Source organism: Promicromonospora sp. NPDC023805 (assembly GCF_040639635.1).
Classification (GTDB): Bacteria; Actinomycetota; Actinomycetes; order Actinomycetales; family Cellulomonadaceae; genus Promicromonospora.
The window spans coordinates 1-108,056 of record NZ_JBFAAH010000015.1 but is presented as its reverse complement, the minus strand read 5'-3'; the positions used below and the strand labels follow the sequence as shown (position 1 = coordinate 108,056).

Annotated in this window: 122 protein-coding genes, 3 tRNA genes, 1 other RNA gene and 2 pseudogenes (1 of these 128 running past the window's edge); 81 read left to right on the top strand and 47 right to left on the bottom strand. The window is 70.0% G+C overall.

Features of this window, described 5'->3' with window-relative positions; all coding sequences use genetic code 11:
- From AB0F70_RS16255 to AB0F70_RS16245, 3 genes are all read right to left on the bottom strand, one after another.
- Positions 1-334: the 5' portion of an NUDIX domain-containing protein gene (locus AB0F70_RS16255; protein WP_357449936.1), read on the bottom strand. Its footprint begins 161 nt before the window's first position; the window shows 334 of its 495 coding nt (coding positions 1-334); it begins with the start codon at positions 332-334; its stop codon lies beyond the left edge, outside the window.
- A gap of 96 nt (positions 335-430) precedes the next feature.
- Positions 431-1,675 carry an RICIN domain-containing protein gene (locus AB0F70_RS16250; protein ID WP_357449933.1) on the bottom strand — a complete coding sequence of 415 codons (1,245 nt, stop codon included), beginning with the start codon at positions 1,673-1,675 and terminating at the stop codon, positions 431-433.
- Positions 1,676-1,747: 72 nt separating this feature from the next.
- Entirely contained in the window at positions 1,748-3,232 is a 1,485-nt protein-coding gene (locus AB0F70_RS16245) for an RICIN domain-containing protein (protein ID WP_357449930.1), read from the bottom strand.
- 243 nt (positions 3,233-3,475) lie between these two features.
- On the opposite strand from AB0F70_RS16245, the gene AB0F70_RS16240 reads away from it, so the two are divergent.
- Positions 3,476-4,378, top strand: coding sequence for an ATP-grasp domain-containing protein (locus AB0F70_RS16240; protein WP_357449927.1), 903 nt, complete (start codon positions 3,476-3,478; stop codon positions 4,376-4,378).
- Between the two features lie 49 nt (positions 4,379-4,427).
- Here the strand turns inward: AB0F70_RS16240 and AB0F70_RS16235 are convergent, their stop codons facing one another.
- The 11 genes from AB0F70_RS16235 to AB0F70_RS16185 form a co-directional block, all read right to left on the bottom strand.
- A complete protein-coding gene (locus AB0F70_RS16235; RefSeq protein ID WP_357449925.1) occupies positions 4,428-4,676 on the bottom strand; it encodes a hypothetical protein in 249 nt (82 codons plus the stop codon).
- A 100-nt stretch (positions 4,677-4,776) separates the two neighbouring features.
- Positions 4,777-5,463 (bottom strand): hypothetical protein, encoded by a 687-nt coding sequence (locus tag AB0F70_RS16230; protein WP_357449922.1) that lies wholly within the window; start codon positions 5,461-5,463, stop codon positions 4,777-4,779.
- Positions 5,464-5,530: 67 nt separating this feature from the next.
- Positions 5,531-5,785, bottom strand: a complete 255-nt coding sequence (locus AB0F70_RS16225; protein WP_357449919.1) for a hypothetical protein — start codon at positions 5,783-5,785, stop codon at positions 5,531-5,533.
- Between the two features lie 117 nt (positions 5,786-5,902).
- Positions 5,903-6,343: an HIT family protein gene (locus tag AB0F70_RS16220; RefSeq protein WP_357449916.1), complete on the bottom strand. Its 441-nt coding sequence runs from the start codon at positions 6,341-6,343 to the stop codon at positions 5,903-5,905.
- Positions 6,344-6,350: 7 nt separating this feature from the next.
- Positions 6,351-6,773 (bottom strand): hypothetical protein, encoded by a 423-nt coding sequence (locus tag AB0F70_RS16215; protein WP_357449913.1) that lies wholly within the window; start codon positions 6,771-6,773, stop codon positions 6,351-6,353.
- A gap of 180 nt (positions 6,774-6,953) precedes the next feature.
- On the bottom strand, positions 6,954-7,109 hold the full coding sequence (locus tag AB0F70_RS16210) for a hypothetical protein (protein ID WP_357449910.1): 156 nt from the start codon (positions 7,107-7,109) through the stop codon (positions 6,954-6,956).
- Between the two features lie 60 nt (positions 7,110-7,169).
- Positions 7,170-7,988, bottom strand: a complete 819-nt coding sequence (locus AB0F70_RS16205; RefSeq protein WP_357449907.1) for an HAD family hydrolase — start codon at positions 7,986-7,988, stop codon at positions 7,170-7,172.
- Positions 7,989-8,033: 45 nt separating this feature from the next.
- Positions 8,034-8,918, bottom strand: a complete 885-nt coding sequence (locus AB0F70_RS16200; RefSeq protein WP_357449903.1) for a helix-turn-helix transcriptional regulator — start codon at positions 8,916-8,918, stop codon at positions 8,034-8,036.
- Entirely contained in the window at positions 8,884-9,378 is a 495-nt protein-coding gene (locus AB0F70_RS16195; RefSeq protein ID WP_357450082.1) for a DUF6879 family protein, read from the bottom strand. Before AB0F70_RS16195 ends, AB0F70_RS16200 begins: the two co-directional genes overlap by 35 nt.
- Positions 9,379-9,413: 35 nt before the next feature.
- Positions 9,414-9,647 carry a hypothetical protein gene (locus AB0F70_RS16190; protein ID WP_357449900.1) on the bottom strand — a complete coding sequence of 78 codons (234 nt, stop codon included), beginning with the start codon at positions 9,645-9,647 and terminating at the stop codon, positions 9,414-9,416.
- 175 nt (positions 9,648-9,822) lie between these two features.
- Entirely contained in the window at positions 9,823-10,965 is a 1,143-nt protein-coding gene (locus tag AB0F70_RS16185; RefSeq protein WP_357449897.1) for an epoxide hydrolase, read from the bottom strand.
- Between the two features lie 63 nt (positions 10,966-11,028).
- Here AB0F70_RS16185 and AB0F70_RS16180 point away from each other — a divergent pair, with 63 nt between their 5' ends.
- The gene (locus tag AB0F70_RS16180) at positions 11,029-11,991 is read left to right on the top strand and encodes a WYL domain-containing protein (protein WP_357449894.1); all 963 of its coding nucleotides are present in this window, start codon (positions 11,029-11,031) and stop codon (positions 11,989-11,991) included.
- A 29-nt stretch (positions 11,992-12,020) separates the two neighbouring features.
- Here AB0F70_RS16180 and AB0F70_RS16175 read toward each other — a convergent pair whose 3' ends face one another.
- Positions 12,021-12,632: a hypothetical protein gene (locus AB0F70_RS16175; protein ID WP_357449891.1), complete on the bottom strand. Its 612-nt coding sequence runs from the start codon at positions 12,630-12,632 to the stop codon at positions 12,021-12,023.
- A 59-nt stretch (positions 12,633-12,691) separates the two neighbouring features.
- Here AB0F70_RS16175 and AB0F70_RS16170 point away from each other — a divergent pair, with 59 nt between their 5' ends.
- Positions 12,692-13,504, top strand: a complete 813-nt coding sequence (locus AB0F70_RS16170) for a hypothetical protein (protein WP_357449887.1) — start codon at positions 12,692-12,694, stop codon at positions 13,502-13,504.
- Here the strand turns inward: AB0F70_RS16170 and AB0F70_RS16165 are convergent.
- The 4 genes from AB0F70_RS16165 to AB0F70_RS16150 form a co-directional block, all read right to left on the bottom strand.
- Complete coding sequence (locus AB0F70_RS16165) at positions 13,476-15,269, bottom strand: P-loop NTPase fold protein (protein ID WP_357449884.1); 1,794 nt, start codon at positions 15,267-15,269, stop codon at positions 13,476-13,478. The genes AB0F70_RS16170 and AB0F70_RS16165 overlap by 29 nt on opposite strands.
- Before the next feature lie 800 nt (positions 15,270-16,069).
- On the bottom strand, positions 16,070-17,455 hold the full coding sequence (locus AB0F70_RS16160; RefSeq protein ID WP_357449881.1) for an SIR2 family protein: 1,386 nt from the start codon (positions 17,453-17,455) through the stop codon (positions 16,070-16,072).
- On the bottom strand, positions 17,455-19,065 hold the full coding sequence (locus AB0F70_RS16155) for an NUDIX hydrolase (protein WP_357449878.1): 1,611 nt from the start codon (positions 19,063-19,065) through the stop codon (positions 17,455-17,457). The genes AB0F70_RS16160 and AB0F70_RS16155 overlap by 1 nt, the downstream gene beginning before the upstream one ends.
- 525 nt (positions 19,066-19,590) lie before the next feature.
- Positions 19,591-19,663: transfer RNA gene (locus AB0F70_RS16150), tRNA-Asn, on the bottom strand.
- A 249-nt stretch (positions 19,664-19,912) separates the two neighbouring features.
- Between AB0F70_RS16150 and AB0F70_RS16145 the strand changes: the two genes are divergently transcribed.
- The gene (locus AB0F70_RS16145) at positions 19,913-21,028 is read left to right on the top strand and encodes a BadF/BadG/BcrA/BcrD ATPase family protein (protein ID WP_357449875.1); all 1,116 of its coding nucleotides are present in this window, start codon (positions 19,913-19,915) and stop codon (positions 21,026-21,028) included.
- Here the strand turns inward: AB0F70_RS16145 and AB0F70_RS16140 are convergent.
- A complete protein-coding gene (locus tag AB0F70_RS16140; RefSeq protein ID WP_357449873.1) occupies positions 21,017-21,586 on the bottom strand; it encodes a hypothetical protein in 570 nt (189 codons plus the stop codon). The two genes, AB0F70_RS16145 and AB0F70_RS16140, sit on opposite strands and share 12 nt — an antisense overlap.
- Before the next feature lie 134 nt (positions 21,587-21,720).
- Here AB0F70_RS16140 and AB0F70_RS16135 point away from each other — a divergent pair, with 134 nt between their 5' ends.
- Together AB0F70_RS16135 and AB0F70_RS16130 are read left to right on the top strand one after the other, a co-directional pair.
- Positions 21,721-22,845 (top strand): M15 family metallopeptidase, encoded by a 1,125-nt coding sequence (locus AB0F70_RS16135; protein ID WP_357449870.1) that lies wholly within the window; start codon positions 21,721-21,723, stop codon positions 22,843-22,845.
- A 263-nt stretch (positions 22,846-23,108) separates the two neighbouring features.
- On the top strand, positions 23,109-26,183 hold the full coding sequence (locus AB0F70_RS16130; RefSeq protein WP_357449867.1) for a carbohydrate-binding protein: 3,075 nt from the start codon (positions 23,109-23,111) through the stop codon (positions 26,181-26,183).
- A gap of 104 nt (positions 26,184-26,287) precedes the next feature.
- On the opposite strand, the gene AB0F70_RS16125 is transcribed toward AB0F70_RS16130, so the two are convergent.
- Complete coding sequence (locus AB0F70_RS16125) at positions 26,288-27,229, bottom strand: C45 family peptidase (protein WP_357449863.1); 942 nt, start codon at positions 27,227-27,229, stop codon at positions 26,288-26,290.
- A 527-nt stretch (positions 27,230-27,756) separates the two neighbouring features.
- Here AB0F70_RS16125 and AB0F70_RS16120 point away from each other — a divergent pair.
- Both AB0F70_RS16120 and AB0F70_RS16115 read left to right on the top strand, forming a co-directional pair.
- Entirely contained in the window at positions 27,757-27,936 is a 180-nt protein-coding gene (locus AB0F70_RS16120) for a hypothetical protein (protein WP_357449860.1), read from the top strand.
- 5 nt (positions 27,937-27,941) lie between these two features.
- Positions 27,942-28,217 (top strand): ribbon-helix-helix protein, CopG family, encoded by a 276-nt coding sequence (locus AB0F70_RS16115; RefSeq protein WP_357449857.1) that lies wholly within the window; start codon positions 27,942-27,944, stop codon positions 28,215-28,217.
- 69 nt (positions 28,218-28,286) lie between these two features.
- Here the strand turns inward: AB0F70_RS16115 and AB0F70_RS16110 are convergent, their stop codons facing one another.
- Positions 28,287-28,496 (bottom strand): hypothetical protein, encoded by a 210-nt coding sequence (locus AB0F70_RS16110; RefSeq protein ID WP_357449854.1) that lies wholly within the window; start codon positions 28,494-28,496, stop codon positions 28,287-28,289.
- 190 nt (positions 28,497-28,686) lie between these two features.
- Between AB0F70_RS16110 and AB0F70_RS16105 the strand changes: the two genes are divergently transcribed.
- Positions 28,687-29,094: a tyrosine-type recombinase/integrase gene (locus AB0F70_RS16105; RefSeq protein ID WP_357449851.1), complete on the top strand. Its 408-nt coding sequence runs from the start codon at positions 28,687-28,689 to the stop codon at positions 29,092-29,094.
- 280 nt (positions 29,095-29,374) lie between these two features.
- Here AB0F70_RS16105 and AB0F70_RS16100 read toward each other — a convergent pair whose 3' ends face one another.
- Positions 29,375-30,574, bottom strand: coding sequence for a site-specific integrase (locus AB0F70_RS16100; RefSeq protein ID WP_357449848.1), 1,200 nt, complete (start codon positions 30,572-30,574; stop codon positions 29,375-29,377).
- A 290-nt stretch (positions 30,575-30,864) separates the two neighbouring features.
- On the bottom strand, positions 30,865-31,200 hold the full coding sequence (locus AB0F70_RS16095; RefSeq protein WP_357450079.1) for a helix-turn-helix transcriptional regulator: 336 nt from the start codon (positions 31,198-31,200) through the stop codon (positions 30,865-30,867).
- A gap of 180 nt (positions 31,201-31,380) precedes the next feature.
- On the opposite strand from AB0F70_RS16095, the gene AB0F70_RS16090 reads away from it, so the two are divergent.
- The 21 genes from AB0F70_RS16090 to AB0F70_RS15990 all read left to right on the top strand — a co-directional run bounded on the left by AB0F70_RS16090 (position 31,381) and on the right by AB0F70_RS15990 (position 39,796).
- Positions 31,381-31,620: a hypothetical protein gene (locus AB0F70_RS16090; RefSeq protein ID WP_357449843.1), complete on the top strand. Its 240-nt coding sequence runs from the start codon at positions 31,381-31,383 to the stop codon at positions 31,618-31,620.
- A gap of 44 nt (positions 31,621-31,664) precedes the next feature.
- Positions 31,665-31,913 (top strand): helix-turn-helix domain-containing protein, encoded by a 249-nt coding sequence (locus AB0F70_RS16085; RefSeq protein WP_357449840.1) that lies wholly within the window; start codon positions 31,665-31,667, stop codon positions 31,911-31,913.
- A gap of 74 nt (positions 31,914-31,987) precedes the next feature.
- Positions 31,988-32,281 carry a hypothetical protein gene (locus AB0F70_RS16080; protein ID WP_357449837.1) on the top strand — a complete coding sequence of 98 codons (294 nt, stop codon included), beginning with the start codon at positions 31,988-31,990 and terminating at the stop codon, positions 32,279-32,281.
- Entirely contained in the window at positions 32,278-32,457 is a 180-nt protein-coding gene (locus AB0F70_RS16075) for a hypothetical protein (RefSeq protein ID WP_357449834.1), read from the top strand. Before AB0F70_RS16080 ends, AB0F70_RS16075 begins: the two co-directional genes overlap by 4 nt.
- On the top strand, positions 32,457-33,107 hold the full coding sequence (locus AB0F70_RS16070) for a hypothetical protein (protein WP_357449831.1): 651 nt from the start codon (positions 32,457-32,459) through the stop codon (positions 33,105-33,107). Before AB0F70_RS16075 ends, AB0F70_RS16070 begins: the two co-directional genes overlap by 1 nt.
- Entirely contained in the window at positions 33,104-33,379 is a 276-nt protein-coding gene (locus AB0F70_RS16065) for a hypothetical protein (RefSeq protein WP_357449828.1), read from the top strand. Before AB0F70_RS16070 ends, AB0F70_RS16065 begins: the two co-directional genes overlap by 4 nt.
- Positions 33,379-33,801: a hypothetical protein gene (locus AB0F70_RS16060; protein ID WP_357449825.1), complete on the top strand. Its 423-nt coding sequence runs from the start codon at positions 33,379-33,381 to the stop codon at positions 33,799-33,801. Before AB0F70_RS16065 ends, AB0F70_RS16060 begins: the two co-directional genes overlap by 1 nt.
- Entirely contained in the window at positions 33,798-33,959 is a 162-nt protein-coding gene (locus tag AB0F70_RS16055) for a hypothetical protein (protein WP_357449822.1), read from the top strand. Before AB0F70_RS16060 ends, AB0F70_RS16055 begins: the two co-directional genes overlap by 4 nt.
- Before the next feature lie 106 nt (positions 33,960-34,065).
- Positions 34,066-34,533 (top strand): hypothetical protein, encoded by a 468-nt coding sequence (locus AB0F70_RS16050; RefSeq protein WP_357449819.1) that lies wholly within the window; start codon positions 34,066-34,068, stop codon positions 34,531-34,533.
- Complete coding sequence (locus tag AB0F70_RS16045) at positions 34,530-34,787, top strand: hypothetical protein (protein WP_357449816.1); 258 nt, start codon at positions 34,530-34,532, stop codon at positions 34,785-34,787. The genes AB0F70_RS16050 and AB0F70_RS16045 overlap by 4 nt, the downstream gene beginning before the upstream one ends.
- Positions 34,784-35,125 carry a hypothetical protein gene (locus AB0F70_RS16040; RefSeq protein ID WP_357449813.1) on the top strand — a complete coding sequence of 114 codons (342 nt, stop codon included), beginning with the start codon at positions 34,784-34,786 and terminating at the stop codon, positions 35,123-35,125. The genes AB0F70_RS16045 and AB0F70_RS16040 overlap by 4 nt, the downstream gene beginning before the upstream one ends.
- Positions 35,125-35,424, top strand: a complete 300-nt coding sequence (locus AB0F70_RS16035) for a hypothetical protein (protein ID WP_357449809.1) — start codon at positions 35,125-35,127, stop codon at positions 35,422-35,424. Before AB0F70_RS16040 ends, AB0F70_RS16035 begins: the two co-directional genes overlap by 1 nt.
- A 187-nt stretch (positions 35,425-35,611) precedes the next feature.
- Positions 35,612-35,755 carry a hypothetical protein gene (locus tag AB0F70_RS16030; RefSeq protein WP_357449806.1) on the top strand — a complete coding sequence of 48 codons (144 nt, stop codon included), beginning with the start codon at positions 35,612-35,614 and terminating at the stop codon, positions 35,753-35,755.
- 3 nt (positions 35,756-35,758) lie between these two features.
- On the top strand, positions 35,759-36,313 hold the full coding sequence (locus AB0F70_RS16025) for a hypothetical protein (RefSeq protein ID WP_357449803.1): 555 nt from the start codon (positions 35,759-35,761) through the stop codon (positions 36,311-36,313).
- Positions 36,310-36,543 carry a hypothetical protein gene (locus AB0F70_RS16020; protein ID WP_357449800.1) on the top strand — a complete coding sequence of 78 codons (234 nt, stop codon included), beginning with the start codon at positions 36,310-36,312 and terminating at the stop codon, positions 36,541-36,543. The genes AB0F70_RS16025 and AB0F70_RS16020 overlap by 4 nt, the downstream gene beginning before the upstream one ends.
- Positions 36,536-36,943, top strand: coding sequence for a hypothetical protein (locus tag AB0F70_RS16015; protein WP_357449797.1), 408 nt, complete (start codon positions 36,536-36,538; stop codon positions 36,941-36,943). Before AB0F70_RS16020 ends, AB0F70_RS16015 begins: the two co-directional genes overlap by 8 nt.
- 2 nt (positions 36,944-36,945) lie before the next feature.
- Positions 36,946-37,338 (top strand): hypothetical protein, encoded by a 393-nt coding sequence (locus tag AB0F70_RS16010; protein WP_357449794.1) that lies wholly within the window; start codon positions 36,946-36,948, stop codon positions 37,336-37,338.
- Positions 37,331-37,576 (top strand): hypothetical protein, encoded by a 246-nt coding sequence (locus tag AB0F70_RS16005; protein ID WP_357449791.1) that lies wholly within the window; start codon positions 37,331-37,333, stop codon positions 37,574-37,576. Before AB0F70_RS16010 ends, AB0F70_RS16005 begins: the two co-directional genes overlap by 8 nt.
- On the top strand, positions 37,573-37,821 hold the full coding sequence (locus AB0F70_RS16000; RefSeq protein ID WP_357449788.1) for a hypothetical protein: 249 nt from the start codon (positions 37,573-37,575) through the stop codon (positions 37,819-37,821). The genes AB0F70_RS16005 and AB0F70_RS16000 overlap by 4 nt, the downstream gene beginning before the upstream one ends.
- 182 nt (positions 37,822-38,003) lie before the next feature.
- A complete protein-coding gene (locus tag AB0F70_RS15995; RefSeq protein ID WP_357449785.1) occupies positions 38,004-38,909 on the top strand; it encodes a hypothetical protein in 906 nt (301 codons plus the stop codon).
- The gene (locus AB0F70_RS15990; RefSeq protein ID WP_357449782.1) at positions 38,906-39,796 is read left to right on the top strand and encodes a hypothetical protein; all 891 of its coding nucleotides are present in this window, start codon (positions 38,906-38,908) and stop codon (positions 39,794-39,796) included. The genes AB0F70_RS15995 and AB0F70_RS15990 overlap by 4 nt, the downstream gene beginning before the upstream one ends.
- A 366-nt stretch (positions 39,797-40,162) precedes the next feature.
- Here the strand turns inward: AB0F70_RS15990 and AB0F70_RS15985 are convergent, their stop codons facing one another.
- Positions 40,163-40,477, bottom strand: a complete 315-nt coding sequence (locus tag AB0F70_RS15985) for a hypothetical protein (protein WP_357449779.1) — start codon at positions 40,475-40,477, stop codon at positions 40,163-40,165.
- A 67-nt stretch (positions 40,478-40,544) separates the two neighbouring features.
- Here AB0F70_RS15985 and AB0F70_RS15980 point away from each other — a divergent pair, with 67 nt between their 5' ends.
- The 21 genes from AB0F70_RS15980 to AB0F70_RS15880 all read left to right on the top strand — a co-directional run bounded on the left by AB0F70_RS15980 (position 40,545) and on the right by AB0F70_RS15880 (position 57,805).
- Positions 40,545-41,261, top strand: a complete 717-nt coding sequence (locus tag AB0F70_RS15980; protein ID WP_357449776.1) for an AAA family ATPase — start codon at positions 40,545-40,547, stop codon at positions 41,259-41,261.
- 142 nt (positions 41,262-41,403) lie between these two features.
- On the top strand, positions 41,404-41,856 hold the full coding sequence (locus AB0F70_RS15975) for a hypothetical protein (RefSeq protein WP_357449773.1): 453 nt from the start codon (positions 41,404-41,406) through the stop codon (positions 41,854-41,856).
- Entirely contained in the window at positions 41,846-43,369 is a 1,524-nt protein-coding gene (locus tag AB0F70_RS15970; protein ID WP_357449770.1) for a hypothetical protein, read from the top strand. Before AB0F70_RS15975 ends, AB0F70_RS15970 begins: the two co-directional genes overlap by 11 nt.
- Entirely contained in the window at positions 43,366-44,718 is a 1,353-nt protein-coding gene (locus tag AB0F70_RS15965) for a phage portal protein (RefSeq protein WP_357449767.1), read from the top strand. The genes AB0F70_RS15970 and AB0F70_RS15965 overlap by 4 nt, the downstream gene beginning before the upstream one ends.
- On the top strand, positions 44,715-45,644 hold the full coding sequence (locus AB0F70_RS15960; RefSeq protein ID WP_357449764.1) for an HK97 family phage prohead protease: 930 nt from the start codon (positions 44,715-44,717) through the stop codon (positions 45,642-45,644). The genes AB0F70_RS15965 and AB0F70_RS15960 overlap by 4 nt, the downstream gene beginning before the upstream one ends.
- Position 45,645: 1 nt before the next feature.
- Positions 45,646-47,163: a phage major capsid protein gene (locus AB0F70_RS15955; protein WP_357449761.1), complete on the top strand. Its 1,518-nt coding sequence runs from the start codon at positions 45,646-45,648 to the stop codon at positions 47,161-47,163.
- A 72-nt stretch (positions 47,164-47,235) separates the two neighbouring features.
- On the top strand, positions 47,236-47,769 hold the full coding sequence (locus AB0F70_RS15950; protein ID WP_357449758.1) for a hypothetical protein: 534 nt from the start codon (positions 47,236-47,238) through the stop codon (positions 47,767-47,769).
- A gap of 3 nt (positions 47,770-47,772) precedes the next feature.
- Positions 47,773-48,114, top strand: coding sequence for a hypothetical protein (locus AB0F70_RS15945; RefSeq protein ID WP_357449755.1), 342 nt, complete (start codon positions 47,773-47,775; stop codon positions 48,112-48,114).
- Positions 48,111-48,512, top strand: coding sequence for a hypothetical protein (locus tag AB0F70_RS15940; RefSeq protein WP_357449752.1), 402 nt, complete (start codon positions 48,111-48,113; stop codon positions 48,510-48,512). The genes AB0F70_RS15945 and AB0F70_RS15940 overlap by 4 nt, the downstream gene beginning before the upstream one ends.
- Positions 48,509-48,913 (top strand): hypothetical protein, encoded by a 405-nt coding sequence (locus tag AB0F70_RS15935; RefSeq protein WP_357449749.1) that lies wholly within the window; start codon positions 48,509-48,511, stop codon positions 48,911-48,913. The genes AB0F70_RS15940 and AB0F70_RS15935 overlap by 4 nt, the downstream gene beginning before the upstream one ends.
- On the top strand, positions 48,910-49,314 hold the full coding sequence (locus AB0F70_RS15930) for a hypothetical protein (RefSeq protein WP_357449746.1): 405 nt from the start codon (positions 48,910-48,912) through the stop codon (positions 49,312-49,314). Before AB0F70_RS15935 ends, AB0F70_RS15930 begins: the two co-directional genes overlap by 4 nt.
- A gap of 167 nt (positions 49,315-49,481) precedes the next feature.
- Positions 49,482-49,994: a hypothetical protein gene (locus tag AB0F70_RS15925; RefSeq protein ID WP_357449743.1), complete on the top strand. Its 513-nt coding sequence runs from the start codon at positions 49,482-49,484 to the stop codon at positions 49,992-49,994.
- Entirely contained in the window at positions 49,991-51,217 is a 1,227-nt protein-coding gene (locus tag AB0F70_RS15920; RefSeq protein WP_357449740.1) for a hypothetical protein, read from the top strand. Before AB0F70_RS15925 ends, AB0F70_RS15920 begins: the two co-directional genes overlap by 4 nt.
- Positions 51,214-51,639, top strand: a complete 426-nt coding sequence (locus AB0F70_RS15915) for a hypothetical protein (RefSeq protein ID WP_357449737.1) — start codon at positions 51,214-51,216, stop codon at positions 51,637-51,639. Before AB0F70_RS15920 ends, AB0F70_RS15915 begins: the two co-directional genes overlap by 4 nt.
- 13 nt (positions 51,640-51,652) lie before the next feature.
- A complete protein-coding gene (locus AB0F70_RS15910) occupies positions 51,653-54,409 on the top strand; it encodes a hypothetical protein (RefSeq protein WP_357449734.1) in 2,757 nt (918 codons plus the stop codon).
- A gap of 7 nt (positions 54,410-54,416) precedes the next feature.
- Positions 54,417-54,788: a hypothetical protein gene (locus AB0F70_RS15905; RefSeq protein ID WP_357449731.1), complete on the top strand. Its 372-nt coding sequence runs from the start codon at positions 54,417-54,419 to the stop codon at positions 54,786-54,788.
- A complete protein-coding gene (locus AB0F70_RS15900) occupies positions 54,788-55,114 on the top strand; it encodes a hypothetical protein (RefSeq protein ID WP_357449728.1) in 327 nt (108 codons plus the stop codon). The genes AB0F70_RS15905 and AB0F70_RS15900 overlap by 1 nt, the downstream gene beginning before the upstream one ends.
- Before the next feature lie 2 nt (positions 55,115-55,116).
- A complete protein-coding gene (locus AB0F70_RS15895; protein WP_357449726.1) occupies positions 55,117-55,950 on the top strand; it encodes a hypothetical protein in 834 nt (277 codons plus the stop codon).
- 2 nt (positions 55,951-55,952) lie between these two features.
- Positions 55,953-56,312, top strand: a complete 360-nt coding sequence (locus AB0F70_RS15890; protein WP_357449723.1) for a hypothetical protein — start codon at positions 55,953-55,955, stop codon at positions 56,310-56,312.
- The gene (locus AB0F70_RS15885; RefSeq protein ID WP_357449721.1) at positions 56,305-57,366 is read left to right on the top strand and encodes a hypothetical protein; all 1,062 of its coding nucleotides are present in this window, start codon (positions 56,305-56,307) and stop codon (positions 57,364-57,366) included. The genes AB0F70_RS15890 and AB0F70_RS15885 overlap by 8 nt, the downstream gene beginning before the upstream one ends.
- 142 nt (positions 57,367-57,508) lie before the next feature.
- Positions 57,509-57,805 (top strand): hypothetical protein, encoded by a 297-nt coding sequence (locus AB0F70_RS15880; RefSeq protein ID WP_357449718.1) that lies wholly within the window; start codon positions 57,509-57,511, stop codon positions 57,803-57,805.
- On the opposite strand, the gene AB0F70_RS15875 is transcribed toward AB0F70_RS15880, so the two are convergent.
- From AB0F70_RS15875 to AB0F70_RS15855, 5 genes are all read right to left on the bottom strand, one after another.
- On the bottom strand, positions 57,802-58,623 hold the full coding sequence (locus AB0F70_RS15875; RefSeq protein ID WP_357449715.1) for an HAD family hydrolase: 822 nt from the start codon (positions 58,621-58,623) through the stop codon (positions 57,802-57,804). The genes AB0F70_RS15880 and AB0F70_RS15875 overlap by 4 nt on opposite strands.
- 45 nt (positions 58,624-58,668) lie before the next feature.
- Positions 58,669-59,562, bottom strand: coding sequence for a helix-turn-helix transcriptional regulator (locus tag AB0F70_RS15870; protein WP_357449712.1), 894 nt, complete (start codon positions 59,560-59,562; stop codon positions 58,669-58,671).
- A complete protein-coding gene (locus AB0F70_RS15865) occupies positions 59,534-60,028 on the bottom strand; it encodes a DUF6879 family protein (protein WP_357449709.1) in 495 nt (164 codons plus the stop codon). The genes AB0F70_RS15870 and AB0F70_RS15865 overlap by 29 nt, the downstream gene beginning before the upstream one ends.
- A 38-nt stretch (positions 60,029-60,066) precedes the next feature.
- A complete protein-coding gene (locus AB0F70_RS15860) occupies positions 60,067-60,297 on the bottom strand; it encodes a hypothetical protein (RefSeq protein WP_357449706.1) in 231 nt (76 codons plus the stop codon).
- Between the two features lie 184 nt (positions 60,298-60,481).
- Positions 60,482-60,555: transfer RNA gene (locus AB0F70_RS15855), tRNA-Ile, on the bottom strand.
- Positions 60,556-61,569: 1,014 nt separating this feature from the next.
- On the opposite strand from AB0F70_RS15855, the gene AB0F70_RS15850 reads away from it, so the two are divergent.
- Entirely contained in the window at positions 61,570-61,731 is a 162-nt protein-coding gene (locus tag AB0F70_RS15850; RefSeq protein WP_357449703.1) for a hypothetical protein, read from the top strand.
- Positions 61,732-61,921: 190 nt separating this feature from the next.
- Here the strand turns inward: AB0F70_RS15850 and AB0F70_RS15845 are convergent, their stop codons facing one another.
- The 7 genes from AB0F70_RS15845 to AB0F70_RS15815 form a co-directional block, all read right to left on the bottom strand.
- Positions 61,922-62,419, bottom strand: a complete 498-nt coding sequence (locus tag AB0F70_RS15845) for a DUF3145 domain-containing protein (RefSeq protein WP_357449700.1) — start codon at positions 62,417-62,419, stop codon at positions 61,922-61,924.
- 278 nt (positions 62,420-62,697) lie between these two features.
- A complete protein-coding gene (gene def / locus AB0F70_RS15840) occupies positions 62,698-63,183 on the bottom strand; it encodes a peptide deformylase (protein WP_357449697.1) in 486 nt (161 codons plus the stop codon).
- Positions 63,184-63,341: 158 nt separating this feature from the next.
- On the bottom strand, positions 63,342-64,586 hold the full coding sequence (gene fabF, locus AB0F70_RS15835) for a beta-ketoacyl-ACP synthase II (RefSeq protein ID WP_357449694.1): 1,245 nt from the start codon (positions 64,584-64,586) through the stop codon (positions 63,342-63,344).
- Between the two features lie 130 nt (positions 64,587-64,716).
- On the bottom strand, positions 64,717-64,965 hold the full coding sequence (locus tag AB0F70_RS15830) for an acyl carrier protein (protein WP_116676165.1): 249 nt from the start codon (positions 64,963-64,965) through the stop codon (positions 64,717-64,719).
- A 126-nt stretch (positions 64,966-65,091) separates the two neighbouring features.
- On the bottom strand, positions 65,092-66,093 hold the full coding sequence (locus tag AB0F70_RS15825) for a beta-ketoacyl-ACP synthase III (protein WP_357449690.1): 1,002 nt from the start codon (positions 66,091-66,093) through the stop codon (positions 65,092-65,094).
- Entirely contained in the window at positions 66,090-67,094 is a 1,005-nt protein-coding gene (locus tag AB0F70_RS15820) for an ACP S-malonyltransferase (protein WP_357449687.1), read from the bottom strand. The genes AB0F70_RS15825 and AB0F70_RS15820 overlap by 4 nt, the downstream gene beginning before the upstream one ends.
- A gap of 119 nt (positions 67,095-67,213) precedes the next feature.
- Complete coding sequence (locus AB0F70_RS15815; RefSeq protein ID WP_357450076.1) at positions 67,214-68,347, bottom strand: helix-turn-helix domain-containing protein; 1,134 nt, start codon at positions 68,345-68,347, stop codon at positions 67,214-67,216.
- Positions 68,348-68,626: 279 nt separating this feature from the next.
- Between AB0F70_RS15815 and AB0F70_RS15810 the strand changes: the two genes are divergently transcribed.
- Positions 68,627-69,316, top strand: coding sequence for a hypothetical protein (locus tag AB0F70_RS15810; protein WP_357449684.1), 690 nt, complete (start codon positions 68,627-68,629; stop codon positions 69,314-69,316).
- A gap of 124 nt (positions 69,317-69,440) precedes the next feature.
- Here the strand turns inward: AB0F70_RS15810 and aceE are convergent, their stop codons facing one another.
- Positions 69,441-72,191 carry a pyruvate dehydrogenase (acetyl-transferring), homodimeric type gene (gene aceE / locus AB0F70_RS15805; RefSeq protein ID WP_357449681.1) on the bottom strand — a complete coding sequence of 917 codons (2,751 nt, stop codon included), beginning with the start codon at positions 72,189-72,191 and terminating at the stop codon, positions 69,441-69,443.
- A gap of 438 nt (positions 72,192-72,629) precedes the next feature.
- On the opposite strand from aceE, the gene AB0F70_RS15800 reads away from it, so the two are divergent.
- The 8 genes from AB0F70_RS15800 (at position 72,630) to AB0F70_RS15765 (ending at position 76,062) form a co-directional block, all read left to right on the top strand.
- Positions 72,630-73,037, top strand: coding sequence for a DUF3052 domain-containing protein (locus tag AB0F70_RS15800; RefSeq protein ID WP_357449678.1), 408 nt, complete (start codon positions 72,630-72,632; stop codon positions 73,035-73,037).
- Positions 73,038-73,058: 21 nt separating this feature from the next.
- The gene (locus AB0F70_RS15795) at positions 73,059-73,550 is read left to right on the top strand and encodes a peroxiredoxin (protein ID WP_357449675.1); all 492 of its coding nucleotides are present in this window, start codon (positions 73,059-73,061) and stop codon (positions 73,548-73,550) included.
- A 64-nt stretch (positions 73,551-73,614) separates the two neighbouring features.
- Positions 73,615-73,688 (top strand) — tRNA-Val (locus AB0F70_RS15790).
- A 188-nt stretch (positions 73,689-73,876) separates the two neighbouring features.
- Positions 73,877-74,434 carry a histidine phosphatase family protein gene (locus AB0F70_RS15785; RefSeq protein WP_357449672.1) on the top strand — a complete coding sequence of 186 codons (558 nt, stop codon included), beginning with the start codon at positions 73,877-73,879 and terminating at the stop codon, positions 74,432-74,434.
- Complete coding sequence (locus AB0F70_RS15780) at positions 74,424-74,834, top strand: GNAT family N-acetyltransferase (protein ID WP_357449669.1); 411 nt, start codon at positions 74,424-74,426, stop codon at positions 74,832-74,834. Before AB0F70_RS15785 ends, AB0F70_RS15780 begins: the two co-directional genes overlap by 11 nt.
- 144 nt (positions 74,835-74,978) lie before the next feature.
- A complete protein-coding gene (locus tag AB0F70_RS15775; RefSeq protein WP_357449666.1) occupies positions 74,979-75,218 on the top strand; it encodes an Atu4866 domain-containing protein in 240 nt (79 codons plus the stop codon).
- 144 nt (positions 75,219-75,362) lie between these two features.
- Positions 75,363-75,632 (top strand): type II toxin-antitoxin system prevent-host-death family antitoxin, encoded by a 270-nt coding sequence (locus tag AB0F70_RS15770; RefSeq protein ID WP_357449663.1) that lies wholly within the window; start codon positions 75,363-75,365, stop codon positions 75,630-75,632.
- A complete protein-coding gene (locus tag AB0F70_RS15765; RefSeq protein ID WP_357449660.1) occupies positions 75,622-76,062 on the top strand; it encodes a type II toxin-antitoxin system VapC family toxin in 441 nt (146 codons plus the stop codon). Before AB0F70_RS15770 ends, AB0F70_RS15765 begins: the two co-directional genes overlap by 11 nt.
- Positions 76,063-76,113: 51 nt before the next feature.
- Here AB0F70_RS15765 and AB0F70_RS15760 read toward each other — a convergent pair whose 3' ends face one another.
- The gene (locus AB0F70_RS15760) at positions 76,114-76,602 is read right to left on the bottom strand and encodes a response regulator transcription factor (RefSeq protein ID WP_357450073.1); all 489 of its coding nucleotides are present in this window, start codon (positions 76,600-76,602) and stop codon (positions 76,114-76,116) included.
- Positions 76,603-77,025: 423 nt separating this feature from the next.
- Between AB0F70_RS15760 and AB0F70_RS15755 the strand changes: the two genes are divergently transcribed.
- The 3 genes from AB0F70_RS15755 to AB0F70_RS15745 are packed head-to-tail and all read left to right on the top strand — an operon-like array spanning position 77,026 to position 79,213.
- On the top strand, positions 77,026-78,333 hold the full coding sequence (locus AB0F70_RS15755) for an inorganic phosphate transporter (protein WP_357450070.1): 1,308 nt from the start codon (positions 77,026-77,028) through the stop codon (positions 78,331-78,333).
- Positions 78,330-78,608, top strand: a complete 279-nt coding sequence (locus AB0F70_RS15750; protein WP_357449657.1) for a hypothetical protein — start codon at positions 78,330-78,332, stop codon at positions 78,606-78,608. The genes AB0F70_RS15755 and AB0F70_RS15750 overlap by 4 nt, the downstream gene beginning before the upstream one ends.
- A 14-nt stretch (positions 78,609-78,622) precedes the next feature.
- Positions 78,623-79,213 carry a uracil-DNA glycosylase family protein gene (locus AB0F70_RS15745; RefSeq protein ID WP_357449654.1) on the top strand — a complete coding sequence of 197 codons (591 nt, stop codon included), beginning with the start codon at positions 78,623-78,625 and terminating at the stop codon, positions 79,211-79,213.
- Positions 79,214-79,229: 16 nt separating this feature from the next.
- Here AB0F70_RS15745 and AB0F70_RS15740 read toward each other — a convergent pair whose 3' ends face one another.
- The gene (locus AB0F70_RS15740; protein WP_357449651.1) at positions 79,230-79,844 is read right to left on the bottom strand and encodes a glyoxalase; all 615 of its coding nucleotides are present in this window, start codon (positions 79,842-79,844) and stop codon (positions 79,230-79,232) included.
- 163 nt (positions 79,845-80,007) lie between these two features.
- Between AB0F70_RS15740 and AB0F70_RS15735 the strand changes: the two are divergent.
- Positions 80,008-80,299 (top strand): annotated as a pseudogene (locus AB0F70_RS15735) (squalene cyclase); the annotation flags it as partial.
- A 12-nt stretch (positions 80,300-80,311) separates the two neighbouring features.
- Here AB0F70_RS15735 and AB0F70_RS15730 read toward each other — a convergent pair.
- Complete coding sequence (locus AB0F70_RS15730) at positions 80,312-80,740, bottom strand: DUF6069 family protein (protein ID WP_357449648.1); 429 nt, start codon at positions 80,738-80,740, stop codon at positions 80,312-80,314.
- 110 nt (positions 80,741-80,850) lie between these two features.
- Between AB0F70_RS15730 and AB0F70_RS15725 the strand changes: the two genes are divergently transcribed.
- Positions 80,851-81,342: a MarR family transcriptional regulator gene (locus AB0F70_RS15725; RefSeq protein WP_357449645.1), complete on the top strand. Its 492-nt coding sequence runs from the start codon at positions 80,851-80,853 to the stop codon at positions 81,340-81,342.
- A 205-nt stretch (positions 81,343-81,547) separates the two neighbouring features.
- Positions 81,548-81,754 carry a hypothetical protein gene (locus AB0F70_RS15720; RefSeq protein WP_357449641.1) on the top strand — a complete coding sequence of 69 codons (207 nt, stop codon included), beginning with the start codon at positions 81,548-81,550 and terminating at the stop codon, positions 81,752-81,754.
- Between the two features lie 69 nt (positions 81,755-81,823).
- On the opposite strand, the gene AB0F70_RS15715 is transcribed toward AB0F70_RS15720, so the two are convergent.
- Positions 81,824-83,560 carry an FAD-binding protein gene (locus AB0F70_RS15715; protein WP_357449638.1) on the bottom strand — a complete coding sequence of 579 codons (1,737 nt, stop codon included), beginning with the start codon at positions 83,558-83,560 and terminating at the stop codon, positions 81,824-81,826.
- A gap of 158 nt (positions 83,561-83,718) precedes the next feature.
- Positions 83,719-84,369, bottom strand: a complete 651-nt coding sequence (locus AB0F70_RS15710) for a biliverdin-producing heme oxygenase (protein WP_357449635.1) — start codon at positions 84,367-84,369, stop codon at positions 83,719-83,721.
- Between the two features lie 320 nt (positions 84,370-84,689).
- Here AB0F70_RS15710 and aspS point away from each other — a divergent pair, with 320 nt between their 5' ends.
- From aspS to AB0F70_RS15675, 7 genes are all read left to right on the top strand, one after another.
- Positions 84,690-86,072 carry an aspartate--tRNA(Asn) ligase gene (gene aspS, locus AB0F70_RS15705; protein WP_357449631.1) on the top strand — a complete coding sequence of 461 codons (1,383 nt, stop codon included), beginning with the start codon at positions 84,690-84,692 and terminating at the stop codon, positions 86,070-86,072.
- Positions 86,073-86,228: 156 nt separating this feature from the next.
- Positions 86,229-90,050 (top strand): DUF4132 domain-containing protein, encoded by a 3,822-nt coding sequence (locus AB0F70_RS15700; protein WP_357449627.1) that lies wholly within the window; start codon positions 86,229-86,231, stop codon positions 90,048-90,050.
- A gap of 77 nt (positions 90,051-90,127) precedes the next feature.
- Complete coding sequence (locus tag AB0F70_RS15695) at positions 90,128-91,243, top strand: AAA family ATPase (protein WP_357449624.1); 1,116 nt, start codon at positions 90,128-90,130, stop codon at positions 91,241-91,243.
- Entirely contained in the window at positions 91,240-94,083 is a 2,844-nt protein-coding gene (locus AB0F70_RS15690; RefSeq protein WP_357449621.1) for a DUF5682 family protein, read from the top strand. The genes AB0F70_RS15695 and AB0F70_RS15690 overlap by 4 nt, the downstream gene beginning before the upstream one ends.
- Complete coding sequence (locus tag AB0F70_RS15685; RefSeq protein ID WP_357449618.1) at positions 94,080-95,303, top strand: VWA domain-containing protein; 1,224 nt, start codon at positions 94,080-94,082, stop codon at positions 95,301-95,303. The genes AB0F70_RS15690 and AB0F70_RS15685 overlap by 4 nt, the downstream gene beginning before the upstream one ends.
- Positions 95,300-97,177 carry a hypothetical protein gene (locus AB0F70_RS15680; protein ID WP_357449615.1) on the top strand — a complete coding sequence of 626 codons (1,878 nt, stop codon included), beginning with the start codon at positions 95,300-95,302 and terminating at the stop codon, positions 97,175-97,177. The genes AB0F70_RS15685 and AB0F70_RS15680 overlap by 4 nt, the downstream gene beginning before the upstream one ends.
- 48 nt (positions 97,178-97,225) lie before the next feature.
- Positions 97,226-99,082 carry a bifunctional 3'-5' exonuclease/DNA polymerase gene (locus AB0F70_RS15675; protein ID WP_357449612.1) on the top strand — a complete coding sequence of 619 codons (1,857 nt, stop codon included), beginning with the start codon at positions 97,226-97,228 and terminating at the stop codon, positions 99,080-99,082.
- Between the two features lie 16 nt (positions 99,083-99,098).
- Here AB0F70_RS15675 and mtnN read toward each other — a convergent pair whose 3' ends face one another.
- Positions 99,099-99,812, bottom strand: a complete 714-nt coding sequence (gene mtnN / locus AB0F70_RS15670; RefSeq protein ID WP_357449609.1) for a 5'-methylthioadenosine/S-adenosylhomocysteine nucleosidase — start codon at positions 99,810-99,812, stop codon at positions 99,099-99,101.
- Between the two features lie 92 nt (positions 99,813-99,904).
- Positions 99,905-100,354 (bottom strand): annotated as a pseudogene (locus tag AB0F70_RS15665) (S-ribosylhomocysteine lyase); the annotation flags it as partial.
- A 63-nt stretch (positions 100,355-100,417) separates the two neighbouring features.
- Between AB0F70_RS15665 and AB0F70_RS15660 the strand changes: the two are divergent.
- From AB0F70_RS15660 to AB0F70_RS15650, 3 genes are all read left to right on the top strand, one after another.
- Positions 100,418-101,362, top strand: coding sequence for a Nif3-like dinuclear metal center hexameric protein (locus AB0F70_RS15660; protein ID WP_357449606.1), 945 nt, complete (start codon positions 100,418-100,420; stop codon positions 101,360-101,362).
- Between the two features lie 178 nt (positions 101,363-101,540).
- On the top strand, positions 101,541-102,299 hold the full coding sequence (locus AB0F70_RS15655) for a C4-type zinc ribbon domain-containing protein (RefSeq protein ID WP_357449603.1): 759 nt from the start codon (positions 101,541-101,543) through the stop codon (positions 102,297-102,299).
- On the top strand, positions 102,296-103,048 hold the full coding sequence (locus AB0F70_RS15650; RefSeq protein WP_357449600.1) for a histidine phosphatase family protein: 753 nt from the start codon (positions 102,296-102,298) through the stop codon (positions 103,046-103,048). Before AB0F70_RS15655 ends, AB0F70_RS15650 begins: the two co-directional genes overlap by 4 nt.
- 6 nt (positions 103,049-103,054) lie before the next feature.
- On the opposite strand, the gene AB0F70_RS15645 is transcribed toward AB0F70_RS15650, so the two are convergent.
- The gene (locus AB0F70_RS15645) at positions 103,055-104,335 is read right to left on the bottom strand and encodes an MFS transporter (RefSeq protein WP_357449597.1); all 1,281 of its coding nucleotides are present in this window, start codon (positions 104,333-104,335) and stop codon (positions 103,055-103,057) included.
- Between the two features lie 129 nt (positions 104,336-104,464).
- Complete coding sequence (locus AB0F70_RS15640; protein WP_357449595.1) at positions 104,465-105,292, bottom strand: peroxide stress protein YaaA; 828 nt, start codon at positions 105,290-105,292, stop codon at positions 104,465-104,467.
- Positions 105,293-105,340: 48 nt separating this feature from the next.
- Between AB0F70_RS15640 and AB0F70_RS15635 the strand changes: the two genes are divergently transcribed.
- From AB0F70_RS15635 to AB0F70_RS15620, 4 genes are all read left to right on the top strand, one after another.
- Positions 105,341-105,724: a tautomerase family protein gene (locus tag AB0F70_RS15635; protein WP_357449592.1), complete on the top strand. Its 384-nt coding sequence runs from the start codon at positions 105,341-105,343 to the stop codon at positions 105,722-105,724.
- Between the two features lie 72 nt (positions 105,725-105,796).
- Positions 105,797-106,195, top strand: an RNA gene (gene rnpB, locus AB0F70_RS15630) — RNase P RNA component class A.
- A 94-nt stretch (positions 106,196-106,289) separates the two neighbouring features.
- Positions 106,290-106,856 carry a hypothetical protein gene (locus AB0F70_RS15625; RefSeq protein WP_357449589.1) on the top strand — a complete coding sequence of 189 codons (567 nt, stop codon included), beginning with the start codon at positions 106,290-106,292 and terminating at the stop codon, positions 106,854-106,856.
- 463 nt (positions 106,857-107,319) lie between these two features.
- Positions 107,320-107,997 (top strand): endo-1,4-beta-xylanase, encoded by a 678-nt coding sequence (locus AB0F70_RS15620; RefSeq protein WP_357449586.1) that lies wholly within the window; start codon positions 107,320-107,322, stop codon positions 107,995-107,997.
- The last annotated feature ends 59 nt before the right edge of the window (positions 107,998-108,056 follow it).

The following is a 108,056-nucleotide window of genomic DNA, read 5'->3' as shown; positions in this document are numbered from 1 at the left end:
CCACGGTGTTGCTCGCGATCTGCCCGAGGTCCGGTCCGTCCGCCGGCCATTCGCGCGCCCAGGCGAGGACCTTCTTGCCCGAGCGCTGCCGGACCTCGCCGAGCTCGATGTCGGGGACCGACGGCGGCGGCAGGGCCATCCCCAGCTCCTCGCTCGCCTCGCGCAGCGCCGCCGCGTGGGGCTCCTCGTCGGGTTCGAGCTCGCCCTTGAGCAGGGTCCACGCGCCCGCGTCCTTGCGTGCCCAGAACGGCCCGCCCATATGGCCGAGCAGGACCTCGAGCCCGCCGCCGGGCAGTCGTCGGTAGGGCAGGAGACCCGCGCTCGTCGTCGGCATGGGTCCAGTCTTGCCGACGCGGGACGACAAGGCCCTGGGTCCCCGGTACGGAAGGGGACCCAGGGCCGCTCTCTGCCCTACCGCTATGCCGGACCGCTATCGCACGTGGCCCGCGATGGGCAGGGAGAGTGCTGCCGCACCTTCGGAGACGATGCGCGCCATCTGGTTGGCACCGTTCTCCTGGAAGTGCGTGTTGTCGGCGACCCCGTCAGGGAAGGCCGGGTACTGGCCCGGGTTCGTGTGAAGGAACACGCCCTTGGCGGCCTCGGGACCGATCGAGTTGAGGTACGCCCGCGAGCGCGCCGACAGGTCGATCATCGCGACGCCGGTCTCGCTGACCAGCTCGTGCACCCTGTTGACGTAGTCGGGGAACGAGACCCGGAACTGGCCGTTCGCGTCGTAGTCGCGCCGTGAGACCGGGGTGAGCAGGACCGGTGTGGCACCGCGTGCGGTCGCTCCGGCCATGTAGTTGTCGCGCAGGTACCGCTTGTAGTCGGTGGGCGACGTGTACCGCTCGGGGTTGCCGGAGCTGGCGTCGTTGTGCCCGAACTGGACGAACAGGTAGTCGCCCGGCTGGATGGCGGCCAGGATCGTGTCCAGCCGCCCCTGCTCGATGAACGAGCGCGACGAGCGCCCGCCGATGGCGTGGTTGGCCACCGTCGTGTTCGTGTCGAAGTAGTTCGCGAGCTTCTGGCCCCAGCCCATCTGCGGCCGGAGCGAGGTGTTGTAGGTCTGGGCCGTCGAGTCCGAGGCGATGTAGATCGTCGGCGTCCCGTCCCCGGTCGCGGTCACCGGGAGGGGCCGCCACTGCTGGTTGGTGCCGCCGTTGTTGTCGTACTGCGAGATGCGGGTCCCAGGGGTGGTGGACCGTTCCCACAGATCGAGGGCCTTGCCGGAGTTGCGGTTGACGAAGCGCAGGTAGGTGCCGTCGTCGAGGATCTGCCAGTGCTGGTTCGTGGTGCCGCTGTCGCTCCACTGGACGATGTCGGCGCCGTTCGCGGTGCTCTTGGCGTAGACGTCGAGCAGCAGGTTCGAGTGGCGGGCCTGGATCTTGTAGTAGCCGCCACCGGCGTCGACGAAGCGGAACTGCTGGTTGGTCGCGTTGGTGCGGGTGCCCTGCACGAGCTTCGCGCCGTTCGCCGTCGACCCGCCTTCGATCTGGAAGACCAGGCCGGAGAGGCGGGACTGCAGGACGTACCAGGCGCCGGGGGTGAACGCGGCATACGCCGGGGCAGCGGTGAGGAGGCCGCCGGCGGCCGCCGCGGCTCCGGCCGCGAGACCGAACAGCGACCGACGGGTGAGTCCGGCCCCGAGCAGGCCGGAGGATTCGGAATTGTGCATCTGTGCTCCAGGTGGGTGGGTGGTGGGCCCCGGCGTCGTCGCAGAGGCCCACCAGGAGGAGTCGCGCTTGGGCTAGATGTACTGGTCGATGATCGGGATCAGCCGGTTGGCGATCTTCCGGTGCCCGGCATCGGTCGGGTGGACGTTGTCGCTGGTGTCGGTCGCCGGGTCGACCCAACCGGTCGTGTCGACGAAGTGGACCCGGGTGTCCCCGGCGTTGACGCGCGTCTGGACGGCGTTCCGCGTCTCGGTCACGTACCGGCCCCTGAAGACTCCCATCGCGAAGATGTGGGCGTTCGGGTAGGCCTGACGGACGCGCTCCAGCAGCACCACGTAGTTCTGGTTGAACTCGACGGTGGAGACGCTGTGCCCGCCGTCGTTGGTGCCCAGGTTGATGACGACGGCTGTGGCCCGGTACGTCGAGAAGTTCCAGTCGTCGCTGGTCGCCCCGATGTGTGAGCGGCGGAACCCGTTCACCATCCCGTAGCAGCCGTCCGCGGCGGCGACCAGGCAGACGCCGCCGTTGGCGACCTGGCTGTGACCGGCGTTGAGGTCCTCGCCGACCAGATAGGGATAGGCGGTGAAGGGTCGGTTGCCGTTGGGCTGGCCGACGGTGATCGAGTCGCCGACGAACTCGATGAAGTTCGCCGGGCGGGCGATCGACGTCGTCCCGCCGCCCGAGGCGAGGATGAAGCCGCCGAACGTCGGGTCACCGGTGTACGACCCGGCCCGTTCGCGGAATCCGATGCGGACGGTGTGTGTGCCACCGCTGAGACCCGATGCGATGGTCAGGTTGCCCGTCACGTTGCGGTGCCACTGCTCGGGTGCGCCGTCGACCGAGTAGTACACGTCGATGGTGTTGCGCAGCCGGACGCCGATCGAGGAGCCGGTGAAGGCCGCCTCGACGTAGCCGCCGGCCCAGCCCATGGTGCGCCAGGCGCCGTCGGTCCTCCAGCGGCCGTAGTACTGGAGGTTCGAGTCGGTGACCGAGCCGTTGCCGGCCTGAGCGGCACCGATCGGGTTCAGCCGCCAGCGCTGCACGGCCGCGCCGCTCCGGGTGTACTGCGAGACGCGGCTGCCGGAAGCGGTCGCACCCTCCCAGTTGTCGAGGGCCTTGCCGGAGTTGCGGTTGACGATCTCGTAGGAGCCGTCGGACTGCTCGAGGACCTGCCACTGCTGGTTGGTGCCGCCGGTGTTCGGCCACTGGACGATGTCGGCGCCGTTAGCGGTGCTCCTCGCGCTGACGTCGAGCACCTGGCCGCTGTGCCGGGCCTCGATGCGGTAGTACCCGCTCCCGGCGTCGACGAACCGGAACTGCTGGTTGGTCGCGTCGGTGCGGGTCAACAGCTGTGCCTGGGCACCGTTCGTCGTCGAGCTGCCCGCGATGCCGACCGCGAGCCCGGAGTGCTGGCTGGAGATCGTGTACCAGTTGCCTGGGATGACGGCCGCGGCGGCCGTGGGCGCTAGTCCGGGCAGGACCGTCACGACGAGGGCCGCGCCGAGAGCGGCAGCGATCCATCGCAGAGGGTTCCTGCGCCGATAGGAAGAAGAGGGCAAGGCGTGCTCCTTCGGTTGGGATGGCTCGCCGGATCGGAGCGGCGTCGCCCCCCGGCCTTGAGCCCTGCAGAAAAGTGGTCGCCTCGTTGCTGACCATTGGAGACTGGATCAACCTGAATCGATACAATGTCCGGATCAAGATAGCGCGCGCACCGTGCAGGTCAAGACCTCAGGTGAATCTAATCGATTTGCATGCGGATATTGGTGCGGTGCGGGGGCTGCGGAGGCGGGTACCGTCCCCGCATGGCCTCGCCTCTGCTCCTGGTCCCGTCCGATCCCCTCGCGCCGCGGGTGCCCGATGAGCACTTCATGCGCGAGGCAGAAGCCGCACGGCAGGCAGGCATGGAAGTCGCGGTGGTGGATCATGACGCGCTCCTCGCCGGTGACCTCCGGGCGGCAGTGCGTCGGATTCCGGCGTCCGGCGGCGAACAGGTCGCCTGGTACCGCGGCTGGATGATGCCCATCGCCGCGTACTCACGGCTCGACACCGAGCTGGGTACCCGCGGAGTCCGGATGGTCACCGACTCCACCGCGTACCGGGCCGCGCACGAGCTGCCCGGCTGGTACGGCACATTCGCGGACCTGACTCCCGCGAGCGCCTGGTCGCCGTGGGAGGCGGGCCGCATGCCGACGAGCGCGGACGTCGGAGCGCTGACCGAGGCACTGGGCGGCGGCCCGGGCGTCGTGAAGGACTACGTGAAGTCCCGCAAGCACGAATGGCAGGAGGCTTGCTTCGTGCCTGACCTTGCCGACGTCACGGCCGCCACCCGCGTGATCCGGAGGATGGTCGAGCTGCAGGGGGACGACCTGGCCGGCGGAATCGTCGCCCGTGCCTTCGAGCAGTTCATGCAGGACGTCGACGGGCGCACCTTGGAAGCGCGGATCTGGTGGGTTAGGGGATCGGCGGTGCTGATCGCTCCGCACCCTGACGCGCCCGCCGGTACCACTGTGGACGTTCCGCCTGCAGTGCGCGACGCCGTCGGCGCGAGCGTACGTGCGCTGGGCGCCCCGTTCGTCACCACGGACCTCGCGCTGCGGTCCGACGGGGTGTGGCGCGTGATCGAGGTTGGTGACGGACAGGTGAGCGACCTCCCCGCCGCCGAGGACCCGGGCCGGCTCATGCAGGCGCTCGCCGTGGGCTACTGACGGCGCGCGGCTCTCCGAAGCCTGTCAGGCGTCACGGGCGTCACGGGCGTCACGGGCGTCGTTCCAGGAGGGCCTGGGTTGCGCTGTCGATGTTCCCGACAAGCTTGTACACGCCATCCAGCAGAAGGACGAGGCCGACCAGGAAAGCGATGATCCCGATGATGGCGGCCGCAGCGTTCGCGGTGCCGATCGAGAAGAGCCCGGTCCCCAGGATCAGTCCTCCCAGGCCTGCGGTTATCGGGCCGGCGGACTTGTTGGCCGTCGTCCGCTTCTGCACGCTCTCCGTCGCTTCAGTCATGCCTGACATCGTCGTGGCCTTCGTTTGCCCTGACCAGGAGTCATGGGGGTGAAACGTGGGTTCCCGCTCCGGTAGGACGAGGTGCGTCGCGACGCGTGCGTCACGTCTCTTCGTGCCAGGGGAAGCCATCCGGGTCCGCGGCGGCACGGGCCCAGATCTGCTCGTCGTCATGGCCGCGGATCTCGTTCAGGAACGGGAAGTCCTCCGGCCGCACGGTCAGCTTGGCGACGGGGGTCACCGGTGCGGGGCTTGCCCACTGAGCCAGCTGCACCGAGACGTCGCCGAGCTGCAGTGGCGGCTGCAGCTCGAAGGTGCGGTCTGGCAGCAGGTAGACCGTGCCGGGGCGCCAGGGCCGCTGCTCCCGCGCCTGCGCGCTGATGGAGAAGTAGTAGTGCGGCTCGCTGAGCTCTTCGCCGCCGTCGGCGAAGCGGGCGCAGCCGTTGAGCAACGACATCGGGTAGCGGTCCCGGTCCAGGATCGCGTAGTACATCGGCCAGAGCCCGTCACCGGCGGCGAAGACCGCGCGCCGGTTGCCGAACTCGGTGTTGTCGTCCGGCTGCCGAGGTTCGAAGCGACTGATCGTCGGGTTGCCAGAGCCATGCAGCACGAGTCCGCCGTGGTCTGCGACATGGCAGAGGAACTGCCATCTTGGCGCCTCGAGCTGGTAGTCGATGGGCTCGTCGGGGCCCTTCGCGAGGGCCTGCTCCAGCAGCCGGTCGAAGGACGCCAGCGTGCTGCGGTCCGGGACTTGAGCGGGACGCGTCGTCCAGTACGCAGGCGGCCTCATCGGAGCAACCTATCCAGCGTGCAGCGCGGGATGCCACGAAATCCGGCTGGCTGTGCTCCGAAGCCCGTCAGGGACGCCGTTCCAGGAGTGCCTGGGTTGCGCTGTCGATGTTCCCGACAAGCTTGTACACGCCATCCAGCAGAGCGACGAGGCCGATCAGGAAAGCGGTGATCCCGATGATGGCGGCCACTGGCGCGCCATTCGCGGTGCCGATCGAGAAGAGCCCGGCTCCCAGGATCAGTCCTCCCAGACCTGCGGTGATCGGACCGGCGGACTTTTTGGCCGTCGTCCGCTTCTGCACGCTCTCCGTCGTTTCAGTCATGCCTGACATCGTCGTGGCCTTCGTATGCCGTGACCAGGAGTCTTGTGGGTGAAACGCGGGCGCTGGTGCTTCTGTATCCGGTGCTGCGCGGGCCGGTCCACCCCAGCGATACCTCGCTCAGTCGAGCGCGGCGCGCAGCCGTTCCGCATAGGCGCGGCGGTGGTCGACAGAAAGCCAGTCAGGCTGCGGGAGCGTGCCGTAGAGGTCGTCGCCGGGATAACGGGGAAAGAGATGCTGGTGAAAGTGCCAGACATCCTGGTTGCCGTCCGGCTCGTTGTGCTGGCGGGTGGAGACACCTTCGCAGTCGTAGACGCGGCGCATCACCCGGGCGAGCATCTGGGTGGCGTCAAAGATCGCGTGACCGTCGGCAGCCGGGAGGTCGTACAGGTTCTCGTGATGGGCGACGGGGATGATCAGCAGGTGGCCCGCGTTCCGCGGCCACCAGCGAGGGGCGATGATCGCGAAGACCCGCTCGTCTCGGTAGACCACCTCGGCCTCCCGCTCGGCCGGGAAGTCGCAGAACGGGCAGTGGTAGTCGACAGGTTCGTGGTTGTGCACGAGGTGCCTACGATCCGACGGTCGACGGCCGTTCGACGAGGCCGTCCAGGACCGGCGGCCGGTAGTCGGGGCCCTTGAGCACCTTGCCGTCGGCCCGGCGCAGGACCTGGCCGTCGGCGTCGACCTTGCTCATGTTGGACCGGTGGACCTCGGCGAAGACGGCCGGCAGGTCGATCCCCAGTGCGTCCGCGGCGCCGTAGGTGACGTAGAGGACATCGGCCAGCTCCTTGGCTACTGCCCAGTACGCGGCGACCGGGTCATCTCCGTCTTGCAGCGCCTTCGCGAGGTCGGTGAGTGCCTCGGCAGCCTCACTCGCTTCTTCGGCCAGCAACGTCCGTCGGTGCTCCGCCACCTCGGGGCGTTCGGCGCTGGTCTCACCGTCGAATGCCTCGCGGAACTCGGCGACACGCCGCATCGGCTCATGGTCCATGCTCTGAGCCTAAGTGCGGGGGAGTGCTGGCTGCGGCTCTTGGGCGGCGGAAACGGCGAGGCCCGAATCCCCACGTCAGAGTGGGATTGAGGGCCTCGTTCTAGCTCTCGCGGTTCGACTTGAACCAACGACCGTCCGATTAACAGTCGGATGCCCTGAGTGGTTGCGAGCCGTCCGGGGTCAGTTCAGGCTGCCGGTGTTTCGTGCTCCGCGGCGCGGGTCTGCGTCGTTCATCTCGGCACGGATCTCGGCGACCGCAGCAGCACGCTGGGGTGTGGCGTTGATGATCTCGTCGAGCTCGTCGTTGAACGGGGTGTAGGCATCTGCGGTGCTCATCGGCTGTCTTCGTCGACCCGCATGTTGAGACCATCGGCACATCGGATCGCGTCTACGGTGTCAGGCGAGCAATGAGCGGAGCGCGGTGGCGGCCCCGTCGTCGTCGATGGTGCCGGTGATGTGGTCGGCGGCGGCCAGCACGGGCACTAGTGCGTGGGCCATGGCGAACCCCGCTGTTGCCCAGTCCAGCATCTCGATGTCGTTCTCGCCGTCGCCGATCGCGACGGTGGCGTGGGCTTCGATCCCCAGCTCGGTACGCACCTTCTCCAGCGCGGTGGCCTTGGAGATACCTCGGGCGGTCACATCGATCCAGTCGGATCGGGTCGACATCGCGGTGAAGCCGAGCGCGCGCAGCGCGGGCGCGATGCGGTAGATCTCCGGTTGGTGGAGAGCCAGGCGGGGTGTCGGGGTGGCCCAGAGTCCTTCGAGGTCCAGCACGTCGTACTGGGTGCCGTTCAGCTCTCCGTCGGGGAACGGGATGTTGATGCGGTACCCGACGCCGACGATCTCGGCGGAGATCCGGACGCCGGGTGCTGCTGCGACGGCGAGGCGGACGGCGGACTCGGCGTCGATGTCGTGCCGTTCGACGATCTCGACGGTGCCGTTCGTGACACGTGCGGTCACGGCTCCGTTGGAGCTCACGATCCAGGTGTCCTCCAGGCCGAGCTGTTCGGCCACGGGTAGGGCTCCGGTGAGGGATCGGCCGGTCGCCAGGACGAGGTGGTGCCCTGCGGCGGTGACTGCCGCGGCGGCGTCCTGCACCTCGGCGCTGACCGGACGTCCCGTGCGAAGCAAGGTCCCATCGATGTCGCACGCGATGAGGAGGGGGCTGAAGCCGTCCATCGGCCGGGCGATCCGCTGGGGCGCTGTCGAGGTCATGCGTTGGAGATTATGGACAACAGCTGATTCGCGCGACGTTCTTTCTCAACCTTTCTCCGCTGTGATCCGGGCTGCGATCTGCTTGCTCGCTCGTTGAAGGACAGCCCGTGCCTTCTGGTCATAATCGGCGTCCAGCGCCATCGACTCGAACACCTTCGTATGGAGCTCGATCTCCTGCTGCTGCTGGAGGTTGAGCTGCGCGGAGACTGTCTCGACCAGGACGAGATCGTCGTCGTAGACCCAAAAGCTGTGCTCCGGCGCGAGCGCCGTCCTTCGCTCGAACGGGATGATTCCGAGCCGCACGTTGGAGAGCATCGACAGCGACATGAGCCGGTCAAGTTGCGCGAGCATCGCCTCTGGGGCGCAGATCGCATACAGGAGGACCGCCTCGGTCAGGACTATGCGGAACTTCTTGGACGGGTCGTACAGGATCTCCTGCCGGCGCATCCTCGCCGTCACTGCCTCTTCTACGCCCTCGCCCTGAGTCCATACCCGGCCGGACTGTTCAAGCAGCCCACGCGCGTACTCCGGCGTCTGGAACAGCCCTGGCACGATCAGCGACTGGTAGCCACGGAAGATGCGTGTCTCCTGCTCGCGTCTCGTGACCGCCGACTGCACCTGTCCGAGACCGCCACGCATGATCCGCTGCCACTCTTGGTAGCGGGTCTCGATGGTGTTGAGGTCTGCCAGGAGACCTTCCATCGCAGTCTCGTCGCTGACCGCACGGCACCAGACACGGATGTCGTCGACTGTCGGAGACTGCCGGCCGTGCTCGATCTTGGAGACCTTCGACGGTACCCACGACAAAAGATCAGCGAGCCGCTGGCCGGTTAGGCCAGCGGCTCGCCGCAGGTCCCGAAGGCGCGCACCCAACTCGTTGCGCGCCTCTCGGATATCAGCGTTCGTCGAAGTGTTTCGCGGCAAAGTCATCTCTCTTGACGGCGTGATGCCAAGCCACATCGCGCGCGTGGTTCATGTCGACCACCATGGCCGGATCCTCGATCAGCTCGAAGCCCAGGAGAGTGTCCTGGTCATCAAAGACCATCTTGGCAACCGTACGGGAGTCGAACATCCAGTAGTCGAACGTCGGCAGCCCAAGCCTGTCTGCGTCCGGACGAGCGAGGTAACGGATGTCCTCGCCCGCCTCATTGTTGTATGTCGCCAGCCAGAGACTGAACCGGGAGTAGTCACTTAGCGGGACGTCGACCACTCGGACACGTTTGAAGGTGCGTCCCTGCCTCGTGGCTGTGCGGACCTCGCTCAGCCAACCCTCAAGCGTCGCGGGATCGATGCGGCCCTCGCGCACAAAGACCTCGAGGTCGTCGAGCCGGGAGTTGTAACGCTCGCGGACCTCGAGCCGGTAGGCGGTGTGCTCGAACGAGTCGAACAGCGCCTCCCATGCGGGGCCGATCGGTGTCAGCGCGCTCAGGACTCTTCCCCCTGCTCCTTATGAGCCAGGTACATCTCCAGGATGTCGACCGGCACCTCGACGATGTCCTCATGGTCGGGAATGGTCCCGACGTCAGCCAGAGCGCTTCGATCGGTGACCTTCCAACCCTGGACGAGGAAGGTCTTGCGGTCGGTCCGGTCTGTGGCGAACAGGGTGGGCGAGTTCTTGTCCGGTGACTCAGGGTCCTTGCCGATGAGGTGTGCACGCATGGCGGGGAAACCTTTCTAGAAAGAAATGAACCTGCCCGGCCATGGTCCGTGCCGTGCTCGCCTCCGTCAAGAGGTAGGCGTGAAGCAGGTCGAACCCGCCAACTCATGCGGGCACCTCGCGGCTGAGCTCTGCGAGCTCAGTCGTCTTGGTGGCGCGGCCAACCCTGACGCCGAGTCAGGAAATACCGCGGAAGAAGGCGCGGATGTCGTCAGCGAGCAGCTTCGGCTCCTCCATTGCCGGGAAGTGGCCGCCCTCGGCGAAGTCGGTCCAGTGGCTCATCGCCTTCCGCGGGTCGATCGTGCGGCGCACTAGGGGGTGGGCGTCGAACACGGCCCACCCGGATGGCACGTCGGCGGCCATGGCCCAGCCGAGCCCCGCGTGCTCGCCCTCGTAGTAGAACTGCGCGCTCGACGCTCCGGCACGCGTGAACCAGTAGAGGCTGACGTTCGTGAGGAGCTGGTCACGGTCGACCGACTCGTCCGGCGTCCTGTATCCGCTGCTGGTCCTGGTCCTGAACTTCTCGGCGATCCACGCGAGCTGACCGACCGGCGAGTCGGTGAGGGCAACGCCGATCGTGTCGGGGCGGTGGTTCTGCATCTCGAGGTACCCACGGTCGGCCGCGACTTCGCTGCGCGCTGCTTCGACCTGGGCGATCTCGTCGTCGGACAGGCCCTCGGGGTAGGGGAACTTGTCGCCGACGAACCCGAGCAATCGGCCGTCGGCACCGACGTGCGTGCCGATAACGCGCTCCGGGTAGATGGCAGCGAGCCGGCCGGTGATGCCTGAGCCGATGTCGGTGCCGTGTGCCGCGAACCGCTCGTAGCCGAGTCGCGTCATGATCTCGGCGTACGCATCGGTGGTGCGCGCCAGCTCCCAGCCGGTCCCGGACAGCGGCGTCGAGAAGCCGAAGCCGGGCAGCGACGGAATGACGACGTGGAACTCGTCGGTCAGCAGCGGGATGAGGCGCTGGTACTCGACGAACGAGCCCGGCCAGCCGTGGCTCAGGATGAGCGGGGTCGCCTCGGGGTTGGCCGAACGCACGTGCACGACGTGGAACGTCTGCCCGTCGACGACCGTCGTGAACTGCTCGTACTCGTTCAGCGCAGCCTCCTGCGCGCGCCAGTCGAAACCGTCGCGCCAGTACTCGGCGAGCTCGTTGAGGTAGGCCTGGGGGATGCCGCGGCTGAAGTCCGTTCGGTCGTCCCGGCCCGGCACGGGGAGCGGCCAGCGAGTGCGTGCCAGACGGCTGCGCAGGTCGTCGACGTCGGCCTGCGGGACGTCGATGCGGAACGGTGTGAGTGTCTTGTTCTCGTTCATGACATCCACGCTCCCGGCAAATGCGGCAGGTTAGCTTCCGCAATTGCTGAAATGATCGAGAGCATGTTGGAGACCTCGGCCCGCCTGCTCGAGCTCTTGTCGTTGCTCCAGCTCAAGCGCGACTGGACGAGCTCCGAGCTCGCCGGTCGGCTCGACGTGAGTACGCGGACCGTGCGCGCCGACATCGGCAAGCTGCGGTCGCTCGGCTACCCCGTGGACGCGCGTCCCGGCGTCGCGGGTGGGTACCGGCTGGTCGCCGGGACGGCGATGCCCCCGCTGCTGCTCGACGACGACGAGGCGGTGGCCGTCGCCGTCGGGCTCGGTGCGGTCGCGACCCGAGGGATCGGCGTCGAGGAGACATCGCTCACCGCGCTCGCGAAGCTGGAGCAGGTGCTGCCCTCGCGCCTGCGCCGTCGCGTCGAGGCGGTACGCGAGGCGACGAGCGCCGTTCCAGGGGCGGAACCGCCGCTCGATCTCCCGGTGCTCGGCGGGGTCGCTGCCGCGATCCGCGGCCACGAACGGCTCCGGTTCGGGTACACGAAGCCCGGGGCCAGCGAAACGGCGCGCCACACCGAACCGCAACGGCTGGTGAGCTGGGGGCCGCTCTGGTACCTGCTCGCCTGGGATCTCGACCGTGACGACTGGCGGGTCTTCCGGGTCGACCGCATGGCTCTCCGCGCACCGACAGGTGCGCGGTTCGCGCCGCGTGTGATCCCGGAGGGCAAGGTCGTCGAGTACGTCGTCGGACGTGTCAGCAAGGGGTCCTGGAAGTACCGTGCCCGGATCCTCGTGCACGCCCCCGCCGCTCAGGTCGCCGCGAAGATACAGATCCCGGTCGACATCGAGGTGGTCGACGAGTCCACGTGCCGTGTAGTGCTGGGCGCCGACGACCCGGACGGGCTCGCGCTGTGGATCGCGCAGTTTGACGTCGACATCGAGGTGCTCGAGGGAGACGAGCTCGCGGCGGCGTTCGATCGCCTCGCGACGAGGTTCCGCCGTGGGGCCGGTGGCGCATACGAGTCGTGATGTTCGACCGCCTGGTCGTTCGACGGCCTCTAGTGCCCGGAGCCCTGCTTCGGCCAGTCGTAACGCTGCGGCCATGCCGATCCGGCGTGCCTGGTGCTACTCGGTTCGAGCCGGAGCTGAAGTGTTTGGGGGCGGATGTCGACGACCCGGAACTGAGCCTCGACGCCAGGCTCCGGCCAGGACACCTGGTTCCGGAAGAACCACGTGGCGTCCACGAAGCCGTGGACCGGGTCATGCCCGATGTCGACGTAGGTGCCAGTGACGCCAGAGGGCCAGGGATTGAGTCCGAACGTCCCGTTGATCAGGGACCCGTGAGGGAATGGGCCGGTCGTCGGCTGGGCGAAGTTCCGATGGCTGACCGCCCTGCGGTAGACCCGGTCGAACTCGTCGGCCCCGACTGGGATCGCCCCAGGTGGAGCCTCCACGACGCCTTCTGCAAGTACGCCGTAGACAGCCTCGTAGAGCTGGACGCCGAGCAAACCGGCCCCGTCCCGGAGTGCGATCACTTCGTCCAGGCGGGCGGCGACAATCGGCTCGTCAGCACGGATGACGACATGGCGAGCGGCATAGCCCTCGGTGTCGAGCTCGAGCCAGTGCCACTCGTCCTCGTCGGGCCAGTAGGCTCGAAATCGACGTTCCACGGGCCTGACCTTAGTGCGGAACCACTCAGGCCTTGGTCGGTGGGAGGAGCAGGTCAGACATGCAGGTGACGATGACGGGCGCTCCGGCCTGGGCGGGCCGTGTCAACGAGGACTTCGTCGGCGCCCTACCGACCGCAGCGGTACTGGTCGACGGTGCCGGCATCCCTGGCACCGAGTCGATCTGCCAGCATGGTGTCGCCTGGTACGCCAGCCGTCTGGGGAGCAGTCTCCTCGGCCTCCTGGCATCTGGGCCGGACCGCAGCCTGCCCGTACTGCTTGCCGACGCCATCACGCAGGTGACGGACGCTCACCGGGAAACCTGCGAGGTCGCCGACCCCATCAGCCCGTCGGCGGCGGTGGCCGTCCTGCGCTTCTCCGGCGGTCTCGTCGAGTACCTGGTGCTTGGTGATGCGGTCGTCGCGCTTGAAAGGGCTGACGCCGAGCCGCTCGTCGTCACCGATCGCCGGGAAGTGGTCATCAGCCGCTCGTACGAGCCCGCGATCGAAGCCGCGGTCGCGGGCAGCGACGAGCACCAACGGCTGCTCCGGGACCTGCGGGCCAACCGGAACCGGCCGGGCGGCTTCTGGGTGGCCAAGGACGACCCGCGGGCGGCGGACGAGGCCGTCACCGGAAGCTGTCGCGCGACCGAGCTGACGGGGGCCGCTCTGCTCAGCAACGGAGCGAGCCGCATCGTGGACCAGTTCGCGATAGCCGACTGGCCTCAGGTCATGGCCGTCCTGGCATCGAGCGGACCTGCCGAGATCCTCCGTCGCGTCCGAGACGCGGAGGCGCGCCTCGCGGTGACGGCGGACGATGCGACGATCGCCTACTGCCAGCACCAGGTCAGTGCCGCTCCGTCAGGTGGAAGCTGAACCGCGCCACCTCCCGCGCCCAGACCCGGTGGCTGCCCACCTCGGCGGGCACCCCTGCTGCGACCGCGCGCTCCGTGACGTCACGCATCCGACGCCAGGCCGCGCACGCGGCGCACCGCTCGTGGTCCGCGGTCGTGTGCCTGCCGCTCAAGGTCTCGATCACCGCGGCGAGGTGTACCGCGTCGGCGTGGTCGTCGAGCTCGCGGAGAAGCTGCGAGGTCTGCTCCGGCGCGCCCACGAGCAGGGCCAGCAGGAGGGCGGCGGGCCGCAGGTCGTCGTCGGGCCCGGTCGCGTACCGGACCAGCTGGTACAGCGTGAGCAGCTTCTTCGCCGCCCGCGGCGTGGTCACGGCCTCGCAGACCAGCGCAAGGAGCCCCGCCTCCTGGGCGCTCAGGGTGCCTGAAGCCGGCCGCACGGACACGGCGTCGTCGCCCGGGTCAAGGGCCAGGTCATGCGGTAGGAGACCCTGGTCGGCGGCGGTCCGCAGGAGGTAGCGGCCGCTGACCGGGGGCACGAGGCGGGGGAGCGCGTAGGGCACCTGGAAGAGGGTGTCGAGGTGGTCGAGCGCCCCGGCCGCTCGGCCCTCCAGGTGCGTAGCAGCCGCAGCGTCCTGTTCGAGGGCGTGCCGCAGGGTCCGTGGATCGGCGGCCACCACGATGACGAACAGGCTCGTCGACAGCAGCAGCGTGACGGCCTGCAGCACGTCGACGACCCGGTCGGGCGGGCACCGGTCGAGGTCGTCGATGTGGAGCACGATCCGCTCGACCCGGCCGTCGGCGTCGGTGTCACCAGGGCGTCGCAGGTACTCCTCGGCCTGGGCGAGCTGGTCGGCGAAGGTCCCGAGGTCGTCCCGCAGGTTCCCGACGAACCCATGGGCGCGCTCCAGGCGGCCCTGGTGGTCGTCGCCGTGCAGGAGGGTGGACAGGCCGTCGATGGCGTCGTCGGCGTCGAGCTCGGCGAGGCGCGTCTCCGCCTTGGTCCTCTCCTGGTCGAAGGTCGCGAGGACGAGCTGCGACAGCGTGCCGACCACCCCGGTACGCGTCGGGTCCAGCTCGGCCACACGGCTGCGGTAGCCGGCGATGACCGCCGTCAGCGCCGCCACGACGCCCGACGAGGCGAGCAACCCGCTGACCCAGGTGCCTGACTCCGCGAGCCAGGCTGCGACGTCGGGTGCGACGACGGGCAGGAGCGCCAGCCCGCCGACGACCAGTCCGGCGACCACGAGCACGACGACGAGCGGCAGTGCCTGGCGCCACCCGCTGCGCAGCAGCGCCCACGGCAGCAGGAGGAGCACCCGGGCCTGGTGCAGGGCGGCGACGAGAGAGCTTGCGTCCTTGGCGGTCCCGATCTCGTGCCCGAGCCGGACGGCCCGCGCACGCATGCGCTCGGCTCGGTTCGTCGTCACGGTGCGCTGTCGGGCCCGTCGCCGGGCGTCGAGCGGCCCGCGACGGCGTCCTCTCACGTCCTCGCCGGGCAGCGCGGCGACGACCTTCGCGACGATCCCGACCAGAACGGAGCTCTCACCGTGTGCCCAGGCGTTCCACCGGACGACCCGCACCGACGCGACGGACTCCGGGTCGCCCGAGACGGCCCGTGCCTCGATCTGCGTCTGCAGGCGCCGCAGGAACGCGGACTTACCGCCGCCCCACTCGCCCAGGACGGCCACGGCGTACGACGGCGGTGCCGTGCGTGCCGTGAGGAGGTGCGCCAGAGCCTCGACGTGGGGCCGTAACCCGAGGTCGTCGCGCACGGCGGTCGAGGTCAATCTTCCTGAGCTGGACATCAGGGACGCACGCTAGCGCATCGGCCGGGCGCGTTGCCGGGGCGGGCCAGCCTCCAGGTCGCGGCGACGGCGAAAACGACGAGGCCCTGAATCCCCACATTAAGAAGGGGGTTCAGGGCCTCGTTCGGCTCCCCCGATTGGACTTGAACCAACGACCGTCCGGGTAAGTTCGCTGTCAACCGGTTGAGACCCGATGTGACGTGTTGCGTGCGCTGACTCGCGCGAGGCTGCCCACCGACCAGCATGGACCGTGTAGAGCCAGGTGTGGCGGCTGGACGGCCCCGACATGGGCGCTGCGCTGGGCTTCGTTGATCTCCTTGGCTGGGCATGGAACGTTCTTGCTGTAGGAGCTACCGACAATCTCGGTCGTGGTGGCTATCCCGGGGAGGCTGAGACCGCAATTGCATGGCGACGTTGGCGTCGAGGTCTGCTGATCGGCAACCTGACAGGGGTCGTCCACCAAGTGCGCAGTGACCGCGCCGTTGCTCGCGGCCATCCAGACGTCGTCGACCGGCAGTTCCACGGCCACGGGCTGAGCGCCCGCGAGGCAGCGCCCGGTCGTCAGCACGATGTGGTGACCAGCAGTGCGGACCTGCACGGAGCGATGCGCACGGCGACGGTCGGCGGATAGCCGGTACTGACATGTGTTCAGTTGGTTTAGTACGAGACGAGTATTGGCGCGGTGACGTCCGTGGGTCGCGCAGTCCGCAGCTGAAGCCATGCTCGGGCCACGCCATGGCTACTAGGGACCTAGATTGCAGGCGGCGAATTTCTTTCTCGCTCTAACCCTCAAGAAGCAGGGCTCTCACCCGCTCTAGAAATGCCGAATTGCCGCCGGAGGCCTCATTCATCGCGGCGAAATCGGAATCGAATCTACGAATGGACTGACGTACCAGCCCGGCGTTGAGGTCGACGCGGCCGTAGGAGTAGAGACGCCCGTCTCGCGAGGCGCCCTTCGTGCTAGAAATCAGTGCCCGATCAGCCGCGATCCATTCGTTGGCATCGGACGCCCTTTCTGACATTGCGACCCGAATTTTTCCAGGGAAACGCTCCACGAAACTAGCAAATGTCGCGATTCGTAATCGATAAGCGGCGCGCGTGTACCCTTTTCCCATTGCATGTGTCAAATCCTCGATCGGATTGCAGAGCAGATCGATGCTGCCGCCGTCACGCTCGAGGAAATCAACGGTCACGTCGCGCAGCTGTGCCTCCATTGCCTCAACCTCAGGGTCGCCGAAGATGTCTATGTCGCTCTTGTATGGCACGGTGAACGGACCCAGTGCTGCCCGAACACGCAGTCGGCGTTCAGGACCTAGATAGTCGCGCAGGCGTTCGGTCTCCCGAACAAGTAGTCGTGTCCTACTGACCCTGTCGACGGCTTCTAGCATTGCTGACTGAGCGAGTTCCTCAAGGAATGCCGTCACGCCCCATCGGTCGTCAGGAGAAACCGTCGCGACGATCGGAATCAATCCCAGATCCTCGTAGTGTCGCGTTCGAATACCGTCGTCCTGAACGAGTATGTAGTGTGATCGATGTGCGGCCGCCCCCGATTCGTGGTTGACGTGATTAACGAGAGACTTGACGAAGGCGTCACGCATCCCGAATCCTAGAAAAAGAACGGGTCGCGTGGCCAGGATTGTTCGAAGCAAACTCATCATCAATCCATTAGATTGATACAATTCTGCGTAAGCCTTCTCGCCAAAGACTAATGTATCGGGTCGATCAACGGTGCCGTGGAACTTAACGACCTGCGATGCCTCGCCCTCGCGCCAATTGCGAACTTCTTGAGCTTCTGATATCACTGAAGCGATGTTCCCGTGTTCTCGCAGAGATCGCTCGATCAGTGTGTCGAAATTGGTCGTCAGAATGGTTCTAAAGGGGAGTTTGGCGATAAGGCGGTGCTGCAGGGTTGGAGAGTAATGATCCCCGTAGGCTTCTCGTATTATCCGATCGAATTTGGCCCGCGGAACGTACCTCGTGACGGCATCAGGAGTTTCGAGCAGGTCGAGCGGCACGCTCCCCGCAGAGTCCCCAACCGTTATGTGACTGCGCAGGACGTCAACCACCCGATCCCAGCTGGCCATGCCGGATTCGACAGAGAGTCCTGATCCAATTAGAGGAACTAGAGAGCCTTCGCGTGCGGCATCCACCAAGCTGCTAGGGAGCATCAGCGCTCCTCGATGGTGCTTAGCCAGACGCGACTGAGCCAGTAACGCCAGACGGACTCGATCTTCTCCGGGGATCCGTCTCCGGCCTCAAGCGCACCGAGTTCCTTCAGTCGCTCGACGTTGCACCACTCTGCGCCCTTGGTCTCACGGGGAGAGAGGGTCAAGGCACCGTTTGCGTAAGCGCGGTAGACCTTCCAGTAGTGCCATGACCCGTTTATTCGTCGGCATCTATTCTCGACACGGCCTTCGCTCACGAGTTCAACGTCGTGAATGTCGAGCCCAACTTCCTCCTTGGCTTCCTCTATCGCCGCCTGCTCGTAAGAGCCATGCTGGTCCACGTGCCCGGCAGGTGGGGCGATTCCGAACGGAAAGGTGCCACGGTCGATCATGAGAATTTCGTTGCGCTCGTTGAAGATCAAGATGCCGACACTTGTGTGATCGCAATATTTTGGCATGTTCTGATCGTCAATCTCGCTAGAGGATCTGCTAATTGTTGTCACCTCGCGTACGCGTCCCATGAATTGATGCCAGCTGGACATCGGCCGAATCATAGCGGCAAAAGGCGAAGGATGCTCGGTGCCATCCTCGGGCGGGGAGTATGCGATGATCTCCTTTCCTGCGTGGAGGGCGTACTGGAGTTCGGAAAGTACGCCTGCGTGATGCATGCCTCCGAGAAACGGACGCCAGGAGACTACGGCATCAGACGCATCGATCCAGAAAAAGTCTCTCTCGGGAACCTGGGCTTTGGCTCTGCGAGCGATATGTGACCAAGAGTCATCGCCGATCGAGAGGTCTGAGTTGCTTCCCTGCAACCCGAACACTGAGCCAACGAGCGGCCTTTCAGTGGCCTCAGGAAAACGATTATTTGGGCCAATCAATAGTCGTTCAGTTACGTCGGGTTTCGGCCCTGATATCAGATACTCCTCGTCGATGGCCAAGGGATCGTAGATCGTTGCGCGCTGATCACTCATCCATTTGCGAAATCCCAGGAGGTCGCCGGCTAGCGGATGCTGCCGGTCTCGGCGAAACACATTGATGGGGTAACACAAGTAGACGGACGATCTGGTCGATGACAAGAGTGCGGATTCGAGTATCGGTGTCCCTGACCGCAGAGCTACTAGTAACGGCGATGCCCCATCACGATGTGTGTCCGTCACCCGGCTGTGAAACTTCTGCAGATGGGTAAGCTGAAGGTGGCGGAGCATTAGCGCTTCTGCTATGCCGCTTGACGACCTGTTTTCGACCGACGCATATACGTCGTCCATCAGGAAGGCCACTTCAAGAGTTCCCGCCAAATCGGCAACTGTGCGGGATAATTCCACCAGTTCGTCGGTGCCAACCAAGCACTCCGGACCAGCCCTGGTGATTTGATGTGTGTTTGTCAGCACAATCGTGAGAGGCGCGGCACCCTCCGCGATGTTCTGGATCATCGCGCGCCAAGCCGTCTTTGCCGCCGACAAGCGTCGATTGAATGTAGTTCCAGTCACCGGAAACGCGATGGGCTCGAGCACAATCACGTTTCGCTGGTCCACTGCAGTTGCTTCGATGGCAATTCGCGCGGCCGACTTCTGCGTCGCGGGGTCAGATCCAACCAGAAGCAAAACCTTCATCAGTGTCCTCTAGTGACTCGGTGCGAGTGAGGGACTCTTGATTGAGTGGATCCTGTGTGGGTGAGTCAGACGGTACACGCCGGAGCTGGTCCTGTGAATGGCCAGGTCACAGGCTTCCCTGCGACTTGGGTAGCAGGATCGGGCATGATGAACCGACCAATATCGGTTTTGATCGGATCAATGCGGAAGGTGTGCGTTAGTGTCGCAGCATGCGCGGCAGCTTCGCACACACCTGGTCGTCACAGGCCTGACTGAGAACTCGATGATCATCGGGTGGTCACCGCGGACGTAGGTCTGGTGCGAACCTCGCGTGTGCTCGTTCATCGTTGTTGGCGAGCCAGCATCGAAGGAACCTCAAGCGGACTTCGTTCCGCCATCCGCTTGGCTGATCCGCGCCTAGGCCGTAGAGCAGTCACGGGCGGTGTGATCGCGAGTCGGCGCCGCTCTCTTTACCGAGCCTGACGGCGGCACGGGCGAGGCCCCGAAGCCCCCAGTTGAACTGGGGGCTTCGAGGCCTCTGAGATGCTCCCGCGGTTGGACTTGAACCAACGACCGTCCGATTAACAGTCGGATGCTCTGCCAGCTGAGCTACGCGGGAATGCGTCCGCCCCAGTCCCGTGCACCGGGAGGGCGACCGGTGAAAACTCTAACAGGTTTGGGCGGGTAGTCCTGTCGTGTTTTCCGAGGGCTCTGTCACAGGTCGGCGACCCGTCGGCGTCGGCGCCCGGATCCGCCCCGTCGACATGCCGGACAACACGCCGATCCCGGGCGAGATCGAGGATCTGCCATGTCGTTCGCGGCCCTGTTGTGCCACCATCTTCGGGTGCGGGCAGCTGACACCCAGAGGGTGACCGATCCTCCGCCTGAGGACACCTGGGTAGTCGGCCTGGACCTCGGCGGAACGGGTTCGCGCGCCGCCGCGAGCCCTGGGCCCGGCCGGCCGCATATCCGTGTCGAAGGTCCGCCGCTCCATGTCGTGGACGGGCGCTCCGACGCCCCCGACGTCGTTCGCGGGCTCTGCCAGGACCTGATGCGTGAGCTCGTCGCCGCACACGCCGGCGCCGGAGCACCGCAGGTCTCGGCGGCCGCCGTCGGCCTCCGCGGGATGATGGCCATGGACCGGGCCGGCCGCCTGGATCCGTACGCCCTCCACGACGTTCTCGCCGAGAGCCTGGGCACCGAACGGACCGCCGTCTCGACCGACGCCGTGACGGCGCACCTGGGAGCCCTCGGCGGGCGCGGCGGCGCCGTGCTCGTGGTGGGCACGGGTGCGGTCGGCGTCGCCGTCGACGAGTACGCCCGCTGGTACCTCGCGGACGGGCTGGGCTACCTGGTCGGGGACCAGGGCAGCGGCGGATGGATCGGCCGCGAGGGGCTCACGGCCGCGAACAAGGCTCGCGACGGACGCGAGGACGGCGCCTCGCAGGTCCTGCTGCGGGCCTCCGAGCGGCACTTCGGCCGCCAGCGGCACGGGATCACTCTCGACAGCAGCCCGGACGCGCTCAGCCTGCTTGCCGGGTTCGCGCGAAGCGTGCTGGCTGCGGCACGGGCCGGCGACCCCACGAGCGTCGCCATCCGCGCGGCAGCCGCGAGTGGGCTTGCCGACACCCTGCGCGCGGCGCTCAGCCACCCGGGGGTCGAGCCAAGGGTCGCGACGACGGGCAAGCTGATGGCCAAGGTCCCCGAGCTGCGAGCCCTGGTCATGTCGCATGTGACCGACGTCCGCCCCGACGTCGAGATCGTCGACGCCGCGGGGGAGCCCCTGGACGGTGCTCTCGTCCTGGCCCGGAGGCTCCTCGAGACCTCGGAGGGTGTGCCGTCGAACCGGCCGTTCCTGTCGGTCCGGATGGGGACGCCCGGTCCCGTACCGCTCGAGAGCGCTACCGTCCCCAGGGCGTCCCGGCGGCGCAAGAAGCTGCCCGACGGCGACCCGGCCGCCCTGCACGCAGGCTCAGGCAGGTAGCCCCGCCGCGCTGCGCACCCGGGCCTCGGCCGCGTCGATCGCGCCGGCCGTGCCGGGATCGGCCAGGTCGACGTCGCCTCCGCCGATCACCTGGGAGAACAGCTCGCCGTCCGCCCGACGTCGGACCGCCACGCGGGCGGAACGCCCGCCCGGGAGCTTGACCGGCTCCGCCAGGACCACCGACCACTGCACCCGCTCACGCAGCACCTGGGGCAGCACGGAGCGCCGGCCGTCGAGGGGGAGCGGCGTCGGCTCGTCGCCGTCGACCCAGTGCACCTGGATGACGTTGGACTCCGTGTCGTAGGCCGCCCGGTCGACGTCGGACCACTCGCGCTGCACGACGACGGACGGCGCGCCCCGCGACTCGGCGTCGTTTTCACCGCTCACCGCCTCGGGCGCGGAGATCATGAGCAGCTCGGCGCGCGTCGCGAACGCCCACGCCTCGCCGGTGGACGTGACCAGCGCCGCCCGCGCCAGCAACGGGCCGGTGCGGTGCGAGCGGACGGTACGGCGAACGGCCTTCTGCGGGCCGTGCCCGAACCACGATCGGAACTCCATGCCTCCACCGTAGTGCCGCGGACCGGGCGCACGAACGAGGCTGATCCCGCGGCGCTCGGCTCCGTCGGTCCAGCCCACAGTTCACCCGCTGGTCGGTCAACCGGCAGGCGTTCGGTGACGTAAGTTCTGGCTTCGTGACCTCGACGAACGCCATGCCTCATGTCGATCCCCATGACGTGAAGCCCGGCGGGACCGCGAGAGAGCGGCGGGAGGCGAAGATCCGCCGTCGCCGGAGCATGCGGACGGTCATCGTGGTGACGCTCGTGGTCGTCCTTGCGATGGGTGGCGGCGGCCTCGCCTGGTACGCCGCAGAGGAGACCGCCGACCTCGCCACCCAGAACGCCACGGCGAAGCAGCTGCTGACAACCTCTGACGGCAAGGTCGCCGAGCAGACGACGCGCGACGGCCTCTCCGCGCAGATCGCGGAGGCCGAGACGGTGCTGGCCGAACCGGTCCTCACCCGGCTCGTCACCGGGACCGGTGACGCCAGGGACTCCCTCGAGGCCGCGTCGGGCGCCGTCGAGGCATCCATGGTCGAGTTCGCCCGCAGCCAGGTCACGGCCGCCCGCAACGGCATGACGACCGCTCAGGCCCGCGCGGAGAAGGTCTACACGGCGACGAAGGGCATGGGCGTCGACGACGTCGTCCGCGGGCAGCTGCAGGCCGCCCTCGACACGCTCGCTGCCGTCGACGCCGCCGCGAACGAGACCCTTGCCGGCGAGGACCTGGGCGAGCTCGAGAGGGCCGCCGCCGACCTGAGCACGAACCGCTCGGCTCTCACGCTCGCCACGCAGTCGCTGACCGACGCGCAGGACGCGATCACCTGTCCCTGGCCGGACCAGAGGTGGGACCCGGACAGCGGCAAGGTGCCGAGCTCCGCGCTGGCGGCGATCCCGTGGGCTCCCACGCACTTCGTGCGCGCCGACGTGCTGCAGGATCTCGTCGACCTCGACGCCGCGTACAGCCAGGCGTTCGGCGAGCACCTCACGATCAACTCGTCCTACCGCACGTACGAGTCGCAGGATGCCCTGTACGACCCGGCGTCGCCGACCGCCGCGCCGCCCGGTTGCTCCAGCCACGGACTGGGGCTCGCGGTGGACATCGGCGGCGGGGTCCAGACGTTCGACACCGAGCAGTACAGCTGGCTCAAGCAGCACTCCGAGACCTACGGCTGGACCCACCCGGACTGGGCCGAGCCCGCCGGGCGGATGCCGGAGCCGTGGCACTGGGAGTCGGTGCTCCTCCGCGCTGGCTCGTGATGCCCGGGCTGGTGCGCGCGGCCTCGTGACTCCGGGCTCGTGACGCCTCACCACTGAATCCCAGGTGATTCTCAGATCGCACGCCTCAAGGGGTTGCCATCTGAGAAACCGGTTACTAGGCTCCGGGAAACCGGTTACCCACGTGGGGTCAGTATCACCCGGCGGATCGCTCCAGAGTCGGGGCGGGCGCGTTCCGGAACTCCACGTCGCACGAAGAACCACAGCACCGTCCCGCTTTCAACGACGAACGTGAGGCAACGACGATGAGAAGACCAAGAGCAGTGCAGCTCCTGTCGGCGGTGGCCGCGATGACCCTCGCGGTCACGATCGGGGTGACCGCACAGTCGGCCCCGGACGCGGCCGCAGCGACGGGTAGCGCAACGGGCTTCGCCACCCAGAACGGCGGCACCACCGGCGGCGCCGGCGGGCAGACCGTGCGGGTGAGCACAGGGACCGCGCTCCATACGGCACTGTGCAACCGCACCACCAAGAGCACCCCGATCAACATCGAGGTCTCCGGCACCATCAACCACGGAAACACGAGCCAGGTGTCGGGTCCTGGGTGCAGCACCGCGTCCGGCGTGATCGAGCTCAAGCAGATCAGCAACGTCTCGATCATCGGTGTGGGGAGCGGCGCGGTCTTCGACCAGATCGGCATCCACATCCGTGAGTCCAGCAACATCATCATCCAGAACGTGACGGTCCAGAACGTCAAGAAGTCCGGCTCGCCCACGTCCAACGGCGGCGACGCCATCGGTATGGAGAGCGGCGTCCGGAACATCTGGGTCGACCACGTCAACCTGATCGCCTCTGGCGGTGAGGCCGAGGGTTACGACGGCCTCTTCGACATGAAGAACGACACCAAGTACGTGACGCTCTCCTACAGCATCATGCGCAACTCCGAGCGCGGCGGGCTGGTCGGCTCCAGCGAGACCGACGTGTCGAACAGCTTCATCACGTACCACCACAACCTGTACCAGAACCTGAACTCCCGGGTTCCGCTGCTGCGTGGCGGCATCGCGCACGTCTACAACAACCACTACACGGGCATCGTGGAGTCCGGCATCAACTCGCGGGCCGGGGGCAGGGCGAAGGTCGACAACAACTACTTCGAGGACTCCAAGGACGTCCTCGGCACGTTCTACACCGACCAGGCCGGCTACTGGCAGGTCGCGGGCAACATCTTCGACAACGTGACGTGGTCCGCCCGCAGCAGCGAGCACAACCCGGCGGGCCCGAACCCGACGTCGAACACCTCGGTCAGCATCCCGTACTCGTACCCGATGGACGCCGCCAACTGCGTGCCGTCGGTCGTGAGCCAGACGGCGGGCGCGAACAAGGGCAACCGGGTCTCGGACGGCAGCTGCACGCCGACCAACCCGACCGACCCCACGGACCCGACCGACCCGCCCACGGACCCGCCGACGGACCCACCCACCGGCACCAACCTGAGCCTGGGCGCGGGCGCCGACGGCACCAGCAAGGCCAGCGGCACCAGCTTCGGCAACGTGCTCGACGGGAACACCGCCACCTACTGGTCACCCTCTGGCTCGACCGGACGTGTCTCGATCAAGTGGGCCTCCGCGAAGACGGTGTCCAGCGTCAACATCCGTGAGGCCTCCGGCGCGGTCGGCAACATCGGCTCGTGGCGCATCGTCAACAACGACAACGGCGCGGTGCTGGCGACCGGGAGCGGCGCCAAGGCCGTCAACTTCGCCGCGACGTCGCTGACCAAGATCAACTTCGAGATCACCAGCTCGACCGGCACGCCCCGGATCGCCGAGTTCGAGACCTATGCGGGATCGTCGGCCGCCGCGGCCAAGACCATGGGGACCTCGGCAGTCGCCGCGGTGGAGCGGTTCGAGGCAGAGTCGTCCGCGGCGACCTGCGGCGGCACCATCGACACGAACCACTCCGGCTACTCCGGCAGCGGATTCTGCAACACCACCAACGCGTCCGGCGCGGCGCTGCAGGTCAACGTCGGCAACGGGGTCGCAGGGGCCGCGACCCTCGCGGTCAGGTTCGCCAACGGCGGCACCACCGCCCGCACCGCGGACCTCGTCGTGAACGGCACAAGGGTCCAGGCGGTCTCGTTCGAGCCGACGGGCGCGTGGAACACCTGGTCCACCAAGTCCCTGCCGGCCACACTGGTCGCGGGCGCCAACACGATCCGGCTCGTCGCGACCAACTCGGGCGGCCTGGCGAACATCGACTACGTCGAGGCCCCGACCGGGGGAACCACCGAGCCGCCGCCCACCGGGGACGCGCTGTACGTGGCGCCCGGCGGCACGGACAGCGCCGCGGGGACCCTGGCGAACCCGACGACGCTCCCGTCGGCGATCACCCGGATCGCCGCCGGCGGCACGATCTACCTGCGTGGCGGCACCTACAACTACTCGCAGACGATCGCGATCCCGCCGGGCAAGAACGGACTGTCGGGCAACCGCACCGAGCTCTTCGCGTACGCCGGTGAGCGGCCGGTGCTGAACTTCTCGGCGCAGAGCGAGGACCCGGCCAACCGTGGCCTCGCGATCGGCGGCGACTGGTGGCACCTGCGCGGTTTCGTCGTCGAGCGTGCGGGCGACAACGGAATCCTCCTCGGCGGCGACAACAACGTCATCGAGCGGGTCGTCACCCGGCACAACCGTGACTCAGGGCTCCAGCTCTCCCGCTACACCGCTGGAGCGCCCCGGGCCGACTGGCCCGCGAACAACCTCATCGTGTCCTCGGAGTCGCACGACAACGTCGACTCCGACGGTGAGGACGCCGACGGGTTCGCGCCGAAGCTCACCGTGGGCACCGGCAACGTCTTCCGGTACACCGTGTCCCACAACAACATCGACGACGGCTGGGACCTGTACACGAAGTCCGACACCGGTGCGATCGGCGCGGTCACCATCGAGGACTCGCTCTCCTACGAGAACGGGACCCTGTCCAACGGCGGCCAGGCCGGCAACGGCGACCGCAACGGCTACAAGCTCGGTGGCGAGGACATCGCGGTGAACCACGTCGTGCGGCGCAGCATCGCCTTCGACAACGGCAAGCACGGGTTCGGCTACAACCGGAACCTCGGCTCGCTGACGGTCGAGAACAACCTGAGCATCGGCAGCACGGAGCGCAACTTCAACTTCGACGGTGGCTCGTCGACGTTCCGGAACAACACGTCCTGCAACAGTGGGTCGAACGACCGGATCATCGGCAACGACGCGGGCGGCAACCAGTGGTACGCCGGCTCGAACGGGTCCCGGTGCGCGCAGTACTCCGGTTCCCTGAGCTGGTCCTTCGCGTCCGACGGGCGCCTCGCCGTGACGATCGGAGGCACCGCCGTCAACCTGTGACCTGACGGCCACTGACGGCTGCGGGCGGTTTCTGGAGGATGCGAGAACGCATCCCGGGAAGCCGCCCGCAGCCGTCGGCGCCTGCCGGCCCGGCAGTTCGCCTACTACTGGTTCCCGAAGGCTATGGACCGGGTCCCCGACGTGAAGCGGTCGAAGGACTGCTCCCAGACCTGACCCGGCCAGTGGTAGGTCACCTGCCCCTCGCCCGGCTGGTAGTCCGCCGTGTAGACGGTTCCCCAGCCCTCGTCGAACCCCGGGCGATACAGCGGCGGACGAAGCATCGCCGACACGTCCGCGCCCGACTCGCGGATGGCGGCCAGCCGCTCCTGGGTACGGGAGCCGCGCTCGTCCTCGTCGGACACCGGCAGATGCTGGTGGTTGGCGGCACAGGCGTCCGGGGCCTCGGTCAGCTCGATGTCCGGGCCCACGTAGACGGTCGTCGCGCGCTCGGCGTCGACCAGCGTCACGTTCTGCGGAACCATGACCGGGATCGTCCTGAGCCGCTCGACAGCTTCGGTCACGGTGTCGCAGGTCTCGAGCAGGTACCGCAGCACTATGACTATCGCGAAGCCCGGTCCCTGGGTCATGCGCCCGCCGAAGGTGAGCGAGACCGCGAGGCCGGCGTCGTTCATGCCGTCCAGCAGCCCCCAACCGCCCTCCTGCATGCCGATGACCGGGCGTAGGAAGTCGGAGCGGACGATGGTGCCTTCGCACTGCGCGAGCGGGAAGTCGTAGTTGCGCAGCAGCCTGCCGTTTCCCCCGGTCTGGGTGCACCCGGAGAAGAACGGCCGGATGGCGTTCATGGCGAGAAGGGTCTCGGCGTTCGGCCGGTTCAGCTGGCCCGCGAGGCGATCCAAGAGGGGTGCCAGCTCGGGCATGTGTTCGTCGAACATCCTCCGGGCACGTACCGCGCCGTCCGGAGTCCGTCCGTCGTCGGTCAACCAGCCTTCCGCGGCCGGCCACAGCGTCCGGATGTGGGCGGACCAGCGCCCGTCGCTGCCGTCACCGCCGTCGATGGCGCGAAAGGTCTTGTGCAGCTGCGTCATGGCCCTCGTCCCGGAGCTCATCTCGAATGATGTGCCGCAACGTACCTAAATCCGCTGGTCAAAGCCAGGAAATGGCACTCGGCGCTGCGGGCGGCCTGTGTGGGACTCGCATTCGGCAGCGGCAGCGCGGCGATAGCAGAGAGGCCCGGAATCGGCGGGATTCCGGGCCTCTGGTGCCCCGTACAGGACTTGAACCTGTGACCGAGAGATTATGAGACGCCCGTTCTCACCAGATAGCCGCTGGGTGCCATAGCTTGCCAATCGGTGCGACGGGGCGGCTGACGCTGGTGCTGAAGGTGACCATAGGTGCGCACTCGATGCCGGTCATTTCGATGGGTTTCCGCTGGGCACGCTTCGGACACCCGCCCGACCGCGCTCACCATGCGCACCTCACCTCTTCCAGTATCGCGCCTATACCCGCTTGACTCTTCGGGTATCGCCGCCATACTGAGGAAGTGGAATACGTGGTGGGGCGGACGGCACGGAAACGGTCCAAGGGCTTCGACTGGTCACTCGTGGAGGAGGTCATGAGCCAGCACGACCCGATCCGGTTCGAGGAAGACGGACGAACCTGGCTCGGTTGGCTCGGCGACGACGGGCAAGGCGGCCGATGGGAAGTGATCGGGCACCTCGCCGACGACGAGCCAGACCTACTCGTCATCACGCGCGCCCAGCGGTTCCAGCAGACGTTCACCGAGGAAGGATGAACACGATGACCAAGTACACGCGCAGGCCGGAGGAGCCGGGCAAGGACCACTCCGGCGGGATGACCGACGAGCAGATTGAAGCCACCACTGAGCGCGTCTCGCAGCGCCTGCGGAACCTCCACCGAGGCGGCTACTCGCTCAGCGGCGAAGAAGAGCACTCACCGAAGGTGTCGGTGACCCTGCCCCGCGACGTCCGAGACAAGGTCGCCGCACGAGCTGCCGCCGAAGGCGTGTCGGTCTCGAAGTACCTCCGGCGCATCATCTCCGAACACGCCGCCTGACCCGGGGCTCGCGCCATATGGCCAAGCACTGAGGCCCCGCCCTGACGGGCGGGGCCTCAGTGCGTCCGGCTAGAGGGCGGTGCAGTACGCCGCAGTCGCGTCGTCCGAGAGCTTGTTTCGTGGCCATCGTGTCGCCTCGGGATCGCTGGCCTCGGCGTCCCTTACCTGGCGGATCAGTCCACCTGGGCCCGACTCCCGCAGAACGTCAAGCGCGCCGGGCCAGTCGTAGAGGCCGAACGGATCGACGGCGCGGGCCGCACCGTCGCTCAGTGCCGCCACCTGACGAACCTCTGAGAGCGGGACCTCCCCTGTGAGTGCATGCTCCGCTGCGGCCGGGTCAGTGGTCGCTACCCAGAACCCACCTGGCACGTTACGAGCCGCCAACTCGGCGTGCTTCATGCGCACCAGAGCTGCCTTGCAGGCGACGATGGTCGAGAATCGCTTGGTTTTGAGGTCCTTGTGCAGGTCCTTGGTCCGCGAGCAGGGTGTTCGCCTGTTCCGGCAGGACAACACGAAGGGCAAGAAGTCGCGCGGTCACCTGGTGCCCAAGTTCGCGATGACGATGCTCGAAAGGCGAGCGGCCGAGGTTCCGCCGGGGGAGCTTGACCTCGTGTTCCCCTCGGCGCGGGGTCTCCGTGAGGTGACGACGGTCGATAAGCAGTGGCGCAAGTTCCGCGAGCGGCACTCGGAGTGGTCCTGGATCACCCCGCACACGTTCCGCAAGAGCGTCGGCACGGCGGTAGACCGTGGTGCCGATATCGCGGCAGCGGCGGCACAGCTCGGGCACTCGGACTCGGCGATTACGGCGAGGCACTACATCATGACGGCCGCAGTCGGCCCGGACCACCGGGAAATCCTGGAGCAGTTCGGCGCGTGATAGCGCTGGGTTTCCGCTGGGTCGGCACCATGTAACGAAAGCAGAGAGGCCCGGAATCGGCGGGATTCCGGGCCTCTGGTGCCCCGTACAGGACTTGAACCTGTGACCGAGAGATTATGAGTGCGTCCAGCGACGTTTAGCATGAGTTAGCGTAAAGAAACTTGACTATCCAGAACGGCGAGATATCAACGATCCTGGACCCTCGCAAGGGGTCAAGGTAAAACTTGAATGCACATGGTTTAGCGGCTGGCTGCGCCATTTCTGCGCCATGGCGCAACCCTCAGGCGCTCGCAGTGCGGCGCGCACGCAGGGCGGCGAGCTCGTCGACCGGCTCGACGATGGGCTCGGGAGCGGGCGGGGGAGTGGTCGTCGGCGCTGGGCCGAGGGCGGCGAGGACCTCCTGCGAGGCGAGCTCGGTCAGCCGTGCGTACCGCTGGGTGGTCGACGTCGAGGCGTGACCGAGCAGCTTGCCGACCTCCTCGAGCTTGCGGCCGCCCTGCAGGAGCCAGCTGGCGTACGTGTGCCGCAGGTCGTGCGGGCGCACGTGGCCGAGCTTGGCGGCCTTCACCGCGGCTCGGAACGCCTCCGAGTAGCGGCTGTGGCTCAGGACGAAGCCGTCCTCGTTCGTGAGCAGCAGCGGCCCCGGGCAGTGCCCCTGGGTGTGCGTGTAGCCGCAGTCGGTGGCGCCGAGGACGTACTCCAGCGCGGTCAGGTCCGCCCACTCCGCGATCGGCACGGTGCGGATCTTCTTGCCCTTCGGGTAGGGCTTCATCTCGTACGCCTTGGAGCTGAACGCCTCGACCACGTCGATCACCCTCCGGTCGAGGTGGACACGGGCGCGGTGCAGGCCGGCGAGCTCACCCCACCGCATGCCCGTGCTGACCAGAAGCGTCGTGATGACCGCGACGTCGGGTTCCATCTTCGCGAGCAGCCGACCGACCTCGTCCCGGGTCAGGTACCGGTCCTGCCCCGGCGGCGTGCCGGGCAGCCTCAGCTTGTCGGCGACGTTGGTCGGCAGCACCTCGGCGTCCTTCGCCGCCGCCAGCGAGGCGGCGAACAGGCCGACGATCAGCCGGACATAGGCGCTCGCCCGGGTGGTCTGTATGCCCTTGGCATTCTTGTAGGGCTCGCGCAGCTCTGCCGCCCAGTCCTTCACGTCCTGGCGGGTGATGTCGCACAGCCGTGTGTCACCCCACCGCGGCATGAGGTAGTTGTCGCGGCGACCACGGTCGGACCGCTCGGTCTCGGTACCGACGGTGCGGCTCGGCCACCAGGTCTCGCACCACTCGCGCCACGTGCGGCCGCCCGCCCGCGGGTCACGCCAGCCGAGCGACCGGGACTCGGCCTCGGCAGCGGCGGCTGCAAGCTGCGCCTCGCGCTTATGTACGAATGGGCCGCCCGGGGCATTGCGGGTCTCGCCGGCGGCAGTGCGGTAGCGGCCCCGGTACTTGCCGCTCGCGAGCTGGTCTGTCCATGCCATCGCTGACCTTCCTCTCTAGTAGGGAATATGCGTGTGCATGTAACATTGCGACATTTCGCTATATGAAGTGAATTCACCCGGGTATACATATCGGGTAAACCGCTGAATTGCCCCAAGCAAGCAATGCGTAGGTTGCACACTTACCGACATGCCAGACGCAGGGGACAAAAACAACTTCGAATCGGTTCCACCCACTACGGCAGAGCTGCTGGACTGGGAGGCCAGGGCGGCCGGCGATATCCGCCTCGATCCGCTCCACGTGCCAACGCCGGCCGTGCGAGCCTGCCCGCTCATCTGTGCTTTTGCACCACAGTGTCGGTACTCGGTTGGGTACGACGCTGCCGCGGTCCGCTCCGGGGTAGGGCGACGCCCGCGGCTATGTCCTCGGCCGTCACAGTTGTGGCATGCGGTACGAGCTGAACGACGTCGGGTTGCCCGCCGCTCGCTAGTCGCCGCGCATCGTCTATGACCCGTCCCGCAGCGACGCCAAGAGCTGAGGAAATCTTCAGCAGCTCATAGACGGTGAGGCCGCGCTTAGCGCGCAGTGCGCGGGAGAGTCCCGACGCGTCGAGACCGGTCGCGGCTGCGAGGTCCTGTTGGTTCCACGCCGGGATCTTCGCCGCCATGGCGGCGCGGAGCAGGGCGGCAACCTGCTCCTCCTCGGGCGTGGGTGGAGGCCGTTTTCCTGTAGGCATGGCATCCATCCTGCCGCACACGCATGCCGCATGGCTATATGGCAGACTCCTTCACATCTTCTACACACTGCCATGTTGCAGAGTGTCTGCCATATGGCATAGGTTCCAGTCATGCCGATACAGAACGCCGACGCAGCGATCGCGGAGAACGTCCGCGGCGCAGCGACCGAGGCGAAGATCAACCTCGAGGAGCTGGGCGCAGAAGCGGGCATCGCCGACCGCACGTGGTGGCGCCGGATGACCGGCCGTAGCCCGTGGCTCGTGTCGGAGGTGATCGCGGTCGCCGAGGTCCTGGACTGCGACGTCGCCCCGCTCCTCGAGGCCCAGAAGGCCTCGACGCGCGCTGCGTGACGTGCCATATGGACAGCCACAAGGCAAGTGACAGGAGCGGTTCTATGGTCCCCCGACTGACCGTCCGCGCCGCGGCCGCCGCCGCGTGCGTCCACAAGATCACGCTCTACCGCGCCCTCGAGGGCAAGGAGCTCCACGGCGAGCAGCGCGCCAAGGGGGGCCGCTGGACGATCCGGCCGGAGTGCCTGGACGCCTGGCTCGACAACGAGAAGTGCGAGCACCAGATCGCGGCCGCCGCGGTGACGAACCTCGCCGACCGGCGTGCAGCTCGCGAAGCCCGCACCTCCGCCTGACCACAGAAAAAGCCCGAGGCCCGCACCTCCGACAAGAGCAGCGCGGACCTCAGACCCTGAGAGGACAGCATCCCATGAACAGCAGCATCACGACCAGCACGCCGGCCCCGGAGGTGGGACCGACCTCGACGCCGCTCGCGCTGGCGAAGGCCGCGCTCGAGGCCGCGCAGGACCACGGTCTGAACCCGGACGACGCGATCAAGGAGGCCCGCGCGAAGGTCTGGGCCGCGCGGTGGCGTTCGGTCCTGGCCGGCGACGCGACGATGGCCGAGCTCTGGCTCGACGCCCTCGCGTACCTCGGCGACAAGGGCGGCCAGCGCGCCATCGCCAACCGCGCCGCAGCCATCGCGAAGGGCGGCCGGGCATGAGCACCAACGACCCGTGGCCCAAGGGCTCCGTCGAGGAGGGCCCGCTGCCGCAGCGGATCACGGGCGCGTCCCTGCCCGACCTGACCGACGCCGAGGCGCTCGACGCGATGGACCTCCGCGACGCCAAGATCGCCGCCCGTGTCCGCACCGAGGGTGACCGGGGCGGTGTCCTCTGATGACGACCAACGACCGCACCATCACGGTCGCGGACTACGCGGCGGGCCTGCGGGCGCTCGCGGACTTCCTCGAGGCGGCCGGCCTGCCGGCGAGCGTCAGGTTCCCGACGCTGCCCCTCGGCATTCAGCTGACCGTGACCAGCGCAGACGCCGTGAAGGACTACGCGCTCACGCACGACCTGCCGGTCACCGGGCGTCGCCACACGAAGACGGTAGTTGCCCTCGGCCCGAACCCGGACACGTACTACGACGGATCCATCGAGCTCACGGTCGTGTACGTCCCGGACGAGGCGGAGGACGCGGCCGCCGAGGAGCCCGAGGCGACCGGAGTCGACACGTACGACTGCCCCGAGCCCAACTGCGACTACAGCGTGTCCGCCGTCGGCACCCCGGACCCTGACGAGCCCGACGAGTTCGCCGAGGACATCGAGCAGCACAAGCGCGGCCACGCGCCGCCCCTGGGCGGTACGCCGAGCCTGGTGCAGCTCGACCAGGCGGACGCCGGGCACCGCGTGATCGCGGAGGCCTTGGCGTTCGACGAGCTCGACGACAGGCGCGATGGCCTCGACGTCGCAGGCGTGGACGCCTGGGACACCGCACGCGAAGGCCTCCGCCAGGCGCTCGCTGACTTCCGAGAGGTAACCCGATGAGCCTCACCCACCGGCCCCCGCGGGACCAGCCGCCAGCCGACCGCATGCACAAGCACTTCGTCGAGCGTCTGACCCGCAACGGGGCGCCGCTCGTCACCCGCCCGCTGCAGGAGCTCCTGCCCCGGCAGCGCCGCCGCATCCCGCTCCGCCTCTGGCAGGTCGCGGAGGTCGCCCGCAAGGCCACCCTCGAGGTCCTGACCGGCACCGTGCTCGGTGTGGCGACGGCCGCGATCGTCGTCGGGCCCGTCGCCCGCGGGATGGGGTGGATCTGATGCGCCGCAAGTTCGAGCGCCCGCCGGCGCCGGTACTGCTCGGGCTGGCCGCGCTGTACGTCGTGGGCGCCGCGGGCGTTGGTGGTGGTGGCGTCGCCCTCGGGTTCTGGCTCGACGAGCCCGCGACCATCACCGAGACCATCACGCACGACGCCGCGCCGGCGTGCCGCGAGATCGAGGCCGAGCTGCAGGCCGAGCGCGCCCGCGTCGAGCACCTGGCCGAGGCGCAGGAGAACGTCGACCACGCCGCGGCCGATCTCGCCGAGGTCACGCTGTCCGCGGACCCCGACGCGATCATCCGGTCCGCCGAGATCCTCGACACCGCCCGCCGCGACGAGCAGCAGACGCGGCTCGACCTCGCGACCGCCCACGCAACGACGGACGCCGCCGTCGCCGACTGCGCGCCGGAGCGTGAGCAGTGAGCCGCCCGGGCGACGCCGCGGCGATCGCGACCGGCGTCGGTATCGGCCTGGCGCTCTGCGTCGCAGCCAGCCTCGCGGTGTCCGCGCTCACGCCGTCGACGCCCGAGCCGGCGCCCGCCCCGGGCCCGACCCCGACCATCTCGGCAGTGCCGGCATGAACGCCGGCGAGCTCGTGCCTCATGTCCTGCTCTGGCTCACGGTCGCGCTACTCGCGCTCGCCGTCGCCCACTACATCGTCCACACCCTCAAGGGAGGGCACCGCTGATGAACCCGACCATCCCCACGACCCGCTACGGCAAGGTGCGCTGCCAGATCTGCAAGGAGTTCTACGACATCGACGAGGGGCACGTGTGCCCCCTGGGCGGCGCCGCGGCGCCGACCCTGCCCGTCGACGTCGTCGACGTCGCCGCCGTCCCTGACGAGGACCGCCCGCACCCTGTCGGCCTGACGTGGGTCGCCCCGCTCGAGGCCCGCCCGATCGTCCTGGGCCCGTCGGCTGACCACCCGGAGCTGCGGCCGGCGCTCGCGCTCGACGCACACCGGTTCTGGTCCCACGCCCGGCACGGGCTCGCCGTCGGCCGCGCGGAGATCGACCTCGAGGAGGCCGCTGTCTGGTACGCGATCGCGCCGAACATGCGCACCGCGCCCGAGCGCCTGGCCTACCTGGTCGAGACCGCGGCGGTCCGGACTGCCGCGATCGACGCCTACGTGAACGCGGAGCACGCAGCGTGACGGCGCCCGTGCCGTTCACGGGCACCTGCCGGCAGTGCGGCAAGCCGTTCACGGGGCGCCGCGCGGGCAAGCTCTACTGCACGACGAAGTGCAAGTCCGCGTGGAACCACGCCCGCGACGCCGTAACAGTTAAGGACGACGCCGCGCGGACGGCGTTCGAACGGTTAGTGGCGATCGCGCCCGACGACGTGCTCGACGCGTTCGCCGCACACGTCGCCCTAACCGTTAGGGCACGTCGGGGTGATGCCCGATGACACGGACGCTCAAGACGTCGCGGTCACCGTTCGAGACCGTGCTGTGCGCTAACGGTTGCGGCGAGCAGATCCGCCTCGTGCGCCTGCTCGCCGACATCCCGACCCGCACGACGACGTACGTCCCGCTCGTCACCGGGTACCCGACCTACCACGGCGACGTCCCCGCGTCGCACGCGCTGTCTGCCGGCCGCAAGACGTGCCGGCAGCTGCGCCGCGGCGAGACCCCGGACCCGACCGAGGTCCCGGCCCTGATCCACCACGCGGTGTGCGCGGCCACCCGCCGCACGCCCGCGCCCGACTACGGCGACTTCGACCACTACACGGACGGAGACGACTGATGCCCTGGATCCGGATCAACGACGCGCACCTGGTCGCCCAGATCGACCCTGACGTGCTCGCGCTGCCGCAGGTCGACCTCCTCGCCGAGGTGCCGTGCTCGAGGGTGCCGCGCGGATGCCCGGACCCCGCACGGTGGGCGACCTGCCCGCCGTGCGGGCACCAGGTCTTCGCCTGCGACGTCTGCCGCCGCATCACCGACGCCAACGTGGCGAAGGAGATCGCCGTAGGCCTCAAGACGACCGTGTGCAACACCTGCGAGACCCGCGTACCGATGCCGATCTCCTGGCGGGACCTGTGACGGCGCCGACCGAGGAGCCGGCACCGCACGTGGTCCGGCTCTGGTGCGGGCCCTGCAAGGCGCTCGTGCCGATCCGGCCCACGCGGGCCTCGCAGAAGCCCCGCGGGCCCGTCGTGCAGCACGTCACCCCGGCCGCATGGGCCGACCACCGCGCCACCCACACCGATCGACCTAGGAGCACCGCACCATGACCGCCCGATCCCACACCCGCCGCCGTCGGCGCGAGAAGCGCACCGAGGCCGCCCGCCGTCGTGCAGCTGCTGCCCGCTACGGCACCACGCCAGCCCGCACCCGGGCCGACGACGACGAGACCCCCCGGAAGGACCGATGAACCGTGGCTGACCCGACCCCGATCGAGGCCGCGGCTGCAGCGCTGCGCGACGACGAGACGAAGCGGCTCGGCGTCGAGAAGACCCTCACGCCCGAACGCGCGATCCGCACGTTCTGGCAGCACATGGCCCGCACCGCCCTCACGGCGGCGATCGCCGCCATCGACCTGCCGCAGTTTGTCGTTCGCGCCGAGTACGCCTGGGCTGGGCGGCAGCCGTTCCTCGGGGTGAACCCGGCCGACCACCCATCGATACCGCAGTTCGTGGGCGCCGTTCTACACGCCGCACTGCTCCTCGAAGCCACCGAGGCGCCCGCGGTGTGGCGCTGCTCGCGGTGCGGCAGCGATCGGTGGGTCGGGTGGCGGGCAGGTCCCGCACAGGACGGCTTCCCGCGCCGGGCACAGTGCGTGCCGTGCGGCAACGTGCAAGGCCTCCCGGACGGAACCGCCGCCGAGGCGGGCGAAGCGGACCCCGGTCTGCTCGCGATCCTGCTCGGCTCGGTACTCGCCGTCCTCGCCGGCGCCGGCCTGGCCGCGCTCGCGACGGGACTCCTCGGATGAGCACCACGCACAGCTACCTGTCCAAGCGCCTCGGAATCCTGCGGTCCAACGCCGCGACAACCGAGCACGACATCGCCCGGCTGCAGAAGCAGCACGAGGCCCAGATCGCCGAGCTGGCCGAGATCGAGGCGGCGCTCGCTGTCATCAACGACCTGGCAGCGATCGAGGCCGGCACCGATCCGGACGAGACCGAGAACACCGAGACCCCTGGAGACACCACTGATGACTGACCAGACCACCCCCACACCTGCGCCCCGGCTCGCCGACGCCCTGCGGGACATCGCGGCCAGCAGCGCCGGCCCCGTCGATGGCTGGGACCTCGACCGGCTCGCCGCCCGTGCCGACGAGCTGCAGGCCAAGGCCGACGCGCACGACGCCGAGCCGGTCGAGCTCACGCCGCTGCAGGAGGCCCTGCTCGACGCGGTCCGCGACGTCGCCAACACGGCCGACGCCCCGGCCGCGCAGCACGCCGGCAAGCAGCTGGTGCGCATGGCCGCCGACGCGTTCGGCCTCGAGCGTCCCGAGGTCGAGACCGTAGTGCGAACGGGCGGCCTCGCTGACTTCATCTACGGCCGGCCTGTCGGTTTCGACGGCCGGGTACTCGGTCCCTTCAAGACCACGGGGGCCTGATCGTGACCACGCCGAGCAACGACCCTCAGCGCCCGCCCAAGGGGCCCGCGGGCGTGTCGACCCCGCTGCCGCCCGTGATCCTGGTGCAGCCCGAGATCATCGCGGCTCTCGACCGGCTCGCGGTTTCGATCGAGGGCCTCACGGCGGCGATCGTGCCCGACGACGACGGCGGCGCCGTGGAGGCGGAGTACTGCGGCGCCCCGATCTTCTACCGCGGCCGACGCGCCGACGCCTTCCCGCTCGTGTGCACCCGCTTCGCTGGCCACGACCCGGGCCATGTCGCCCGCGACACGGACGGCACGGTCATCGTGTGCCAGCTCGGCCGCCCGCCGGCCGCGCCCATCGGCTTCGTCTGCCCCGCGTGCGGCGAGACTCCGGCGGTGCACAGTGGCTGAACGGTGGGTAGTCCAGATCGCACACAACGCCGGCGTCTACCTCGGCCCGCCCGCGCCGGGCGTCGAACTGCTGCGGACGTCGCCCTCATCGACGCCACCGCAGGTCCGCGTCTCGGCCGAGGCGATCGCCGTCGGCCCGTCGGGTGACCTGCGGTTCTCCGACGGGAAGTACACCGTGCTCCACCTCGCACACGGCACGTGGACCTCCGTTGTGGCCGCCCAGGAGACCAAGAGGTGACCATCCGCACCACCCGAGCACCGGGCGAAGTCGGCCGTAACCGTACGGCCGGCTTCGTCCGTGCGCTCGCGCCCGGCTGGTTCTGGTCCTGCCATCTCTGCCCCAGCCACATGCTCCCGGCCTACGGCGAGCAGGACACCCGCGAGGCCGCCACCACGCGCCTCGCCGCCCACCAGCTCACTGATCACCTGGCATGGGTCCTCGCGGCCCTCGCATACCGAGCAGCACACAAGGAGGCGGCCTAGATGCCCTCGGCGCTCGCTGACCGTTCGAGACCCGCGCGCGGACCGCCGCGCGCCACTACGCACTGCCCACCACATGATCGACAGGAGACACCCGAGTGCCATGGACTCGTGCCGGCGACAGTGCCGCAACATACCCAGCGCTGATCCAGCTGCAGGGGGCACCAGGCGCCGATGAGCGCACGGTGAACGAGGTATTCGGGTGGCTCATGAGGAGCGCGTTCCAGTCGGCCGCGCACCTCACGGACTACGTGATCGACGCGGGGACCGCCTACATGCTGGGCGGCACCCGTACGGAAGAGCTGGTGCGTCTCTGCGTCGCGGCTGGACTGCTGACCGAGACGACCACCGGGAACGGGATCCGCGCATGGACGCTGATCCAGGACCCCGAGTTCATCCACATCCGGTTGCGCCAGGAGATCGAGTGGGAACGGCAGCAACGCAACGACACCAGGGACCCCGCACTCACCGTGCCAGTCAAGCGCCGCGACGGCGATAACTGCAGGTATTGCGGGGTCCTGGTGATGTACCGCGGCAAGAAGTCCAACCGGACCGCGACCATGGACCACCTGCGCCCGGGCGAGCCCGGCACGGTCGACACGCTCGTGGTCACGTGCCTCGGCTGCAACAGCGGCCGGAAGAACAACGTCGAGCTGTGGGACGACAACCACAAGATCCGGGACGCCCCGGTGATCCCGAACTATGGCAAGTGGACGGCGAAGTTCCTCACGGACAACGGCTGGCCGGTCCGGGTGAACGTCCGGAGCGACGACGAGAGCGCCACGGTGGCAGCAGCAGGTAACGCACGCCCTGATCAGGCTGTGCGACCCGTAGCGCCCCCGGCAGCCCGTCTGGCGCCCGTCGACGCACCTGAGGCGCCTACGCCCGCACAGGAGCCGCAGAAGTCGCCCCCGAAGTCGACATCCCAGGTCGACAGAACTAGTTCTGCCGGGTCGGGACGGGATGGGTTGGAGTCACCTACTGGTGCGCCTACAGGGCGTCGTCGACGTCGGGGCAAGCGTGGTGGGAAGGGCAGACCTGGGCCGAACACCCAGGTAACTGAGATCGAAGAACTGGGGGAAGCATCGTGAATCTGTCCAGATGCCAGGTAGGGAACGGTCGGTGTCAGCAGCTCGTGCCGCCCGGGATGGTGGTGTGCGGGTGGCACGCTGACCTGCTCGCGCTCGAGCTCCTCGGCGTGAGCTCGCTCCTCAACGCGCTCGAGGACGCACACGCCAAGGGCCAGCGGTTCTCCGTCGGCTCGACGTCGACGGGCAACCCCGACGAGGCCCCGGTGCCGTTCAACCGGAGAGCCGGCGACGCCCGGGCCGAGCTACTGACCGCGCTGACCACGGCGGCCGACCGGATCGCCGAGGAGCGCGAGCAGTTCCAGGCGTTCAACAGCGACCGGGCGATCGGCCCATGGCTAGCCCGGCAGGTGCCGTTCCTGCGCGCGCACCACGAGGGCGCCGAGCGGGTCGAGTACCTGCTCGCCGTGCTCGGCCAGGCGGCCCGCGTCGTCGACCGCCCGCCGGACCGTGTCTACCTCGGTCCGTGCGTCGGGCACATCGGCGTCGACGACGGGTCGGAGGTCCGGTGCACCGAGGAGCTGTATGCGGTGGAGAGCCGGCCCGAGTTCACGTGCCCGCGGTGCGGCTGGATCTACCAGCTGGCCGAGCGTCGCGCGCACCTGCTCGGCCTGACCACGGGCCTGCAGCTGGGCGCGACCGACTGCGCCCGTGCGCTGGCCGGCCTCGGCCTGGACGTCACGGCGTCGAGGGTCCGTGACTACGCGTCGCGGCACCTGATCGAGGCCGTCGAGGACAAGTACGGGAACGCCGTGCGGGTGCGTGGCCACGCGGTCTACCTGGTGGCCGACGTGCTCGCCGTCGTCGAGCGGATCGCCCACGAGCGGGGCAGGGACACGTCCGTGGTGGACAGCCTGCGCCGCATGGTCGACGGGCGGGCCGCAGGATGAGGCGGCTCATCCGCGAGCTGGTCGCGCACTTCACTACGCCCCGATGCGTCGTGTGCCGCACGAGGCAGGACCGCCCGGCGAACGTGTGCATGGGTCGCGGCGTGGTCGGGTTCCACCACATCTGGGAGCCCACACACTAGACACCCGCTTTTGCAAGGCGGGTGTGCACAGTGGCCGAATCGCCTGAACTGGGCGGCTACCGCCCGTCCGCCAGCGGACCAGAGCCCGGATCGTGGAGCACATGGTGAGCAGGACACGCCAGATCGCAGGTAGATGCGTGCGATCCGTGGGTCGTCTGCGCTAATGTGTGCCACGGTAAGAAGTACTGACGAAAGGCCCGGACACCACCAGGTGGCCGGGCCTTCGTCATGACTGCTGCGGTTCGTCCGCCGGGCTCCACGCGGGCCGGCCGTGCTCCGTGGCCAACCGGTCGTACGTGGCGATCGCCTCGTCCGTGCGCTCCTGCCACGACTCGACGAACTTCGCGAACTGCCTGGCTCGAAACGAGCCGGGCTTCTTCGCCTCGGCCTCGGCGGCCAGGCGCTGCTGCTCGGCGAGCTGCCGGGCGCACGTCTCCACGTTCTTCCGAGCGTCGGACATGAGCGAGTCGGTCAGCACCTCGTCGCTCGGCATGGCCTTGGCCGCCAGGTTCGCGGCCGCTCTCACTGTGCTTCTGCGCATCACGCCACGGTAGGCCTCCACCACGCTCGGCATAACGGTTAGGCCGGGTGAACTGCAGGAGGTGACCATGCCTCGGCTGGTGATCCTCCTGTTCGGTCCGCCTGGTGCGGGCAAGTCCACCGCGGCGCGTGAGCTCGCGGCCGAGCATGGCCTCAAGCTGTACGACCGGGACGACCCGCAGTGGACCAGCGAGCGGCAGTTCCGTGCAGCGCTGGCCGCCGTGGGTCAGGCCCGCGACGTGCGCGCCGTGGTGATCCGGGCAGGTGCCACCTCCACCGCGCGGGCCAAGGCTGGCGCTCTGGTGCGTGCGACGCACGGCTACCTGCTCGACCCCGGTCCCGATGTCTGCACCCGCCGCGTGCGGGCCCGTCGACGTGGTGACCTGGTGGCCAGCACCCGCGCGGTAGCCACCTGGTACACCACCCGTGACCACACCGACGCCGTGCCTGCCTGGCCCGGCCACCTCGAGGAGCCTGGCACCTGGCGCCCGGTGCGGCTGACCCAGCGTGGCACGTCGTACGCCGAGAAGCGCAAGCGATACGGGTACGCCCACCAGTTAGCACGCGAGGCGTGGAAGAAGCTGCTGCCCCTGCCCTGCACGGTGTGCGGCAAGCCGGTGACCGTGGTCATGCGCTGGCACCTGGACCACACCGACGACGGCGCCGGCTACCTCGGCCCGGCACACGAGCGGTGCAACACGGGCAAGGCCGCAGCGAAGAAGAACCGCCTCGCTGCAGCTGAGACCCGCCGCATCAACGCCGGCGGGAACTGGCTGCGTCTCTGACCCGGGGGGCGGGGTCGGATTCTCGAAAACCGCCAGAACAGGGGACCCCGGCCCCACCACAAAAAATGACGTGTACGGGGTCTGGGGATCTGGCATCTCTGCAGGTCAGAGCACGTATCTGGGGATTCGGGAGGTGGTCTGGATGGCAGGTCGCGGACCCGCTCCGACGGGCAAGAGCGAGGGCACACGCCGGCGGAACGCGCCCACGGTGCTCACCGTGGTGAAGGCGGACGACGTCCTGCGCGGCGAGGAGCTGCCAGAGCTGCCGGGCGACGACGAGTGGCCCGACGCGACGCTCGAGTGGTGGGACACGTGGCGGCGCTCGCCGCAGGCGCAGAACTTCACCGATACGGACTGGTCGTTCCTCCTGGACACCGCGCTGCTGCACATGGCGTTCTGGGACGGCGACGCCGGCGTCGCCGCCGAGCTGCGGCTGCGCGTCGCGAAGTTCGGCGCCACCCCGGAGGACCGCGCGCGACTGCGCCTGTCGATCGGTGACGCGCCGGGCAGGACGAAGCCGGCGCCCGCCGGGCGCAGGCCGGCCGCCCGGACGCGCCGCAAGGCCGACATCAGCAAGGCCATAGATGCAGGCTGACGCCCCGTCACTCGGCTGGGCGGCGATTGACTGGATCGAGCACTACCTCGTCCACGGTCCGGGCGACGTGCAGGGCCAGGCCGTCGAGCTGGACGCCGAGTTCGCGGCGTTCGTCGTCAAGGCGTACGAGCTCAAGCCGCGCGCCGGCGCCCGGATCAAGCGCCGCGCGTTCCTGTCCCGGGCCAAGGGCAGATCCAAGTCCGGACTGGCCGGGTTCATCGAGTGCTTCGAGGCGCTCGGCCCGTGCCGGTTCGACCACTGGGCCGAAGAGGGCGAGATCTCCGACTGGGGATACGAGTACGAAGAGGGCGAGCCGGTCGGCGCGCCACTGCGCTACGTCGAGTGCCTGAACGTCGCGACCGAAGAAGACCAGGCCGGCAACACGTACGACGCCGTCTACTACATCCTCAACCCCGACACCTGCTCCGACGAGCTGCTGGCCGACTACGGCGCCGTCGACGTCGGCCTGGCCCAGATCAACCTGCCCGACAAGCGCGGGTTCATCAAGCCCGTCACGTCTGCGGACAAGAGCGCCGACGGCGGCAAGTCGACGTTCATCGTCGCGGACGAGACCCACCTGTGGGTCCTGCCCCGACTCAAGCGGCTGCACGGCGTCATGACCCGCAACCTGCTCAAGCGGAAGATCGCGTCCGGCTGGATGCTCGAGACGTCGACCATGTACGCCGAGGGCGAGGACAGCGTCGCCGAGGGCACCCACGCCTACGCGAAGAACGCGTCCGAGAAGGTGCGCCGCGCGCTGCTGTTCGACCACCGGCAGGCCGACCAGAAATGGGACCTGAACAAGCGCTCCGAGCGCCTCAAGGCCCTACGCGAGGCGTACGGCCCGGCGGCCGCATGGATGGACCTGCAGGCGCTCGCGGACTCGTGGGACGACCCACAGGTCACGGAGGCGGACTTCCGCCGGTACTGGCTCAACCAGCCCGTGCCGCTGGTGGAGAAGCCGCCGTCGCTCTTCCCGACCTGGGCCGGCCTCCGCCTCGAGGACGGCGTCCCGGTCCCGCGGATCGAGGCGCTCGGAATCATGGCCGACTTCCAGCGCGTGTGGCTCTCGCTGGGCTCCTACGGCGGCGGCCACCTCGGCGCCGTCGAGAAGCTGTCGTACGTCGCGGGCAAGGCCGAGTTCATCGCCTACACCGCGCGCGTCGCGCTCAAGCTCGACGTGCCCGTCGCCATCCAGGAGAAGACCGGAGCGGCGCTGCTCGCCGAAGCGCTCACGGAAAAGGGCGTGCGGGTCGAGCTCGTCCCGTTCGCCGGCGTCGCCCGCGCCTGCGACGACATCGCCGACGCCATCACCACCGCCCAAGCCACCCACGGCGACTACGACGCGCTGAACGCGGCCGTCGAGATCGCGCGCTGGACCGACGTAGGGAAGCAACGAGTGTTCGATTCGAAGGCAGGTGACGTGTCCATGCTCGAAGCGGTGACCCTTGCCCGCCACATCGCGACCGCCGGCGCTCCGGTAGAGGTCGAGCCGTGGGCGGCCTGGACATGAGGTGGCCCTGGAAGCGCGAGAAGCGCAGCATCCTGACCACGGACGAGTACATCGAGGCCGTGCGCCGGGGCATGGGCATCGGGTACGAGCAGACGCTCACGCAGACCGGCGTCGAGCGGATCGCCCCGGACTACGCGGTGCTCGCCTCGCGGGCGTACGCCGGCAACTCGACGGTGTTCGCGGTCATGGACACCCGGGCAAAGGTGTTCTCTGGCGGCCGGTTCCGCTGGCGCCGGGTGCTCGACGGGCGCCCGTCTGACTACTTCGGCTCGGCTGACCTGGCGATCCTCGAGCGGCCGTGGGCCGGCGGCACGACACAGAACCTCATGGCCCGGATGATCAACGACGCCGACGCCGCGGGCAACTCGTTCTGGATCCGGCACGACGACGAGCTGGTGCGGCTGCGGCCGGACTGGGTCGAGATCGCCGTCGAGCCGCTGATGCTGGACGACGCGCAGATCGGGTGGCGCAAGCTCGGCTACCTGTACTACGAGGGCGGCAAGGGCTACGGCCTCGGCGCCGCGGCGTTCCTCCCGGACGAGGTCGCGCACTTCATGCCGGTACCGGACCCGCTGCACCCCTTCCGTGGGATGTCGTGGCTCACGCCCCTGGTCCGCGAGCTCGAGGTCGACACCCTGATGGCGCGGCACCAGGAGAAGTTCTTCGAGAACGGCGCCACCCCGAACATGGTTGTCAGGCATGCGGTGGGTACGCAGAAGGCCGACATCCTCGCGTTCGACAAGGCGCTGACCGACAAGCACGTCGGCGTCGAGAACGCGTACAAGACGCTGAACCTGTACCCCGGTGCGGACGCGACGGTCGTCGGTCTGGACATGGACAAGATCGACTTCTCGAACCTGCGCGGTGACGGCGAGACGCGCATCGCCGCGGCGGGTGGCACACCGCCGATCGTGGCCGGCCTCAAGGAGGGCCTGGAGTCGGCGACGTACGGCAACTACGCGCAGGCCCGCCGGCGGTTCGCTGACGGCACCATGCACCCGATGTGGCGTGAGGCTGCCGGATCGCTCGAGGTGCTGCTCGAGGTGCCGTTCGCGGCCGAGCTCGCGCACGACGCCTCCGAGATCCCGTTCCTGCGCGAGGACGAGGGCGACGCCGCGACCATCCAGCAGACGCGGGCCTCGACGATCACGTCGCTGATCACCGCCGGCTACGAGCCGGCGTCGGTCGCGGCCGCCGTCGACGCCGACGACTTCCGGCTGCTGGTGCACACCGGCCTCTACTCGGTCCAGCTGCAGCCGGCCGGCGCCCTCGATCCGGCCGCGGAGCCGGCGGCCATCGAGCCCGCGCGAGGCGCGGAGCTCATCCACTTCGGCAGGAGGACAGCATGACCGTGATCGACCAGGAGCGCGCTGCACGCCCGCCCCGCGAGGGGCTGCGACGAGAGGCGCCATTCACGCTGCGCGCCGTCGACGACGGCGGCGAGACGAACGACGGCCTGACGTTCGACGGGTTCGGCGCGGTGTTCAACCGCGAGACCATCATCGACTCGTGGGAGGGCAGGTTCCGCGAGAAGCTCCTGCCCGGGTCGATGAAGAAGTCGTTCCGCGAGCTCACGCCGATCATCCAGTTCGACCACGGCCGGCACCCGCTCCTCGGCTCGCTGCCGCTGGGCCGCATGGAAGCCGGCTATCCCCGCGAGGAGACCGACCCCGAGCTCGCGCCCGAGGGCGGCGCCCGCGTGCTGGCCCGGCTGCACGACAACTGGCTGACGCAGCCGTTCCGCGACGCGATCGCGTCCGGCTCGGTCGACGGCATGTCGTTCCGGTTCGGCGTCGTCAAGGAGGACTGGACCACCTTCGACGGCCGCAAGGTCACCGACACCAACGAGCTGTGGGAACTGCTGGCCCGGTCGTGGCGCGAGGACGTGCCCGACGAGGAGCTGATGCTGCGCTCGCTGCGTGAGGTCAAGGTGCCCGAGATCGGGCCCGTCGTGTGGCCGGCCTACGCCGACACCAGCGCCTCGGTGCGATCGCGCACCATCACCATCGATCTCGCCCGGCTCCACGAGCCGGCCGAGCGATCAAAGCTTGCCAGCGCCGCGCTCGCCGCGGACCTGGCGGAGGGAACCGAGCAGCCGAGCACTCCCACGGGAGCAGCGGAGCACTCACGCGACCTCGACGGCGAGCAGCCGCGCACTCCCACGGGAGCAGCAGAGCACTCGACGACCCCCGCGCAGCCGCTCAACCGAGCGGCGGAGTTCGTCCGGCACCTGCCGGTCGACGTGCGCACCATCCACGTACGAAAGGACGCCTGACATGGCGGACGAGATCGAGGGCACGCCGACCGTGGCGGTCCTCAACCACGCCCAGACGTTGGCCCGGATGGGTGAGGTCCAGTCGGAGCTCGAGCGACTCGCCGAGTTCGACACCCTCACCCCCGAGGACGACTCCTACTTCGGCGAGCTGCGTGACACGTTCATGCAGCTCGACACCCACCGCAAGTCCCTCGAGCGCAAGGCGGACCTGGCCAAGGTCCGTGCGGCCGCCCAGGGCGTCACGGCGTCGCGGCTGGTCCCGGCCAACGGCGGCACCGAGGGACGCGGTAGCGGCATGGACCGCGACCCGCTGGCCAACCCGCGTGACACCGGCGACGAGCGCGCCGGCGACCCGTGGGACCTGCGCGGCATCCGGTACTTCGGGCGCGACAAGCTCGAGGTCGCGTCCGAGCTGCGTGCACGGGCCATGGACGCGATCGAGCGGATGCCCGGCGCGACCGACGCCGTCCGCCAGGCCGCGACGCTCATCATCGAGCGGAACGACGACGAGGACTCCACGATCGCGCAGCTCGCGCTCATGACGTCCTCGCCGACGTACGTGCGGGCGTGGGCCAAGATGGCGCGCAACCCGCAGCACCCGAACCTCACCCAGGAGGAGAACAACGCGCTCACGCGCGCCATGTCCCTCACGGACGGTAACGGCGGGTACCTGGTGCCCTTCCAGCTCGACCCGACGGTCATCATCACCGGCGCAGGGTCGTTCAACCAGATCCGGCAGATCGCCCGCCAGGTGGTCGCGACCGGCGACGTCTGGCACGGCGTCGCGTCCGACGCCGTCTCGTGGTCCTGGGACGGCGAGGCCTCCGAAAGCTCGGACGACTCGACCACGTTCGTGCAGCCCGAGGTCCCGGTGCACACCGCGCGCGGCTTCGTCCCGATCTCGATCGAGGCGTCGATGGACGAGCAGAACGTGACGACCGAGGTCGGCCGTCTGCTCGCCCGGGGCAAGGACGACCTGGAGTCGGTGGCATTCGCCACGGGCTCCGGCACGGGCCAGCCCACGGGCATCGTCACGGCGCTCGCGGCTTCGGCCGGCGGTGCGTCGCTGGTGGCCCCGACGACTCCGGAGACGCTCGCTTCGGCCGACATCTACAAGGTGCGTGACGCGCTGTCGGCGAAGTACCGGGCGCACGCCTCGTGGCTGGCGAACAACCTGATCTACTCGCGGGTCCGCCAGCTGGACACGACCGAGCAGAACGGGCTGCTGTCCCCGGACGGTCGCCTGCTCGAGCAGGCCAAGTACGAGGCGGAGGCGATGGACGGGTCGTTCGACCCGGCGGCCACCTCGGCGCACAACTACCTGCTCATCGACGGTGACTTCGACAACTACGTCATCGCCGACCGGATCGGGATGACCGTCGAGTTCATCCCGCACCTGTTCCACGTGGCCAACAACCGCCCGTCCGGTCAGCGCGGCTGGTTCGCGTACTACCGCACCGGCGCCGACTCCGTGAACGACGGCGCCTTCCGGATGCTCGACATCCCCACCACGGCCTGATCTCAGGTCACCACTGCCAGGGGCGGGCCGCACGTGCGGGCCGCCCCTGGTGCTACCCGGAAAGGAGCGGCCATGAGCACGCTTCGCGCGAACGTGTCCTTCAACGTCGGGACCCTGATCGTCCACCGCGGCGACCTGGTGGACTCCAGCTCGACCATCATCAAGGGGCGCGAACACCTCTTCGACGCCGTCGAGACCGCGGTGCTCTCGCCCCGTGCCCTCGAGACCGCATCTGCAGCCCCCGGCACCCGCCGCCGGCGCAGCAAGCGCGCCGCCAAGCCCAAGGCGCCAGCCAAGCCTGCGGCCACCCCGGACCCCGCCGTCGCACCGACGCCGGCCGTGGTGCCCGTCGACGCCGTCGTGCAGCCCGTCGGCGAGGCCGGCACCGAGCCCGTCGAGCTCGAGGCCGGCGCACAGATCTCCCCGCCGGCCGACGTCGACGACGCCGACCAGGAGCCCGCCGACGACGTCGACGACAGCGACCAGGACGACGTCGACGACGCCGACCAGGACGACGCCGACGACGCCGACCAGGACGACGCCGACGACGCCGACGACGACCAGCTGCCCGCCGACGACGCCGGCGCCACGCCGCCCACGGCGTAGCACGTGGCCGTCACCGCGCAGAACCTGCTGACCGAGGCAGGCGCCGACGAGACCGACCTCCCGCTCGCGGAGCGGTGCGTCCCGCTCGCGCTGTCGTTCGTGACGCAGTACCAGCTCGAATCCGACCCGGAAGAGCTGATCACTGTTCCGCCGATCGTCGTCGACGAGGCGGTGCTGCGCTGCGCGGAGGACATCTTCACCCGCTCGAAGTCAACGAACGGGGTCATGATGACCAACTTCGAGGGCGCCGAGGACGGCGGTGTCGTGGTGCGCATCGGCCGCGACCCGCTCGCGCCCGTCTACCCGATCTTCCGCCGCTGGTACAACCCCGTGAGCGCCGTATGAGCGCCCCGTGGGACCAGCAGGAGGCGCTCGCGGAGCTGCTGACGACCGCGGGCCTGCCGACGTCGCCGCAGGTCCCTGAGAAGAAGACGACGCCGCTCCGGTACGTCCTGACCGCGGACCCCTGGATCGCCTCCGGTCAGTCGCTCGGCTCGTGGCGGGTGCGCTTCCGCGTCGTGTGCGTGACGGGCAAGGGGACCAACGCCGTGCAGATGACCGAGCTCGGCGACATGGTCCGCGCGGTGATCCGCGCGCTCAAGGGATCGCGGTACGCCGTCGACGCCGACGCCGTCGACGAGCCGGCGGTCATGTCCACCGCGACGGGCAACACGCTCGGCGCGGCCATCAACATCAGCACCGGTCTCAGCCGGGCGGAATTCGAGGAGGTACCAGCACCATGACGAGCATCAACGGGCGGGACATGGTCCTGATGGTCGACGCGATCGACCGTTCGGACGAGTGCACCGTCGCGAGCTTCGGGTACGGGTCGAGGCAGACGTTCGGGGACATGCGCGGCGTGGTCCCCAAGCTGCTGAACATGACCGTGCTGCAGGACCTCGCCGCAGGGTCCCTGTACCGGAAGGCGATCACGGCGGGCGGCGTGCCGGTCGCGGGGATCATCAAGCCGTTTGGCAACGCCGCAGCGTCGGTTGCCGCGCCGCACTTCACGTTCAACGTGGCCCCGGTCGGGGTCAGCGGTGACGTGTTCCTGGGCGGCGAGGCCGCCGAGGACGCCTCCGAGGGCCTGACCGTGGACCTCGCGTGGCTCATCACCGACTGGGACGAGGACACGGGCGCATGAGCGACACCGACGAGAAGACCCCCGTCGTGGGCATGACCGCCTCCGACTTCTTCGAGACCGTCACGGGGTACGAGGAGCACGCCATCAAGAAGGCGTGGAACGGGATCGTGCCGGTCAAGATCAGCAAGGAGGACCCCGCCACGTGGATGCGCACGCTCGTGTTCATCCACTACAAGCGTGAGGGTCGGCCCGCGGACATCGCGAAGAACGACGCCCTGCAGCTGACGATCGGCGAGGTCGGGGCGTTCTTCCTCGAGGACACCAAGCACAGCCCCGCACAGAAGATGCACGTAGCACTCGCTGCCGTGCTCGACGCGGAGTCCCTGGAGACGGCGCAGGCGGCCGCACGCAAGGCGCTGGAGGGCCAGACGGCCGCTGGTGCGTCGGGGGAAGCGGAGTAACCGCAGAGCGCGAGCTCGCGGTGTGGTGCCGCGCCACCCGGCAACCGGCGCAGTCCTGGTTCCTCCTGTCCCGTGCCGAGCGCCGGGCGATGGCCGACCTCGCGGACGAGATCCGCAAGGCGGACCAGCGCGAGACCCGCAGGGCGAGGGCGAGGGGGCGATGAGCCGTGGTCGGTGATGTGCGGATCGAGGGCGTCGCGGAGTTCAACCGGCTCGCGAAGGCGATGAAGGGCACGGACGTCGGCAAGGAGATCCGCAAGGGGCTCCTCGGCGCTCTGCGGGACGCGGCGCAGCCCGTCGCGGACGACATGCGTACGCGCCTCGCGGCGGCTCTGCCGTCGCGGGGCGGGGCGTCCAAGGCGTTCACGAAGAAGAAAAAGACCTTGGCCGTGCGCAACCGGTTGAGCGACTCGTCGAAGCAGACCGCCGGCGTGCGGATCGTCTCGACGGACGAGCACGACTACGACTCGCTCGAGCGCCGCGGCGTGCTGCGGCACCCGAAGTGGCCGGGCGACAGGCCGGCCCGGTCGTGGCGGTGGGCCGAGCAGAAGGTGCCCACGCAGGGCGTGCTCGAGGACGCCCTGCAGGCGGGCGAGTCCGACCTCCTGGCCGCCGTCGAGGACGCCACCACGGCCGCAGCTGCGGCCATCGAACGAGCGATCGAGGGGGGTATGCAGTGACGGCCTCAGTGCAGTTCGACATCATCGGCAACGACAAGGCCTCGAGCGCGTTCGACTCGTCGGCCGCGTCGGCCGACCGTGCCAGCTCGAAGTTCTCCGCCGCGGCGGACGAGTCCGCGAGCAAGCTGGACCGCGTCGCCGGCGCCGCGGACAACACGGCCTCGGCGACCGCGCAGGCGGCCGGCGGTATCGGTGACCTCGCGGGCGGTCTGGCGGCTACGGGCCTGATCTCCGAGGGCACCGCCGCGGCGATGGAGACCGGCGCCATGGCGATCATGGGTCTGACCGGTGCGGCCGACATCGCGAACCTGGTGACCGAGAAGTTCAAGCTGAACCTGATCGGGCAGAAGGTCGCGATGTTCGCGTCGAACGTGGCCACCAAGGCGGCCGCAGCGGGGCAGTGGTTGTGGAACGCGGCGATGTCCGCCAACCCCATCGGCATCGTGGTCCTGGCGATCGCCGCGCTGGTCGCCGGCGCCGTCTGGTTCTTCACCCAGACCGAGGTCGGGCGCGCGATCGTGGCCAAGGCGTGGTCCGGGATCCAGGCCGCGATCGGCGCAGTGACGACCTGGTGGCAGACCAAGGCGTGGCCCACGATCCAGGTGACCTGGCTTCTGATCCAGGCCGCGTTCTCGAACGCGCGAGCCCACATCGGTGACGTGATGGGCAAGGTCCTAGGCGTGATCAAGTCGGTGTGGAACTACTCGCCGCTCGGCCTGGTGGTCAACAACTGGGGCTCGATCATGGACTGGCTCAAGGCCGCCCCGGGCAAGATCGCCGGGTTCTTCACGTCCCTGCCGGGCCGGATCGCCGGGTCGCTGTCGAACCTGTTCGCGCCCCTGGGCAGCGGCTTCCGCTCGACGGTCAACGGCATCATCGCGGGCTGGAACAACCTCAGCTTCACGGTCGGTGGCGGGAGCTTTGCGGGCATCGATATCCCGAGCGCGACGATCTCGACACCGAACATCCCGTACCTGGCACGCGGCGGCGACATCCTGCGCGGCGGCGCGGCCGTGGTCGGTGACGCCGGCCCCGAGCTCCTGCAGCTGCCGACCGGCGCACGAGTCACCCCGCTGTCAGGCGGACGCTCGCAGCCGGCCGAGCAGGTCGTGCGCCTCGAGTTCGACGGCGGCGACAGCGAGGTCGGCCGCTTCCTGGTCGGGTTCCTGAAGAAGCACGTGCGGGTGCAGGGCGGCGGCAACGTGCAGCGGGCGTTCGGATGACCGTCGGCACGCGGGACCTGGTCCTGCGGATCTCCAGCGTCGACCACAGCGGAGCCTGCTCGAGCGCCGCGGTCCTCTCGGTGCGCTCGGACAGCCCGTTCGTGTCGTTCGAGGAGGCGCAGTCGGGCGGGAAGCGCGACTACCACCTCGCCCTGTCGATGTACCAGGACATGAGCGCGGCCTCGCTGTGGTCGGTGGTGTGGACGCAGCGCGGCGTGGACGTGCCGTTCGAGCTGTGGCCCTACGGCCGGCCCGCTCTCGGCGTCCCGACGGTGTCACAGCCGCGCCTGACCGGCACGGCGACGGTGGCCGAGCCCGACGGTGACTTCCTGGGCGGTGAGGCCGACCCGGACCCCGAGGCCCGCATGACGTGCGAGGTCGAGTGGAAGTGCCTGGCCAAGCCCGTTCGGCAGACCGCGTGAGGGGGACGAGCTGATGGTGCAGGAGAAGAGCCCGTTCGCCGCGGGGTTCCTGTCGGCGGACCTGTTCTACGGCGGTGCGTGGCAGCCGCTGGGCGCCGACCTGGACCAGGAGGGCGTGTCCGTGGCGCACGGCGCCAGCTCGGAGGGCTCGGCCGCGGACGTGTCGACCCTGGCGTTCAAGGTGACCAACTCCGCCGGCAAGTACTCGCCGCGCAACCCCGCCTCGCCGCTGTACGGGCTGGTGGGCAGGAACACCCCGGCACGCGCGAGCGTGGCCCTCGGCGCGCCGTGGCTGGACCTGACGGCGCCCGGGTCACGTGCGACGACGCCGGACGTGACGAACCTGGACATCGTCGGCGACATCGACATCCGGTGGTGGGGCGCGCGCGACTCGTGGAACGCGGCGGCCGACCTGATCTCGAAGTGGTCGACCACGGGCAACCAGCGCAGCTGGTTGCTGCGCGCGGAGGCGGACGGCACGCTGTGCCTGTTCTGGTCGGCCAACGGCACGATCGTGCTCGAGGCCCGGTCCGTCGTGCCTGTCCCGGACTGGGCCGGGCGCATCGCGCTGCGGGTCATCATGGACGTGAACGACGGCGCCGCCGGCCGTGTGATCGCGTTCCAGTACGCCGACGCGCTGTCGCTCGCCGTGGCGCCTGACACGGCGTCGTGGACCCCGCTCGGCGACCCGATCGTGCAGGCGGGCACGACGTCGATCTTCAACTCGACGGCGGCCATGACGCTCGGCCGCGAGCCGACCAGCGCGGCGTCGAACACACCACAGCGCGTCTACGGGTGGTCGGTCCGCAACGGCATCGGCGGCGCGCAGGTGGCGCGTTCCGAGGCGCTCGCGTCGGCCCTCCCGCTCGGCACCGGGTTCACGGTCACGGGCGAGACGTTCACGGTCACCGGCGGCAGCGTCACCAACCGGCACACGCTCGCCGTGTGCGAGGTCGCCGAGTGGCCGATGAGCTGGGAGACGAAGGGCGCCGAGTCGGTCCTGACGTCCGTCGGCGCCGCCGGCGTGCGCCGCCGCCTCGGTCAGGGCGCGGAAGCGGTCGAGAGCGTGCTGTACCGCGCGATCTCGGCAGTGTCGGACAGCAGCGTCAAGGCGTACTGGCCGATGGAGGACGGCACCGAGAGCACCGCGTTCGGCCCGGCGATCGGGTCGCAGCCGGCGCTGCGTGGCTCGGCCGTCTCCCCGGCGGCGTATGACGCGTTCCGCGGCTCGGCGCCGCTGCCGACGCTCGGCACGGGCAGCATCCGCGGCGTGGTCGACCAGCACCCGAACACTGGCGAGCTGCAGGTGCGGTGGGTGCAGTGGACGCCGTCCGCCGGCGTGGCCGGCGACTACGCGCTGATGCGCGTGGAGTTCACCGGCGGCACGATCAGCGCGATCGATCTGCGGATCAACTCGTCCGGGCAGGTCGGCGTGTTCGGGTACAACCAGGACAACGTCGAGATCCTCGGATCGACCTACGTCGCGGGCAGCGTGGAGTCGAGCTCGCGGCGGTTCAGCCTGGAGATCAACCAGGCCGGCGCGCAGGTGTTCTGGCGCAGGTCCTCGCTGCAGGCGGGCGAGACCATCGGCGACACGTATGGGCAGCTCTTCACCGGCGTGAACGCCCTGGGGCGGGTCAAGCAGGTGCGGTTCAACCCGGGCCTGCGCGACTTCGCCGACTTCGCCGTCGGGCACCTCACGGTCGGCAACCAGATCACGGAACTGTTCGACGGCGTCGAGGCAGACATCCTGGTCGGGCACATCGGCGAGGAGGCAGGCACGCGCCTGTCGCGCCTGGTCTCGGAGCACACCGACTCACCGATCACGGTCCGTGGCCGTGGCACGGCCGCCCTCGGCGAGCAGCAGGAGGAGACGCTCCTCGACCTGCTCGCGGAGTCCGCCGCGGCCGACGGCGGGATGCTCCACGACGACGCGCAGAACCTGGGCCTGCGGTACCGGTCGCTGCGTTCCATGGGCTCACAGCCGGCCGTCACGATCCCGTACACCGACAACCTGGTGCTGCCGTTCCAGCCCACGGACGACGACGCCCTGACCCGTAACCGGGTCACCGTCGCTCGGCCCAACGGCAGCAGCTTCACCGCGGAGATCACCGAGGGCCCGATGTCCACGGCGTCGACCACCGCGACGCCGCCCGGCGTCGGTGTGTACGACGAGTCCCTGACGCTGAACCTGCACACGGACGATCTCGTGGAGCGCACCGCGTGGTGGCGGGCGCACGTCGGCACGTGGGACGAGGGTCGCTACCCGGTGCTCGGCGTCGACCTGGCGCACCCGCTCCTCCTCGCGGACCCGGTCCTGACACGGGACCTGCTCTCGCTCACGCCTGGCGGACGGCTGGTGATTACCGACCCGCCGCCGTGGCTGCCGCCGACCGACGTCGACGTGCTGGTGATGGGCATCCGGATCGAGGTCACCCCGATGCACGTCCGGCTGCAGTGGGCGTGCGTCCCGGCCCGGCCCTACCGGGTCGCGTACTGGAACGCGGGGCACCGCTACAGCGGCGCAGGCACCGTCACCGCGGGCGCCCTGTCCACGTCTGCCACCGCGATCCCGGTCACCGTCCCGTATGGCGTGACGTGGACACACGCGGACGGCGATTACGACATCACGATCGGCGGCGAGGTCATGACCGTGACGGCCGTCGTCGGCAACACCCTCACGGTCACACGGGCCGTGAACAGCGTCGTGAAGGCGCACAGCGCCGGCGCCGCTGTCGCGCTGGACAAACCCTCGTTCTACTCACGATAGGAGCCCCATGACGCTCGCTGCAGGAGGCCTGGTCAACGTCGCCGACATCGGCGTCGACTCCGGGTGGATCCCGATCACGCTCATGGCCGGCTTCACCGGCACGCTCGAGGGACGCCGCGAAGGCGACGACATCACGATCCGCGGCGTCGTCACCCCGAACACGAACTGGGGCGCCGCGCAGACCGACAACCAGATCGTGGACGCGCTGCCGCCCGAGCTGCGCACACCCGGCCCGCTCGCCGAGCTCAAGGCCGGCACGGCGTCGACGACGGCGGCAATCTTCCGGGTCGCGTTCAACGCCGCCGCCATCAACGTGCGCTGCGGCGCGGCGACCCACACCGGCGGCGTGTACGTCTCGTTCGCCTACAAGGCGACCTGATGGACCCCGTGACGATCGCCTCCGCCGCGATCCCCGACCTCGCCGCCATCAACTCCTGGCCGGCGCTCGCTGCCTACGCGATCGGTGCGCTCGCGCTCGGTTACGGGCAGTGGCGCCAGAGTCGCGCCACGAAGGACGTGAAGCACCAGGTGACCAACAACGGCGGCGGTTCCATGAAGGACCAGACCGACCGCATCGAGGCCAAGCTCGACGCGCACATCGCCAGCGAGCCGACCCGCCGCTGGCGCGCACGTCGCGAGGCCGCTGGCTTCGCGCTCGTGGCCACGCTCGTGTCGGTGGCCGTGACCCTGACCCGGAGGCACTGACCATGAGCTACTTCCTCGCGCCCGCGCTCGAGCAGCTGCGCGCCCAGATCAACGCGGCGCACCCGGACCGCGACAAGGCGTCGGACGGATGGATCGGCGACACGTCGCACCAGGCCCGCCCGAGCGATCACAACCCGGCGCCGCCTGACGGCATCGTTCGCGCGTACGACCTCGACGAGGACCTGGTCATCGGGATGACCGTGGTCGGCGAGGCGCAGCCGCTCGCCGACGCGCTCGTGCGCGACCCGCGTACCCGCTACGTGATCTACGAGGGGCGCATCTGCTACGGCGCCCACGTGACGGGCGTGGTGCACGGCTGGCAGCCCTACACGGGCCCGAACGCGCACCGGCACCACATCCACATCAGCGTCCGCAGCACGGGCGGTCACGACCGTGACGCCCGTCCCTGGGCGCTGCCCGGCACCATCACCACACCGACCCCGGAGGACGACATGCCCACTGCCCAGGAGATCGCTGCCGAGCTCGTCAAGACCCTGCCCGCCGCAGTTTGGGGCCACCGGTTCCAGGCCACTGAGGCCGACGGCCAGAAGATCCCGAGCGAGACCGCCGGGGAGCGCGTGGGCGCACTCCGGAAGCACACCGTGCAGGCCAACAGGCGCGCGGGTGACTCGCTGATCCTGACCCGCGCGATCGCCAAGGATGCCGGCGCCGCCGTCGACGTCGCCGCGTTCTCGACCGCCGTCGTCGCGCGTCTGCGTACCGACCTGACCGCGGCCATCGCAGCCGCCATCGCGGCGCAGCCCGACCGGGACGCCGCCCACATCGCCGAGGCCGTCGTCGACGAGCTCGCCGGCCGCATTGCCGAGGAGGGCTGACCATGTCTGACCGTCTGACCGCGTGGGTCCGCACCGTGACCCCGAAGATCTGGGCCGCGGTCGTGACCGCGCTGCTCGCGTGGTTCGCCGTGCACGCCCCGTGGGTGCTCGAGCTCCTCGAGCTCCTCGGCGTCGACCTGACGTCATCGGCGTCCGTCGGGTTCGTGGTGCTGCTCGTCGACCTGGTCGTGCTGGCCGTGTGGCAGTGGCTGTGGACGCGCCTGCAGCCGCACCTGCCCGACGTCGTCGTCCGCCTGGTCCTGGGCGCCGCGGCCCGCCCGATGTACACCCGCGCGGGCGAGGTCGCCGTCGTCGCACCACAGGGCTCGACCATCACGGTCGACGGCTACACCCGTGGCTGACCCGATCGACGAGGCGTGGGTGCGCGATCGCCTGGTGACCTACGGGCACAGCTTCCCCCACGGCACCGGGCTGCCCGACCCCGCCGGCTACTACCCGCAGATCGTCGCGGCCCGGTTCGGCATGACGTACCCGACCGACGGCGACGTCGACCTGAACCGTGCCGTCGGCGGCTCCCACGCGGAGGCCGCCGCGGACGTCATGCTGACCGGCCAGCCGTGGACCTCGAGCAAGCAGCTCGGCGGCGACACGGTGCTGCTGATCCAGGCGCTGATCAACACCGCCCGGCGGCACGGCGTCGACGCGGTCACTCGGCAGGGCGCCGAGCACGCGCTGCGCACCATGTGTGCGCTCGGCTCCTCGCTCGAGGTGATCCCCGACAGTGCGGACCTGTTCGACTACTCGGCCGCCTGGTCGACGGTGACGTCCGGCGACTTCCACGGTGGGAGCTACCGGACCACGACGACGGCGAACCACTACGTCGTGTTCACCGTGCCGGCGGACGGGTGCCACTTCCTGACCGCTGCCCGTAAGGCCGGCGTCTCGCCGGTCGTGCTCGAGTTCATGCGGCTCGACACTGGCGAGGTCATCCGGACCTGGACCAACGTCGACCAGGCGCAGGCCGGCATCTCCCGGAACTACGCCGCCGCGGCGATCCCGCTCCGCGTGCCGGCAGGTACCCGCGTGAGGGTGCGACTGATCTCGGGTTACCACCTGGTGTGCGACGGGCTGGTCGTGCCCGCCGCGCGGCCGGCGCCGATCGTGCTCATGAAGGAGCCGTACCTCGCGGACTACACGACGTCGACGGCGTTCCCGAACGGGTCCGACGAGGCGCTCGACTACTTCAACGAGCTCGTCGACGTCATGGCCGCGGAGTTCCCGAACGTGCTGGCCGCCGACCCGAACACAGCCGGCTACTGGGACAAGCTCACGCACATCCTGCCCGACGGCGTCCACCCCAACGCCGACGGGCACCAGGCGCTCGCCGACACTCTCGTCGACGCCGTGCGCGCCCAGCTGCTGGTCAAGTCCTACGCGGCAGGACTGACCGTCTGACGGTGTGTCAGTGGCTCGGTCTACCCTGACCCCGACCACTCCCAGTAGGTCGAAGAAGCGCCCCGTCTCCCTCGCGGAGACGGGGCGCTTTGCCATGCCCAGACACGCGCAGCAGTTCGAACGCGTGTTGCATACTGCCGGTATGGCTGGCTTCGCCTTCGACAACCCGCCGCCGCCCGGCCCGTTCGATGAGGATCCCCATCTGCAACGGATCCTCAACGCGAAGGAGGGCCCTGGACCGTGGCCGAACGCTGTCCTGCACCGCCTGCACCCACCGGTCCCGGTGACGGTCCGCGTCGTGTGGGAGCGGGACGACGTCGAGCACCTCGACACGATCGCCACCGACTGGGGAGGCCTGCACGTGCTCGTCACGATCACTGATCGCCGACGGCGGTTCGGCTTCTTGTGGTTGCACTGCGACGACGTCGGCCGGCGCTAGCTGAGCAGTGACAGCAGGGCGCTCGCGGCGCCGTCGTCGTCGATGGTGCCGGTGGCGCGGTCCGCCTCGCTCTGGACGTGCTTCGGTGCGTGTCCCATCACGATCGACTGGCGCGCCCAGTGGAACGCTTCGATGTCGTTCTCCCCGTCGCCGATGGCCACCGTGTCCCAGGGCTCTACGCCGAGCTCGACCCGGATCGCCTCCAGCGCCGTCGCCTTCGAGATCCCGGGCGCCGTCACGTCGACCCAGTCGGCCTCGGTGGCGATCGCCGTCAGGCCGAGCGCACGCAGCTGCGGCACGATGCGGTAGGCGGCGGGGTCAAGCATCGCGAGCCGCGGTGTGGGGTGCGCCCAGAATGCCTCGAGCTGGCGGACGGGGTGCTGTTGGCCGTTGAGTCGACTGTCGGGGAAGGGGATGTTCACCAGGTACCCGTCCCCGACGACCTCGGCGGCGATGCGGACGCCAGGCGTCACCCGGAGGGCAGCGTGGATCGCAGCCTCGGCGTCGACCGGGTGCTCCGTGATGACCTTGAAGTGGCCGTCGACGAGGCGCGCCGTGGTCCCGCCGTTCGACGCGACGATCCAGGCGTCGTCCAGGCCGAGCTGGACTGCGACGGGCAGGGCGCCGACCAGGGATCGGCCCGTCGCGAGCACGATGTGGTGGCCAGCGGCGCGGACCTCGGCAGCCGCGGTGCGCACTGCCCGACTCGCTGGGTGGCCTGTGCGGAGCAGGGTGCCGTCGATGTCGCAGGCGATGAGCGCCGGCGCCGTGAAGTGCATGGGCCGCGCGGTCTGCTGCGGCGTCGCTGCGGGGGTCATGCGCTGGAGATTATTGCCGCGGATCGCAGCAGGCGAGAAGATTGCTCAAGATTGCTCGGACTCGTCGCCCTCGGTGTCAAGGCGGTTCGCGATCGCTTCGACGGTCCTGGTCAGGAGCGTGCGTGCCTTGCGGTCGTAGTCGGCGTCAAGCGCGAGTGATTCGAAGACCTTCGTGTAGAGCTCGACCTCGCCGGGCTGCGCCAGGTTGAGGCCGGCCGAGAAGGTCTCGACCTGGACCAGGTCGGCGTCGTGGATCCAGAAACCGTGAGTCGGCGCGATCGTGTAGCGCGTCTCGAACGGGATGATTCCGAGCCGGACGCTGGGCAGCATGGACAGAGAGATCATCCGGTCGACCTGGCCCAGCATCACCTCGAGCGGGCACAGGGCGTAGTGCAGCACGGCCTCGGTCACAACCATGTGGAACCGCTTGCCTGGCCGGTACAGGATCTCCTGCCGGCGCATCCGCTCGGCGACCGCAGCGTCGACGTCCTGGCGGTGACCGAACTTGTGCGTGACCTCGGCGAACCGGTACCGGGCGTACTCCGGCGTCTGCAGCAACCCGGGGACGAACGTCGGCTCGAAGATCCGCAGCAGCTCGGTCGACTCCTCGCGCCGAGCTGTCTGCGTCTGGACGGTGGCCACGCCGGCGCGGAACTGCCGCTGCCACTCCGCGTGCCGGGTCTCCAGGGTGTGCAGCGCGACGAGCAGTCCATCGATCTCTTGCTCGGCGCCGGCGGCGCGGCACCACGCGCGGATGTCGTCGTCCGAGGGCGTCTGCTTGGAGTGCTCGATCTTGGAGACCTTGGACGGTTGCCAGGACAACGACGTGGCGAGCTGCAGGCCGGTTAGGCCTGCAGCTCGCCGTAGCTCACGCAGACGTCCCGCGAGGGCGTCGCGGGCGTCGTTGAGATCAGAGCTTGTCGATGTGCTTCGCGGCAAAGTCGTCTCTCGTGATCGCGCGGTGCCAGGCGGCGTCGCGCTGGTAGTTCAACTCGACCACTGTGGCCGGGTCGTCGATGAGCTCGACGCCGAGGAACTCGTCCTCGTCATCGAAGTGCATCTTGCCGACGGTCCGCGAGTCGAACAGCCAGTAGTCGAACTCGGGCAGCCCGGCGGCGTCCTGTCGTGCAACGTACCGGATGTCCTCGCCCGCCTCGTTGGCCAGCTCGGCGACGCCCAGGGAGAACCGGACGTAGTCGCTCAGCGGTACCGAGACGACCCGCACGCGCCGGAAGGTGCGCCCGTCGCCGGTCGTTGTCCGGATCGACCCGAGCCAGTTCTGGAACCAGCCCATGTCGGGTTCCTCGTCGGCGAGGAACTGCGCGAACGCAGCCGCCTCACTCGGCGCGGCGTAGCTGTCGCGGGTCTCCAGCCGGAACGCCGAGTGCTCGAACTCCTTGAGCATCCGCGCGAACTCAGGCCCAGGTGGGATCAGCTGTGCGGTCAGAGCGTTCCCTCCTGGTACCGGCGGGCCCACATCTTGATGACGTCCTCCGGAATCTCGATGATGGCCTCGTGGTCGGGGACCTCGCCGACGTCGGCGAGCACCTGGGGGTCGGTGACCTTCCACCCCTGGGCGATGTACGTCGCCCGGTCGGTGCGGTCGGTTGCGAAGAGAGTCGGGCTGTTGCCCTCGTTCGACTCAGGGTCCTTGCCGAGGAACCGTGCGCGCATCTTCCTACCTCATCCTTGCTCGGAATCAGGGAAACATTGCCCGGCCATGGTCGGCGGAAGCGCCCGGCGGCGTCAAGGATCCGGTGTGAAGAATGGCGCACTGCTCCGGGCGCCTGCGCCATTTCTGCGCCATTCCCTGCGGGGTTGACCCTAAAGAAAGAGTCAACCCCGCAGGTCATAACCGTGCCCCGTACAGGACTTGAACCTGTGACCGAGAGATTATGAGTCTCCTGCTCTGACCAACTGAGCTAACGGGGCCGGCGCCCTCGGCGGGCGCACGCTGAGAATACCTGCTCCAGCGTGTGCAGCGGGCACGAGGATCGGCCTGTCGTTCGGAGCGCGACTTGCGTAAGGTGCTTCCGGTTCGGACGCGCTGCGGCCCGAGTCCCCGACGGCACTCTGTGATCGGCTTACCGCGCGGTCGTCTCGCGCTCGCACTCCGAGGCGCCACCTTCGCATATCGACCGACTGCTGCGTTCGGTCCAGTATTTGCGCAGCGTCGACCGAGCTGTGACTCCTCACGATCACATCCTCGTCGGGGGTCCAGCGGCGCTTTGAGACACCGAATCGATAGGTGGGCGCGGTCCAGGCGGCGATCTCGGACGCTGCGATTGCTTTGCGGGGGAGGGCGAGGGCGTTGTCGTAGTCGCACCATGCGGCCAGCGCTTGTGCCGCAGTGCTGGTCACCATGATGTTGTAGACGCTGTCCCGCGTGTTGCGGCGGGCGGTGCGTCGGACCAGGCATACCTCTGCGATCACATCACAGAAATACTTTGCGAGCCGTTCGCTCGCGGTGACCATGCTGACGAACGGATACCCCTTTGCCGTGAAGCCGATGGATCCGTCACCGTCGATGAGTCCGCGGACGTAATCAGAGGCGACGTAGGGGGCGTCGGGGGTCCTACCGTCGCGGACTTGCGGCCAGGCGTCACACCCACGGCTGCGAAGAATCGTCGAGCGTCCTGTGCGTGCAGATTGAGGATCGCCGAGGTGTAGCCGCCAGCGGCGAAGTTGATCTGCCTGGTGCGTCTGAGAAGACTTGTTCTCCAGGGCAGTGCGGCAGCGATGCTCGTGAGGTGCGCCTCGTCTCGCACTGCCAGCTCGATCGTGATCCGCCCCTTCGTTTCAGGGTCTCCGAGTGGGAACCGTCAGTCTGGAGGAACCCAGTCATGTAAGAAATGTGTGGTGTCAACAGCAATCCAGTATCCATGATGGGAACGCTAGTACGGCTATCCGACAGTCGCCGGTACCAGAGTCGAGACCCACGCGGGTATGCGCCGCGGTTACGCCGCGGGGCGCAGGAGCGGCCCGGACCGGCGGGCCTCACCGCAGGCCAGCCCGCTGTACGCCGTCGCGGGTCAGGGCGTCGCCGCATTCCGCAGCATGGGGGACGCGCTGCTGCACGAGTCCCCGGCGGTCGACGGAAACGCCTGATGGCGCGCACGCCTGCGCTGTGGGCCGGGCGTCTCCCGCGACCGAGCGCTTACTGACGGCATGGCTCGACGACGGTGCCCACTGGGTGACCGTCTCCGCTGCTGCCACTCACACGCTGACCACAGCAGTTGCTACCAGGCCGAGGCCCTTCGTGGCAGCAACCGCTGTGGTCAATCTGTCTGGGGTCGGGTCAGCCGACCTGGTGGAGCCAGCGGACCGGGGCGCCCAGGCCCGCGTAGCGGAACGGCTCCAGCTCGTCGTCCCACGCCGCGCCCAGGGCGAGGTCGAGGGCGTCCCGCATGGCGCGCGGGTCGGCGAGCTCCAGGGCCGCACGGACGCGGTCCTCCTGGACCACCACGTTGCCGTGTACATCCGTCATGGCGTGGAAGATGCCGAGGTCGGGGGTGTGCGACCAGCGGGCGCCGTCGGCCCCGTTGCTCGCGTCCTCGGTGACCTCATACCTGAGGTGGGACCAACCGCGCAGGGCGGACGCGAGCTTGGCGCCCGTACCCTGCAGGCCCTGCCACGAGTATTCGGCACGGTACAGACCGCGTCCCGCGGGCTGCGCGGTCCAGTCCATGGATACGCGCACGCCAAGTACGTTCCCCGCTGCCCACTCGATGTGGGGGCACAGGGCACGAGGCGCTGAGTGCACAAAAAGCACACCCCGCGTGATGACACCGGCCATGTCTTCCTCCCTGGGTCGAGGTACGTCTTCCCCTACGTCCTCACCAGGGCGGTGACGCTGTGGTCGGCTGCACAGCGGTGCTTCGGACCACATACTGCCCGATCCGCCGACGAGATGCGAGGCGAAACGGCGCGCAGGCGTCGAAATAATCACCACGTACGACGAGTTCGTGCGGCACATTCTTGCCTAAAAAGGCGCGCCACCACTAGTGCCCCTTAGGACTTTCCTGAAATTGATCCCACAGGGCGTGGCATGTACCAAACAGCGTGGTCAGACCCTCACAGGCGCGCGCGAAGCTCCCGCATCGCCGCGCGGCGGGTCTCCTTCTGGAGGCGGTCGAGATAGACCATGCCGTCCAGGTGGTCGCACTCGTGCTGGAGGCAGCGGGCCATGATCCCGGTGCCTTCCACGGTGATCGGCTCGCCGTCCAGGTTGATGCCCTCGACCTTGGCGTAGTTGGCCCGCAGAGTGGGGTACCAGAGGCCCGGGACGGACAGGCAGCCCTCGCCGCCGTCCTGCTGCTCCTCGCCCAGCTCGACGATGCGCGGGTTCAGCACGTAGCCGATCTCGCCCTCGATGTTCCACGAGAAAGCTCGCAGCGAGACGCCTATCTGGTTGGCGGCCAGTCCGGCACGCCCCTCGTCGTCCACCGTGTCGACCAGGTCCGCGACCAAGCTGCGGACGCGGTCGTCGATGGTTGTCACGGTGTCGCACGGGGTACGCAGTACTGGGTCGGGAACCACACGGATCTCACGCATTGCCATGTGGACATTCTCCCATGTCAGACGAAGGGGGCGCGGGCAGGACGGACTCGCGTGGCGTGGGGTTGGTCTCGACAGGTTCGACCATCGGCACACGTGTCAGGCGCTCAGGTCACCGGGGTGACCTGAGCGCCTGACACGTGCCGGACCCGCAGCCGGGGTCAGTGGTTCTGGACCACCAGGGCGACGTTGTGCCCGCCGAAGCCGAAGGAGTTGTTGATGGCGGCGATGTCGCCACCGGGCAGCTTCGCCGGCTCGTCGCGCACGAGCGGCACCTGCAGCTCCGGGTCGGGGTTGTCCACGTTGATCGTCGGCGGGGCGAGGCGCTCCGAGATCGCCTTGACCGCGAACAGCGACTCGATGGCGCCCGCGCCGCCGAGCAGGTGGCCCGTCATGGACTTCGTCGCCGAGAGCAGCACGTGGTCGGCCTCGGAACCCAGCAGCGTCCGGATGGAGGACGTCTCGGTGAGGTCGCCCACCTTGGTGGAGGTGGCGTGCGCGTTGACGTGCACGATGTCGGCGGCGGTCACCCCGGCGTCCTGCATCGCGAAGCGCATGGCCGCGACCTGGCCCTTGCCCTCGGGGTCGGGGGAGGTGATGTGGTACGCGTCGGACGACAGGCCCACGCCACTGATCTTGGCGTACACGCGGGCGCCGCGGGCGGCGGCGTGCTCGGCGCTCTCCAGCACCAGGACCGCCGCACCCTCACCGAGCACAAAACCGTCGCGGTCGACGTCGTACGGGCGCGAGGCCCGCTGCGGGTCGTCGTTGCGGAGGGAGAGTGTCCGCGAGGCCGCGAACGCGCCCAGCGGCATCGGGTGGATGGCCGCCTCGGTGCCGCCGGCCACGACGACGTCGGCGCGGCCGGAGCGGATCATCTCGACGGCGTAGCCCACGGCCTCGGCGCCCGAGGCGCACGCGGACACGAGCGCGTGGGTACCGGCGCGGGCTCCGAGCTCGAGCGACACGTAGGCCGAGGGGGAGTTCGGCATGAGCATGGGGACGGTCATGGGCAGCATGCGCCGGGCGCCGCGCTCACGGAGCGTGTCCCAGCCGTCCAGGATGGTCTGGATGCCGCCGATGCCGGACGACACCACTGCGCCGAGCCGGTCGCCGTCGATCTCGGGGCTGCCCGCGTCGGCCCAGGCCTCACGCGTCGCGACTATCGCGTACTGCGCGGACGGGTCCATACGCTTGGTCTCGGGGCGGGAGAGCACCTCTGCCGGGTCCACCTTGATGGTGGCGGCGAAGGTCACGGGGATCCCGTACTTCTCTGCCCAGTCGTTCTCCAGGGTGCGCGCCCCTGATACACCGGCGAGAGCGGCCTCCCACGTGGATGCCACGTCCCCGCCGAGGGGTGTGGTGGCGCCGAGGCCGGTGACGACGACTTCGCGTGCGGAGGACATGATGATGCTCCCGAGGGTGGTGGGACGAAGGGGGCAGGTGCGAAAAGGTGCTACCTCGTGGGCAGCGAGTGCCCGACGGCGGCACGGGCCCGGTGAAACAGGGGCCGCGCTACCGCCGTCGGGGGGCGGCTCAGGCCTGAGCGCCCTTGATGAAGCTCACTGCGTCGCCGACGGTCGAGAGGTTCTTGACCTCTTCGTCCGGGATGCGAACCTCGAACTTGTCCTCGGCGTGCGTGACGATGGTCATCATCGACAGGGAGTCGATGTCGAGGTCGTCCTGGAAGGACTTCTCGAGCAGGACGTCGGCCTTGTCGAGGCCCGTCTCCTCGGCAACGATCTCGGCGAGGCCCTCGAGGATCTCCTGGTCCGTGTTGGCCATGGGACTTCCTATCTTTCGTAACGGTCACCGGCGCCGTCGGGCACCGGAGTCTTGCTGGTCAGATCTTGGCGCATCTCGCGACTGGATTGCACGGCGGGTCATTTCCTTACGGCCCGCCGCAGCCGGCTACGGCAGCACCACGACCTGCGCGGCGTAGACAAGGCCCGCGCCGAACCCGATCTGGAGGGCGAGGTCGCCCGACTTGGCCTGCCCCTCTGCGAGGAGGCGCTCTGCGGCCAACGGGATCGACGCCGCCGACGTGTTGCCGGTCTCGGCGATGTCGCGCGCTATGACCACGGTATCCGGCAGGCCCAGCTGCTTCTTCATCTGGTCGATGATCCGCATGTTGGCCTGGTGCGGGATGAAGACCTGGATGTCCTCGGCGGTCACGCCTGCCTCGGCCATCGCCTTCTCCGCGACGGGCGCCATCTGGAAGCTCGCCCACTTGAACACGGTAGGCCCGTCCTGGCGCAGCGTGGGCCAGCCGAGCGAGGGGTCCTCGCGCAGCTCGGTCCAGGAGTGCGTCTGACGGATCGCGGTGGCCTTGGCGCCGTCCGATCCCCATACGGTCGGGCCGATGCCCGGGGTGTCCGACGGGCCGACGATCGCGGCGCCCGCGCCGTCGCCCAGCAGGAACGAGATGGAGCGGTCGGTCGGGTCGATGATCTCGCTGAGCTTCTCGGCGCCGATCACCAGCACGTGCCGGGCCAGGCCCGAGCGGACCAGGGCGTCCGCCTGGCCGATGCCGTACGCGTAGCCGGCGCACGCGGCCGACACGTCGTAGGCGGCGGCCGGCGTCGCGCCGATGCGCTCGGCGAGGATCGCGGCGCCCGACGGCGTCATGTGCATGTGCGTGATCGTCGACAGGATGATCGCGTCGATGTCGGCGCCGGTCAGGCCCGCGGCCTCCAGCGCCTTGTTCGCGGCGGCCTCCGACAGGTCGAGCACGTCCCGGTCCGCGCCGGCCCGGCGGCGCGTGACGATGCCGGTGCGCTGGCGGATCCACTCGTCGGAGGAGTCGATGGGACCGGCGATGTCGTCGTTGGTCACGACGAGCTCGCCGCGCTCCCCGCCGATCGCCAGGATCCGCGAGAACTGCGTGGGCTGGGCCTGCTGCAGGATGGTCACTGGTCTGCTCCGGTCGCGCTCGTGCCGCTGGAAAAAGGGGGGACACTGCTGTGCGCTGACCCATGGGCGGTGATAAGCGCGCGCGCCGCATCGAGGTCGGCGGGCGACTTCACCGCGACGGTCTCCACGCCCTTGAGGCCGCGCTTGGCGAGGCCCGTCAGGACGCCGCCAGGAGCGAGCTCGAGCAGACCGGTCACGCCGCGCTCCGCCAGGCCAGTCATGATCAGGTCCCACCGGACCGGCGCCGTGACCTGGCCCGCGATGTTGCGCAGCACGTCAGCGCCTGTGCCGTGGCCGTTGGCGCCGCCCGTGTAGGCGGTGCCGTCGAGGTCGGCGAGGAACGGCAGGGTCGGGTCTGTGGCGTCCCAGCCGAGGGCCACCGGCTCGAACTCGGCGCGCGCCGCGTCCATGAACGGGGTGTGGAAGGCGCCGGCGACCTGCAGCGGGATCACCCGGGCACGGGTCGGCGGGTTCTCGGCCAGCTTGGCGAGGTTCTCCAGGGCGCCGGCCGCGACGGTCTGGCCCGCGCCGTTGACGTTGGCGGGCCACAGGCCCGCGGCCTCGATCGCTGCGAGCACCTCATCGGGGTCGCCGCCCACGACGGCGCTCATGCCCGACGGCGCAGCCGCTGCCGCCGTGGCCATCGCCCGGGCGCGGCGTGCGACCAGGCCGGCCGCTCCGTCGTCCGACAGGGCGCCTGCCACCGCTGCCGCAGACAGCTCGCCGACGGAGTGACCGGCGGTGATGTCGACAACGTCGGCGGCGGCGCGGCCGTCCAGCAGGGCGCGCAGCGCGAGCAGCGACGTGGTGACGATCAGGGGCTGGGCCACCGCGGTGTCGCGGATCGTGTCGGCGTCCGACGTCGTTCCGTGCGCCACCAGGTCCAGGTTCGAGGCCTCGGATGCTGCGGCGAGGCGTTGTTCGGTTCCGGGCAGCTCGAGCCAGTCGCTGAGCATCCCGGGGGTCTGAGAGCCCTGTCCAGGGCAGACGACGGCGAGCACGCGTCCACTCTGCCAACCCGGAGAGCTCGCGGGACGTCGCGACCCGTACCAACCTGGTAGAGGCCCCTTGTGGAGAACCTACAAGGTACCGACCCCGGCGAAGAGTTAGGACAGAACGGTCAGCCGCGGCCGAGCTGGCCCAGTGCCAGGGCCACCTGCAGCACGAACGACTCGCGGGCGTCGAGCGGGTCCCACCCTGTGATCTCCGACACCTTGCGGAGCCGGTAGCGCACCGTATTGGGGTGAACGTACAGATGACGCGCCGCGGCCTCCAGCGACCGGCCGGTGCCCAGGTAGGCCGACAGGGTCTCCAGCACGGCGCCGCCGGCGTCCTGCAGCGGGGTGAAAGCCTGGGCGATCAGCGTGGCGCGGGCGGTGTAGTCGCCGGTCAGCACGCGCTCGGGCAGGAGGTCGTCGGCCATGACCGGGCGGGGCGCCTGCGGCCAGGCCGGGGCGGCGGTCAGGCCCGCGAGCGCGGACCGGGCCGACCGGGCGGCGTCGGTCAGGCTGGGCACCTGGGTGCCGATCACCACCGGACCCATGCCGAAGCGGCTCAGGAGCGATGTGGCGGCTGCGACGAGGTCGCCCTCGCCGCCGAGCACGAGGACCAGCCGGTCGCCGTGGATCCCGACGAGGGCGTCGCCAGCGGCGCGCCGGGCGACGCGGCGGATCTCGGCGGTGCGGATCTCGTCGAGCTGCTCGGTGGCGAGGCCGACGACGACGAGCGCGTTGCCGCGGCCGCTCCAGCCGAGGGCCGAGATGCGCGAGCGGAGGGAGTCGTCGCCGTCGCCGCGCACGAGCGCGTCGACCACGAGGGCCTCGAGGCGGGCATCCCAGGCGCCGCGCCACTCGGCGGCACGGGCGTAGACCTCGGCCGCGGAGAACGCGACCTCGCGGGAGTAGCGCAGGACCGCCTCGCGCAGGTCGCGCTCGCCGCCGGGCGCGGCGATCCGGTCGGAGTGCGTCTCGACGACGTCGACCACCACGCGCACGAGCTGGAGCGTGTGCTGGAGCGAGATGGAGCGGGTCAGCTCGGTGGGGGCCGCGGCGAAGATCTCGCTGACGCCGTGCGGCGGCCGGTCCGGATCGGTGAACCAGGAGGTGAACGCGTTGATGCCGGCCTGGGCGACGAGGCCGACGTACGAGCGGTCCTCCGCGGGGAGGTCGCGGTACCAGTTGAGGTCCTCGTCCAGTCGCCGCATCGCGGCGGCGGTGAGGAGGCCGCTGGCCTCGCGGACCCGCTGGAGGTTCATCGGGAACCCGGCGGGGTCGGTCGCGGCCGCCCCGGGGGCGGGCTCCGTCACGGGCGTCGAGGTCACTGGCGCCGGGGCGTCCTGGCCGGGGTCCTGGCTGCCGCCGGGGTCGGCTGCCGGCCCGGCCTCCCGGTCGGTCTTCTGAGCGCTGGTTCGCGCGCCCCGTCGAGTTGGTGGCACCCCGGCAGCATACGAGTCCGAGTTGTGGGGAGTCCACAAACGGACTTTCAAGGCAGGGTGATCCCAGTGCGGAGGGGAGGAAAACTGTAGGGTCGAGGTATGGCCCTGATGCATCGGCTCCGCCGCCTCATCCGTCGGCCCCTGTCTGCGTCCACGGTCGGTGCTCGCCGCCCGTCGCCGTCGGCGCCCCGACGAGGGGACGCGGGACACGAGGACGCGCTGCGCGCCCAGCTGACCGACGATCCGAACAACGAAGAGGCTTTCGGCGCCCTGGCAGAGATAGTGCGCCGCCGCGCCGCCGAGGACCCGACGCTGGAGGACCCGTTGCGGGACTCCGACGAGATCCCCGAGTCCAAGCAGCGCGAGGCGGACCTCGCGGTCTGGGCGCTGGCCGAGGAGCTGGCCGGGCACCCGCGCGGCTGGTACCCGCTGATCGAGCTGGGCCGGCTGTCGCTCGCCGACGACCCGGAGGGCGCCGTCCGGCGGTTCACCACGGCTGCTGAACGCGATCCTGACGGTCGGGCGCTGGTGGAGGGCCTGGCGATCCTGCGGGACGCGGGCATGCCCGTGGAGGCCCTGGGGCTGGGCGTGGGGCACTGGCGCGTGCGGGAGCACTCGCCGGTGGCCGGCAAGCATCTGGTGCTCGCCGCGCTCGAGGCCGACCGGGTGCTCGAGGCACGGCAGCACCTGCGGGCACTGGAGATGCACCCGGACACGAAGGCGGTCAGGCCGCTGCGGGACGAGCTGGAGAAGGCGATCGCCGCAGCGGAACAGAACCCGCCGAGGTAGTCACCTGGCGATGTAGACATCTGGCGAGGTAGACGAGCAGCGAGGTAGTCATCCGGTTCGCGCTGGATGACTACCTCGCTGCTCGTCTACCTCGCCAGGTGACTACCCCGGCGTCGACCGAAGGTCAGCTGTCGCCGCCCGTGTTGCCGGACGTGCCGGCGGTGACGTCGAGCAGGCGGTACTTCTCGACGGCCTTCGCGACGACGTCGGTCGGCACCTCGCCACGGCGGGCGAGGACCTGCAGCGTCCGGACCACCATCGACGGACCGTCGATGAGGAAGAACCGCCGCGCGGCGGCACGGGTGTCGGAGAAACCGAACCCGTCGGCGCCGAGCACCGCGTAGTCGCCGGGGACCCACGCACGGATCTGGTCGGGTACCAGGTGGTCGTAGTCGCTGGTGGCGATGAACGGCCCCTGTGCGCCGGACAGCTTCTCCGTGACGTACGGCGTGCGCATCGGCGCTGCCGGGTCGATCAGGGAGTCATGCTCGGCGGCCAGGGCGTCGCGACGCAGCTCGTTCCAGCTGGTCACCGACCACACGTCGGCCGAGACGCCCCAGTCCTCCTTGAGGAGCTGCTGCGCCTCGAGCGCCCACGGCACACCTACGCCGGAGGAGAGGAGCTGGGCCTTGGGGCCTTCGGCGTCCGACACCGAGATGCGGTGGATACCGCGCTTGATGCCCTCGACGTCGACGTCCTCCGGCTCGACCGGCTGGACCATCGGCTCGTTGTACACCGTGAGGTAGTACATGACGTCCTGGTCCCGGCCGTCGGAGCCGTCGCCGTACATGCGCTCGATGCCGTCGCGCATGATGTGCCGGATCTCGTACCCGTAGGCCGGGTCGTACTGCACGATCGACGTGTTCGTACCGGCGATGAGCGGGCTGTGCCCGTCGGCGTGCTGCAGGCCCTCACCCGTGAGGGTGGTGCGGCCCGCGGTCGCGCCGATGATGAAGCCGCGCGTCATCTGGTCGCCGGCCGCCCAGAACTGGTCGCCCGTGCGCTGGAAGCCGAACATCGAGTAGAAGATGTAGACCGGGATCATCGGCTCGCCGTGCGTGGCGTACGACGTGCCCACCGACTGGAACGCGGCGGCGGAACCGGCCTCGTTGATGCCGGTGTGCATGATCTGGCCGGACTCGGACTCCTTGTAGCTCAGCATGAGCTCGCGGTCCACGGCGAGGTAGTTCTGGCCGAGCGTGTTGAAGATCTTGGCGCTCGGGAAGATCGAGTCGAGGCCGAAGGTGCGGGCCTCGTCCGGGATGATCGGCACTATGCGGTTGCCGAAGTCCTTGGCCTTGAAGAGGTCCTTGAGCAGCCGCACGAACGCCATGGTCGTGGCGATCTGCTGCGTGCCGGAACCCTTCTTCAGCAGCTCGTAGGTCTTGTCCTCGGGCAGCTTGAGGGTCGTCTTCGCGACGGTCCGGCGCTCCGGTACGAAGCCACCGAGCTGACGGCGGCGCTCCAGCATGTACTGGACCTCCGGCGCGTCGGCCCCCGGGTGGTAGTACGGCGGCAGGTACGGGTCCGCCTCGAGCTCGGCGTCCGAGATCGGGATGCGGAGCGAGTCGCGCAGCGTCTTGAGGTCGTCGCCCTTGAGCTTCTTCATCTGGTGCGTCGAGTTGCGGCCGGCGAAGCCGGAGCCCAGGCCGTAGCCCTTGACGGTGTGCGCGAGGATGATCGTCGGCTGACCGGTGTGCGCGCGCGCCGCGGAGTACGCCGCGTAGAGCTTGCGGTAGTCGTGCCCGCCGCGCTTCATGTTCCAGATGTCGTCGTCGGTCATGTTCGCGACGAGGGCCTTCGTGCGCGGGTCGCGCCCGAAGAAGTGCTCGCGGATGAACGCACCGGACTCCGCACGGTAGGTCTGGTAGTCACCGTCGGGCGTGACGTTCATCAGGTTGACCAGCGCGCGGTCCTTGTCGGCGTTGAGCAGGGTGTCCCACTCGCGGCCCCAGACGACCTTGATGACGTTCCAGCCGGCGCCCTTGAACTGGGCCTCCAGTTCCTGGATGATCTTGCCGTTGCCACGCACCGGGCCGTCGAGGCGCTGCAGGTTGCAGTTCACGACGAAGGTCAGGTTGTCCAGCTGCTGCTGGGCGGCGTGCTGGATCATACCGCGGCTCTCGGGCTCGTCCATCTCGCCGTCGCCGAGGAAGGCCCAGACGTCCTGCTGGCTGGTGTCCTTGATCCCGCGGTTGTGCAGGTACTTGTTGGTCCACGCCTGGTAGATCGCCGACGCCGGGCCGAGGCCCATGCTGACTGTCGGGAACTCCCAGAAGTCCGGCATGAGGCGCGGGTGCGGGTAGGACGGCAGGCCGCCGCCCGGGTGCGACTTCTCCTGGCGGAACCCGTCGAGCTGGTCCGCGGTCAGGCGGCCCTCGAGGTAGCCGCGGGCGTAGACGCCGGGGGACGCATGGCCCTGGAAGTAGATCTGGTCGCCGCCGCCCGGATGGTCCTTGCCGCGGAAGAAGTGGTTCAGGCCCACCTCGTACAGCGTCGCCACGGACGCGTACGAGGAGATGTGCCCACCGACGCCGAGGCCCTCGCGCTGGGCGCGGGTCACCATGACCGCCGCGTTCCAACGGATCCACGAGCGGTAGCGCCGCTCCATGGCCTCGTCGCCCGGGAAGTAGGGCTCTTCGTGTATCCCGATGGAGTTCACGTAGGGCGTCGCCATGGACGCGGGAATGCTCACATTCCGCTCGCGCGCCCGCCGGAGCAGGTTGAGCATGACGTACCGGGCGCGAGGTCCGCCCTTGTCGTCGATCAGCCCGTCGAAGGACTCGACCCATTCCTCGGTCTCGGCCGGGTCGATGTCAGGTACGGCGCTGAGCAGACCGTTGATCAGCGGTCCGGTCTCGTCAAACGAAGCCACCAGCAACCTCTCTCGGTGTCGCGCGGCGGGGTCGCGGTTCGCGCTCCTCGCCGCCTCGTCAGGACCCGTCGCGTCGGCGTAGCGTCGCCACAGCTGGGGTTGCGACTGTGCACGCCCACGCACAGGTGGTCCTAGCCATTCTGTCCCCTCACAGCGTGCGCTCACACCATAGGGCGGTCAAGAGTGCGTGATCTGCGTTACGTCTGTACCGGATCGCGTCGTTATTGATACGGGGTATCGCAATGATGAGACTGAGTGCATGACTTGTGCGTTGCCGAGGTCTCATCGATTCATCAAAAAGACACCACGCGACCTGGTTGCGAGGCATGGCCGGGGTGCGTGCACTACCTTTGGCGACGGAGGGCCCGCGTAGGGCCGGACAGAACACGCATACGACCCGGCTGCGAGTGCCGGACAGAGAGAGGGACGATCAACCAAGTGAGCACGGACACCCAGGGCGCCGGGCGCCTCGGTTTCGAGGCCGGCCAGGTGGTGCAGGAGTTCGGCTGGGGCGACGACGTCGACGACGCCCTCCGGGCCGACATCGAAAAGATCATCGGCAGCGAGCTGGAGGACGAGGACTTCGGCGACGTGACCGACGGCGTCATCCTCTGGTGGCGGGAGGGCGACGGAGACCTCACCGACGCACTCGTGGATGTGCTGACCGTGCTGGACGACGGCGGCATCATCTGGATCTTCACGCCCAAGCCCGGCCGGGACGGCGAGGTGGGCCACAGTGACATCCAGGAGGCCGCCACGACCGCCGGCCTGCAGACCACCAGCACCTTTGCCATCGCGGAGGACTGGTCGGCAACTCGGCTCGCCTACCGGGGCCGCGGCAAGTGATGGCCCCACAGGTCTGAAGCCGTGACCGAGTTCGCCGCCACGCCGACCGCTCCCGCGGAGTCGCTGAAGCCGGGTGATCCCGCACCCGACTTCACGCTCCCGGACACGCACGGCACCCCGACCACGCTGTCGGACCTGCGTGGCGCGCCGGTGCTCGTCGTCTTCGTCCCGTTCGCGTTCTCCGGGACGTGCACCAGCGAGCTGTGCGAGCTGCGCGACAACATCGAGGACTTCGAGACCGCCGGCGTGCGGCTGCTCGTGATCTCGACGGACGCCGTCTTCACGCTCAAGGCGTGGCAGGCGGCGGAGGGCTATCAGTTCGACCTGCTCTCCGACTTCTGGCCGCACGGCGAGGTGGCGCGGGACTACGGGGTGTTCGACGAGAGCTCGGGGATCGCGCTGCGGGGGACGTTCCTGATCGACGCCGACGGGATCGTCCGCTGGTGCGTGGTCAACCCGCGGGGTCAGGCACGCGACCTGGAGGACTACCGGCGAGCGGTAGTGGAGATCTGATCCGGCCAGTTCGTAAAATCTGACCTGGTTCGGGGCTGGGGCCAGGTATTGTGGTCCGCTGCCAGGGCTCATAGCTCAGTTGGTTAGAGCGCCACGTTTACACCGTGGATGTCGGGGGTTCGAGTCCCTCTGGGCCCACCTTGGGATGACGCGGGACATCGTTGATCGGTGTCTCGCGTCATCGTTCGTTTCAGGGTTGTGGCGGGTCTTGATCGGTCCGCTTCGACCATGCGGTTGGGCCTGCTCTGCGGCGTCGGATCAAGCCGCACCATATGCTGGAGACGGACTCTCCGATCGGCCGCATGGCGGCGGCATACCCTTGCGCGGTGGCCCTCTACCTCGTCCGACATGGGCGGCCGATTCTTGACAAGGCTGTCCCTGCCTCAGCGTGGATCCTGGATCCGGAGCACGAGTACCTGGTCGAGGAGCTCGCGGCGCAGGCGCCGTGGCCCGACGACGCCGTCTGGTACACCTCGCCCGAGCCGAAGGCGGCGCGAACAGCGTTCCTGCTGGCCAAGCGGGAGGTGCCGCAGGTCGAGGACCTGAGGGAGCACGACCGGGGCGGTAGTGGATGGGTGCCGGACTTCGCGGGCGCGGTCCGCGGCGCATTGACGAGCCCGCACGCCGTGGCCCGCCCGGGCTGGGAGCCGATCGTCCGGACGCGGACGCGGGTGGTCGCTGCGGCCAGGAAGATCCTCGCGGAGCATCCGGGGCGCGACGTCGTCCTGGTTGGGCACGGGACGGCGTGGACGCTGCTCGCTGCCGAGCTCACCGGGACCGAGCCGGACCTTGAGCGGTGGGGGAGCTTGGCGATGCCGGATGTGATTGCCGTGGATGCGGTTACCAGTCCCGCGTCGACGACGGCTGACCACCATGCCTACTGATGAAGTGGTTCTGGACTGGCGCGGGCCGGTGTCCGACGCCGAGATCGTGGACCTCACCGAGTCCCACGGCGGCAACCCGGAGCCCGGATGGTGGGACCGGGTCCGAGGCCACTCGCTGGGGTGGGTCACCGCCCGGAGCAGCGAGGGGCAGCTGGTCGGGTTCGTGAACGTCGCGTGGGACGGCGGGGGTCACGCGTTCCTGATCGACACCAAGACGCGCCCGAGCCACCAGCGGCAAGGACTCGGTACCGCCGTCGTGCGGCGCGCGGTCGAGGAGGCCAGGGCGGCGGGATGCGAGTGGCTGTTCGTCGACTTCGAGCCGCACCTCGAGACGTTCTACCTGGAGTCCTGCGGTTTCCGGCCGACGGCGGCCGGGCTCGTCCACCTCGCCGACAGCTGAGCGGACAGCGGCGTCGTCAGCCTGGGTGCCGCACACCCCGGTACACCGCAGCCTGGTTGCCCGCGAGCGCCCCGGGCAATCTGGTGATCGTCCGGCGAGACCGCCGGACGTCGGATCGCCGCAGGGCGGGGACGGGAGACGGGCATGACGACGGACGGCTACCTCGGGTTGTGGGTCACGGCGGACGGGCACGTGCGGCAGCGGTTGCTGCCCGACGGCCGGTACGACGAGGCGCGCGGCGACCGGGAGAGCGCCTACACGGGGCGGTACTGGATCGAGGGCGATCACATCCGCTACCGGGACGACACGGGGTTCAGCGCGGACGGCGACTTCCGCGACCGTGTGCTGTACCACGGCGGCATGGTGATGTACCGGCAGGACTAGCGGGCTCGACGCCCGGAGTACGGCCGGGCCCCGGCCCGCACAGCCCAGGGCGCAGAGATCACCCGTGGGTCCGCACCGGTACGCGGCCCGTTGGACGGTTACGCGCCGTGGCACGTGGTGGCACTCGGTGCTACCGTGATTGGCATGAGTATCCAGCCAGAGATCACCCAGCGCGACCTGCGTTCGCGCTCGAAGGAGATCATGGATGCCGTTCAGTCCGGGCGGTCGTTCACCGTCACGCGTGATGGGCATCAGATCGGTGAGCTGGTCCCGTTGCGCCACCGGCGTCGATTCGTCCCGCGCGCAGAGTTCGCTGCCATGTCGCAGGCCGGCGCCCGCATGTCGCTGGAGGCGTTCCGCGCCGATCAGGAAGCGACGGTCGATGACGAGGTCTACGACCCGTATGAGCGCTGAGGTCACCCAAGGTCTTGTCGATACGAACATCTTGATCTTGCGGGACCGGATCGATATCACCGAGCTGCCCGATGAGATGGCTGTCAGCGCCATCACTCTCGCGGAGCTCTCCGCAGGGCCCCACCTGGTCCGCCCTGACAGTACCCAGTACGAGGAGCACGCGGAACGAGCACGCCGCATCGACGTCCTCCAGCGGGTCGAGAACGAGTTCGACCCCATCCCCTTCGCCGCCGAGGCCGCCCGTCTCTACGGCCGGCTGACCGCCGGTGTCGTCGCGGTCGGCCGGACTCCGCGCCGCCGTGCCGTCGATCTCATGATCGCCGCCACCGCGGCAGCCGAGGGCCTTCCCTTGTACACGTCCAACCCTGACGACTACAAGGGGCTCGACCACATCATCACGCTCGTCCCCGTCACCCGACCAGTCGACTGAGACGGTCCGTCCGGCGTGCAGCCGGGAGGAACACGCACACCGAACGCACCGTCACGTCACCAAGCCGCTGCGGTAGGCGTGGACCACCGCCTGCACACGGTCGCGCAGGCCGAGCTTGGCCAGGAGGCGGGAGACGTACGTCTTGACCGTCTCCTGGCTGATCACCAGCGTCGCGGCGATCTCGCCGTTCGACAGGCCGTTGGCGATCAGGCGCAGCACCTCCAGCTCGCGCGGGGTCAGCGCGGCCCCCGACGCGACGGTGCGGATGCCGTTCAGCAGCTGTGCGGCCGGGGCGTCCTTGAGCAGGAACCCGCTGGCTCCGGCGCGCAGGCGGGTCGCCTCGATGCCGTCGAGGACCGGCATCCGGACGTCCATCACCACGACGTCGGGGTTCAGCCGGCGGGCGAGGTCGACGGCGGCTCGCCCGTCACCGCAGTCGCCCACCACCTCGAGGTCGGGCTGGGCGTCGATGATCGTCGCGAACCCGGTGCGGATCAGCACCTGGTCGTCACAGACCAGCACGCGGGTCGGCACGGCCACTACCGGGCCCCGGTCGGGATGCGGGCCAGCACGACGAAGCCGCCGTCGTCCGACCGCTGCGAGCACGGCCGTCGCGAGCCCCACGACGAGCGCCGGCCAGGGGTTGTCGCCGACCAGCGCCAAGCCCTGGCTGCCGAGGAACGAGACCGCCAGAACGGCTATGAGCTGCCACACCAGACGCACGATGACTCCTTCGAGAAGCCGCGAACCGGTCGCCGCGGACTACCCAGAACGCTATGGATCGGGCCGCGCGCGGTAGTCACCGTACGGTGGACAATCGCGGGTAGCTCGCACGGGGGACAGGCAAGATCTGTCGACTCCGGAAGATGAACACCATGTGAACAGAAATCGAACTGTTCACCTGAATGTCACCCGCTGGTCAAGTGTGATCTGCGCACACGTCACCATGGTGTGGTGACCGAGATGACTCTTCTCGTCGTGGTCGTGCTCACCGCACTCGCCTTCGACTTCACCAACGGCTTCCACGACACGGGCAATGCCATGGCGACCTCCATCGCCACCCGAGCCCTGACGCCCCGCCGGGCGGTCCTGCTGTCCGCGGCACTGAACCTGGTCGGCGCGTTCCTGTCGCTGTCGGTGGCCGCGACCATCGCCAAGGGACTCGTCGACGCCGAGGTCATCACCCTGGAGGTCGTGTTCGCCGGACTGGTGGGCGGCATCGTCTGGAACCTGCTCACCTGGCTGGTCGGCCTGCCGTCCAGCTCGTCGCACGCGCTGGTCGGCGGCGTCGTGGGTGCGGTGCTGGCGGCTGCGGGCACCTCCGGCGTGCTGTGGGAGGGCGTCCTCGCGAAGGTCCTGGTCCCGGCGCTGATCGCCCCGGTGGTCGCCATCGCGGTCGCCGCGACCGGTACCTGGCTCGTCGCACGGCTGACCCGCGGCCTGCCGCAGGACGTCACCTCGCGGGGGTTCCGCTGGGGCCAGGTCGGCTCCGCCTCCCTGGTCTCCCTGGCGCACGGCACCAACGATGCGCAGAAGTCGATGGGCATCATCCTGCTCGCCCTCATCACGGCCGGCGCGGTACCGGCGGACTCGGGCGTCCCGTTCTGGGTCATCCTGTCCTGCGCCCTGGCCATGGCGCTCGGCACCTACACCGGCGGCTGGCGCATCATCCGCGCCCTCGGCAAGGGCCTCGTCGAGATCGACACCCGGCAGGGGATGGCGGCGGAGACGTCTTCGGCGGCCGTCATCATGCTGTCCAGCTACTTCGGCTTCTCGCTGTCCACTACCCACGTCGCCACCGGCTCGATCCTGGGCTCCGGTGTCGGCATGCCGGGCGCCACGGTGCGCTGGGGGCTCGCCGGCCGCATGCTCGGCGCCTGGATGCTCACGCTGCCAGCGGCCGGCCTGATCGGTGCGCTCTGCTTCTGGGTGCAGCACGGGGTCGGCGGCGTGCTCGGCAGCGTGCTGGTGCTCGGCATACTGCTCGCGTCGGCGGCGGCCATCTGGATCGCCTCGCGCCGCAAGCCCGTCGACCACACCAACGTCAACGAGGCCTGGGACGAGGAGCGCGGAGCCGGGATCCAGCCGGTCGCCGCGACCACCGGAGAAGCAGGCCCGTTGCACGTCGCACCGGTCGAGGCGGGCGCGACGACGTCGGCCGCCGCGGCAGCGATCGACGCCATCGACATCGTCCCGGTGGGTGCGGGAGCGGCCGGATCCTCCGCGGCCGGTGGGACATCGAACGGCTCCGGGAAGGGAACGGCGGAATGAGCGGCATCATCGAGTGGGGCGCGCTGGGGCAGGTAGTCCTCGTCGGCCTGCTGGTCGGCGCGGGCGTACCCGCACTGTTCGCACTGGGTCTCCGGCTGCTCACGCTGCCGGTCCGGGCCGACGCCGTCGAAGCCGGCGTCGCGCACGACGGCGACGCGACGGGCGCCGGCGCGGCCCCTGGCCTCGCACGCCGGCTGGGTGGCTACCTGTGCCTGGCCCTGTGCGTCGCGGCCATCGCCACCGGGCTGGCGTTCCTGGTCTCCGGCGGGCACTGACCGGGGCTCACGCCGTGACGAGCAATCTCGACCGGATCCGGGCGGAGATCGTCGCCCACGAGTCCAACGCCTGGGCGCGGGACCTCGGCTACGAGCCGCTCTACTCCGCGGCGCCCGGTGCCCGGATCGCGCTCATCGGCCAGGCGCCCGGCCGCAAGGCGCAGGAGAGCGGCGTGCCGTGGAACGACGCCAGCGGCGTCAGGCTGCGCGCCTGGCTCGGCGTCGACGACACCCAGTTCTACGACCCGGACCGGTTCGCCCTCGTCCCGATGGACTTCTACTACCCGGGCAAGGGCACCTCCGGCGACCTGCCGCCGCGCAAGGACTTCGCCGCGCTGTGGCACGGGCGGATCCTCACCGAGCTGCCGGACCTCCGGCTCACGATCCTCGTGGGCGGCTACGCCCAGAAGCACTACCTGGGCGCCCGGGCGAAGCCGACCCTCACCGAGACCGTGCGCGCCTACACCGAGTACCTGCCGTCGACCATCCCGCTGGTGCACCCGTCGCCGCTCAACTTCCGCTGGCAGACCAAGAACCCCTGGTTCGAGGACGAGGTGGTCCCGGCGCTGCGCACGCTGGTGGCCGGAGCGCTCGCTGGGACGTGACGACGGCGGCTCGGCGCTACCGGCTCACCCGGACCGGCTCCCACGCGAACTCGTCCGGGTCGGTGAACTCACCGAGGTCGCTGTTCACCGCGATCCGGTGCGAGCCGGACCCCTCCGGCGCCACCCCGCCGTCCTTGGCCAGCGCGGCCCGCTTGTACAGGCCGAACCCGATGGGGCTGGAGCCCATCTTGAAGTCGACGTAGGAGCCGAAGCTCTTGCCCACGGTCAGCCCGTGCGCGACGTAGAACTTCTTGCTCGCCGACACGTCGTCCGCCCCGACGAGGAGCACCATCTCGTCAACCTTCCGGGAGACAGGAGCGGTGTCCTTCTTGGCGGACGTCGCGAGCTTCCAGATGGTGCCGTCGGGCGCCTGGACCGCGCCGCCGTGGCCCCACATGGACTTGGCCACGGGCTTGAGCACGGTCGCTCCAGCGGTGACGGCGGCGTCGAACAGGGCGTTGACGTCACCCGGCTGGGAGCAGACGAGGGACAGGTGGAATCCGCGGAACCCGCTGGTGGGTGCGTCGGACTCGCGGAGGTGGAGCCGGTCGCCCAGGTCGAAGGCGTCGTAGAAGGAACGTGCGGAGCTGAGGTCGGTCACTTCGAGGGTGACGGAGTCGATGTTTGCCATACCGACCACGTTAGGTTCGGCACGCCGTCGGGTGCTTCTCGATTCCTGACCGACATTCCTGACCGACTCGGTTCGGCTCGGTTCTGCTCGCGGTAGCCTCCTGATGTGCCTCTTGCGCCGGAGCTGTCGGCGGGCGGCGCCTTCTTCCCGGCCGGCTTCCAGGGTGACCCGGTTCGGGTACCCGTTCCGCTGGGGCGTCAGCGCCCTCAACGCCCTCGACTACTTTCGAGCGGCGGCGCTGCACGACGGCGTCGGGCCTGATCCCAGGCTTGCCGACGCCGTCGGCGTGGTCCGCGGCGCCCGCCGCCCGGACGGCACCTGGCTGCAGGAGGGGCGGGTGCCATCCGGGGCGGGTCTGGTTCGAGATCGACGTCCCGCCGGGGGAACCGTCGAGGTGGCTCACCTTCCACGGCACGCGCGTGCTCGACTGGTGGGACGGCGCTCGTCCCGCCTGACGCCCGGGCCGCTCAGTCCTGGTCGCCCCCGCGCGGCACTCGGAGCAGCAGCGGGACCAGGACGGCACCGACCACGACGTGGACGACGCCGAGCACCACCGCCGAACCGGTAGACATCTCCACGGACAGGAACGGCAGGAACGACACGAGCACGACGGCGACCGCGAGGCCCGTCCAGATCCGCCTGCCGTACCGCGTGATCTTCTCCAGCAGGGCGAGCACCGCCCAGCCCGCGAGGGACGCGCCGAGCGTGATGATCACGAACGAGGCCAGGCTCAGGTCCAGGGGAGCCTCGCCGGGCTGCTCGACCACCAGGTCGTTGCCGAGCAGCGGCTCGCCCACCAGCCAGACGAGGGCGGCGGCGGCCACGGTCGCCGCCACCGCCAGGGCGCGGGCGCCGACGCGGCCCGGGGTGCGGGTCTTCTGCTGCAGGTCCGACATGGAAACTCCTTCAGGTAGTGAATGGTTCAGGTGCTGAAGCATGGTGAACCTAGCAGATGCTTCAGTACCTGAACAGTTCAGGAGCTGAAGTAGGGAGTAGAGTGAGCGTCATGAGCGCGCAAGCCGACCCGATCCTCGAGGAGCTGATCGGCCTCGTCTTCGGCGCGGCCGGGCACCTCAGCGCCGACTTCAACGCGGCGGGCGCGGAGCACGGCCTGCCGCACGCTCAAGCGCTGCTGCTGCTGAACCTGGACGAGCCGATGCCTATGCGGGCCATCGCCGACTCGCTCGCGTGCGAGCCGTCGAACGTGACGGGCATCGTGGACGGGCTCGAACGCCGGGGCCTCGTCGTCCGCCAGGCCGATCCGGCGGACCGCCGCGTCAAGCAGGTGGTCCTCACGGCCGACGGGAAGCGCACGCGCGACCTGCTCCGCGCGCGGGGTTACGCCCACGCCGACAAGTTCTTCGACCTTCCCGGTGAGGCTCGGGTCCAGCTCCGCGACCTCCTGGCCGACCTGCTGGCGGGCGCCGGGAACGGCACAGCGGATCACCACTGCGGCGAACCGCGGGCACAGAGGTCCTGGGGCAGGACCGCTCGCTGACCGGTGCGGCTCGGTGGGTCGCGTCCGGGTCGCCCGGGCGCGTGTTCCGCGAGCGACACCTACACACTGCACGCGACACGCCGACGGTGACGTGCAGTGTGTAGGGCTCGTCTCCCGCAGCCAGCAGTCGTGCCGAGAGGTTCATCCGGTGCCTCGCCGTGCAAGGGGGTATGAAGGACGGTACGGACCGGTACGAGGAGGAACCATGTCCAGACTGCGCGGGCCCATCTCACGAGGAGCGAAGGTCGTCGCCGGAGTGGGGCTGACCGTCCTGCTCCTCGCGACGAGCTGCGGCGGGGGCGGAGGTGGCGGAGGAGGCGGCTACAGGATCGGCGCCGCGTGGAGCGCCGAGGCCACCACGACCGCCGGGGCGGGTGGTGCGGGGAGCGACCCAACCCACCCCGATCGGTGAGTGCTGGATCTTCGCCCTTCTTGAGCTGCCAACAGGGCAAATATCCAGCACTCAACGATGCTGTGGGGGCTACTCGACCAGCTTGCCTTCCGTCGAGACCTCTTGGGTCTGGATCAGGGTGGCGAGCTCGTCCGGGACCTCCGGTATCGCCTCCCGGACCACACCCGTGCGCGGGGACCACACCAGGTTTACCTGCAGGGCCGGGTCGAGGTCCGGGTAGTCCGACCGGTTGTGGCACCCGCGGGTCTCACGGCGCTCGCGGGCGGCCTCCAGTGTCGCCCGGGCGGCGATGAGCGACGCCTTGAGGTCGAACGCGTGCGCCAGGTCCTGGAACCCGGCGATGTCCGGGTGGATGCCCACCTCCTTGGTGCGCACCTCGATCTCGTCCAGCTCGCGCAGCCCAGCGGTCAGCCCCTGCTCGTCCCGCACGACGCCGGCGTGCTCGGTCATCGTGTTGCGCACCGCCCGCTGCAGGGCACGCACGTTCTCGTGCCCGTCGGCGGCCAGCAGGTCGGCGACCTCGGCACGGGCCTCGGCCTCGGCGTCGTGCGAACGGTTCTGTGCCTCCAGGCCCGCCGAGTAGGCAGCAGCGGCCTGGCCGACGATCCGGCCGAACACGAGCAGCTCGATCAGGGAGTTTCCGCCGAGGCGGTTGGCGCCGTGCAGTCCGCTGGACGCCTCGCCGATCGCGTAGAGGCCGTCGACCTCGGTGCTGTGGTCCTCGGGCCGCACCCAGACGCCGCCCATGGAGTAGTGGGCGGTGGGGGCGATCTCGATGGGCTCGGCGGTGATGTCGAGCATCTGCAGCTCGAGCATCGTCTGGTAGACGCGCGGCAGGCGCGTCATGATCGTCTCGCGCGGCAGGTGCGAGACGTCGAGCCAGACGCCGCCCTTCTCGGTGCCGCGCCCCTCCTTGATCTCCGTGTACGCGGCCAGCGCCACGCGGTCACGGGTCGACAGCTCCATCCGCTCGGGGTCGTAGTTCTGCATGAACCGCTCGCCCAGTGCGTTGCGCAGGATGCCGCCCTCGCCGCGCGCCGCTTCGGAGATGAGCGTCCCTGCCGCGTTCTCCGGCTCGAGGATGCCCGACGGGTGGAACTGGACCAGCTCGGGGTCGCGCAGGCGCGCGCCGGCCTCGACCGCGAGCCGGAACGAGTCGCCAGTGTTCTCGTCGCGGCGGGACGACGTGCGCCGCCAGATCCGGTTGTGGCCGCCCGCCGCGAGGATCACGGCGTCCGCGTGGATCAGGTACGGCGTGCCGTCGGTCAGGTCGAACCCGTAGGCGCCGAACACCGCGCCGTCGCGGGTGAGGATCCGGGTGGCGTAGACGGAGTCGAGGATCGGGATGTCGAGCTGCGTGGCCCGGTTCACCAGCGACCGCTGGATCTCCAGGCCGGTGTAGTCGCCGGCGAACGCGGTGCGGCGGTAGGTGTGCGCGCCGAAGAACCGCTGGGAGATGCGCCCGTCGTCCTCCCGCGCGAAGGCCGTGCCGTACCGCTCGAGGTCCGCGATGCCCTGTGCGGCGCCCTTCGCGACGATCTCCGCCGTGTGCGGGTTGGCCAGGAAGTAGCTCTCCTTGATGGTGTCCGCGGCGTGCTGCTGCCAGCTGTCCTCCGCGTCCATGGTGCCGAGCGCGGCGTTGATCCCGCCCGCCGCGAGCGACGTGTGGGTGTCCATGCGCGGCCGCTTGCCGAGGGCCAGCACGTCGACACCCTGTTCTGCGAGCTCAATCGCGGCCCGCAGGCCCGACCCGCCCGTTCCGATGACCAGCACTGTCGTTGAGATCCGACGTTCGGTGGTGTTCATACTTCATCCGACCACCCAGCCTGGCGATTCGTGACAGGTCTGGGTGTGAGCATTTCCTCAGGTGGGATGTGTCATCGAGGAGTGTCAGATGCCCAGGTCACGGGGGTGACCTGGGCATCTGACACGGCTCCTTCGACCTGCCCGTAAGGGGGTCCGGGTCAGCAGTGGATCTCGGCGAGCTCCGTGAACACCGCACGGTTCAGGTGGAACGCGTGGTGCGTCTCGGCGACGGTGGCGGCCACCTCGTCCTGGTCCAGGTCGAGCTGGTCCAGCTCGTTGCGGTACGCGTCCTTGAACACCTTGACCTTCGGGATGTCCGGGAACGTGTAGAACGCCAGGCCCTCCTCGTCCAGGCCGTAGTGCTGCTTCATCATGCGCTTCACGATCTGGCCGCCCGACAGGTCACCCAGGTAGCGCGTGTACGAGTGCGCCGCGTAGTACGGCAGGCTGCCGCCGATCTCGCGCACGCGGTCCGCGTACAGGCGCGTCGCGGGCAGGATGCGGATCTCCTCGCGCCACGCGGGTCCGTACAGGTAGGCCAGGTCGCGCTCGATGGCCGGGACGCGTGTGAGCTCGTTGAAGACGAGGCCGGCGCCGCGCTCGTCGTCGCGCAGGACGGCGCTCGCCTCTTCCAGAGCTTCGTAGACCACGAGGAGCTGGGCCGAGAGGTCGGCGTGGGCGGCCCGGGTCAGTGCTCCGCCCATGAGCTCCCCGATGAACTGCTCGGAGTTCGCGGCCTCGTGCTCGTCGCGCGTGCTCTGGCGCAGCAGGGCTGACAGGGGGAGTTCTTCCTCGACGGGCAAGCTCACAGGGTCTCCTCCGACACGACGGCAACGTGCTGACAAAGTGTCATCACATGGTGAGCATAGCAACTCCGGTTAGGCGAGCCTAACTTCTTGTCGCATCGTGGGACAGCGGTCTGAAACGTGTGGCGATGCGGGCGCCGTCGGGCATAACCTCTGGGTGGCGAGCGTGAGGCGTGACGAACCTCGGCCCGGGTCTCCGGGCGGACGCACCGCCCGCGCGTGCGGCGTACCGACGAGAGGCCGGGGTCTCCCGGCGAAGGAGTGGTGGCACCGCGACCTAGCCCCCGCCCGCTCCTCCAGGGCCTTCGCTCTCTGGAGGACTGATGAGACCACCTTCGCAAGCCCCGGCTACGTCTGCAGCCCCGTCTGCGGTAGCCACATCCACGGACGCGCCGGCTCGTACGCTGGCCCGCGACCTGTCCGCCGCCCCGCCGGGTTCGACGGTGCGGCTGCAGGGCTGGGTCCACCGCCGCCGTCAGCTGGCGACCGTGACGTTCCTCGTGCTGCGGGACCGCACCGGCCTCGCTCAGGTGGTGGTGCGCACCGGCGTCGGGCAGGCGCTGGAGGTGCCGCCCGAGGAGACCACCGTAGAGGTGACCGGCACGGTCACCGCCAACCCGCAGGCCCCTGGCGGCGTGGAGGTCACGGAGCCCGTGATCACGCCGCTCACCGACGCCGCCGAGACCCCGCCCGTCGAGCTGTGGCGGCCGGCGCTCACCGCCGCGCTGCCGACGATGCTCGACCATGCGGCCGTCACCTGGCGGCACCCCGCGCAGAAGGCGCGGTGGGAGGTCGCGGCGGCGAGCCTGCGGGGTTTCCGGGCGACGCTGGACGTGGCAGGGTTCACCGAGATCTGCACGCCGAAGCTCGTCGGGACGGCCACCGAGTCGGGCGCGAACGTGTTCCCCGTGGACTACTTCGGCAGGCCCGCGTACCTGGCCCAGTCGCCGCAGTTCTACAAGCAGCAGATGGTCGGCGTCTTCGAGCGGGTCTACGAGGTGGGCCCGGTCTTCCGCGCCGAACCGCACGACACGGTGCGGCACCTCGCGGAGTACCGCTCGCTCGACGTCGAGCTCGGGTTCGTGCGCGACCACCGAGACGTGCTGGCCGTGCTGCGCGACGTGCTCGCCGGGATGGCCGACGCCGTACGCGGCTCGGGAGCTGCCGAACGGCTGGGCATCGAGGTGCCCGAGATCCCTGCAGAGATTCCGGTGCTGCACTTTTCCGCCGCGCTGGAGCTGGTCGGCGCGCCGTCCGACGAACCGGACCTGGCGCCCGAGCACGAGCGGGCGCTGGGGGAGTGGGCACTGGCCGAGCACGGGTCCGACTTCGTCGCGGTCGAGGGTTACCCCATGGTCAAGCGGCCGTTCTACACGCATCCGGAGCCGGGCTCGGGCCCGGGCGGCCCGGGCGCCGCTCCGGGAGGCGAGCGGTGGAGCAACAGCTTCGACCTGCTGTTCCGTGGCCTCGAGCTCGTCACGGGCGGGCAGCGGCTGCACCGGTACGCCGACTACGTCGCCGCGCTCGAGGCGCGTGGTGAGGACCCGGCTTCCTACGCGTCGTACCTTGCGGCGTTCCGGCACGGGATGCCGCCGCACGGCGGGTTCGCGATCGGCCTGGAGCGCTGGGTGGCGCGCCTCGTCGGGGCGGCCAACGTCCGCGAGGTGACGCCGTTCCCGAGGGACCTGCACCGGCTGGTCCCGTAGGAGTCGACCAGCACGGGCGCCTGAGTGACAGCGCCCGTGCTGGTCAGCGGCCTTGCGTGTCAGTGGTCACCGCTACCTTTTGGCGCGCACTGCTTTTGCGGTGCGTCACAGGGGTGAGGTGTGCCCTGTGCCCGACGGCTGGGTGAGGAACGCGAGATGCTGCAGGAACTGGTGGACCGGGTCAAGGGCGGCGACACGACGGTGAAGGCGGTGCGTGACGCACTGGCCCCGCTGAAGCTGCTGGGCACGGGCGTGTACGACGACGCCGTCGGCTACGTGCTCGAGGGCGCGACACCCGAGGTGCTCGTGAACGTGCAGCAGTCGGGCAACACCGACCTGGACGGCTTGTTCGGCGCACCCCTCAAGCTCTGGTCGGGGTGGGTGTCGCCCGACGTCATCAAGCAGGTCGCGGCGGCGCACAAGGGCTGGAGCGAAGGCTCGGGCATCACGGCGCGCGGACGCCTCTACGCGTCGGCCGACGTCGCGGTGCTGGCACGTCTGGGCCGGCTGCTCGCTCAGGTGTGCCACACCGACGAGGCGCCCGCCACGGTGCCCGAGTGGTTCTACGTCCTGGTGTACGACGGGGCACGGCGGGGGACCAACGAGCGGCACCGCTCCGGCAAGTCGGTCGCCGAGGTCGCCGCCCGGCTGACGCCCGCGTTCCTGGAGCAGATCGCCGTCGAGGGCGGGATACCCGCCGCCGACGCGGCACGCACCGTCCTCACGGCGATCCTGTACCGGGGAGCCAACGAGCGTTCCTGGTACCAGGACCCGCGCCAGGCAATGGCTGCGCGCCAGCAGTTCGACCAGTACGTGACCGAGCACGTCGGCACGCTCGCCGACCTCACCACCCAGCTCGGCGCGCACGGCAAGCAGGAGGTGCTGACCCGGATCGGGAAGCGCACGGCCGAGGCCGGGCTCGTCGAGATCGTGGCGGCGCTCGCCGTGGACAAGGCGAAGGGCGTGCGGACGAGGGCGCTGGGCCACCTCGCCGTGCACGACGACGCCGCGCAGGTCGCACTGCTGCGGCCCTACCTCGCCAAGGTCCCGACCGGACAGCTGGGCGAGGTGGTGACGAGGCTGGTCGGCCTGGACGGCGGTATCGAGGCGCTCGACGAGGCGCTGGCCGCGCTCCGCGACGAGAACGGCAAGGTTGCGGCAGGCCAGAGCGCACGGGTGCGGCTCCTGGAGCAGACCGTGGAGCGGTCCCGTGCCCTGGACGACCCCAGCACGGATGCGGGCAAGGACTTCACTGTCGAGGTCCCCGGGTACGAGCCCCTCCTCGACCCGGTGGTGGAACCCGGCTGGCCGGCCGCAGCACGCAAGGTGCTCGACGAGCAGATCGCCAAGGCGCGCGTGCAGCTCGATCTCGCCAAGAGCGGCGGCAAGGCGAACAAGTACTGGGCCGAGCGCGCGCAGCGCACCCTCAAGGAGCTCCTGTCGATCACCGACGCCGACCTCGCGGCAGTGCCTGACCGCGTGACCGGTGCCGTCGCCACCACGAACAAGACGCGCCGCCAGAACGAGGTGCTCTTCCAGTGGCTCGCCGGCGAGCTCCGGAACCTGTTCACCGAGCCGGGGCTCATGCTGGCGATCCGCGTGCTCACGCTCCAGGGCGTGGACACGCGGCGGAACTTCGTGTGGCCCCTGCGGCCCTACCTCGGCCAGGCCACCGACCTGCGCCAGGTCCACGACGGACTGGCGCGCGCCGGGTTGCCGAACGTCGACGAGCAGGTCCGCGACATGGTGTTCCAGACCTGGTGGAGCGGCGAGGTGTTCGCGCCGTCCATGGCCTGGCCCTACTTCGCCGAGCGCATAGACGTCCTGGACCGCTACCTCGGTACTGAGGAGCCGTACCGCAACGGCACCGGAACCGCGCTGCGGCTCCTGCGGGAGTTTCCCGCCGTCCCGCCGAGCCTGCTGCCGCGGCTCACGGTGCTCGCGCTCGGGACGGGCAAGACGCACCGCCGCGCCGCACAAGAGGTGCTGGAGGCGCACGCCGGAGCACGCAACCTGGCCGAGCAGGCCCTCGCCGACCCCAAGGCCGAGGTGCGCGCCTCGGCGGCCGCCTGGCTCGCACGGATCGGTGACCCGGCGGCGGTGCCGGCCCTGCGCGCCGCGCTGAAGAAGGAGCGCCGGGAGGCCGCACGCGCCACGCTGCTCTCCGCGCTGGAGACCCTCGGCGACGACATCACTGCCGACCTCGCGCCGGCGGTCCTGGAGGCGGAGGCCACCAAGGGGCTGAAGAGCAAGCTGCCCGCGAGCCTCGACTGGTTCCCGTTCGAGCAGCTTCCGGAGGTGCGGTGGGCCGGGTCTGCCGGTGAGCCCGCCGGTGGGCAGGGCGCCGTGGTGCCGCGCGACGTCGTCCGCTGGTGGGTGGTGCTGGCCACCAAGCTGAAGGCGCCGAGCGGTGAGGGCCTGATCGCCCGGTACGTCGGGCTGCTGGACGCCGCTTCCCAGGCCTCGCTCGGCTCGTTCGTGCTGCGCGCCTGGGTGGCGCAGGACACCCGCGGGCCGTCCGTCGAGAGCTCCCGCGCCTACGCCGACCAGAACGCGCAGTCGCAGTGGACCAACCTCCAAGTATCGATCAAGCGGTATCCCGAGTACTACGCTAACCAGGCGGGGCAGACCGTCGAGGGCCTCTGGAAGAACCTCTACCGGCAGAGCCAGGCCACCTACCTCGGGTCGGCCACGCAGGAGAAGGGGCTGCTCGCGCTCACGGTCGGGATGCCCGGCGCGGAGCTCGCCACCACCGCGCAGCACTACTTCGCCGCCCACAAGGGCCGCCGCGCGCAGGCCGAGTACCTCGTGCGGGCGCTCGCCGCGAACGGCGACCGGGCGGCGGTGCAGCAGCTGCTCGCGGTCTCGCGCCGCTTCAAGCAGCGCAGTGTCCAGGAGACCGCTTCGGCGCTCGCCCAGGACATCGCCGACCGCAACGGCTGGGACGCCGACCAGCTCGCCGACCGCACGGTCCAGACCGCGGGCTTCGACGACGACGGGATCCTGCGTCTGGACCTCGGTTCACCCGACGGCGAGCGCGTGGTCACCGGGCGTATCACCGAGGCCTTCACGCTGGAGCTGCGCAACCCGGCGGGCAAGGTCGTCAAGGCCCTGCCGGCCCAGCGCGCGTCCGACGACGACGAGGCCTACGCCGAGGCGAAGCGGCAGCTCAAGGAGTCGCGCGCCGAGCTGAAGGCGGTCGTGGCGCTGCAGACCCAGCGCTTCGCCGAGGCCATGGTCACCGGCCGCACCTGGACCTTCGCCGACTGGCGCGAGTTCGTCCTGGGGCACCCGCTCATGGCGCGCCTCGCGGCGCGGCTGGTGTGGGCCGCTGAGCTGCCGGGCGTCTCGGAGTCGGTCACGTTCCGGCCGGGTGACGGCGGCGCGCTGATCGGAGTCGACGACGAGGACGTCACCCTCCCGGGCGACGCGCAGGTCTCGCTGGTGCACGCTGCCACCCTCGGGGACGACGAGGAGTCGGGCGCGCCGGCCTGGCGCTCCCACCTCGCCGACTACGAGGTCACGCCGCTGTTCGACCAGGGTCTGGGCGCCGACGCGGCGGCAGGCTCGGGCACCGCCTCGGACCTGCTGCCCGATGTGCCGGGTACCGCCGAAGCGATAGAGACCCGCAAGGGCTGGCTCAGCGACTCGTTCACGATCCGCGGCCGGGCCACGAAGCTCGGGTACGTGCGGTCGCAGGCGGAGGACGCGGGCTGGTTCGACGCCTACCGCAAGGAGTACGCGACGCTCGGCCTCTCCGTCGAGATCGAGTTCACCGGCGCGTTCCTGCCCGAGGAGAACATCACCGCTGCCGTCCGGCAGCTCGTGTTCCGGCGTCACGGCACGTGGGGCGAGCGGGGACGCCTCGCGATCAAGGACGTACCGAAGGCTCTGCTGGCGGTGTCCTACCGGGACTACCTGACCGTCGCCGACGGCGGTGCCTTCGACCCGGACTGGGAGAAGAAGAGCGAGTACTGATCCGGTACGCCGCCGTCCGAACCATCGCCACCCCAGCCATCCACCAGCACCGCCAGATGCGCGCACCGAAGGAAGTCATGACCATCACTGAAACGGCCACCGCGGCCGAGATCCGCCCGCCCGCCGAGGTCCGCTACGCCGGCGAGCTCGCCGCGCTCGACGCCTGGGACACCGAGCGCGGCCACGAGCGGCCGCCCGGCTGGCGGCTGAGCCCGCGGGCCGTGCGGGCGTTCATCATCGGCTCCGAGGAGCTCGGGGTGCGGCGCAAGTTCTACGGTGACGACCCGCTGGTAGACCGTGCGGTCGTGTCGCTGATGGGGCGGCAGGGTCTGATGCTGGTGGGCGAGCCGGGTACGGCGAAGTCGATGCTGTCGGAGCTGCTGTCCGCGGCCGTGTCGGGCACGTCGACCCTGACGGTCCAGGGCACCGCCGGGACCACCGAGGACCACGTGCGCTACTCGTGGAACTACGCGCTCCTGGTGTCCGAGGGGCCGAGCGAGCGGTCGCTCGTGCCGTCGCCGGTCTGCACGGGTATGCGGGAGGGCCGGGTCGTGCGCTTCGAGGAGATCACGCGCTGTGCTCCGGAGATCCAGGACACGCTCGTGTCGATCCTGTCGGAGAAGCAGCTCATGGTCCCCGAGCTCGGGCCCGACGCCCGCGTGGCGGCCCGGCCCGGCTTCACCGTGATCGCCACGGCGAACCTCAAGGACCGCGGTGTGCACGAGATGTCCGCGGCGCTCAAGCGCAGGTTCAGCTTCGAGACCGTGGCTCCCGTGCGCGACCGCGCGTTCGAGATCGAGCTCGTGCAGCACCAGCTGGAGGCGGAGCTCGGGCCGGACAGCGGCAGGCCCGCCGTGCCGCTCGACGTCCTGGAGGTGCTCATCACCGTGTTCCAGGACCTGCGAACCGGCAGCACGCGCGAGGGCGCGCCCGTGAAGCGGCCTGAGACGGTCATGTCCACGGCGGAGGCCGTCAACGTCGCCGTCGCCGCATCCCTGGAGGCCCGGTACCTCGGCGACGGCACGGTGACCGCGGCGGAGGTCGCGCGCCAGATCTCGGGCGTGGCGCTCAAGGGTGAGGAGGAGGACGCGCGCCGGCTGCGGCACTACGTCGACAACGTGGTGCGCGAACGCGCCCGGAACGACAAGCGCTGGAAGGCGTTCTTCACGGCGGCAGAGCCGCTGTGGCGGTGAGCGGCGCAGCGGTGACCGGCGCAGCGGTGAGCGGCGGCGTCGCGTCGAACGTCGGCACGGGCCGGCGCACGGACGCCGTCCGGGAGCTGGCACCCGAACGCCTGCGCGCGGCCGCTGACGCCGTCGGCAGGCTGCGGGACGAGCGCGGTATCCACTTCGCACCCGTGCGGCACCACAGCCCCGCGTGCGCGGTGGCGGTGCGCGCGGCGATCGAGGAGCTGCGCCCGGCGGCCGTCCTCATCGAGGGGCCGGAGGAGTTCACGCGCCTCATCCCTGACCTGCTGCACGAGGAGACGCGGCCGCCGATCGCGGTGCTGAGTCTCGGGGGCTCCGGCTCGAGCGCCGGGTCCGGCGCTGGAAGCGGCGCGCGGGCGCGCGCCGCGGAGGACGAGCCGGCGGGCGCCGGCTTCTACCCGCTCGCGTCCTTCTCCCCGGAGTGGGTGGCGTTGCGGGCCGGACACGCCGTCGGTGCGGAGCTCGCCTTCGTCGACCGCTCCTTCGGCGAGCGGTCTGCTGCCGAGCAGGCACTCGCCGGTTCTGCCGTGCCAGACCAGGAAGGCGTGCCGGACCAGGAAGGGGCAGGCGACGGCGGCATCGAGAACGGCGCCGGGAGCGGGACCGCGCGACCCGACCCCTTTGCGCGAACCCTCATGTCCGAGCGGTATCTGGCGCACTCTGAGGCCATCGCCGCGCTCGCGCGTCGTCTCGGCTGCCGTGACCACGACGAGGTCTGGGACCAGCTGTTCGAGGCGCGACCGAGCGCCGAGCTGACCGACTGGCGGACCATGTTCGACGACGTCTTCGCATGGTCGGCGCTCGCGCGTCTCGACTACGAGGAGGACGTGCTCGCCGGCGACGGCTCGCTGGACCGCGAGGCGCGGATGGCGGCCAGGATCGCCGAGACGGTTGATCGGCTCGCCGCTGATCGCCCGACCGCGGGCACGGCCGGCGGCGGAGCCGGCCCGGTACTGGTGGTGACCGGCGCGTTCCACACGCTCGCGCTGGTGGAGGCGCTGTCCGGCGCGCCGGAGGGCGCGCCGGTCCGGGACCGGCAGCCCGAGGGCGGCTTCGGCCCGCCGACGCAGGGTGAGGCGTGGCTGGTCCGCTACGACCACGAGCGGCTCGACGGGCTGCGCGGCTACGGCGCCGGCATGCCGTCGCCCGGCTACTACGAGCGGCTGCATGCGGCGCATCTCCGCGAGCTGGGGTTGGCGCCGGAGTCGGCCACGGCCGGTCCGGTCGGTGCCCGCGCCCTCGCCACGGAGATCCTGGTCGACGTCGCGCGCGGTGCGGCAGGCCGCGGTCACGGCGTGAGCCTGCCGCAGGTCGGCGCGGCGGCCGAGTCCGCCGTCCGGCTCGCTGAGCTGCGCGAGCGCAGCTTCGCGTGCCGCACGGACCTGCTGGACGCGGTGCGGTCGTGCTACGTGCAGGACGACGGCGGCGTCGGCGGGCCGGGCGAGCCCGAGCGGCCGCTGGGGCTCGCCATCGCCGAGGTGTTCGGCGGCCGGTCGCTCGGCGACGTGCCGCCGGGCAGCGCGTCGCCGCCCCTCGTGCGGGACGTCCGGGACCGGGTGCGGGCCGTACGGCTCGTCATCGACGACTCGGTGCCGCGTACGACTCGCCTCTACGCGCGCCGGACGGCGTCCCATCGGGCGAAGCGGCAGGTGCTGGCGCTGCTCGACTTCGTGGGAGCGGGCTTCGGGCAGCTCGTCTCCGGTCCGGACCACGTGGCGGGCCGCGGGCTCGGCCTGATCACCGAGGAGTGGCAGTACTGCTGGACACCCCTCGTCGAGGCGCGTCTGGTGGAGCTGGTGCACCTCGGCGCGACGCTGGACGCGGTAGCGGTCGCCCGGCTGTACGAGGCGGAGGCCCGGCTGGCGGGCACAGGGACCGGGGCCACGGCTGGAGCCGGGACGGGCGCCGGGGCCGCGACTGTCGATGCCCTCGCCCGGCTCGTCGCGCAGACGCTCGTGATCGGGATGGGCGCGCACCTGCCCCGGATCGTCTCGCTGCTGCGCACCACCCTGGACACCGACCGCGACCTGGGCTCCGTGGTGTCGGGTGCGCGGCGCCTGCTCGGCCTGTGGCACGCCCGGGTGGAGCTCGGCGCCGAGGAGCACGCGCGCGAGCTGCTCGACCTGGTGAGCCAGGCGCTCGCGACTGCCGCCTACCTGGTCAGCGACCTGGGCAGGACGCGTGCCGAGGACGAGGACGCGGCCATCGGCACGCTGATCGACCTCCGCTCCCTGCTCCGGGACGCGGCGGCTGCGGGTGACGGCGACGAAGGGGGAACCGGCGGAGAGAGCCGCACCGCCGTCGTACGCGAGCTCGCCCGCCTGCGGGACGACAGGAGCACCGCGCCGGCCGTGGCGGGCGCCCTGCTCGCCCTGGGCTTCACGGACGGCGAGGTGCCCGACGACGTCCTGGTCACCCGGGTGCGCGGCGCCCTGACCGCCGGCGCGGACCCGGGTACGGCGGTGCGGTTCCTGGGCGGCGTCATGCGCGCGGCCCCGGACCTGATCCTGCACACGCCCGAGATGTTCGACGCCGTCGACGACGCCCTGCGCGCGCTCCAGGGCGACGCGTTCCTGGCCGTCCTGCCGGACCTGCGGCGGGCCTTCACCTGGTTGCGCCCCACCGAGACGCACCGGCTGGCGAAGCGGGTGGCCGAGCGCACCGGCGCTCGGGTGGACCAGGTGGACGTGCGCGTCGCGCTGTCCGAGGAGGACCTGGCGACCGGCCTCGCCCTCGACCAGGAGCTGGCAGCGGTGCTGGAGCGGGACGGGCTGGCCCACTGGGTCGGCGGCCCCGGAGCCGATACGACACGAGGAGAAGCATGAGCACCACCGGCTCCGGGACGCCTGGACCCGCCACTACCGAACCCGCCACCACCGAACCCACGATGGCGAGCTCCGAGGACGAGGCGGCCCGTCGCTGGCGGCTGGTGCTTGGCCGGTACGCGGCCGACGAGCTCTCGGTGGGGCAGCAGGACGCCGGCCTCGAACGGTCCCTGCGGTACCTGTACGACCGCGAGTACACGGCGCGCGGCCACCGCGTCGGCCAAGGCGACGACTCAGGGCGGCCGGGCAGGGGCGCAGGCCTCGGCGGGTCCCAGCCGCACGGCGTCGACGTGACCGCGCTCGGCTGGCTCAACGAGGCGGGCAGCCTGTTCCCGCGCGAGACCTTCGAACGCATGCAGGTCGACGCGGTGAGCAGGTACGGCCTCACCGAGCTGCTGCAGGACGACACCGCCCTGGAGACCCTCGAACCCTCGCGCGAGCTCGCCGTCGCGATGCTGCAGGTGCGGGGCGCCCTGGACGACCGAGCGGCGGCCGGCCTGCGCCGCGTGATCCAGCGGGTCGTCGAGGACATCGTGAAACGGCTGCGCACCCGGTTCACCACGGCGGTCAACGGCCGGATCGACCGGTCCCGCCGGTCGATGCACCGGGTGGCGCGGAACTTCGACTGGAAGCGCACGCTGCGCGCGAACCTCGGACGCGTGGACGCCGACGGCCGCATGACGGTGCAGGACGTCCGCTTCTCGTCCCGGGCCCGGCGCACGCTGACCTGGGACGTCATCCTGCTCGTCGACCAGTCCGGTTCGATGGCGCCGTCGCTGCTGTACTCCGCGGTCTGCGCCGGGATCCTCTCGGGCCTGCCCGGCATCAACGTGCAGCTCTACCTGTTCGACACGTCGGTCGTGGACATGTCGCACGTGGCCGACGACCCGGTCACCGTGCTGATGACCGCGCAGCTCGGCGGCGGCACCGACATCGCTCGGGCGGTGCGCCACGCCGAGCAGCAGGTGCGCAACCCGTCGCGCACGGTGGTGGCGCTGGTCAGCGACTTCAACGAGGGCGGCTCCGTGTCCAGCCTCCTGTCGACGGTGCGCCGGATGGCGTCGTCGGGCGTGACGATGCTGGGACTCGCCGCGCTGGACGAGGCGGCGGAGCCGGTCTACGACCAGGGCACCGCCAGGCACCTCGCCGAGTGCGGCATGGAGGTCGCCGCGCTCACTCCTGAACGGTTCGCCGAGTGGCTGGGAGAGGTGCTCTCATGAGCGAGCCGACGAGTGTGCAGAGAACTTTCGCCTGGGCCGCCCCGTTCGCGGGCCTGGACGACGACGCGCTCAAGGCGCTCGGCAACGCTGGACTGCTGCGCCGCGCCCGCAAGGACTACGCCGCAAAGGACGGCGTGACCGAGCTGTCCCACGACCCGAAGGGTGCGGTGCTCGGCGTGTCCGGGGCGTCGGTCCGGGTGGACGGCCGCGGTCCGGCGGCAGTCTCCTGCGACTGCCCGACGGCGGGGGTGTGCCAGCACGTCCTGACCGCCTGCCTGTGGGCCGCCGAGGTCGCGCCCGAAGCGCCGCCGCAGGGTGCGGCGCCCGTTCTCGCGCAGTCGGTGCCCAGGACACCCGGGCCGGAGAGCGCCGCCGGGGCCCTGACGGCGTCCGAGACCCGGCGGACGGCGGCCGCGCGCGGACCGTCCGAGGCGGTGCTGCGGCGCCGCCGGGAGGCGCTCGCGGAGGTGCGCGACGTCGTCGGGCGGCTCATGTCGGGCGGCCTGTCCCACCTCGGACCGGACGACGCCGAGTCCCTGCTCGCGCTGGCCGGCCGGGTACGACTGGCAGGGTTCGAGCAGGTCGAGCCCGGTCAGGTCGGCGGCGTGCGGTTCGTCGGCCTGCTGCGGGTGACGGCAGGCTTCGTCAGTGGCTTGGCCGGGCGGGACGACGCCGTCACCGAGTCCGACCTGCTCGATGCCTTCGCCGAGGTCTGGGCGATGGGCGAGGTGCTGCAGCGTGCCCTGGACACCGGCAGCGGCAACGACCCCGTTGGCGGGGAGGACCACGCGAAGCCCACGGGATCCGGGAGCCGCACCGACGCCGAGGAGCTGGACGTCGCGCGGTGGGTGCCGCTCGGAGCTCGGTGGTGGACCTCGCCGAGCGGTTCGCGAGGGCTCGCCTACTTGGGCTGGGACAGCGAGGCCGACGCAGCATCCGGAACGGACGCCGGTCAGGTCCGGCAGATCGTGACGGGCCGGACGTCGGGCACCGACCCGAGGTTTCAGCGCAGCTGGACCAGCCCGCTGCTGTGGGGCCGGTCGCTGAGCACGCTGTGCGAGGGCGCCCTCAAGCTGACCGCCGTGCGGGCCAAGCCCGACGGCACCCTGGGCGCGGGCGGGACCCCGGTGGTCGACCGGCTGGACGGCGACGGGTTCGACCTGGCCGAGCTCCAGCGGATCGCGGAACGGACGGGCGCCGGGGTGGCGCCGCGCGACGTCGTCGGGTTCGGGCGCCGCCCGGCGAACGTGCGGCTCGTGCTGGTCCGCGACGTCGGTGAGATCGGGATCGACGAGGTGCGGCAGGAGCTGACGCTCGCGATCGTCACCTCGGACGGCGAGGAGCGCGCGCTGCGCCTGCCCGCGACGAGCGAGCAGGCGGTGCAGACGCTGCTGTCCGTCAGGTCGAAGCTGGTGGCGGTCACCATCGAGCGCCGTGAGGACCGGGACGAGCCGGTGGGCCTGTTCGTACGCGACAAGGGCGCGATCCGGCTGGTCAGCCCCACCATCACGCCCGCGTGGACGTTCGAGAGCAGCCACTGGGACTTCTGGCGCAGACGTATCCGCAAGCTGAGGGCGCAGGCGGCGTCGGCGAGGACCGTCCGGTCGGTGGCCGTGCCGCCGACCCCGGTGCGCCGGGTGACGCTGCTGCTCGGCGACGTCCTCGTCGCTGCGGCGGCAACGGGACGGCCGGTGCTCACGGCGCGGCAGCGGTCCGACGTCGAGCAGGCGCGCGCCCTGGCCAGGGATCTCGGGCTCGCGACGCTGGAGCGGACGGCCGGCGGGCTGCTGGACGGCGAGCTGACTCCGCCGACCGTGCTGCACGCGGCCTTCGTGGTGGGCAGGGCCCGGGCGGTGGCGGAGGTCGCGGGCTGACCGCCGGCCTCGCCGCCGAGTGTCAGTGGGCCCGTGCAGACTGAGCCCATGCACACGGTGATCTCGCGGGAACCCTCGGGCACCGGCCTTCGGCCGGTCTCGGACTCCGGTGCGCCCGCGGGGGAGCCACGGATCATCGATGCCGCCGGCCTGGCCGGCGAGGTGACCGCCGACGAGTCGTCCCAGGTCCGCTGGACCTGGGACGACACCAACAACTGGTACCCGGCCCTGCTCGCCGAGGGCGTCCGCGTCGACCGGGCGCACGACCTGCGCCTCGCGCACGCGGTCCTCCGCGCATCGGTGCTGTCGGCCCGTACCGCGCTCGCCGAGGCGGGTCCCGGTGCGTGGGACCGCCTCGCGCCCGTCCCGCCGCCAGGCGGGCCGACGGCGGCCGCGCTGCTCCGTCCCGACCGGCACCCCGGCTCCGAACCGCTCTTCGACCTCGGCGAGATCGCCGCGCCCCCGACCCGGTCCGGGACCGATCGAAGCAGCCGGCGCGAGGGCGACGAGCGGCCGAGCGGCCCGGAAGTGCCAAGCGGTAGGCAGGGGAATCGCGAGACCCTCGATCCCGCCGCCGAGCTGGCCGCCCAGCTCGCCGCGCTCAAGGACAGCACCGAACCCGGCCGCCTCCGGCTCCTGCTCGCTGCCGAGTCGGCAGGGGCGCTCGCGGCCGCCGAGATGCACCATGCCGGACTGCCCTGGCGCGGCGACATCCACGACGAGATCCTCACGGAGGCACTCGGCCCGCGACCCCGGCCGGGCGCGCGCCCGGCGAAGCTCGAAGCGCTCGCCCACCGGATCCGCGAGGCCATCGACGCTCCGCCGACGCTCAACCCCGACTCCCACCCGGACCTGTTGCGCGCCATGGAGTACGCGGGCGTGGGCGCCCGGAGCCTCCGCAAGTGGGAGCTGGAGAAGCTTGACCATCCGGTGATCGCTCCGCTTCTGGAGTACAAGGGTCTCTACCGCCTCTACACCGCCAACGGCTGGAACTGGCTGGACACCTGGGCCCCGGACGGCCGGTTCCGGATGGAGTACGTGGTCGGCGGGGTGGTCACAGGCCGCTGGGCCAGCACGGGAGGCGGCGCGTTGTCACTGCCCCACAACGTCCGGCGGGCGGTGACCGCCGATCCGGGCTGGACCTTCGTCGTCGCCGACGCTGCTCAGCTCGAGCCCCGGGTGCTGGCCGCCCTGGCCCGCGACGAGCGCATGGCCGCCGCTGGGCGCAGCAAGGACGGCGCGAGCACGGACATGTACGCGGGAATCGTGGCGGCGGGCGCCGTCGACTCCCGCGAGCACGCCAAGATCGGCATGCTCGGCGCGATGTACGGGGGCACCACGGGCGTCAGCGCACAGGTGCTGCCGCGGCTGGCCCGCACGTTCCCGCAGGCGATCGACCTGGTCGAGCGGGCGGCGCGGGCGGGCGAGCGCGGTGAGAAGGTGACGACGCGGCTCGGCCGCAGCTCTCCGCTGCCGGGCGACTCGTGGGCCGCCGTCCAGGGTTCCGCGTTCGACGAGGATGCCGGGGCCGACGCGCAGTCGCGCGCCCGCAGCCAGACCCGGTCCTGGGGACGGTTCACCCGGAACTTCGTGGTCCAGGGCACCGCCGCAGAGTGGGCGCTGTGCTGGATCGCGTCCATCCGCCGCCGGCTCTGGGCGATGGGTGAGGCCTCCGCCGAGGTCACGCCAGGGCTGGCACCGGCGCCGTTCGACAGGCGTCCGCACCTGGTGTTCTTCCTGCACGACGAGGTAGTGGTGCACGCACCGGCGGCACTCGCCGAGGAGGTCGCACACGAGGTGCGCGCCGCCGCGGACGAGGCCGGGCGCCTGCTCTTCGGCGACTTCCCGGTGGACTTTCCGCTCAGCGTCGCGATCACGGAGAGCTACGCGGACGGCAAGGGCTGAGTCCGGGTCGAGGCGCTCAGCCCGCGAGCAGCCCGACCGCCGCCGTGACCACCTGCGCCGAGCGCAGCGCCGCGTCGTCCACGTGCGTGAGGAACTCGGTCCCGTCGGGCGCACACAGGTCGGAGACGGCCCGCACCGAGACGAAGTCGGTACCGAAGTTGTGGCACAGCTGCGCGAGCGCCGCCGACTCCATGTCGATCGCGAGCATGTCGGCGAAGTCGGCACGGAGCCGCAGCGCGAGATCGGCGGTGGCGAACTTCTCGCCCGAGCCGATGGTGCCCTCGCGCAGCACCTGGCCGACGACGGTCGCGGCGGCCTGCCGGACGGTGTCGGCGAGACGCGGCGCGGCGTCGTACGCCTCGGGCATGCCGGGCACCTGGCCGAGCACGTACCCGAAGGCGCGAGCGTCGGCGTCCGCGTTGACGAGGCGTGAGCCGAGCACGACGTCGCCGACCGCGACGTCCTTGCCGAGCCCGCCGGCGCTGCCGGCGCTGATCAGCGGCACGTCCACGCCGTGGCGGAGGATCGCGCTCGTGCCAGCGGCCGTCGCGTTGACGAAGCCGATACCGCTGCGCACCAGCACGACGGGCCGCCCGGCGAGCGTGAGGTGCCGGAACTCGGCGCGGCCCACCCGCTCCGGCTCGCCCACCTCGGACGCGAGGTCGAGGAACGGCGCGGCCTCGTCGTCCATCGCGACGAGCACGACGGCGAGGGGCGTTCCTGCGCTCACTGTTCGGTGGCCGCGTCGCGTGCGGCAGCCGCACGTGCGGCTGCGTCCCGGGCCGCCGCGTCGGCGGCCGAGGCCTCGCCGGGGGCGCCGTCGGCGAATACCTGGGCCCAGACACCGCGAGCCGACAGGAACACGGAAGCGGCCTCCTGCGCGCCGGCCAGGGTGTGGTTCGCGCCCCAGCCGCACTGCACCTCGTTGGCTGCGGGCACCTCGGTCGCGGCGACGATGTCGCGCATCGTCGCCTCGATGAGGCGCAGCACGTCCTCGTAGGGAGGCTCGCCCTGCAGCATCAGGTAGAAACCGGTCTGGCAGCCCATGGGGGAGAAGTCCAGGACGGCGTCGGAGTGGTTGCGCGAGTGCTCCGCGAAGAGGTGCTCCAGCGAGTGCACGACTGGCATCTCGAGGTGCGCGACGTTGGGCTGCGTGAACCGCACGTCGTACTTGACGAGCACGCCCCCGGCCGCAAGCTCCTTGCGGTCGGCGAGGCGCACGTACGGGGCGGCCACGGCGCGGTGGTCCAGGTTGAACGACTCGACGTTCATGCGGGGTGCTGGCTCGGTCACGGTACGAGCCTATGCCGTCTGCGCCGTACTACGCTGCGATTCGTGAGCAGCAGCGACGCCCCCGCGCCCGAGCCGTCCGGCACCACACCCCCCACGCTGGCCCAGGTCGTGCGCGCCCTCGACGGCCTCTACCCGCCGTCGACGGCGGAGGGCTGGGACGCCGTCGGACTGGTCGCCGGCGACCCGGCCGCCCCCGTGCGCAAGGTGCTGTTCGCGGTCGACCCGGTCACCGCCGTCGTCGACCAGGCCCTGGAGTGGGGCGCCGACCTGCTCGTCACGCACCACCCGCTGTTCCTCCGCGGCGTGAGCTCCGTGGCCGCCACCACCTTCAAGGGCTCCGTGGTGCACCGGCTGCTGACCGGCGGCTGCGCCCTGCACGTCGCGCACACCAACGCCGACGCCGCCCCGCGCGGCGTGGCGGACGCCCTCGCCGACCTCGTCGGCATCACCGACCGGCGCCCCCTCGAGGTGAGCACAGCAGGCGAGAGGGACGGCCACGGCCTGGGCGCAGACTACGGCACCGACCGCGGCATCGGCCGCGTCGGGCGCCTCGCCGAACCCACCACCCTCGCCGACTTCGCGCGCCGCGTCGCGGCAGCGCTGCCCGCCACCGCGCAGGGCATCCGCTTCTCCGGCGACCCGGACGCAGTCGTGACCACTGCCGCCGTCCTCGGCGGCTCCGGCGACGGCTACTTCGACGCCGTCCGCGCGGCCGACGCCGACGTCTACGTCACCTCCGACCTGCGCCACCACCCCGCCTCCGAGCTGCGCGAACGGGCCGAGTTCGAGGCCCGCGCGGCCGGGGCCGACGGGCCCTCCGGCACCCCGTTCCTCGTCGACACCGCCCACTACGCGAGCGAGTGGCCCTGGCTGCGCTACGCCGTCGAGGACCTGGCCGCGGCGCTCGCGGCGGACGGGCTCGTGATCGAGGCCCGCGTCAGCGAGCTCGTGACCGACCCCTGGACGGGTCAGGTCCCTTCCACCTGAGCGGCCTGCTGAGCGGCCTGCTGAGCGGCCTGCTGAGCGGCCTGCTGAGCGGCCTGCTGAGCCGCCCGCTGAGCCGCCCGCTGAGCCGCCCACTGAGCGGCTCACCCAGTGGACTCTGCGCAGGCACGCGCGAGGTAGCGTTGGACAGCCCCCAGAACCCGACCGAGAGGACGCCCTCGTGGCTACTGCACCACTCGAAGACCAGCGCAGGCTGCTGGACGTCCAGGCGCTCGACACCCGTGTCCAGCAGCTCGCCCACCAGCGCAAGAACCTCCCCGCGCTCGCGAAGCTCACCGAGCTCGACGGCCGGATCGCGGACCTGCGTGCCTCGCTCGTCGAGTCGCGCACCCGGGTCGCCGACCTGAGGCGAGAGCTGACCAAGGCGGAGTCCGACGTCGAGCAGGTCCGGAACCGCGCCGACCGGGACCAGAAGCGGCTCGACTCGGGTGGCGTCGGCGCGAAGGATGCCGTCGCGCTCACCGACGAGCTCCGTTCGCTCGCCGCGCGCCAGGCAGCGCTCGAGGAGGTCGAGCTCGACGTCATGGAGCGGCTCGAGGCGCACGAGGAGGCGCTGTCGACCGTCGAGGCCGCCAACGGCGAGCTCGTCGCCGAGAAGGCGAAGGTCGAGGCCGAGCGTGACGCCGGCTGGGCCGAGATCGACGCACAGATCCAGGCGATCGCGGGCGAGCGGGTCAAGGCGGTGGACGGGCTCGACGCGGCGCTCGTCACGCTGTACGAGAAGATCCGGGTGCAGCAGGGCGGCACCGGCGCCGCCCTGCTCAACGGCAACCGCTGCGACGGCTGCCGGATGGATCTCCCGCCGGCCGACCTGGCGAACATCCGGAGCGCGGCCCCCGACGCGGTAGTGCGCTGCGAGGAGTGCAGCCGGATCCTGGTGCGCGTCGCCGGCGCGAAGACCGGCGCTGCCGCCGGATGAGCGAGGCGCCCGGGTTCTACACGCACCGGCGTCCGCCGGTAGCGGCCACCCGGTTCGACGGCGCGCTCCCGCTCACCGTGGTGCTCGTCCGGCACGGGGTGACGGCCCTGACGGAAGCCGCCGCATACTCCGGGTCGGAAGGCCCGGGCCCGTCCCTGACGGCGCGCGGCCGGCTGCAGGCGGCGCAGGCCGCCGACGCCGTCTTCCGGGTCGGGCGTACGGCCCGCACCGGTGCGGGTTCCACGGGCGGCATGCGCAGCGGGGGCCTCTGGCCGGACCTGCCCCGCCCGACGGCGCTCGTCGCCTCGCCGACGGCGCGGACCCAGGAGACGGCTGCCGCCGTCGGACGGCGGATCGGGCTGCACGTCTCCACCGACGAGCGCTTCGCCGAGTGCCGGTTGGGGGAGTGGGACGGGCTCACCGCACTGCAGATCGAGCAGGGCTGGCCCGGTGAGCTGGCCCAGTGGCACTCGACGGGCACGTTCGTGCCGCCCGGCGGGGAGTCCTACGCGCAGCTCGGCGCCCGGGTCTGGGACGGGCTCGCCGACCTGCTGGCCGGTGGCGTGGACCGCACGGTGGTGGTGGTTGGCCACGCGGCGCAGATCCGCACCGCCGTCGGGCAGGCGCTGGGTGCGCCCGCATCGCACTGGGCGCGGCTGCGTGTCCCGCCCGCCTCGCTCTCGGTGGTGCGCCTGTGGGAGGACGGCACCACCGAGGTGACCGCCGTCGGCGTCCCTACCGATGGCTGAGCGCCCCTACCGGCGCCTGAGCGCCCCGCGCGCGAAGGCCGGCGCGAGCGGCACCAGCGCGAGCACCAGGACGGCGGGCAGGGCGAAGCCGAGCCGCAGGTTGTCCGCCCCCACCAGGCCCGTGAGCACGGCACCGAGCAGCGCGCCCACGTAGTTGAACTGGTTGAAGCGGGCGATGACCGCGTCGGTGCGGGCACGATCGGGTTCTGCTGCGGGAGCCGCCGGAGCCGCTGCTGCCCCGGCGAGAGGATCGCTCGCGGTCCCCGCCGTACCGGCGGCGATCCGGCCCGCCGCCGAGAAGCTGAGGGGCGCCACCAGGGCGACCGCCGCGCCGAGGACCGTGAAGCCGGCCACCGCCACCTGCCACGTCGGGGCGAGCGTGACAACCGCCAGCGCCCCGGAGGCCACCACCGCGCCGACCCGCAGCACCGTCGCCACGCCGAAGCGCGTGATGAGGTGACCCCCGGCCAGGCGGACGACTATCGAGGTGACGAGATAGGGGAACGTCGCGAGCGCGACCAGGTTCCCCGGAGCGTCGAACGAGCGCGCCAGGTAGACGGGACCCCAGGTCGCGGCGGTGGTGTCGACCATGTAGAACACGACGAGCCCGGCGCCCACCAGCCAGATCGGCCGCCACGGGATCGGCGCAGAGGACTGTGCGGCCACCCCGGAGGGCGACGCCGTCGTCGGCCCCACGGTGATGCCACCGGCCGGCACGCCCGGGGCGAGGAGCGGCGTCGTCGCGACGTGCGGAACGAACGGCGCGAACAGCACCACGAGCGGGACCAGCGCGACGAACGCGCCGATGGTGGGGGAGAGGTGGCCGGTCGTGAGCACGAGCACCGTGGCGGTGATCCCGCCGGTGGTCCAGTAGCCGTGCGACGACGGCAGGATGGGCCGCCCGTACCGGTGCTCCAGGTCGACCGCCTGCATGTTGGAGGTGGCGTCGACCAGGCCGAGCGCGATGCCGTAGACCGCCACGCCGCCCACGAAGAAGCCGATGACGGGGGCCAGCGTGAGCGCAGGGACGGCGACGACCATCAGCGCGAGGCCGAGGCGGAGCGTCGCCGCGCTGCCGAAACGCCGTGCCGCGTGCTCGGCGACCAGCGACCCGACGCCGGCGAGCAGCACCATCATGAGCAGCAGCAGGGACAGGGTCACCTCGTCGAGGCCCCAGCGCTCCAGGAACCGGGGCAGCCGGGTGGTGAGGCTGATGAAGACGAAGCCCTGGGCGAAGAACGCCGCGGCCACTGCGATTCGGGCGCCCGTCAGGCTGCTTGTCCCCATGACGGGTCATCCAACCGGTCGACAGGCTCCAGCGCCAGGGTTGCGACCGCCACTTCACCTTCGAGGCCAAAGTTTCTTCGCCTCCAGGCCCCTGAGAGCGAAGAAACTTAGGCCTCGAAGGGGAGCGAACTACGCGAGCACGAGCTCCAGCGTCCGCGGGCCGCGCGGCCTGCCGTCCAGCAGGTTCGCCTCGATCAGCGTCTGGTCCTTGCCCGAGCCGATCTCGGTGAGGATCACGGATCCGACCAGCTCCTGCGCCGCCTTGAGCACGTCCTCGCTGGTCCGGGCCTCGTGCTCGCGGCGCAGCAGGTGCCCGGCCAGCACGCCGCGCGTGTGCTTGGCGTTGTGCGAGACGACGCTTCGCTTGCCGTCGGTCTCGCGGAGCACGCGTACCTCCACCCATTCGGCGGCCCTGTCCCCGGTCGTCCGGGGCTTCCAGGCGGCGACGTACGTCGCGGACCGGCAGTCGACGACGACGTCACCGGCGGCCCGGGCGTCGAGCACCTCGGCGAGGGCGGGCTTCCAGAACGTGGCGAGCCGACCGACGTCGGGCAGACCGATGCCCATGCTGAGGCGGTAGGCGGGGATGCGGTCGCCCGGCGCGACGACACCCCACAGCCCGGAGAAGGTGAGCACGCTCGCCTGGGCGCGCTGCGCGGCGCCGTCCGGCAGGGTGGCCAGGCCGGCTGCCGCGTACAGGACCCCGGTGTACACCTCCGCCGCGCGGCCCGACGGCGCATCGCGGAGCGCCGTGTTGCGCGCCACCTCGTCGGCGAGCCCTTCGCTGACGCCGAGGGCGGTGGTCGCGTCGGGCCTGGCGCTGACCCGCGCGAGATCCGCGAGGACCTGCTTCCGCCGCTCGGTGAGTTCCGGGTGGGCCAGGGCGCCCAGATCGAGCGGGGCCGCGCCGTCGGGCGCCGGCGTCTTGCCCTCGGAGGGCGGGAGGAGCAACATCACCCGCCCAGCCTAATTTGCCGGGCGGGATGGCTCGGTAGGTTGGCGCGCATGGCCCAGGTCAAGGTGTACGGAAACCGGTCGGTATGGGGCGAGCAGCGTGCGGAGATCTCCGACGCGCTGCACGAGGCGCTCGTGTGCACCTGGCAGCTCCCGGTGGACAAGCGGTTCCACCGCTTCCTCCTCCTGGACGACGGCGACCTGGTCGCCCCGCGCTCGGACGCCTACCTGGTCGTGGAGATCGTCTGCTTCACGGGACGCAGCCGTGAGGCCAAGCGCGCGCTGATCGCCGCGCTGTACGACGACGTCGCGCCGCGCCTCGGTCTGGGCGTCGACGATCTGGAGATCGTGATCCTGGAGAGTCCGAAGGAGTACTGGGGAATTCGCGGGATGTCGGGCGACGAGCTGACGTTGAGCTACCGGGTCGACGTCTGACGAGATCGCGTTGAAGGTGCCGGAGGTCCTGCATGCGATCTGCATGCGGACAGGTACGCTTCTACCTGCGGACGAGTCGGTCGGACGGTCGCGTTGGGCGCCTTCGGGTGCCCGCCGAGGAACGTCCGGGCTCCACAGGGCAAGGTGGTGGTTAACAGCCACCCGGGGTGACCCGCGGGACAGTGCCACAGAAAACAGACCGCCCTCGGTCCTTGGACCGGGGGTAAGGGTGAAACGGTGGTGTAAGAGACCACCAGCGCTGCCGGTGACGGCAGCGGCTAGGTAAACCCCACCTGGAGCAAGGTCAGACAGACTGTGTTTGAGGGCTGCCCGCCCGATTCTCTTCGGAGAAGCACAGTTGGGTAGACCGCTCGAGCCCTGCGGCAACGCAGGGCCTAGATGGATGGCCGTCGCCTGCGCAGGGGTAACCCGGCGCGGGAACAGAACCCGGCGTACAGACTGGCTCGTCCGCTCTCATCGTCCTCGCCGGCATGCGGCCAACTGGTAACCCGAACTGTTTGATCCCGATAAGTCGCCTGGTTGGGCTGATCGCCGTGGCGAGGTCATGTCCCGCGGCATATCGGTCCCCGGATTATTCGAGGAAGCAAGGAAGTCGCCCAAGGGCGGCGATGCATTCCGGTGGAAACTGCTGAGGAGGATCAACGGAACCCTCCTCGGTAGCGCGCAAGTGCTGGTCGATGAAGCGTTGCGTGTTGCTGAGGACGGTGGAGCATTGGGCGGCCGTGATCTGGCCCTGGCTGAGGGCATCGCCAAGTTCGTCGAGGTCCAGGACGTGGTAGCGATCAGCACCGGGCGGTACCAGGAAGTCGACGTAGAGGTCGTGGACGACAAGTCCAGCCTCGGTGACGTCGACCTCGACCAGGTCGACGTACCACCAACCTTCTACTGGTCCCTGGAAGGCAACGGGCCTGGTCAGCTGAACGCCCTGGTCCAGCAACAGGTAGCTGCGATCGATGGTTGGCTGTCCAGGTACCTGATACTCGGGCAAGATCCGCACGTCGTAGGCGGCAACCTCGCCGATCTGTCGACCGGGACACCACTGACCGGTGCGGTGGAGGACCCGGATGTCTTCGATGGGTGGCGTCGTAGTCACCACGGGACTGTCTCATGAGCTATCAGGCCCGGGATGCCCAACGTTTCTCTTCGCACCGTGACGACGTACCCCTACCTCGGCATTGAGGGCTACCAGCCTCGTCCGCTTTTAACCCTGACCAGCGCATTCAGGCTGCGATGGGGTGCGCAGTCCGCAGAGAGCCCGCAGGAACTACGCGAGGAGTTGCGGCAGTTCGCACTGCTTGTACCGGGCGAGAACGGACTGACCCAAGAACGTCGGAACGCGGCGCGCCGCTCTGGCTCAGATCACCCCGCAGGCCTACTAATCGTTTATGTCCTTGCTGGGGTGTCGGCCCGCGAAGTTATGTGATGTCACATGACCGGAGTCTCTGTTCGGTCCCCCACCTGTCGAAGACGCCAGGTGTCGTAGAAGAGGAGTTGCGATGAGGACTACATCAAGACCTGGCCGTCGCGCCTTGGTGGGTGCGGCGTTGTGCGTCGCATCGGTGGTTGCCGGTTTGATGGCTGCCGCGCCGGCGCAGGCCGCGGAGAGCACGTTGGGCGCCGCGGCTGCACAGAGCGGGCGGTACTTCGGTGCGGCGGTGCCGGCTGGGCGGTTGAGCGAGTCGGCGTACACCACGATCTTGAACCGCGAGTTCAACATGATCACGGCCGAGAACGAGATGAAGATGGACGCGACCGAGCCGTCGCAGAACCAGTTCAACTTCTCACGCGGCGACCAGATCGCGAACTGGGCGATCCAGAACGGCAAGCAGGTGCGCGGCCACACTCTCGCGTGGCACGCCCAGCAGCCGGGCTGGATGCAGAACATGCAGGGCAGTGCGCTGCGCAACGCGCTGCTCAACCACATCACGCAGGTCGCCACCCACTACCGCGGCAAGATTCACACGTGGGACGTCGTCAACGAGGCGTTCGCCGACGGCGGTTCGGGTGGCCGGCGGGACTCGAACCTCCAGCGCACGGGGAACGACTGGATCGAGGCGGCGTTCAGGGCCGCGCGGGCGGCCGACCCGGGCGCCAAGCTCTGCTACAACGACTACAACACCGACGGGATCAACGCGAAGTCGACCGGGATCTACAACATGGTCAGAGACTTCAAGGCCCGTGGGGTGCCGATCGACTGTGTCGGGTTCCAGTCGCACCTAGGGCCTGTTTGGGATTGGGTCAGCGTCGGCTGATCCAGTCCAGGACGTCGTCGGCGATGACGGTCGGTGCGGCGGCGGTGGTCTTGGCGCGT

Coding starts and splice junctions, on each gene's coding strand:
- AB0F70_RS16250 (WP_357449933.1), bottom strand. CDS start 1,675: ATGCACAATTCCGAATCCTCCGGCCTGCTCGGGGCCGGACTCACCCGT.
- AB0F70_RS16240 (WP_357449927.1), top strand. CDS start 3,476: ATGGCCTCGCCTCTGCTCCTGGTCCCGTCCGATCCCCTCGCGCCGCGG.
- AB0F70_RS16235 (WP_357449925.1), bottom strand. CDS start 4,676: ATGACTGAAGCGACGGAGAGCGTGCAGAAGCGGACGACGGCCAACAAG.
- AB0F70_RS16230 (WP_357449922.1), bottom strand. CDS start 5,463: ATGAGGCCGCCTGCGTACTGGACGACGCGTCCCGCTCAAGTCCCGGAC.
- AB0F70_RS16225 (WP_357449919.1), bottom strand. CDS start 5,785: ATGACTGAAACGACGGAGAGCGTGCAGAAGCGGACGACGGCCAAAAAG.
- AB0F70_RS16215 (WP_357449913.1), bottom strand. CDS start 6,773: ATGGACCATGAGCCGATGCGGCGTGTCGCCGAGTTCCGCGAGGCATTC.
- AB0F70_RS16210 (WP_357449910.1), bottom strand. CDS start 7,109: ATGAGCACCGCAGATGCCTACACCCCGTTCAACGACGAGCTCGACGAG.
- AB0F70_RS16205 (WP_357449907.1), bottom strand. CDS start 7,988: ATGACCTCGACAGCGCCCCAGCGGATCGCCCGGCCGATGGACGGCTTC.
- AB0F70_RS16200 (WP_357449903.1), bottom strand. CDS start 8,918: ATGACTTTGCCGCGAAACACTTCGACGAACGCTGATATCCGAGAGGCG.
- AB0F70_RS16190 (WP_357449900.1), bottom strand. CDS start 9,647: ATGCGTGCACACCTCATCGGCAAGGACCCTGAGTCACCGGACAAGAAC.
- AB0F70_RS16185 (WP_357449897.1), bottom strand. CDS start 10,965: ATGAACGAGAACAAGACACTCACACCGTTCCGCATCGACGTCCCGCAG.
- AB0F70_RS16180 (WP_357449894.1), top strand. CDS start 11,029: ATGTTGGAGACCTCGGCCCGCCTGCTCGAGCTCTTGTCGTTGCTCCAG.
- AB0F70_RS16170 (WP_357449887.1), top strand. CDS start 12,692: ATGCAGGTGACGATGACGGGCGCTCCGGCCTGGGCGGGCCGTGTCAAC.
- AB0F70_RS16160 (WP_357449881.1), bottom strand. CDS start 17,455: ATGCTCCCTAGCAGCTTGGTGGATGCCGCACGCGAAGGCTCTCTAGTT.
- AB0F70_RS16155 (WP_357449878.1), bottom strand. CDS start 19,065: ATGAAGGTTTTGCTTCTGGTTGGATCTGACCCCGCGACGCAGAAGTCG.
- AB0F70_RS16140 (WP_357449873.1), bottom strand. CDS start 21,586: ATGGAGTTCCGATCGTGGTTCGGGCACGGCCCGCAGAAGGCCGTTCGC.
- AB0F70_RS16130 (WP_357449867.1), top strand. CDS start 23,109: ATGAGAAGACCAAGAGCAGTGCAGCTCCTGTCGGCGGTGGCCGCGATG.
- AB0F70_RS16125 (WP_357449863.1), bottom strand. CDS start 27,229: ATGACGCAGCTGCACAAGACCTTTCGCGCCATCGACGGCGGTGACGGC.
- AB0F70_RS16120 (WP_357449860.1), top strand. CDS start 27,757: ATGAGCCAGCACGACCCGATCCGGTTCGAGGAAGACGGACGAACCTGG.
- AB0F70_RS16115 (WP_357449857.1), top strand. CDS start 27,942: ATGACCAAGTACACGCGCAGGCCGGAGGAGCCGGGCAAGGACCACTCC.
- AB0F70_RS16100 (WP_357449848.1), bottom strand. CDS start 30,574: ATGGCATGGACAGACCAGCTCGCGAGCGGCAAGTACCGGGGCCGCTAC.
- AB0F70_RS16095 (WP_357450079.1), bottom strand. CDS start 31,200: ATGGCGGCGAAGATCCCGGCGTGGAACCAACAGGACCTCGCAGCCGCG.
- AB0F70_RS16090 (WP_357449843.1), top strand. CDS start 31,381: ATGCCGATACAGAACGCCGACGCAGCGATCGCGGAGAACGTCCGCGGC.
- AB0F70_RS16085 (WP_357449840.1), top strand. CDS start 31,665: ATGGTCCCCCGACTGACCGTCCGCGCCGCGGCCGCCGCCGCGTGCGTC.
- AB0F70_RS16080 (WP_357449837.1), top strand. CDS start 31,988: ATGAACAGCAGCATCACGACCAGCACGCCGGCCCCGGAGGTGGGACCG.
- AB0F70_RS16075 (WP_357449834.1), top strand. CDS start 32,278: ATGAGCACCAACGACCCGTGGCCCAAGGGCTCCGTCGAGGAGGGCCCG.
- AB0F70_RS16070 (WP_357449831.1), top strand. CDS start 32,457: ATGACGACCAACGACCGCACCATCACGGTCGCGGACTACGCGGCGGGC.
- AB0F70_RS16065 (WP_357449828.1), top strand. CDS start 33,104: ATGAGCCTCACCCACCGGCCCCCGCGGGACCAGCCGCCAGCCGACCGC.
- AB0F70_RS16060 (WP_357449825.1), top strand. CDS start 33,379: ATGCGCCGCAAGTTCGAGCGCCCGCCGGCGCCGGTACTGCTCGGGCTG.
- AB0F70_RS16050 (WP_357449819.1), top strand. CDS start 34,066: ATGAACCCGACCATCCCCACGACCCGCTACGGCAAGGTGCGCTGCCAG.
- AB0F70_RS16040 (WP_357449813.1), top strand. CDS start 34,784: ATGACACGGACGCTCAAGACGTCGCGGTCACCGTTCGAGACCGTGCTG.
- AB0F70_RS16035 (WP_357449809.1), top strand. CDS start 35,125: ATGCCCTGGATCCGGATCAACGACGCGCACCTGGTCGCCCAGATCGAC.
- AB0F70_RS16030 (WP_357449806.1), top strand. CDS start 35,612: ATGACCGCCCGATCCCACACCCGCCGCCGTCGGCGCGAGAAGCGCACC.
- AB0F70_RS16020 (WP_357449800.1), top strand. CDS start 36,310: ATGAGCACCACGCACAGCTACCTGTCCAAGCGCCTCGGAATCCTGCGG.
- AB0F70_RS16015 (WP_357449797.1), top strand. CDS start 36,536: ATGACTGACCAGACCACCCCCACACCTGCGCCCCGGCTCGCCGACGCC.
- AB0F70_RS15985 (WP_357449779.1), bottom strand. CDS start 40,477: ATGCGCAGAAGCACAGTGAGAGCGGCCGCGAACCTGGCGGCCAAGGCC.
- AB0F70_RS15980 (WP_357449776.1), top strand. CDS start 40,545: ATGCCTCGGCTGGTGATCCTCCTGTTCGGTCCGCCTGGTGCGGGCAAG.
- AB0F70_RS15975 (WP_357449773.1), top strand. CDS start 41,404: ATGGCAGGTCGCGGACCCGCTCCGACGGGCAAGAGCGAGGGCACACGC.
- AB0F70_RS15970 (WP_357449770.1), top strand. CDS start 41,846: ATGCAGGCTGACGCCCCGTCACTCGGCTGGGCGGCGATTGACTGGATC.
- AB0F70_RS15965 (WP_357449767.1), top strand. CDS start 43,366: ATGAGGTGGCCCTGGAAGCGCGAGAAGCGCAGCATCCTGACCACGGAC.
- AB0F70_RS15960 (WP_357449764.1), top strand. CDS start 44,715: ATGACCGTGATCGACCAGGAGCGCGCTGCACGCCCGCCCCGCGAGGGG.
- AB0F70_RS15955 (WP_357449761.1), top strand. CDS start 45,646: ATGGCGGACGAGATCGAGGGCACGCCGACCGTGGCGGTCCTCAACCAC.
- AB0F70_RS15950 (WP_357449758.1), top strand. CDS start 47,236: ATGAGCACGCTTCGCGCGAACGTGTCCTTCAACGTCGGGACCCTGATC.
- AB0F70_RS15940 (WP_357449752.1), top strand. CDS start 48,111: ATGAGCGCCCCGTGGGACCAGCAGGAGGCGCTCGCGGAGCTGCTGACG.
- AB0F70_RS15935 (WP_357449749.1), top strand. CDS start 48,509: ATGACGAGCATCAACGGGCGGGACATGGTCCTGATGGTCGACGCGATC.
- AB0F70_RS15930 (WP_357449746.1), top strand. CDS start 48,910: ATGAGCGACACCGACGAGAAGACCCCCGTCGTGGGCATGACCGCCTCC.
- AB0F70_RS15915 (WP_357449737.1), top strand. CDS start 51,214: ATGACCGTCGGCACGCGGGACCTGGTCCTGCGGATCTCCAGCGTCGAC.
- AB0F70_RS15910 (WP_357449734.1), top strand. CDS start 51,653: ATGGTGCAGGAGAAGAGCCCGTTCGCCGCGGGGTTCCTGTCGGCGGAC.
- AB0F70_RS15905 (WP_357449731.1), top strand. CDS start 54,417: ATGACGCTCGCTGCAGGAGGCCTGGTCAACGTCGCCGACATCGGCGTC.
- AB0F70_RS15900 (WP_357449728.1), top strand. CDS start 54,788: ATGGACCCCGTGACGATCGCCTCCGCCGCGATCCCCGACCTCGCCGCC.
- AB0F70_RS15895 (WP_357449726.1), top strand. CDS start 55,117: ATGAGCTACTTCCTCGCGCCCGCGCTCGAGCAGCTGCGCGCCCAGATC.
- AB0F70_RS15890 (WP_357449723.1), top strand. CDS start 55,953: ATGTCTGACCGTCTGACCGCGTGGGTCCGCACCGTGACCCCGAAGATC.
- AB0F70_RS15880 (WP_357449718.1), top strand. CDS start 57,509: ATGGCTGGCTTCGCCTTCGACAACCCGCCGCCGCCCGGCCCGTTCGAT.
- AB0F70_RS15875 (WP_357449715.1), bottom strand. CDS start 58,623: ATGACCCCCGCAGCGACGCCGCAGCAGACCGCGCGGCCCATGCACTTC.
- AB0F70_RS15865 (WP_357449709.1), bottom strand. CDS start 60,028: ATGCTCAAGGAGTTCGAGCACTCGGCGTTCCGGCTGGAGACCCGCGAC.
- AB0F70_RS15860 (WP_357449706.1), bottom strand. CDS start 60,297: ATGCGCGCACGGTTCCTCGGCAAGGACCCTGAGTCGAACGAGGGCAAC.
- AB0F70_RS15850 (WP_357449703.1), top strand. CDS start 61,570: ATGCGCCGCGGTTACGCCGCGGGGCGCAGGAGCGGCCCGGACCGGCGG.
- AB0F70_RS15845 (WP_357449700.1), bottom strand. CDS start 62,419: ATGGCCGGTGTCATCACGCGGGGTGTGCTTTTTGTGCACTCAGCGCCT.
- def (WP_357449697.1), bottom strand. CDS start 63,183: ATGGCAATGCGTGAGATCCGTGTGGTTCCCGACCCAGTACTGCGTACC.
- fabF (WP_357449694.1), bottom strand. CDS start 64,586: ATGTCCTCCGCACGCGAAGTCGTCGTCACCGGCCTCGGCGCCACCACA.
- AB0F70_RS15830 (WP_116676165.1), bottom strand. CDS start 64,965: ATGGCCAACACGGACCAGGAGATCCTCGAGGGCCTCGCCGAGATCGTT.
- AB0F70_RS15815 (WP_357450076.1), bottom strand. CDS start 68,347: ATGAACCTCCAGCGGGTCCGCGAGGCCAGCGGCCTCCTCACCGCCGCC.
- AB0F70_RS15810 (WP_357449684.1), top strand. CDS start 68,627: ATGGCCCTGATGCATCGGCTCCGCCGCCTCATCCGTCGGCCCCTGTCT.
- AB0F70_RS15780 (WP_357449669.1), top strand. CDS start 74,424: ATGCCTACTGATGAAGTGGTTCTGGACTGGCGCGGGCCGGTGTCCGAC.
- AB0F70_RS15775 (WP_357449666.1), top strand. CDS start 74,979: ATGACGACGGACGGCTACCTCGGGTTGTGGGTCACGGCGGACGGGCAC.
- AB0F70_RS15770 (WP_357449663.1), top strand. CDS start 75,363: ATGAGTATCCAGCCAGAGATCACCCAGCGCGACCTGCGTTCGCGCTCG.
- AB0F70_RS15765 (WP_357449660.1), top strand. CDS start 75,622: ATGAGCGCTGAGGTCACCCAAGGTCTTGTCGATACGAACATCTTGATC.
- AB0F70_RS15755 (WP_357450070.1), top strand. CDS start 77,026: ATGACTCTTCTCGTCGTGGTCGTGCTCACCGCACTCGCCTTCGACTTC.
- AB0F70_RS15750 (WP_357449657.1), top strand. CDS start 78,330: ATGAGCGGCATCATCGAGTGGGGCGCGCTGGGGCAGGTAGTCCTCGTC.
- AB0F70_RS15740 (WP_357449651.1), bottom strand. CDS start 79,844: ATGGCAAACATCGACTCCGTCACCCTCGAAGTGACCGACCTCAGCTCC.
- AB0F70_RS15730 (WP_357449648.1), bottom strand. CDS start 80,740: ATGTCGGACCTGCAGCAGAAGACCCGCACCCCGGGCCGCGTCGGCGCC.
- AB0F70_RS15725 (WP_357449645.1), top strand. CDS start 80,851: ATGAGCGCGCAAGCCGACCCGATCCTCGAGGAGCTGATCGGCCTCGTC.
- AB0F70_RS15720 (WP_357449641.1), top strand. CDS start 81,548: ATGTCCAGACTGCGCGGGCCCATCTCACGAGGAGCGAAGGTCGTCGCC.
- AB0F70_RS15715 (WP_357449638.1), bottom strand. CDS start 83,560: ATGAACACCACCGAACGTCGGATCTCAACGACAGTGCTGGTCATCGGA.
- aspS (WP_357449631.1), top strand. CDS start 84,690: ATGAGACCACCTTCGCAAGCCCCGGCTACGTCTGCAGCCCCGTCTGCG.
- AB0F70_RS15700 (WP_357449627.1), top strand. CDS start 86,229: ATGCTGCAGGAACTGGTGGACCGGGTCAAGGGCGGCGACACGACGGTG.
- AB0F70_RS15695 (WP_357449624.1), top strand. CDS start 90,128: ATGACCATCACTGAAACGGCCACCGCGGCCGAGATCCGCCCGCCCGCC.
- AB0F70_RS15685 (WP_357449618.1), top strand. CDS start 94,080: ATGAGCACCACCGGCTCCGGGACGCCTGGACCCGCCACTACCGAACCC.
- AB0F70_RS15680 (WP_357449615.1), top strand. CDS start 95,300: ATGAGCGAGCCGACGAGTGTGCAGAGAACTTTCGCCTGGGCCGCCCCG.
- AB0F70_RS15675 (WP_357449612.1), top strand. CDS start 97,226: ATGCACACGGTGATCTCGCGGGAACCCTCGGGCACCGGCCTTCGGCCG.
- AB0F70_RS15650 (WP_357449600.1), top strand. CDS start 102,296: ATGAGCGAGGCGCCCGGGTTCTACACGCACCGGCGTCCGCCGGTAGCG.
- AB0F70_RS15645 (WP_357449597.1), bottom strand. CDS start 104,335: ATGGGGACAAGCAGCCTGACGGGCGCCCGAATCGCAGTGGCCGCGGCG.
- AB0F70_RS15635 (WP_357449592.1), top strand. CDS start 105,341: ATGGCCCAGGTCAAGGTGTACGGAAACCGGTCGGTATGGGGCGAGCAG.
- AB0F70_RS15625 (WP_357449589.1), top strand. CDS start 106,290: ATGTCCCGCGGCATATCGGTCCCCGGATTATTCGAGGAAGCAAGGAAG.
- AB0F70_RS15620 (WP_357449586.1), top strand. CDS start 107,320: ATGGCTGCCGCGCCGGCGCAGGCCGCGGAGAGCACGTTGGGCGCCGCG.